The 115,343-nt window shown below is 28.9% G+C and carries 127 protein-coding genes, 1 tRNA gene and 3 pseudogenes (2 of these 131 cut by a window edge); 20 read left to right on the top strand and 111 right to left on the bottom strand.

The window, feature by feature from the left end; translation table 11 throughout:
- On the top strand, positions 1 to 940 hold the 3' portion of the coding sequence (locus tag FNZ64_RS12335) for a pyridoxal phosphate-dependent aminotransferase (protein WP_142415317.1). The gene continues 257 nt to the left of window position 1, outside the view; the window shows 940 of its 1,197 coding nt (coding positions 258–1,197); its start codon lies beyond the left edge, outside the window; the stop codon is at positions 938 to 940.
- Positions 941 to 967: 27 nt separating this feature from the next.
- Here the strand turns inward: FNZ64_RS12335 and FNZ64_RS12340 are convergent, their stop codons facing one another.
- The 5 genes from FNZ64_RS12340 to FNZ64_RS12360 form a co-directional block, all read right to left on the bottom strand.
- A complete protein-coding gene (locus FNZ64_RS12340) occupies positions 968 to 1,858 on the bottom strand; it encodes a GNAT family N-acetyltransferase (protein WP_142415318.1) in 891 nt (296 codons plus the stop codon).
- Positions 1,859 to 1,877: 19 nt separating this feature from the next.
- Positions 1,878 to 2,936 (bottom strand): CotS family spore coat protein, encoded by a 1,059-nt coding sequence (locus tag FNZ64_RS12345; RefSeq protein WP_243129269.1) that lies wholly within the window; start codon positions 2,934 to 2,936, stop codon positions 1,878 to 1,880.
- 102 nt (positions 2,937 to 3,038) lie between these two features.
- Positions 3,039 to 4,958, bottom strand: coding sequence for a bifunctional 4-hydroxy-3-methylbut-2-enyl diphosphate reductase/30S ribosomal protein S1 (locus FNZ64_RS12350; protein WP_142415319.1), 1,920 nt, complete (start codon positions 4,956 to 4,958; stop codon positions 3,039 to 3,041).
- A 12-nt stretch (positions 4,959 to 4,970) separates the two neighbouring features.
- Complete coding sequence (gene cmk / locus FNZ64_RS12355) at positions 4,971 to 5,624, bottom strand: (d)CMP kinase (RefSeq protein ID WP_142415320.1); 654 nt, start codon at positions 5,622 to 5,624, stop codon at positions 4,971 to 4,973.
- Positions 5,625 to 5,694: 70 nt separating this feature from the next.
- Entirely contained in the window at positions 5,695 to 6,918 is a 1,224-nt protein-coding gene (locus tag FNZ64_RS12360; protein WP_142415321.1) for a BaiN/RdsA family NAD(P)/FAD-dependent oxidoreductase, read from the bottom strand.
- A 337-nt stretch (positions 6,919 to 7,255) separates the two neighbouring features.
- Between FNZ64_RS12360 and gltS the strand changes: the two genes are divergently transcribed.
- Complete coding sequence (gene gltS / locus FNZ64_RS12365) at positions 7,256 to 8,440, top strand: sodium/glutamate symporter (RefSeq protein ID WP_142415322.1); 1,185 nt, start codon at positions 7,256 to 7,258, stop codon at positions 8,438 to 8,440.
- 95 nt (positions 8,441 to 8,535) lie between these two features.
- On the opposite strand, the gene FNZ64_RS12370 is transcribed toward gltS, so the two are convergent.
- From FNZ64_RS12370 to FNZ64_RS12380, 3 genes are all read right to left on the bottom strand, one after another.
- A tRNA-Glu gene (locus FNZ64_RS12370) sits at positions 8,536 to 8,610 on the bottom strand.
- A 166-nt stretch (positions 8,611 to 8,776) separates the two neighbouring features.
- The gene (locus FNZ64_RS12375) at positions 8,777 to 8,971 is read right to left on the bottom strand and encodes a DUF4250 domain-containing protein (protein WP_142415323.1); all 195 of its coding nucleotides are present in this window, start codon (positions 8,969 to 8,971) and stop codon (positions 8,777 to 8,779) included.
- A 150-nt stretch (positions 8,972 to 9,121) separates the two neighbouring features.
- A complete protein-coding gene (locus tag FNZ64_RS12380) occupies positions 9,122 to 10,507 on the bottom strand; it encodes a radical SAM protein (protein WP_142415324.1) in 1,386 nt (461 codons plus the stop codon).
- A gap of 383 nt (positions 10,508 to 10,890) precedes the next feature.
- On the opposite strand from FNZ64_RS12380, the gene FNZ64_RS12385 reads away from it, so the two are divergent.
- The gene (locus FNZ64_RS12385) at positions 10,891 to 11,112 is read left to right on the top strand and encodes a YuzB family protein (RefSeq protein WP_142415325.1); all 222 of its coding nucleotides are present in this window, start codon (positions 10,891 to 10,893) and stop codon (positions 11,110 to 11,112) included.
- A gap of 87 nt (positions 11,113 to 11,199) precedes the next feature.
- Here the strand turns inward: FNZ64_RS12385 and FNZ64_RS12390 are convergent, their stop codons facing one another.
- Together FNZ64_RS12390 and FNZ64_RS12395 are read right to left on the bottom strand one after the other, a co-directional pair.
- On the bottom strand, positions 11,200 to 11,520 hold the full coding sequence (locus FNZ64_RS12390) for a thioredoxin family protein (protein ID WP_142415326.1): 321 nt from the start codon (positions 11,518 to 11,520) through the stop codon (positions 11,200 to 11,202).
- Positions 11,521 to 11,576: 56 nt separating this feature from the next.
- Entirely contained in the window at positions 11,577 to 11,792 is a 216-nt protein-coding gene (locus FNZ64_RS12395; protein ID WP_243129270.1) for a zinc ribbon domain-containing protein, read from the bottom strand.
- A gap of 151 nt (positions 11,793 to 11,943) precedes the next feature.
- Between FNZ64_RS12395 and FNZ64_RS12400 the strand changes: the two genes are divergently transcribed.
- Positions 11,944 to 12,195: a GIY-YIG nuclease family protein gene (locus FNZ64_RS12400; protein WP_142415480.1), complete on the top strand. Its 252-nt coding sequence runs from the start codon at positions 11,944 to 11,946 to the stop codon at positions 12,193 to 12,195.
- Between the two features lie 3 nt (positions 12,196 to 12,198).
- On the opposite strand, the gene FNZ64_RS12405 is transcribed toward FNZ64_RS12400, so the two are convergent.
- Positions 12,199 to 13,449, bottom strand: a complete 1,251-nt coding sequence (locus tag FNZ64_RS12405; RefSeq protein WP_142415328.1) for a dicarboxylate/amino acid:cation symporter — start codon at positions 13,447 to 13,449, stop codon at positions 12,199 to 12,201.
- A 326-nt stretch (positions 13,450 to 13,775) separates the two neighbouring features.
- Between FNZ64_RS12405 and FNZ64_RS12410 the strand changes: the two genes are divergently transcribed.
- Complete coding sequence (locus FNZ64_RS12410; protein ID WP_142415329.1) at positions 13,776 to 14,516, top strand: NADPH-dependent oxidoreductase; 741 nt, start codon at positions 13,776 to 13,778, stop codon at positions 14,514 to 14,516.
- A 238-nt stretch (positions 14,517 to 14,754) separates the two neighbouring features.
- Entirely contained in the window at positions 14,755 to 17,103 is a 2,349-nt protein-coding gene (locus tag FNZ64_RS12415) for a cation-translocating P-type ATPase (protein WP_142415481.1), read from the top strand.
- A 57-nt stretch (positions 17,104 to 17,160) separates the two neighbouring features.
- Here FNZ64_RS12415 and FNZ64_RS12420 read toward each other — a convergent pair whose 3' ends face one another.
- The 8 genes from FNZ64_RS12420 to FNZ64_RS12455 all read right to left on the bottom strand — a co-directional run bounded on the left by FNZ64_RS12420 (position 17,161) and on the right by FNZ64_RS12455 (position 23,563).
- Complete coding sequence (locus FNZ64_RS12420) at positions 17,161 to 18,057, bottom strand: DegV family protein (protein ID WP_142415330.1); 897 nt, start codon at positions 18,055 to 18,057, stop codon at positions 17,161 to 17,163.
- 180 nt (positions 18,058 to 18,237) lie between these two features.
- A complete protein-coding gene (locus tag FNZ64_RS12425) occupies positions 18,238 to 18,720 on the bottom strand; it encodes a methylated-DNA--[protein]-cysteine S-methyltransferase (protein ID WP_142415331.1) in 483 nt (160 codons plus the stop codon).
- A 22-nt stretch (positions 18,721 to 18,742) separates the two neighbouring features.
- On the bottom strand, positions 18,743 to 19,621 hold the full coding sequence (locus tag FNZ64_RS12430; protein WP_185903773.1) for a coiled-coil domain-containing protein: 879 nt from the start codon (positions 19,619 to 19,621) through the stop codon (positions 18,743 to 18,745).
- Between the two features lie 162 nt (positions 19,622 to 19,783).
- The gene (locus FNZ64_RS12435) at positions 19,784 to 20,296 is read right to left on the bottom strand and encodes a flavodoxin family protein (RefSeq protein ID WP_142415333.1); all 513 of its coding nucleotides are present in this window, start codon (positions 20,294 to 20,296) and stop codon (positions 19,784 to 19,786) included.
- A 24-nt stretch (positions 20,297 to 20,320) separates the two neighbouring features.
- On the bottom strand, positions 20,321 to 20,890 hold the full coding sequence (locus FNZ64_RS12440; protein WP_142415334.1) for a non-canonical purine NTP pyrophosphatase: 570 nt from the start codon (positions 20,888 to 20,890) through the stop codon (positions 20,321 to 20,323).
- An 80-nt stretch (positions 20,891 to 20,970) separates the two neighbouring features.
- Positions 20,971 to 21,165, bottom strand: coding sequence for a hypothetical protein (locus FNZ64_RS12445; protein WP_142415335.1), 195 nt, complete (start codon positions 21,163 to 21,165; stop codon positions 20,971 to 20,973).
- A gap of 669 nt (positions 21,166 to 21,834) precedes the next feature.
- A complete protein-coding gene (locus FNZ64_RS12450) occupies positions 21,835 to 22,152 on the bottom strand; it encodes a ribosomal protein L7/L12 (protein WP_243129271.1) in 318 nt (105 codons plus the stop codon).
- 157 nt (positions 22,153 to 22,309) lie between these two features.
- Positions 22,310 to 23,563 (bottom strand): M28 family peptidase, encoded by a 1,254-nt coding sequence (locus FNZ64_RS12455; RefSeq protein ID WP_142415336.1) that lies wholly within the window; start codon positions 23,561 to 23,563, stop codon positions 22,310 to 22,312.
- A 204-nt stretch (positions 23,564 to 23,767) separates the two neighbouring features.
- Here FNZ64_RS12455 and FNZ64_RS12460 point away from each other — a divergent pair, with 204 nt between their 5' ends.
- A complete protein-coding gene (locus FNZ64_RS12460) occupies positions 23,768 to 24,208 on the top strand; it encodes a YdcF family protein (protein WP_279233279.1) in 441 nt (146 codons plus the stop codon).
- Between the two features lie 138 nt (positions 24,209 to 24,346).
- Positions 24,347 to 24,508 carry a hypothetical protein gene (locus tag FNZ64_RS14750; protein ID WP_185903774.1) on the top strand — a complete coding sequence of 54 codons (162 nt, stop codon included), beginning with the start codon at positions 24,347 to 24,349 and terminating at the stop codon, positions 24,506 to 24,508.
- Between the two features lie 156 nt (positions 24,509 to 24,664).
- Here the strand turns inward: FNZ64_RS14750 and FNZ64_RS15150 are convergent, their stop codons facing one another.
- The 3 genes from FNZ64_RS15150 to FNZ64_RS12475 form a co-directional block, all read right to left on the bottom strand.
- Entirely contained in the window at positions 24,665 to 24,745 is an 81-nt protein-coding gene (locus FNZ64_RS15150) for a DUF2992 family protein (RefSeq protein ID WP_142415483.1), read from the bottom strand.
- Entirely contained in the window at positions 24,742 to 24,882 is a 141-nt protein-coding gene (locus FNZ64_RS15155) for a DUF2992 family protein (protein WP_142415338.1), read from the bottom strand. Before FNZ64_RS15155 ends, FNZ64_RS15150 begins: the two co-directional genes overlap by 4 nt.
- Before the next feature lie 244 nt (positions 24,883 to 25,126).
- On the bottom strand, positions 25,127 to 25,327 hold the full coding sequence (locus FNZ64_RS12475) for a hypothetical protein (protein ID WP_142415339.1): 201 nt from the start codon (positions 25,325 to 25,327) through the stop codon (positions 25,127 to 25,129).
- 106 nt (positions 25,328 to 25,433) lie between these two features.
- On the opposite strand from FNZ64_RS12475, the gene tnpA reads away from it, so the two are divergent.
- The 3 genes from tnpA (at position 25,434) to tnpC (ending at position 27,982) form a co-directional block, all read left to right on the top strand.
- On the top strand, positions 25,434 to 25,766 hold the full coding sequence (gene tnpA / locus FNZ64_RS12480; RefSeq protein WP_142415340.1) for an IS66 family insertion sequence element accessory protein TnpA: 333 nt from the start codon (positions 25,434 to 25,436) through the stop codon (positions 25,764 to 25,766).
- An 81-nt stretch (positions 25,767 to 25,847) separates the two neighbouring features.
- The gene (gene tnpB / locus FNZ64_RS12490) at positions 25,848 to 26,111 is read left to right on the top strand and encodes an IS66 family insertion sequence element accessory protein TnpB (RefSeq protein ID WP_185903775.1); all 264 of its coding nucleotides are present in this window, start codon (positions 25,848 to 25,850) and stop codon (positions 26,109 to 26,111) included.
- A gap of 158 nt (positions 26,112 to 26,269) precedes the next feature.
- On the top strand, positions 26,270 to 27,982 hold the full coding sequence (tnpC, locus tag FNZ64_RS12495) for an IS66 family transposase (protein ID WP_279233280.1): 1,713 nt from the start codon (positions 26,270 to 26,272) through the stop codon (positions 27,980 to 27,982).
- 248 nt (positions 27,983 to 28,230) lie between these two features.
- Here the strand turns inward: tnpC and FNZ64_RS14755 are convergent, their stop codons facing one another.
- The 4 genes from FNZ64_RS14755 to FNZ64_RS12510 form a co-directional block, all read right to left on the bottom strand.
- Positions 28,231 to 28,377, bottom strand: coding sequence for a hypothetical protein (locus FNZ64_RS14755; protein ID WP_185903776.1), 147 nt, complete (start codon positions 28,375 to 28,377; stop codon positions 28,231 to 28,233).
- A 433-nt stretch (positions 28,378 to 28,810) separates the two neighbouring features.
- Positions 28,811 to 31,072 (bottom strand): AAA family ATPase, encoded by a 2,262-nt coding sequence (locus FNZ64_RS12500; RefSeq protein WP_142415344.1) that lies wholly within the window; start codon positions 31,070 to 31,072, stop codon positions 28,811 to 28,813.
- A 1-nt stretch (position 31,073) separates the two neighbouring features.
- On the bottom strand, positions 31,074 to 31,775 hold the full coding sequence (locus FNZ64_RS12505) for an ABC-three component system middle component 1 (RefSeq protein WP_142415345.1): 702 nt from the start codon (positions 31,773 to 31,775) through the stop codon (positions 31,074 to 31,076).
- A 3-nt stretch (positions 31,776 to 31,778) separates the two neighbouring features.
- Positions 31,779 to 33,206 (bottom strand): ABC-three component system protein, encoded by a 1,428-nt coding sequence (locus tag FNZ64_RS12510; RefSeq protein ID WP_142415346.1) that lies wholly within the window; start codon positions 33,204 to 33,206, stop codon positions 31,779 to 31,781.
- Between the two features lie 175 nt (positions 33,207 to 33,381).
- Here FNZ64_RS12510 and FNZ64_RS12515 point away from each other — a divergent pair, with 175 nt between their 5' ends.
- Positions 33,382 to 34,824, top strand: a complete 1,443-nt coding sequence (locus FNZ64_RS12515; RefSeq protein ID WP_142413186.1) for a DDE-type integrase/transposase/recombinase — start codon at positions 33,382 to 33,384, stop codon at positions 34,822 to 34,824.
- Between the two features lie 630 nt (positions 34,825 to 35,454).
- On the opposite strand, the gene FNZ64_RS12520 is transcribed toward FNZ64_RS12515, so the two are convergent.
- The 14 genes from FNZ64_RS12520 to FNZ64_RS12585 form a co-directional block, all read right to left on the bottom strand.
- Positions 35,455 to 36,648, bottom strand: a complete 1,194-nt coding sequence (locus tag FNZ64_RS12520) for a hypothetical protein (protein WP_142415484.1) — start codon at positions 36,646 to 36,648, stop codon at positions 35,455 to 35,457.
- A 668-nt stretch (positions 36,649 to 37,316) separates the two neighbouring features.
- Positions 37,317 to 37,943: a DUF5052 family protein gene (locus tag FNZ64_RS12525; RefSeq protein ID WP_142415347.1), complete on the bottom strand. Its 627-nt coding sequence runs from the start codon at positions 37,941 to 37,943 to the stop codon at positions 37,317 to 37,319.
- 35 nt (positions 37,944 to 37,978) lie between these two features.
- On the bottom strand, positions 37,979 to 38,632 hold the full coding sequence (locus tag FNZ64_RS12530) for a TIGR00266 family protein (protein WP_243129272.1): 654 nt from the start codon (positions 38,630 to 38,632) through the stop codon (positions 37,979 to 37,981).
- A gap of 444 nt (positions 38,633 to 39,076) precedes the next feature.
- Positions 39,077 to 39,403: a DUF3784 domain-containing protein gene (locus FNZ64_RS12535; RefSeq protein ID WP_142415348.1), complete on the bottom strand. Its 327-nt coding sequence runs from the start codon at positions 39,401 to 39,403 to the stop codon at positions 39,077 to 39,079.
- Positions 39,404 to 39,435: 32 nt separating this feature from the next.
- Positions 39,436 to 40,677, bottom strand: a complete 1,242-nt coding sequence (locus tag FNZ64_RS12540; RefSeq protein WP_142415349.1) for a metal-dependent hydrolase family protein — start codon at positions 40,675 to 40,677, stop codon at positions 39,436 to 39,438.
- Between the two features lie 106 nt (positions 40,678 to 40,783).
- Positions 40,784 to 41,380, bottom strand: a complete 597-nt coding sequence (locus FNZ64_RS12545; protein ID WP_142415350.1) for a TIGR04100 family radical SAM protein — start codon at positions 41,378 to 41,380, stop codon at positions 40,784 to 40,786.
- 165 nt (positions 41,381 to 41,545) lie between these two features.
- Positions 41,546 to 42,709, bottom strand: a complete 1,164-nt coding sequence (locus tag FNZ64_RS12550) for an RNA-guided endonuclease InsQ/TnpB family protein (protein ID WP_142415351.1) — start codon at positions 42,707 to 42,709, stop codon at positions 41,546 to 41,548.
- Complete coding sequence (locus tag FNZ64_RS12555; RefSeq protein WP_142415352.1) at positions 42,687 to 43,310, bottom strand: IS607 family transposase; 624 nt, start codon at positions 43,308 to 43,310, stop codon at positions 42,687 to 42,689. The genes FNZ64_RS12550 and FNZ64_RS12555 overlap by 23 nt, the downstream gene beginning before the upstream one ends.
- A 101-nt stretch (positions 43,311 to 43,411) precedes the next feature.
- Entirely contained in the window at positions 43,412 to 43,939 is a 528-nt protein-coding gene (locus FNZ64_RS12560) for a TIGR04002 family protein (RefSeq protein ID WP_142415353.1), read from the bottom strand.
- Positions 43,939 to 44,772, bottom strand: coding sequence for a pyridoxamine kinase (locus FNZ64_RS12565; protein WP_341472638.1), 834 nt, complete (start codon positions 44,770 to 44,772; stop codon positions 43,939 to 43,941). Before FNZ64_RS12565 ends, FNZ64_RS12560 begins: the two co-directional genes overlap by 1 nt.
- 163 nt (positions 44,773 to 44,935) lie before the next feature.
- Positions 44,936 to 45,793: a DMT family transporter gene (locus FNZ64_RS12570; RefSeq protein ID WP_142415355.1), complete on the bottom strand. Its 858-nt coding sequence runs from the start codon at positions 45,791 to 45,793 to the stop codon at positions 44,936 to 44,938.
- Between the two features lie 24 nt (positions 45,794 to 45,817).
- Complete coding sequence (locus FNZ64_RS12575) at positions 45,818 to 46,027, bottom strand: helix-turn-helix domain-containing protein (protein WP_142415356.1); 210 nt, start codon at positions 46,025 to 46,027, stop codon at positions 45,818 to 45,820.
- A gap of 17 nt (positions 46,028 to 46,044) precedes the next feature.
- Positions 46,045 to 46,539 carry a DUF2975 domain-containing protein gene (locus tag FNZ64_RS12580; RefSeq protein ID WP_142415357.1) on the bottom strand — a complete coding sequence of 165 codons (495 nt, stop codon included), beginning with the start codon at positions 46,537 to 46,539 and terminating at the stop codon, positions 46,045 to 46,047.
- 159 nt (positions 46,540 to 46,698) lie between these two features.
- A complete protein-coding gene (locus FNZ64_RS12585) occupies positions 46,699 to 48,129 on the bottom strand; it encodes a DUF4153 domain-containing protein (protein WP_142415358.1) in 1,431 nt (476 codons plus the stop codon).
- 401 nt (positions 48,130 to 48,530) lie between these two features.
- Here FNZ64_RS12585 and FNZ64_RS12590 point away from each other — a divergent pair, with 401 nt between their 5' ends.
- Positions 48,531 to 49,178, top strand: a complete 648-nt coding sequence (locus FNZ64_RS12590; protein WP_142415359.1) for a hypothetical protein — start codon at positions 48,531 to 48,533, stop codon at positions 49,176 to 49,178.
- Here the strand turns inward: FNZ64_RS12590 and FNZ64_RS12595 are convergent.
- From FNZ64_RS12595 to FNZ64_RS14760, 9 genes are all read right to left on the bottom strand, one after another.
- A complete protein-coding gene (locus tag FNZ64_RS12595; RefSeq protein WP_142415360.1) occupies positions 49,175 to 50,128 on the bottom strand; it encodes a ribonuclease Z in 954 nt (317 codons plus the stop codon). The two genes, FNZ64_RS12590 and FNZ64_RS12595, sit on opposite strands and share 4 nt — an antisense overlap.
- A gap of 51 nt (positions 50,129 to 50,179) precedes the next feature.
- On the bottom strand, positions 50,180 to 53,614 hold the full coding sequence (locus FNZ64_RS12600) for a pyruvate carboxylase (RefSeq protein ID WP_142415361.1): 3,435 nt from the start codon (positions 53,612 to 53,614) through the stop codon (positions 50,180 to 50,182).
- A gap of 441 nt (positions 53,615 to 54,055) precedes the next feature.
- On the bottom strand, positions 54,056 to 55,042 hold the full coding sequence (locus FNZ64_RS12605) for a tyrosine-type recombinase/integrase (RefSeq protein WP_243129273.1): 987 nt from the start codon (positions 55,040 to 55,042) through the stop codon (positions 54,056 to 54,058).
- Positions 55,043 to 55,175: 133 nt separating this feature from the next.
- Positions 55,176 to 56,159: a TIM barrel protein gene (locus FNZ64_RS12610; RefSeq protein ID WP_142415362.1), complete on the bottom strand. Its 984-nt coding sequence runs from the start codon at positions 56,157 to 56,159 to the stop codon at positions 55,176 to 55,178.
- Positions 56,160 to 56,621: 462 nt separating this feature from the next.
- A complete protein-coding gene (locus FNZ64_RS12615) occupies positions 56,622 to 57,815 on the bottom strand; it encodes a pyridoxal phosphate-dependent aminotransferase (protein ID WP_142415363.1) in 1,194 nt (397 codons plus the stop codon).
- 257 nt (positions 57,816 to 58,072) lie between these two features.
- Entirely contained in the window at positions 58,073 to 58,984 is a 912-nt protein-coding gene (locus tag FNZ64_RS12620; RefSeq protein WP_142415364.1) for a hypothetical protein, read from the bottom strand.
- A 127-nt stretch (positions 58,985 to 59,111) separates the two neighbouring features.
- A complete protein-coding gene (locus FNZ64_RS12625) occupies positions 59,112 to 59,633 on the bottom strand; it encodes a VanZ family protein (RefSeq protein WP_185903777.1) in 522 nt (173 codons plus the stop codon).
- A 307-nt stretch (positions 59,634 to 59,940) separates the two neighbouring features.
- On the bottom strand, positions 59,941 to 60,798 hold the full coding sequence (locus FNZ64_RS12630) for an alpha/beta fold hydrolase (protein ID WP_142415366.1): 858 nt from the start codon (positions 60,796 to 60,798) through the stop codon (positions 59,941 to 59,943).
- 54 nt (positions 60,799 to 60,852) lie between these two features.
- Complete coding sequence (locus tag FNZ64_RS14760; protein ID WP_185903778.1) at positions 60,853 to 61,152, bottom strand: hypothetical protein; 300 nt, start codon at positions 61,150 to 61,152, stop codon at positions 60,853 to 60,855.
- Positions 61,153 to 61,283: 131 nt separating this feature from the next.
- Between FNZ64_RS14760 and FNZ64_RS12635 the strand changes: the two genes are divergently transcribed.
- The 6 genes and pseudogenes from FNZ64_RS12635 to FNZ64_RS12660 all read left to right on the top strand — a co-directional run bounded on the left by FNZ64_RS12635 (position 61,284) and on the right by FNZ64_RS12660 (position 66,476).
- Positions 61,284 to 61,565 carry a DUF1294 domain-containing protein gene (locus FNZ64_RS12635; protein WP_142415367.1) on the top strand — a complete coding sequence of 94 codons (282 nt, stop codon included), beginning with the start codon at positions 61,284 to 61,286 and terminating at the stop codon, positions 61,563 to 61,565.
- 418 nt (positions 61,566 to 61,983) lie between these two features.
- A complete protein-coding gene (locus FNZ64_RS12640; RefSeq protein WP_185903779.1) occupies positions 61,984 to 63,483 on the top strand; it encodes an LTA synthase family protein in 1,500 nt (499 codons plus the stop codon).
- Between the two features lie 2 nt (positions 63,484 to 63,485).
- Entirely contained in the window at positions 63,486 to 63,731 is a 246-nt protein-coding gene (locus tag FNZ64_RS12645) for a hypothetical protein (protein WP_142415369.1), read from the top strand.
- Positions 63,732 to 64,006: 275 nt separating this feature from the next.
- A complete protein-coding gene (locus FNZ64_RS12650; RefSeq protein WP_142415370.1) occupies positions 64,007 to 65,014 on the top strand; it encodes a sulfide/dihydroorotate dehydrogenase-like FAD/NAD-binding protein in 1,008 nt (335 codons plus the stop codon).
- Positions 65,011 to 66,009, top strand: a pseudogene (locus tag FNZ64_RS12655) (FAD-dependent oxidoreductase); the annotation flags it as partial. The gene FNZ64_RS12650 and the pseudogene FNZ64_RS12655, both read left to right, overlap by 4 nt.
- 56 nt (positions 66,010 to 66,065) lie before the next feature.
- A complete protein-coding gene (locus FNZ64_RS12660) occupies positions 66,066 to 66,476 on the top strand; it encodes a helix-turn-helix transcriptional regulator (protein WP_142415372.1) in 411 nt (136 codons plus the stop codon).
- Here FNZ64_RS12660 and FNZ64_RS12665 read toward each other — a convergent pair.
- The 43 genes and pseudogenes from FNZ64_RS12665 to FNZ64_RS12865 form a co-directional block, all read right to left on the bottom strand.
- Positions 66,473 to 67,183, bottom strand: coding sequence for a hypothetical protein (locus FNZ64_RS12665; protein WP_142415373.1), 711 nt, complete (start codon positions 67,181 to 67,183; stop codon positions 66,473 to 66,475). The genes FNZ64_RS12660 and FNZ64_RS12665 overlap by 4 nt on opposite strands.
- An 86-nt stretch (positions 67,184 to 67,269) precedes the next feature.
- Positions 67,270 to 69,567: a type IV secretory system conjugative DNA transfer family protein gene (locus FNZ64_RS12670; RefSeq protein ID WP_142415374.1), complete on the bottom strand. Its 2,298-nt coding sequence runs from the start codon at positions 69,565 to 69,567 to the stop codon at positions 67,270 to 67,272.
- Positions 69,568 to 69,792: a hypothetical protein gene (locus FNZ64_RS12675; protein WP_142415375.1), complete on the bottom strand. Its 225-nt coding sequence runs from the start codon at positions 69,790 to 69,792 to the stop codon at positions 69,568 to 69,570.
- Positions 69,793 to 69,806: 14 nt separating this feature from the next.
- Complete coding sequence (locus tag FNZ64_RS12680; RefSeq protein WP_142415376.1) at positions 69,807 to 70,190, bottom strand: hypothetical protein; 384 nt, start codon at positions 70,188 to 70,190, stop codon at positions 69,807 to 69,809.
- A gap of 307 nt (positions 70,191 to 70,497) precedes the next feature.
- Entirely contained in the window at positions 70,498 to 70,695 is a 198-nt protein-coding gene (locus FNZ64_RS12685; protein ID WP_142415377.1) for a circadian clock-controlled protein, read from the bottom strand.
- Positions 70,680 to 71,567 (bottom strand): ParM/StbA family protein, encoded by an 888-nt coding sequence (locus FNZ64_RS12690; RefSeq protein ID WP_142415378.1) that lies wholly within the window; start codon positions 71,565 to 71,567, stop codon positions 70,680 to 70,682. The genes FNZ64_RS12685 and FNZ64_RS12690 overlap by 16 nt, the downstream gene beginning before the upstream one ends.
- 125 nt (positions 71,568 to 71,692) lie before the next feature.
- Positions 71,693 to 71,878 (bottom strand): helix-turn-helix transcriptional regulator, encoded by a 186-nt coding sequence (locus tag FNZ64_RS12695; protein WP_279233277.1) that lies wholly within the window; start codon positions 71,876 to 71,878, stop codon positions 71,693 to 71,695.
- Between the two features lie 120 nt (positions 71,879 to 71,998).
- Entirely contained in the window at positions 71,999 to 73,480 is a 1,482-nt protein-coding gene (locus FNZ64_RS12700; RefSeq protein ID WP_243129274.1) for a ComEC/Rec2 family competence protein, read from the bottom strand.
- Between the two features lie 111 nt (positions 73,481 to 73,591).
- Complete coding sequence (locus FNZ64_RS12705) at positions 73,592 to 73,960, bottom strand: hypothetical protein (protein ID WP_142415379.1); 369 nt, start codon at positions 73,958 to 73,960, stop codon at positions 73,592 to 73,594.
- 21 nt (positions 73,961 to 73,981) lie between these two features.
- A complete protein-coding gene (locus FNZ64_RS12710) occupies positions 73,982 to 74,764 on the bottom strand; it encodes a hypothetical protein (RefSeq protein WP_142415380.1) in 783 nt (260 codons plus the stop codon).
- A gap of 70 nt (positions 74,765 to 74,834) precedes the next feature.
- On the bottom strand, positions 74,835 to 75,263 hold the full coding sequence (locus FNZ64_RS12715) for a hypothetical protein (protein ID WP_142415381.1): 429 nt from the start codon (positions 75,261 to 75,263) through the stop codon (positions 74,835 to 74,837).
- Between the two features lie 144 nt (positions 75,264 to 75,407).
- Positions 75,408 to 75,848, bottom strand: a complete 441-nt coding sequence (locus FNZ64_RS12720) for an AbrB/MazE/SpoVT family DNA-binding domain-containing protein (protein ID WP_142415382.1) — start codon at positions 75,846 to 75,848, stop codon at positions 75,408 to 75,410.
- A 76-nt stretch (positions 75,849 to 75,924) separates the two neighbouring features.
- On the bottom strand, positions 75,925 to 77,352 hold the full coding sequence (locus FNZ64_RS12725) for a hypothetical protein (RefSeq protein WP_207705527.1): 1,428 nt from the start codon (positions 77,350 to 77,352) through the stop codon (positions 75,925 to 75,927).
- A gap of 127 nt (positions 77,353 to 77,479) precedes the next feature.
- Positions 77,480 to 77,989, bottom strand: a complete 510-nt coding sequence (locus FNZ64_RS12730) for an IbrB-like domain-containing protein (protein ID WP_142415383.1) — start codon at positions 77,987 to 77,989, stop codon at positions 77,480 to 77,482.
- Positions 77,990 to 77,993: 4 nt separating this feature from the next.
- Positions 77,994 to 79,301 (bottom strand): DUF3440 domain-containing protein, encoded by a 1,308-nt coding sequence (locus FNZ64_RS12735; protein ID WP_142415384.1) that lies wholly within the window; start codon positions 79,299 to 79,301, stop codon positions 77,994 to 77,996.
- Complete coding sequence (locus FNZ64_RS12740) at positions 79,301 to 80,722, bottom strand: DEAD/DEAH box helicase (RefSeq protein WP_243129275.1); 1,422 nt, start codon at positions 80,720 to 80,722, stop codon at positions 79,301 to 79,303. The genes FNZ64_RS12735 and FNZ64_RS12740 overlap by 1 nt, the downstream gene beginning before the upstream one ends.
- A gap of 59 nt (positions 80,723 to 80,781) precedes the next feature.
- A complete protein-coding gene (locus FNZ64_RS12745) occupies positions 80,782 to 80,982 on the bottom strand; it encodes a hypothetical protein (RefSeq protein WP_142415385.1) in 201 nt (66 codons plus the stop codon).
- 16 nt (positions 80,983 to 80,998) lie between these two features.
- Positions 80,999 to 81,301, bottom strand: coding sequence for a hypothetical protein (locus tag FNZ64_RS12750; protein ID WP_142415386.1), 303 nt, complete (start codon positions 81,299 to 81,301; stop codon positions 80,999 to 81,001).
- Positions 81,294 to 81,488 carry a hypothetical protein gene (locus tag FNZ64_RS12755; protein WP_142415387.1) on the bottom strand — a complete coding sequence of 65 codons (195 nt, stop codon included), beginning with the start codon at positions 81,486 to 81,488 and terminating at the stop codon, positions 81,294 to 81,296. The genes FNZ64_RS12750 and FNZ64_RS12755 overlap by 8 nt, the downstream gene beginning before the upstream one ends.
- A 2-nt stretch (positions 81,489 to 81,490) precedes the next feature.
- Complete coding sequence (locus FNZ64_RS12760) at positions 81,491 to 82,630, bottom strand: hypothetical protein (protein WP_142415388.1); 1,140 nt, start codon at positions 82,628 to 82,630, stop codon at positions 81,491 to 81,493.
- A gap of 79 nt (positions 82,631 to 82,709) precedes the next feature.
- Positions 82,710 to 83,141, bottom strand: a complete 432-nt coding sequence (locus tag FNZ64_RS12765; protein ID WP_142415389.1) for a helix-turn-helix domain-containing protein — start codon at positions 83,139 to 83,141, stop codon at positions 82,710 to 82,712.
- Between the two features lie 42 nt (positions 83,142 to 83,183).
- Positions 83,184 to 83,516 (bottom strand): hypothetical protein, encoded by a 333-nt coding sequence (locus tag FNZ64_RS12770; RefSeq protein WP_142415390.1) that lies wholly within the window; start codon positions 83,514 to 83,516, stop codon positions 83,184 to 83,186.
- Between the two features lie 158 nt (positions 83,517 to 83,674).
- Positions 83,675 to 83,914: a holin gene (locus tag FNZ64_RS12775; RefSeq protein ID WP_142415391.1), complete on the bottom strand. Its 240-nt coding sequence runs from the start codon at positions 83,912 to 83,914 to the stop codon at positions 83,675 to 83,677.
- Positions 83,896 to 84,036 carry a hypothetical protein gene (locus FNZ64_RS14765; protein WP_185903780.1) on the bottom strand — a complete coding sequence of 47 codons (141 nt, stop codon included), beginning with the start codon at positions 84,034 to 84,036 and terminating at the stop codon, positions 83,896 to 83,898. The genes FNZ64_RS12775 and FNZ64_RS14765 overlap by 19 nt, the downstream gene beginning before the upstream one ends.
- A 6-nt stretch (positions 84,037 to 84,042) precedes the next feature.
- Positions 84,043 to 84,189 carry a hypothetical protein gene (locus FNZ64_RS14770; RefSeq protein WP_185903781.1) on the bottom strand — a complete coding sequence of 49 codons (147 nt, stop codon included), beginning with the start codon at positions 84,187 to 84,189 and terminating at the stop codon, positions 84,043 to 84,045.
- Positions 84,190 to 84,203: 14 nt separating this feature from the next.
- Complete coding sequence (locus FNZ64_RS12780) at positions 84,204 to 85,031, bottom strand: peptidoglycan recognition protein family protein (RefSeq protein WP_142415392.1); 828 nt, start codon at positions 85,029 to 85,031, stop codon at positions 84,204 to 84,206.
- An 81-nt stretch (positions 85,032 to 85,112) separates the two neighbouring features.
- Positions 85,113 to 85,367 (bottom strand): hemolysin XhlA family protein, encoded by a 255-nt coding sequence (locus FNZ64_RS12785; RefSeq protein WP_142415393.1) that lies wholly within the window; start codon positions 85,365 to 85,367, stop codon positions 85,113 to 85,115.
- 69 nt (positions 85,368 to 85,436) lie between these two features.
- Entirely contained in the window at positions 85,437 to 86,138 is a 702-nt protein-coding gene (locus FNZ64_RS12790; protein WP_142415394.1) for a hypothetical protein, read from the bottom strand.
- A gap of 113 nt (positions 86,139 to 86,251) precedes the next feature.
- Entirely contained in the window at positions 86,252 to 87,337 is a 1,086-nt protein-coding gene (locus FNZ64_RS12795; protein ID WP_142415395.1) for a signal peptidase II, read from the bottom strand.
- A 10-nt stretch (positions 87,338 to 87,347) separates the two neighbouring features.
- On the bottom strand, positions 87,348 to 88,346 hold the full coding sequence (locus FNZ64_RS12800; RefSeq protein ID WP_142415396.1) for a hypothetical protein: 999 nt from the start codon (positions 88,344 to 88,346) through the stop codon (positions 87,348 to 87,350).
- An 11-nt stretch (positions 88,347 to 88,357) separates the two neighbouring features.
- The gene (locus tag FNZ64_RS12805; protein WP_142415397.1) at positions 88,358 to 88,603 is read right to left on the bottom strand and encodes a hypothetical protein; all 246 of its coding nucleotides are present in this window, start codon (positions 88,601 to 88,603) and stop codon (positions 88,358 to 88,360) included.
- 16 nt (positions 88,604 to 88,619) lie between these two features.
- Positions 88,620 to 90,596 (bottom strand): RNA polymerase beta'' subunit family protein, encoded by a 1,977-nt coding sequence (locus FNZ64_RS12810; protein ID WP_142415398.1) that lies wholly within the window; start codon positions 90,594 to 90,596, stop codon positions 88,620 to 88,622.
- Positions 90,597 to 90,607: 11 nt separating this feature from the next.
- Positions 90,608 to 92,122 (bottom strand): hypothetical protein, encoded by a 1,515-nt coding sequence (locus tag FNZ64_RS12815; RefSeq protein ID WP_142415399.1) that lies wholly within the window; start codon positions 92,120 to 92,122, stop codon positions 90,608 to 90,610.
- A 30-nt stretch (positions 92,123 to 92,152) separates the two neighbouring features.
- A pseudogene (locus tag FNZ64_RS12820) lies at positions 92,153 to 92,683 on the bottom strand (hypothetical protein); the annotation flags it as partial.
- 1 nt (position 92,684) lies between these two features.
- Positions 92,685 to 93,077: a hypothetical protein gene (locus FNZ64_RS12825; protein WP_243129276.1), complete on the bottom strand. Its 393-nt coding sequence runs from the start codon at positions 93,075 to 93,077 to the stop codon at positions 92,685 to 92,687.
- Positions 93,078 to 93,238: 161 nt separating this feature from the next.
- Positions 93,239 to 93,586, bottom strand: a complete 348-nt coding sequence (locus FNZ64_RS12830) for a hypothetical protein (RefSeq protein WP_142415401.1) — start codon at positions 93,584 to 93,586, stop codon at positions 93,239 to 93,241.
- A gap of 33 nt (positions 93,587 to 93,619) precedes the next feature.
- A complete protein-coding gene (locus FNZ64_RS12835) occupies positions 93,620 to 95,137 on the bottom strand; it encodes an XkdQ/YqbQ family protein (protein WP_243129277.1) in 1,518 nt (505 codons plus the stop codon).
- Positions 95,124 to 95,558 carry a hypothetical protein gene (locus FNZ64_RS15160; RefSeq protein WP_142415490.1) on the bottom strand — a complete coding sequence of 145 codons (435 nt, stop codon included), beginning with the start codon at positions 95,556 to 95,558 and terminating at the stop codon, positions 95,124 to 95,126. The genes FNZ64_RS12835 and FNZ64_RS15160 overlap by 14 nt, the downstream gene beginning before the upstream one ends.
- Positions 95,559 to 95,574: 16 nt before the next feature.
- Complete coding sequence (locus tag FNZ64_RS12845; protein WP_142415402.1) at positions 95,575 to 98,034, bottom strand: phage tail tape measure protein; 2,460 nt, start codon at positions 98,032 to 98,034, stop codon at positions 95,575 to 95,577.
- Between the two features lie 147 nt (positions 98,035 to 98,181).
- Positions 98,182 to 99,288 (bottom strand): hypothetical protein, encoded by a 1,107-nt coding sequence (locus tag FNZ64_RS12850; RefSeq protein ID WP_142415403.1) that lies wholly within the window; start codon positions 99,286 to 99,288, stop codon positions 98,182 to 98,184.
- A gap of 170 nt (positions 99,289 to 99,458) precedes the next feature.
- Complete coding sequence (locus tag FNZ64_RS12855; RefSeq protein ID WP_142415404.1) at positions 99,459 to 99,695, bottom strand: hypothetical protein; 237 nt, start codon at positions 99,693 to 99,695, stop codon at positions 99,459 to 99,461.
- Positions 99,676 to 100,086, bottom strand: coding sequence for an esterase (locus FNZ64_RS12860; RefSeq protein WP_142415405.1), 411 nt, complete (start codon positions 100,084 to 100,086; stop codon positions 99,676 to 99,678). The genes FNZ64_RS12855 and FNZ64_RS12860 overlap by 20 nt, the downstream gene beginning before the upstream one ends.
- Positions 100,087 to 100,101: 15 nt before the next feature.
- A complete protein-coding gene (locus FNZ64_RS12865; protein WP_142415406.1) occupies positions 100,102 to 100,965 on the bottom strand; it encodes an Ig-like domain-containing protein in 864 nt (287 codons plus the stop codon).
- 406 nt (positions 100,966 to 101,371) lie between these two features.
- On the opposite strand from FNZ64_RS12865, the gene FNZ64_RS12870 reads away from it, so the two are divergent.
- Positions 101,372 to 102,667, top strand: coding sequence for an IS110 family RNA-guided transposase (locus FNZ64_RS12870; protein WP_142415407.1), 1,296 nt, complete (start codon positions 101,372 to 101,374; stop codon positions 102,665 to 102,667).
- Positions 102,668 to 102,762: 95 nt separating this feature from the next.
- Here FNZ64_RS12870 and FNZ64_RS12875 read toward each other — a convergent pair whose 3' ends face one another.
- The 19 genes and pseudogenes from FNZ64_RS12875 to FNZ64_RS12965 form a co-directional block, all read right to left on the bottom strand.
- A complete protein-coding gene (locus tag FNZ64_RS12875) occupies positions 102,763 to 103,179 on the bottom strand; it encodes a hypothetical protein (RefSeq protein WP_142415408.1) in 417 nt (138 codons plus the stop codon).
- A gap of 4 nt (positions 103,180 to 103,183) precedes the next feature.
- Positions 103,184 to 103,528 carry a hypothetical protein gene (locus tag FNZ64_RS12880; RefSeq protein ID WP_142415409.1) on the bottom strand — a complete coding sequence of 115 codons (345 nt, stop codon included), beginning with the start codon at positions 103,526 to 103,528 and terminating at the stop codon, positions 103,184 to 103,186.
- Positions 103,529 to 103,532: 4 nt separating this feature from the next.
- Positions 103,533 to 103,898, bottom strand: a complete 366-nt coding sequence (locus tag FNZ64_RS12885; protein ID WP_142415410.1) for a hypothetical protein — start codon at positions 103,896 to 103,898, stop codon at positions 103,533 to 103,535.
- On the bottom strand, positions 103,898 to 104,203 hold the full coding sequence (locus FNZ64_RS12890; RefSeq protein WP_142415411.1) for a hypothetical protein: 306 nt from the start codon (positions 104,201 to 104,203) through the stop codon (positions 103,898 to 103,900). The genes FNZ64_RS12885 and FNZ64_RS12890 overlap by 1 nt, the downstream gene beginning before the upstream one ends.
- 2 nt (positions 104,204 to 104,205) lie before the next feature.
- Positions 104,206 to 104,466, bottom strand: a complete 261-nt coding sequence (locus FNZ64_RS12895) for a DUF7210 family protein (protein WP_185903783.1) — start codon at positions 104,464 to 104,466, stop codon at positions 104,206 to 104,208.
- A gap of 47 nt (positions 104,467 to 104,513) precedes the next feature.
- Positions 104,514 to 105,551 carry a major capsid protein gene (locus FNZ64_RS12900; RefSeq protein ID WP_243129278.1) on the bottom strand — a complete coding sequence of 346 codons (1,038 nt, stop codon included), beginning with the start codon at positions 105,549 to 105,551 and terminating at the stop codon, positions 104,514 to 104,516.
- Between the two features lie 22 nt (positions 105,552 to 105,573).
- Positions 105,574 to 105,915, bottom strand: coding sequence for a hypothetical protein (locus FNZ64_RS12905; protein WP_142415412.1), 342 nt, complete (start codon positions 105,913 to 105,915; stop codon positions 105,574 to 105,576).
- A 15-nt stretch (positions 105,916 to 105,930) separates the two neighbouring features.
- Positions 105,931 to 106,572 carry a phage scaffolding protein gene (locus tag FNZ64_RS12910; protein WP_142415413.1) on the bottom strand — a complete coding sequence of 214 codons (642 nt, stop codon included), beginning with the start codon at positions 106,570 to 106,572 and terminating at the stop codon, positions 105,931 to 105,933.
- Between the two features lie 63 nt (positions 106,573 to 106,635).
- Positions 106,636 to 106,932 (bottom strand): hypothetical protein, encoded by a 297-nt coding sequence (locus FNZ64_RS12915; protein ID WP_142415414.1) that lies wholly within the window; start codon positions 106,930 to 106,932, stop codon positions 106,636 to 106,638.
- 31 nt (positions 106,933 to 106,963) lie between these two features.
- Positions 106,964 to 107,467, bottom strand: coding sequence for a hypothetical protein (locus FNZ64_RS14775; protein ID WP_185903784.1), 504 nt, complete (start codon positions 107,465 to 107,467; stop codon positions 106,964 to 106,966).
- 320 nt (positions 107,468 to 107,787) lie between these two features.
- Entirely contained in the window at positions 107,788 to 108,141 is a 354-nt protein-coding gene (locus FNZ64_RS12925) for a hypothetical protein (RefSeq protein WP_142415415.1), read from the bottom strand.
- Between the two features lie 26 nt (positions 108,142 to 108,167).
- Positions 108,168 to 109,103 carry a structural protein gene (locus FNZ64_RS12930; RefSeq protein WP_142415416.1) on the bottom strand — a complete coding sequence of 312 codons (936 nt, stop codon included), beginning with the start codon at positions 109,101 to 109,103 and terminating at the stop codon, positions 108,168 to 108,170.
- A 20-nt stretch (positions 109,104 to 109,123) separates the two neighbouring features.
- Positions 109,124 to 110,593 (bottom strand): phage portal protein, encoded by a 1,470-nt coding sequence (locus FNZ64_RS12935; RefSeq protein ID WP_142415417.1) that lies wholly within the window; start codon positions 110,591 to 110,593, stop codon positions 109,124 to 109,126.
- Positions 110,593 to 110,736 (bottom strand): annotated as a pseudogene (locus tag FNZ64_RS15165) (PBSX family phage terminase large subunit); the annotation flags it as partial. The gene FNZ64_RS12935 and the pseudogene FNZ64_RS15165, both read right to left, overlap by 1 nt.
- Positions 110,737 to 110,784: 48 nt before the next feature.
- Entirely contained in the window at positions 110,785 to 111,519 is a 735-nt protein-coding gene (locus FNZ64_RS12945; RefSeq protein WP_142415418.1) for an HNH endonuclease signature motif containing protein, read from the bottom strand.
- Between the two features lie 207 nt (positions 111,520 to 111,726).
- Complete coding sequence (locus FNZ64_RS12950; RefSeq protein WP_142415419.1) at positions 111,727 to 112,947, bottom strand: PBSX family phage terminase large subunit; 1,221 nt, start codon at positions 112,945 to 112,947, stop codon at positions 111,727 to 111,729.
- Entirely contained in the window at positions 112,947 to 113,654 is a 708-nt protein-coding gene (gene terS / locus FNZ64_RS12955; protein WP_142415420.1) for a phage terminase small subunit, read from the bottom strand. The genes FNZ64_RS12950 and terS overlap by 1 nt, the downstream gene beginning before the upstream one ends.
- Before the next feature lie 77 nt (positions 113,655 to 113,731).
- On the bottom strand, positions 113,732 to 114,622 hold the full coding sequence (locus FNZ64_RS12960; RefSeq protein ID WP_142415421.1) for a hypothetical protein: 891 nt from the start codon (positions 114,620 to 114,622) through the stop codon (positions 113,732 to 113,734).
- 273 nt (positions 114,623 to 114,895) lie between these two features.
- Positions 114,896 to 115,343: the 3' portion of a Rha family transcriptional regulator gene (locus tag FNZ64_RS12965; protein WP_142415422.1), read on the bottom strand. 371 nt of this gene lie beyond the right edge of the window; only the last 448 of its 819 coding nucleotides appear in the window; the start codon falls outside the window, past its right edge — the gene reads right to left on this strand; its stop codon occupies positions 114,896 to 114,898.

The raw sequence follows: 115,343 nt of genomic DNA on the forward strand, positions 1-115,343 counted from the left end.
CGATAAAGACGAAATAATAATTGCAAATGGTGGTTCAGAAGCTATTATGTTTGCATTAATGGCAATTTGTGATAACGGTGATGAAGTTATTATTCCAGAACCATTCTACACTAACTACAATGGTTTCTCAGCTGTAGCTGGTGCAAAAGTTGTTCCTTTCCAAACAAAAGCGGAAGATGGGTTCCACCTTCCAAGGAAAGAAGAAATAGTAAGCAAAATCACTGATAAAACAAGAGCTATAATGGTTTCTAACCCTGGAAATCCAACTGGAGTTGTTTATACTAAGGAAGAAATTAGAATGCTTGGTGATATCGCAAAAGAACATAATATTTACTTAATTGCAGATGAAGTTTATAGAGAATTTGTATACGATAACTTAAAATATACTTCTGCCCTTTATTTAGACGATATATTAGATAGAGTAATATTAATCGATTCTGTATCTAAACGTTATAGCGCTTGTGGAGCTAGAATTGGCCTTGTAGCTTCTAAAAATAAAGAGTTAATGAGTGAAATATTAAAGCTTGCTCAATCAAGACTTTGTGTTCCAACTGTAGAACAAATAGCTTGTGCTAATTTAATTAACACTCCAAAGAGCTATTTCGACGAAGTATTAAACGAATATGAAAAAAGAAGAGATATTCTATATGCTAAACTTTCAGAAATTCCAGGAGTTATTTGTGAAAAACCAACAGGTGCTTTCTATGTTGTAGCAAAACTTCCTATTAAATCAGGAGAAGATTTTGCAAAGTGGTTATTAACAGATTTTAATCATGATAACAAAACTGTAATGGTAGCTCCAGCTGAAGGTTTCTATGCAACAGAAGGTTTAGGTAAGGATGAAATTAGAATATCTTACTGCTTAAATGCTGAAGCACTAGAAGATGCTATGAACATTTTAGCAATAGCTATTAAAAAGTATAAAGAAATAGAAAAATAGTATATTAATAAAAACAGCCTCTTTTAATTAAAAGATGCTGTTTTTTATATTCCAAGTACTTATTTTTTTGTTAACCTTAAAACCATATGCTTTATATAAATTTACGGCAATCTCATTGTGGCTGTATACCTTTATTTTTAATAACTCTTCTTCAGGGGCAATGATTTTAGCAAGTTTTATAAGTTGATCTAATAGAATTTTTCCATATCCCTTTCTTCTTCTATTTGGTATTACTCCAAAGTTTACAATAGTTAAATAATCATCTTCTAATATAAGTTGACCATAGCCAATATATTCCTCCTTAAACTTTAGAAAAACACCTCCACCTTCTATATAATAATTTTGTTTCTCATCCTCTAAAATATCATCAATATTAAGCGGTACTCTATTTTCACATTGAAATATTTCATTTTGAACATTACACCTAATTTGTTCATGAATACCCTCTTTAAAATATTCAATAGAAATATCATCTTGTAAAAAATAGTTTTCAGCAAGTCTGTAATCATTTAGACTTAAATCCATTTCTAATATACTATTGTGTTTTTTAAAATGAAACTTAGTAAGAAACTCTTCATTTATATTATTATCTTCACATCTATAGGTAACAGATGAAGCTTTTTTAAATATACTCCATATACTAGAAGTTATACTTACTAAATTAAAATTTGGCAAAGTATAAAACTGATTTATGTTACACTTTATACCTTTAAAAGAGTTTACCCATATAAACCCTGCTATACAATTATTATATTTTAATATTTTTGCATTTTTTCTTAAGAAAAATCTTTTAAAATAGTTAGACTTATTATATATATTAAAAAAATCTTCATTAAGAATATTAAATTGTTTATTATATTCTCTATAAGCTTTTAATTCTTTAACATTATTATGTTTAATATTTTCCCAGGTTATCATAGTTTTCTTCCTCTATTAACTAATTATTATATTTATTTAAGAAATAAATATACTCTTCGTAAAACTTATCTTGTCCCTCTGTAGAAGCTAAAATATTATCTAATTTTTTCTTGTATTTTATTTCACTCCAATTCTTGTGTTTTTTATATCGCTTTTTCCCCAACTTCCAAAACTTATGCGGAAAAATTATAAGAGAAAGCATAATTTCAAGTTCATTCTTATTTAATGGATAAATAGAGTTATATGATATTATTAGTTCTTCTGCCTTTTTAAAATCCCAACTATAGTCTTTTTTATGCATTAACCTTCTTATAAACCTTCCTAAATCATTAACCCTTAAATCTATTATAATACGATTTAAATCAATTAAAAAATATTCCTCATCTTTTTTTATTACATTTTGATAATAAAAGCTTCTATGGCATATAGGTTTTTTCTTTTCTGCTTCCTTACTTAATTTATAGTAAGATGATATATTTAAAAGATTAAGAGAATTCAAAGCCCTTTCTATAAATAATTCTATATTGTCAAAATACAAATAGTCAAATTCTGTTTTAAGGATTTTTTTATCTATGATATGTTTATAACTAATCATATCATTTATACATTCTTTATATATATCAGGCCAATTTTTTAGACAGTTTTTAAGTTTATATTGTTTTGTATTTATTTCTTCAGCACAGAGGTGGAACTTAGCTAGAAGTTTTATTCCTTCCTTTGCTTCCTCTATATTAGAGAAATCACATTCTCTCCCCTCTACCCAATCAGTCATTAAGAATAAATATCCCTTATGACTTATATATACATTTCCCTTTTTAGTAATTAAATATCTAGGGGTATTTTTAAAACCACTTTTTAAAAGATCTTCTGTAAGTTTATATGAATTTAGTATTTTCTTTTTGCCGCTTTTCATTCTTTTTAAGCAGTAACTATTGTTTTGCATATCTATTATTTTGTAAGCACTTCTAACTCTATAAGCCTCTTTTAATGTTATTGAATACTTACTACATACATATGATATATTATTAAGCTCTTTATCACTTATATTATTATTTAATAGCTTATCATTTCTATTCAAATATATTCCTCCAAAACCATTGCTATTAAATTATATTATAAATACAAAAATATATTACTCTAAAAAAAACACATAAAACGCGAAATATTCGCGTTTTATATATTAAATATCCATTAACTCTTTTGTACTTAGAGAAATTCTTTTGTTTTTACCATCTACATCTATGATCTTAGCTTTTATACTTTCACCTATTTTTAGAACGTCCTGTGGTTTTTCAATTCTATTATGACTTATCTGTGATACATGCAGCAAGGCATCTACTCCAGGTTCTAACTCTACAAAAGCTCCAAAGTCTGTAAATCTTACGATTTTACCTAGAACAATATTTCCTATAGGATATTTTTCTTCGATATTATTCCAAGGGTTTTGAATTAATTTTTTAAGACTTAAGGATAGCTTTTTATTTTCTTTATCTATATCTAAAACATAAACTTTAATTTCTTCTCCAATTTTTAGTATATCACTAATTTTTTCAACTTTACCCCAAGATATTTCTGATATATGAAGTAAACCATCTACTCCATTAACTTCAACAAAGGCACCAAAATTATTTATTCTTCTTACAACCCCACTTACAATTGAATCTTTTTCTATAGAACCCCAAGTGTTTTCTTCCTTATGTTTTTTTTCTTCTTCTAATATAGTTTTTCTAGATACAACTATCTTTGTATTACGTTTATCCTTGTTAAATTCTATAACTCTAACTTCTATATCTTTTCCTATAAAATCACTTAAATTTTCTACGTAATTTAGTTGAACTTGAGATGCTGGTAAGAATATTTTAATGCCTTTAAATTTTCCTACAAGACCACCTTTAACTTCTTCTTTAATTTTAACTGTTATTTTCAATTTATTTTCTAAAGAATCCTTTAAGATTTTATAGCCTTCTTCTCTTTCAAATTCTATTCTAGATAAAACTACATTACCATCAGAATTCTTAACCTGTATAACCTTAGCTTCAATAATATCACCTTGATTAAATATATCTGTAAGACGACAATTCTCATCACTGGTTACTTCATTTAAGGGTAATACTCCATCTGATTTATAATTTAAATCTATATAAGCCTCTTTAGCGTTAATAGATATAATTTCACCTTTTACTACCTTTCCTACAAAAATCTTATCTTCATTTTCTTCCATATACTTAAGTTGTTCACTCATTTGAGTATCTATGTTCTCCATATTTTCCATCTTTGTAATCGCCTCCTCAATTATCCACTGTGGTGTTGATGCTCCAGCAGTTACACCAATATTATTAAAATATTTTAATTCCTTTGGAAGTTCTTTAGCATTTTCAATATGATAAGTATTCTCACAATTTTCTTTGCAAATTTCATAAAGTTTTGTGGTGTTGGAGCTATTTTTCCCTCCAATTACAATCATAGCATCTACATTTTTTGATAATTCTGTAGCAGCCCTTTGTCTTACCTCAGTTGCATTGCATATAGTATTAAAAGCAACCACTTCTTTACACTTTGTAGTTACTATGGATAAAACCTTTTCCCAATTACTTTGTTTTTCAGTAGTTTGAGATACCAAACATACTTTACCATTTAGATTTATATCTTTTAAATCACTGCCATCCTTAGAAATAATAGCTTCATCATTACAACTTCCATTTATACCTATAACCTCAGGATGATTTTTGTCCCCTACTATTATTATGGTGTAATTTTCTTTATGATGTTTAGCAACTTTTTTATGAATATTGCTAACATAAGGACAAGTTGCATCTACTACATCAAACCCATTGTCTATTAAAGTATTTTTAATAGAAGGTTTTACTCCATGTGATCTAATAATAATAGTATCTCCAATTTTTAAATTATCTATTTCATTAAATTCTATTGGGTTTATATTATTCTTTTTCAAGGAACTAACAACATCGTTATTATGAATAAGTGGGCCTAAAGTAAATATAGAATTGTTTTTTTCCTCACTTATATTCACAGCAGTATCTACAGCTCTCTTCACACCAAAACAAAATCCTGCATTATCTGCTAAAGTTATTTTCTTCATACTATAGCCTCCTTATTTAGAAGGATTAATATGTTCTATCATTCCATTTATAACTTCTTCTATAGTTTTTCCTGTAGAATCTATAAGAAAAGCATCTTCTGCTTTCTTTAGAGGATCAACTTCTCTATTTGAATCATATTCATCTCTTCTAATTATCTCATCTAATATACTATTAAATTCAATATCAATATTTTTATCCTTTAACTCTTTATACCTTCTAGTTGCTCTTTCATAGGCAGAAGCTGTAAGAAAAAATTTATATGGTGCATCTTTTAAAACAACTGTTCCTATATCTCTTCCATCCATTACCACATTATAATTAGCAGCAATTTTTTGTTGCAAAGTTACAAGTTTCTTTCTAACAATTCTATTAGCTGCATATTTAGAAACATTATTACTTATATAAGGAGACCTTATTTCATCCTCGATATCAATTCCATTTAAGATTAAGTTATCCTCATTAAAATGCATATCTAAGCTATCTATTAATTTATCTAAAGCCATATCCTCTTTCTCACTTATATTATTTTTAAGTGCAATATAAGCTATAGCCCTATACATAGAGCCAGTATTTACATATATAAGACCTAGTTTCTTTGCAAGTAATTTTGCAATAGTACTTTTACCTGCACCAGCAGGTCCATCTATAGCAATATTATATTTCAATTTCTTCACGCCTTTCTTCTTAGTATATAATTTATATTCTATATCTATTTTAAAATTCCTTTAATATAAGCTATATACTAATTCCTGCTAAATATCCTGTAGAAAAGGCTATTTGAAGATTATATCCACCTGTATACCCATGAATATCAATTACTTCACCTGCAAAAGATAGATTTTTGATCTTTTTAGATTTCATAGTGGAAGAATCTATTTCTTTTGTAGAAATACCACCTGCAGTTATAATAGCTTCTGCTATAGGTCTATACTTCTTAATATGAAGTTCCAAACTAGTTAATATATTTAAAAGCCTTTTTCTCTCTTCCTTTGTAATAAGATTAACTTTTTTATTTGGATCTATTTCTGAAAGTTTAATTACAATATCTATAAGTTTATTCGGCAATAAATCATTTAAAGCATTTTTAAAATCCTTATTTAGATATTTTTGAAAATCCTTTTGAATTCTTTTATCTAGTTCATTTAACTCTAAAGCAGGCTTTAAATTAATAAAAAGACTTAATCCTTCTTTGGTTAGTTTTTCATCTATTTTAGCACTAGCACTTAATATAAGTGGTCCTGATACTCCAAAATGAGTAAATAACATCTCACCAAAATCTTTATATAGAACTTTATTCTTATGCTTAAATTTTACTTCAACATTTTTTAATGAAAGACCTTGAAGCTCCTTAATCCAAGTTTCTTCTGTTTCCATTGGAACAAGAGAAGGCTTGATTTTTTCAATGGTATGACCTAATTTATCGCAAAATTTATATCCCTCACCTGTTGAACCTGTTTGTGGATATGAAGCTCCTCCTGTACATAAAATAAAATGGTCTCCTTTTAAATTCGATCCATCTTCAAACTCTATATATTTTATTGTGTCATTTTCATTTTTAATATTAACTACTTTTTTGTTTAATAAAATATTAACATTATGTTCAATCAATTTATTTTCTAAAACCTTAATTATATCAGAAGATTTATCACTCTCAGGAAAGATTCTATCTCCTCTTTCGACTTTTAACTTAACACCAGATTTCTCAAAAAGAGATTTTGTATCTTCATTAGTAAAAGTATAAAAAGAACTATATAAAAAATTAGGGTTTCTAGGAATATGATCAAAAAACTCTGATATATCTATATTATTAGTTACATTGCATCTACCCTTACCAGTTATAAATAATTTCTTTCCAAGCTTTTCGTTTTTTTCAACTAAAGTAACAGAATGATTCTTACTTGCTAATATGGCAGCCATGATTCCAGCTGGTCCTCCACCAATTACTACAACCTTACTCAAAATAAGTCACCAACCTTTATTTATAGGTAATTTTCATATAAACATAGTATATTTCCATTTCAATTATTTGTCTACCTTATAGCTTAAAATAAACTTTTAAATATAAATTATTTCCTACTTAAAAAGTATAGGATTATAACCTATTTATATTAAGACAGTTATTAATAAACCCACATAATATAAATCTCCATTTTTTCTTATAAAAATACTAATTAAAATATAAATTTGCAAAAACTTTATTTGATATATGTATTAAGCTATAAATATATTGACATAAAAAAGAGAATTTTATATAATTTAATTCAATATCTTAATTTAAATGTTTAGGTGGGATCAAATGAAAATTAACTTAGATATGCTTCAAACAATGACAATTGCAATTTTAGTGTACTATTTAGGGAATTTTATTAAAACTAAAATCAGAATTATCGATAAATTCTGCATTCCTGCACCTGTAGTAGGTGGGATAATATTTGCATTATTAAACTTATTTTTGAAAGAAAGTAATCTAATGCAAATAAATTTAGATACTACTCTTCAAAAGCCCTTCATGATGGTTTTTTTTACAACCATAGGCTTATCAGCTAGTGTAAAATTAATTAAAAAGGGAGGAAAACATGTAATTATCTTCTTTTTAATTTCAGTTATATTAATAATTTGCCAAAACCTCATGGGGGTTACTATTGCAAAGTTATTAAATACCCATCCCTTTCTTGGGTTAATATCCAGCTCTATTACAATGGTTGGTGGTCATGGTACTGGGGCAGCTTTTGGTGCCCTATTTGAAAAAAGTTATAATTTCAAAGGAGCAACTACTGCTGCAATGGCTTCTGCCACATTTGGACTTATAACTGGTAGTATGATTGGAGGTCCTATTGCAAGAAAACTCATAATAAAAAATAAGCTAAAACAATCAGAACATGAGGCTGAAATCATAAGCACTAATAAAAATGAGAACATATCATATGAAGAAATTTTTAGAATGCTTCTTATAATTATGATTTCAATAAGTACTGGGTCTGTAATTGAACTTTATTTATCTAATAAGGGATTAACCTTTCCATCATATATTACTACCATGATTGTAGCTTCCTTGATTTTAAATTTAGGTGAGTTCACAGGGAAATGGAGTATTAATGAAAAATGTACTGATATTTTAGGCAAAATTGGTCTTAATATTTTTCTATCAATGGCTTTAATAAACTTAAAACTATGGGAATTAAAAGACTTAGCACTACCTATAATCATTATACTTATAGCACAAGTCCTTTTAATGTTTATTTTTTCTTATTTTATTTCATTTAAACTTTGTGGTAGAGACTATGATGCAGCAGTACTATCTTCTGGGTTCTGTGGATTTGGTATGGGAGCTACTCCAAACGGTATGGCAAACATGGAAGCTTTAGTTGAAAAATATGGGCCTGCTCCTAGAGCATTTTTTATTCTCCCAATTGTAGGTGCATTCTTTGTGGATTTTGCAAACTCTATAATAATAACCTTATTTATAAATTTCTTGAAATAAGGAATTTCATACTTAAAATATTTTAGATTTAAATATAACTAGATTAATATTAATAAAAAGAACTAGATACTTAAATTAGCATCTAGTTCTTTTTATGGTGACTCCTAGGGGACTCGAACCCCTGTTACCACCGTGAGAGGGTGGTGTCTTAACCACTTGACCAAGGAGCCTTATTCCTTTCAACAAGGTCTATTATAAAACTTTAATCACTATATGTCTAATAGATAGTATAAATGCAAAAATAAACTTCTATTGTAAATATATATAATTATACCTGTATAGGACTACTAAAAATATTTATAAACTACTATATGAATAACACTTTATAATATATATTTATACCCCTATGAATTGATTTTTCCCCTCATCATATTTATATCCTATATTTTTTAGCTTTTTTAAAATTTCTTCCTCACTTAAATCCAAATCATAGGACAGGTCTTCTAGGTTTGAATACTGATCCCTAAGTTTCATATTTACTATACTTAGAAACATAAAATTATCCATATTGATTAGGCTTTCTCTGTCCATTTTTAAAACCTCCACTTAATAAAATAACTTCTAGATTTAAATGAATTTTATGTTGTAAATCTTAGTAAAATAAAAACTAAAAAAGTTAAGTTAATCTAATATTATTATACTACTTTTTATAACAATAAAAGAGGGTAAACCCTCTTTTATTTATCCCCTAGACATTTCATAATTTCCTGTATTATTAAACTCCTCTTTATATGCTTTTTCTGCATAAGGCTTAAACTCTTCTGATAACTTATCTAATTTCTCCATAAACTCTTTATCAGTCACCATTAAATCTGCACTTGGATGTGTTGCCTTTGCTCCAGTTACCTTCACAATTTCTCTAATCTCTTTAGGATTATCTATCATTGGACAAGGCATTAATAAATTATGATTATAAGGTTGTCTTTTTCTCAATTCTTTAAAATAAGGCGATTGAAAAGCTTCTACAATTGGTTTTCCTTTTATATTATCTGTAGCAAAGTGAGAAAAAATACATGGTTCCACATCTTCCTTAGAGTTTATATGGCAATAATACTTACCAGCTATACAACCTCCAACATATGGTGCATCATTGAAAAAATCTATTGAAAATATTTTCTTAGTAGTCCTTATGGTTCTAGTCTTCTCCCCCAATTTCAAACGTTGTTCTGGGCTCAACATAAAGTCCATTTCACTCTTAGGATTGTCCCCAACAGGCATAAACATAAAGTACCAAATCATCCTAGCCCCTTTGTCAATTATCATATCAATAAATTTTTCAGAAGTTACAGTATCTATGTTATACCTACTTGTAGCTGAAGAAACGCCAAAAGGTATACCTTTTTCTTTTAATAAGTCCATCCCATTCATTACAGATTCAAATACTCCATCAGATCTACGTGTATCCGTTTCCTTTTTAAATCCCTCTAGTGAAAACATTGGCATTACATTACCTAGTTTAGCTAATTTATCTACCAATGATTTATTAAACAAGGTCCCATTGGTAAAAGGTGTGAAAAACATATCATTATATTTCTTATATATCTTTAGCATAGAGTCATTAAAAAATGGTTCTCCTCCTAAAACAACTATATAATATATACCAAGGTTTCTTGCTTCCTTAATTATTCTGTCTAATTCTTCGTAAGGTATATCATCTTCTTTACTGTAATTAGCGGCATAGCATCCTTTACATCTTAGATTACATCTCATTGATGGGCTTATTAAAATAGTAAAAGGTATCTTTGTATTAAACTTTTCTCCTTCCTTTTCCCTCTTCGGAACTCCATACCATATTGCATTACCAACAAAATTAGCAAAAAAACTTTTAAGAGAATTGGTGTTTGTATTTTTTAAAATATCTTGTACGTATTCTTGAATAGAAGGTATTTCTTTATAATATGCCTCTACACTGTTGATTCCCTCTCTAGTAAAATCATCTTTTATACCTTTTTTTAAAATTTCAAATAACTTGTCTACATTTTTTTCAGGATTTTTTTCAAGTAAACTTAACCCTGTCTTAACAATTGTTTCTTTTGTATTTTTTTCAATCATATCTTTAAAGCCCATAAAATCACCCCTATTATTTATTTAAGAAACATTATGTTACCAAAGATTATATTACTATATTTCTTATATTCAACTATTTTAGCATTATATTAACAATATATTAATAATTGAGAATCACCTAATGTAGTTTATATACGCTCATTAAGCTTTCTATGTAAGTATATGCTTCAATAATAATATTTAACATTTTAGATCTTAATATTATAATGTGAATATAAAAATATCAATATAATAATATTACTTTATTTTAAAAAATATGATACTATATTGATAACTTTTTACTTTAAAAGGGATTGATTTTAGTGATGATAAATGTTATTATTTAATAGTAAATTTCGTTTAATATTAAATAATATTTTATTACTAACTTAGGAGGAATTTAAATGAAAGAAGTTTTCTTTTGTGAAAATAATATTAGTAAGGGATTAGAACCTATAATAGAAAAATTAGAATTAGAATTTAGCAATGTTACAATATATAAAGAATCCTGTCTTGGACATTGTGGTGACTGTATGGCAAACTTTTATGCTATAATTGATTCAGATATGATAGTTGGAGATACGGCAGAAGAATTATATGAAAATATAAAACTTAAATTAAAATAACTTATATATTCCCCTATAAAATAAAGAATAATAGTAAGCTCTAAAGCTTACTATTATTCTTTTAATATAAATTTAAATATACAAACTTTATACATATTCATATATTCTTTCTATTTTTTCTTTTAAATCCTTAACACTTATAAACCTAGCTTCTCTTATAACCTCTTTTCCATTAATAAATGCAAGTACACAAGGAAGAGTAAATACACTATATTCTCCACTTGCAGCTAGTAATTTTTCAATTTCAATTTCCCTTGCCTTAATTTTAGGAAAATTTTTTAATAAAGTTTCTATTTTAGGAAGAAGTTCTTTGCAAACTCCGCATGTTTGCGAAGAAAAATATAATATAACAAATTTATTTTCTTTTATAAAAAAATTTATCTCTTCTATAGATTTTAATTTAAGCATTTTCTCCTCCTAAGCAAAAATAATACTATTATATTACCTAACCTAATATGGAGTGTTTACCAATCGTTCCATCCATCTAAACCCTTTTTAGCACCCATATAGAAAAATTCACTATGACCACATCGAGGACAAACATATACTTTAAATATTAGTTGTTCTTCAACATCAAAAAATGCTCCTAAAATCCCTCTATTATTGTCTTGAGAATCAAATCTATATTCCTTTAAATATTCCATTTTAGTATTACATCTTAAACATTTAAGTTCGCTCACGTTATCCCTCCCCATTAACTAAAATAGTTCCTTATCTTATATTAATAATATACTACTTTTTAAAATATGTATATGTCTTGTACAAATTACTTTGTTATAATTATATACAAACAGTACATATTAATATATGTTAAAGAAAGGTGACAGAAAAATGTGTTATGTATATATACTAAAATGCTCTGATGATACTTTATATACAGGATGGACAAACAATTTACAAAAGCGAATAGAAACTCATTCTAGGGGAAAAGGTGCAAAATATACAAGGGCTAGGCTCCCTGTAAACCTTGTATATTTTGAAGAATATGAAGATAAAATATCTGCTCAAAAGAGAGAATACTCCATAAAAAAAATGAGCAGAAAGGAGAAACTAACCCTCCTCTCTACCTTTAATAAAATTTAATAATTATATATTTATTTTTTCAACACTTTTACCTTCTACTATTCTTTGCACTAGCATAGCACATACAGTATTGCCTGTGGAGTTTAATAGTGTTGCTGGTGCATCTATTATGGTTCCTATTATGACAATCATAGGTAGTGCTTCTGGTGGAAATCCATACACACTTATAATCAGCATCTCTCCCATAACACCTCCGCCAGGTATAGCTCCCATTACAGCTCCAACAAGGAAAGAAACAACTATAATACTTAATATAGTACTAAATCCTTTTATATCTCTTCCAAAAATACCGAATAAGAAGATTATTTTTAAAACACCACCTATAACAGATCCATCCTTATGAATGTTAGCACCTAGAGGTATAACAGTTTCAGCTATATCATCTACAACCCCCATATCTTTTGTAGCCTTTAGGTTAACTGGTATGCTAGCTGCACTAGAACAGGTAGCTAGAGCTGTAACAGATGGCATTAAAGCATTCTTCCAAAAAACTCTTATCCCATTTTTTCCCCCAGCTAAGAAAGCATATAATGTAAAGAAAGCAAAATAATATATAACCGTTAAAACTACATAAAGAATAAATGATCTTAAAAAGCCCTGCAATATTTGAGGTCCAAGCTCTCCAATTACATTAGCAAAATAACATCCAAGTCCTATCGGAGCATAATACATAATTATACCCACCATTTTCATCATTACTTCAGAACCAGAGTATAGGAATTTTTTAAATGGCTCTCCCTTATCTCCAATTAATGTAGTAGATGTTCCAAGTAATATAGAAAATACAATAAGTTGCAACATACTTTTCTTGCTTAAAAGTTCTGAAAAATCGCCTACAGTAAGAGTATTCGTAATATGTTCTAATACACCCAGTTTCTTTGTTTTTTCTAGTGATTCAGCACCCTTTGAGATTACACTTTCTATTGCTTTATAATCAATTCCTTTTGTAGGACTTACAAATAAACAAGCTACTAATGCCAAAATAGAAGATAATAATGCTGTAAAAGCAAATACTAAAAATACATTTCTCATAATCTTTCCAAGTCTTTTAACATTGCTCATATTAGCTATAGCTGAAGAAACACTAAAAAACACCATAGGTACAATAATCATAAACATTAAATTTAAAAATAAATCACCTAGAGGCTTGACTACTATAACCTTAGGTCCTAAGGTTATCCCCATAATTCCCCCTATAATTATGGAAAATAATAAAATTATAGAAAACTTATAATTTTTAAATATGGATTTCATTTTTCCCCTCCAATTATCACTATTGTTTAATATTTATTTTCATAATACAAGTCATAGAAATTTTATCATAAACTCTGAATATATCCAACTGTTTTATTTAGTTTTTAATTTATCACGAAAGCTATACAGAAACCATGCCTATTGGAAATAATTTCATTTCGATCTTGATATTTTTACATATATGATTTATAGTATAATATATAAACATTGTTTTTTAATAATATTTATTAAAGTATAATATAATAAAACTTATATTATACTAACTAAGAAATTCTTATTTTAAATCTAACATATTTAAAATAAATTTTTAGGAGATGATAAGTAAAATGAATAAAGTTGTGGAAGTAATGAAAGATCACAGATCTATTAGAAGCTATTTAGATAAAGAAGTTTCTGAAGAAATAATAGATACATTAATAGAAGTAGCACAAGCAGCTCCAAACTCTATTAATGGACAGCAATTAAGTGTAATAGTTGTTAAAGACAAAGAAAAACGTAAAAAAATATCTGAATTATCAGGAAATCAACCTTGGATAGAAGCTGCTCCTTTGTTTTTAGTCTTTGTTGCAGACTTTTATAGAGCGAAAATTGCAGGTGAAAAGGTTCAAAAGGAACTAGTTATTACTGATAGTGTAGAATCTATAATGGTAGCCTCTGTTGATGCTGGACTTGCAATGCAAAATGTAATAACAGCTGCTGAATCCTTAGGCCTTGGTACAGTCCCAATAGGTGGTATACGAAAAAGTCCTGAAGAGATGATAACTCTCTTAAATTTACCAGAATACACTTATCCCCTAGTTGGTTTATGTGTTGGATACCCTTCAGAAAGATCAGATAAAAAACCAAGAATTTCAAAAGAAGCTTTTAGACATAATGAGGTTTATAATAAAGAAAAACTTCCAAATCTTATTGATGAATATGATAATATAATGGAATCTTATTTTGAAAATATAGGTAGAGAAAAGAATGTAAATTGGAGTAATAGAACTATGTCTGTCTATGATAAAGTTTATTTCCCAAAAGTTTATCCTACCTTAAAAAATCAAAAATTTAAAAATGAAAAATAGATTACAAAAAAACTTCCACATTCAGTTGGAGGTTTTTTTCGTAGTTATAGACTTTTATCTAAACTTATTACTATTAAAGACAATAGAATAGGTTGAAAATGCATATTAAATCCCTTTAGAACACAACATTAATATATAGTATTTATTAAGTTTTTATTATGAATTATTTTTTTATTTTTAAGATTAATTTAATAAATTAAGTTTATAATTGTATGTAGAAAGGGGATAAGATATGAAAATGAATGAAATAAATTCAAATATAAAAGGACTTACAGAAGAAGAAATTAATATAAGAATAAAAGATGGAAAAGTTAATATTATACCTAAACCTCCTTCTCGTACATTGATAGAAATAATTAAAGCTAATTTATTTACTGGCTTTAACTTTATAAATGCAGTTTTAGCTATTGCAGTATTTATTGCTGGTTCTCCTAAGGATGCCATTTTTGCCATAGTAATTATAAGCAATTCTATAATCGGCATTTTTCAGGAGCTTAAAGCAAAGAAAACCTTAGAAAACTTATCTCTTATAAAAGAAAATAATGTAACAATACTAAGAAATAAGGATATAAAAAAAATAGATGCTGAAAAAATTGTATTAGATGATATTATAATTTTAAATTCTGGAGATCAAATTTTAGTAGATTGTGAAGTTCTTCCTGGTAACACTATTGAGGTAAATGAAGCTCTTTTGACTGGGGAGATAGACTCTATTTTGAAAAAACAAGGTGATAAGCTGTTATCTGGAAGTTTTGTAGTATCAGGTAATTGTTATGCTAAGGTTATTAAAGTAGGTGGTAATACATATTCTTCACAACTTGTAGATGAAGCTAGAAAGTTTAAAATTATAAATTCAAAACTACAACATTCTATAAATAAAATATTTAGAATTGCATTATATTTTATAATACCTATAGGAATACTACTTACTTTTACACAATTATTTTTTGGAAATAAAACTTGGCAAGATGCTATTTTAGGTTCTGTTTCAGGAATAATAGGTATGATTCCTGAAGGATTAGTGCTACTTACCAGTTCTACCTTTATAATAGCAATTATTCGTTTATCAAAATGGGATACCCTAATCCAAGAACTACCTGCAACAGAAGTACTGGCAAGAGTAGATGTTTTATGTTTAGATAAAACTGGGACTCTAACTAAGGGTGATTTAAGATTAAACAGTTTAAAGCCTTTGAATAACTATGCTTTAGATTATATTGAGAAAATATTATCAGCTATAGTTCATGAATCTGCCAGAATAAGTCAAACTCAAAAAGCTATATTAGATAAATATCCTACAAGTCCTAACTTAGCTATAAAAAACAAAATCCCATTTTCCTCACTTAGAAAATGGGAAGCTATAGAATTTGAAAATGAAGGAACTTGGATTCTTGGAGCTCCTGAGTTTATTTTAAAATATAACTATGAAGAAATCTCAAAAGAGGTAGATAATGCAGCTTTAAAAGGTCAGAGAGTGTTGCTTTTAGCTAAGTTTAATGGAAACAAAATAGATGAACATCTAAAGGGCTCTATTGAAAATGCATGCCTAGTTCTCATAGAAGATATTATAAGAGATAATGCTGAAGAAACAGTTAAGTACTTTACTGAGGAAGGAGTTTCCCTAAAAATAATTTCCGGCGATAACCCTCTAACCGTGTCTACCATAGCTAAAAAGGCAGGTGTTAAAGGAGCCGAAAATTACATAGATGCTAAAAATCTTCCACAAGAAGAAGAAGAATTTCTAAATGCCATAGAAAACACAACAGTATTTGGAAGAGTCTCTCCATATGAAAAAAGAAAAATTATAAAAGGTCTTAAGGAAAATAATCATACTGTTGCTATGACTGGCGATGGGGTTAATGATATATTAGCCTTAAAAGAATCCGATTGCGGTATTGCCATGGCCTCAGGATCTGATGCCACAAAAGCCGTTGCTCAATTAGTATTATTAAAATCAGATTTTTCAGCACTTCCTCATGTAGTAGCAGAAGGAAGAAAATTAATAAATAATTTAGAAAAGGTTTCTGAACTATTTTTATCTAAAACAGTATATTCTATACTTCTAGCCCTAATGTTTGCTCTTATTCTAAAACCTTTTCCCTTACTTCCAATCCAGCTTACCTTTGCTGGTTCACTAACTATTGGTATGCCTTCATTTTTCTTGGCTTTAGAAGAAAATAAAGACATTATTAAGGGTGGGTTTTTAAGAAGAGTATTAAGATATGCTATTCCAAATGGTATTGTAATCGGAATTAGCACTACAATTATGTTTTTAATAGCATATTATAGGGGCGCTACTTTAATACAATGTAGAAGTATTTCTCTTATGATTTTTACTTTATTAAGTCTTTTTATACTTATAAAAGTCTCAATACCACTAAATAAATATAGATTATCCATAGTAATTTCTATGATAGTATTATTAGCTTTATCCTTCTTAGTACCCTTATTTAGAAGAGCTTTTAGTATATCACTATTTCCAAAATCCTATGTTCCAATTATAACAATAGTTGTAGGGATATCTATTATTACAATGATGCTACTCTGGAAGATTTCAGAAAAAATAATAGAGAAAAGATTAGAATAATTAAATAATGTTTTAACATAAAAAAGCAAGAAGGGTTTATCCTCTTGCTTTTTTATATTACTTATTAACTTCTATAACATGGTTTTGCCTATGCATTCCTAAGAAAAACACTGCAAGTGCTCCAGGGCCTCCAAAAGTACCTACCACAGGTCCTATATGATTTATAACCACATCTTTAACCTTAACCTCTTTTAAAATAAGTTCCTTTAACTTTTCAGCCTCATCTAATGCATCTCCATGAGAAATAGCTATAATTTGTTCTTCGGAATTTTCTATTTTTTCAGCCACCAATTTAGCTAGCTTATTTAAAGCACTTTTTCTTCCTTTTACCTTTATTACAGGAAGCACTTTACCTTCATCATTTAATGTAAGAATAGGTTTTATATGCAGAACCATTCCAAATAGTGCGGCTGCTGAAGAAATTCTTCCTCCCCTTTTCAAATGATTAAGATCATCTACTGTAATATAAGTATTTAAATTAAATTTATTCTCTTCTAAATATTTAATAATGTCATCAATTGACTTCCCCTGAGATTTCATTTCCATAGCATTCATAACTAAAAGTCCTTGTCCCATTGAGGCAGTTAGAACATCTACTATCTCTATTCTTCCTTCAGGATATTCTTCAAGAACCATATTTTTTGCTATATTGGCACAATTAAATGTACCACTTAAGCCAGTAGATACACAAATATATAATACGTCTTTATTTTCATTTAAAATTTGTTTAAATATTTTAGAATAATCATCTGGGCTAGGCTGAGAAGTTTTAGGAATTTCCCCATTGTTCATTCCCTGATAAAAATCCTTATAGTTTAAACTCTCTCCCAAATCATCTACATATTCTTTGCCCATAAAACTACAAGTTAAACTTACATAGGGAATGTTATTTTTTTCTATATATTCCTTAGGCAAGTCACAACAGGAGTCTGTCATTATAACATAATCTTTCATTAAATTTCTCCTTTAAATAATATTTTATAAAACTTTCTATATCCCTATCATATTTTTAAAATATAATATTTGTCAAAAATTATCAATATATAGTGTAAAAAGTCTAATTACTTATATTATTTATAATATCAAATATTCAATCAAATTATAATATATTTTCAGAAGAAATTATAATTTTTATTAAATTTTTATATGCTCTATCTCCAAAAGACTCCTTTTAATGTAGGTTTTATCTCCACAATACCCTACTAAATCTCCATTTTTACCTATAACTCTATGGCATGGAATTATTATGGGGATAGGATTGTTTCTATTAGCGCCTCCAACAGCACGTACTGCCTTAGGATTGCCAATACTCTCTGCAATGCCTGCATAAGATCTTGTCTCTCCATAAGGAATTTTCATTAAAATATTCCAAACTTTTTTTCTAAACTCTGTGCCCTCTATACTCATAGGTAAATCAAAAACTCTTCTTGTCCCCTTAAAATATTCATCCAATTGCTCTATAACATACATACACGCTGTCATATCCTCTTTAATATAAGATGTACCCAAATATTCTTTAAAACCCTCTTCTGAAAGCTCTATCCTTTTAACACCTTCACTATTAACGACAATATATATTTCTCCAATAGGTGAATTGTATTTAGCATAATACTCCATTAAAACGTCTCCTTATAAAACCTTATGTTAACTCTTTAATTTTCTCTTCAAGCTCTTTTATCTTATTATTAGATATGCTATTTTCATCAATTAACTTTATTATTTTTTCATTTAATTCCTTTTGAAGTTTAAATAATTTTTCCTGGCTATTCTCCCTAATCTCAAAAATAGCTCTATTTTTCTCCAAAGCTTCTTTTTCTTTAATAATTTCTATATATTTTTCATAGTCTTCTTTTAGTGAGTTCTTAATAGTTTCCTTTTCCTCTTCTTCTTTTATTAGTTTACATTTTAAATTTTCATTTTCTTCTTTATAATTATTCATTAAGTTTATTAAATGTTTTCTTTCTTCTTCTGAATTATCTAATTCAATTCTTATATTTGCTAGCTCTTTAACCTCTTTACTTTTATCTTGAAGTTTATTTTCTAATTCCTTTATTTTATCTTCTAACATTTCTTTAAGAGTTTTAAAATTATTATTAACCTCTTCTTGCTTTTTTAATTTTTCTTCCATAGTGCTTATTTCTTTATTTGCTTCTTTTATTTTATTTAATAATTCTTCTTTTGCTTCTTCTTCTCTTTGAAGACTTTCTTCTAATTTACTTATTTCTTTTTGTTTTTCTTCTAAAATCTTTCTTTGCTTATCCTCTTTTTCAGTTTCAGCTGTTTTTATACTATCTACTAAGTTTATATATATATCTATCATTCTCTTAGTTATATGTTGAAGTTCATTTATATCGCTTTGCACATTTATAGTAGATTCTTCACTTACCCTATGTAATTCATAGGTGCTTACTAACTCCTCCATAAATTCCTTATTGTTTATTCCTAAATCTTTTGCTAATTCATTGAATTTACTCTTTATATCTTCATCAATTCTAACACTAAATATTGTATCAGCCATATTATCCTCCCTTATAAAACTATGTTTTATCTTTAGAACATTTATTATCATATATTATACTAGTTTAAGGCATCAATTAAAATATAATTTAACTGATGCCTTAAACTTTAAAAATCCATTTCCAAATTTTAATCTTTATAAAAAAATAAATAATAGTTGTCCTTATATAATGGAATCTAACATATTTTTAAAAACAACCTGTGCATTTTTAATATCTTCTTCATTAGGATGAACACTAGCTTTATTAAATTCTTCTACAATGTCTCTTGCTTTTTCATCATTAGGGTTCTTATCTAATATTTCAAGCCACTTAGTTATAAACTTAGAATCAATTTTACCTTGGCAAATAAAATTAGCTAATATTTTATTGGAGTTTGAAAGAGATTCTTCTACCTTATTTTGAATACCTCTTGAATAATCAGTATTATCTCTTTCACCTAAAGTACCAAAAATACCTAAATTTTTATCCTGTATTTTATTCATATAATCTCTCATTTTAGTATCAGCCAGGCCCCTATCTACCCAATATCCTAGTATCAGTAAATCATATTCTTCCCATTTAGGACTTTCCTCTACATTAAAAATTTCAGTGCCTTTTTGCATAACTTCCAAAATTCCTTCAGCAACCTTTTTAGTATTTCCTGTTATTGTAGAATAAATAATAGCACTTTTCATACAACCCCTCTTTTCATTAAATAATTATATTAACTTTTCATACCAGGCACCAAACTTCTCTATACAAGTTGGCTCTTTTAAACTATTATATAATATAAAATCTTCTTCATTAAATTGAGCTAATGTTTTATTGAAATTTAATGGTTTAAATATATACCATAAATCGGACCACTTGTTTTCATTATTCCTTCCAAGTATACCTTCTGCTATAGTTCCTGGTGCTTTACTTTCAAAAAACTCCATATGTTCCCCATCATAATAAGCTAAACAGGTTTTAAATTCACACTCTCTATTTTCTAAACCATCCATTAACTTTAATATACCTTCAAGTCCTATGGTATTTAATGCATGATTAACAAAGGTATTTGGAAAACCATTTAAAGATTTTATAAAAAATCCAGAATCTAATGCTATACAAGGCTTTTTTACAAGGCCATAAGCTTGGATAACTTTATCTCTAGCGATTTCTCTTATATCTTCACTTCTTGGTTCTATTAATTCCGCATTATAAGGTAAGACTTTTATGTTATTTAACTCTTTTTGTGCAGATGCAATTTTTCCACTATTACTTGTTACAAAAACTATTTCTTTCATCTTAGGTATTTTCCTTTCTTACAGTTACTTATAGCATTTATGTATAATTTTAAATTATACAACTTTAATCTTTTTATAAATTATTTTTCTCTATCTTTAATAGCTACATATATAAGTATAGGAACTAATAGTATCATGGGAACCATACTTGCCCAATATTTAGGTACTGATAAAAACTTAAATGAACAATTATTTGTTATAAAGGGACTTATTATAGCTGTCCACACAAATATAATAATTAATGGTAAAGCTTTTCTAATATTAGATTTTGTCATAATACTACCTCTCCTTTGCATATCCCTACTATGATTTATATATTATGTTGTTATATTATTATATCATTTCTAATTACATATAGTATACGTCTTTTTAAATAAGGAATTGTAAAATTTTAGAACCTCATATTCTCTCTTATAAGCCTTTTGAAAAGCTTCTCTAATGATATAACACCTTTTTCACTTTTTCTTTTATTAGAAGTGAATTTATAGCCTTTTACATAAAAAATATGTCTCCTATAAATAAATTTTTATAGTAAAACTTTTCAGAATAATGTGTTTATATATTGTATACATATATAAACACATTGTTTACTTAATATATTTTTAATTGTATACATAAGTAAACATATATAATCTATTTTTTATTAATGTTTATGTGAATAATTGTAATCACTAGATATAACTATTCTTATATCTAGTGAAAATTTATTAAATTAATATGTGGATTTTTATGAATGATAATAGGAAAATAAGGCTTGATTTCATATTCAAAAAGAGGGAGCAATAATTATCTAGAAAAAGGGAACTAGTAAATAAGAAAGAAGGATTTAATTGAATTATAAAAAGAGGAAGTAAAAACTCCCTCTAAAGACAAGAACTATATTTATAAAAAAAGTAAAAGTACTAGCTTAAAATTAAGCATTACTTTTACTTTTATTTTTGTTCTTAATTGTTAGGTTTAGTATTATTTATGTTCTCTAAGTTATCAACATACTCCTTAGCTTCCTTTAATCCCATTCCCGTTGATACCCTTAAATTTTTTATTGCTTTGATTTTTTTATTTTCATCAATAAGATTTATAAGTTGAATTTTTAATTCTTCACTTATACAATAAGCTTCATCATCAAATTCCGATGCTCTAATATGTTTTAAAATTATATTTAATTTTCGTTCAATCTTAATTTGCTTATCATCTATCTTTTTTATACTGCTCATAATAACCATAGTAATCATGAGTATTACACTAAAATAAAAATATTCCATATGGTGTTAATCTCCTCTTTATAAATTTATTCTACGCATATTATACTAAAAATTTTTTATTTGGTATATATACAAAAAGAACCATGCTTTTTACGATTCTTTTTGTATATTTCAATTATAGTTCTAAAAACTGTGCCAAATAAGCAAAGGCTTGTTATTACTTAAGATCTTTCATTAAGTATTCATCTATTTTTTTAATTAAATTTTCAGGAATTTCACGTGGAACGGGAATTACAGAAGCATTAACTATTTTTTCACTAAAATTCTTAACAAAGTTCATTGTCTTATCTAAGTTTTTAGGTGAAATATTTTCTATAATATCATAACGGTTATGAATTTCTATTGCTCCCGGTGCACCTACACGTAAGAAATTTGCAACGGGTATACCCTTATCTGAAAAAGGGATACAATCACTAGAGTATATATCTTGTTTTATTGAAATAGGGAAACATACTTCCTTTGAGTAATACTCGATCATATGACATAAGCTTTCATTAGCTATTATACTAGCTCTATCTTGTCCAAGAATTGTACCGCCTAAATCTACATTTATTCCAAATTTAATATTTTCAAGTTCCTTCTCATGTTCCTTAACATATGCCTTACTTCCAAGAAGACCTACTTCTTCTGAACCGAACCATATAAATTTTAAAGTGCGTTTAGGTGGGTTTTTTAAATAATGACGAAGAATTTCCATAATATTTACAGAACCTGCTCCATTATCATATGCCCCACTACTAAATGGTGTACTATCATAATGAGCCATAAATACAATAACTTCCTCTGGATAATGGGTTCCCTTTATCTCTGTAATAAGATTATGAGAATCAGTGGTTCCTTCCTCTTGCTCTAGTTTTATGCGTACCTTTGTAGCACCTGATTTTATCATATGAAGAGCATCCTTTACCCTCATAGTTACTCCAGGAATTTTTCCAAACTCTAAGTGCTTTTCTCTTATGGCATTTTTATCGATATCTGTTTTATCTTCATTATCCATAAACTTTCCACTAAAATTTATATATCCTACAGCACCAGCACGTACAATATCCCTAAATTTCTTTGCTCTCATATAACCATTTACAAGAACTATCTTTCCTTTAGCATTAACTAAATTAATTTCTTCCGCATCCTCAACATACTCTAGTTCAGCCTCTAACCCTTCTTGATTAGTATTTCCAGTTAATCCTATACCTTCAACTTCAATTTCTCTATAAAAAGGTTCTATAACTTCTAGCTTTGCCTTTTTTATGTCATAACACATGACTTTAAAAGGTTCAACCTTACTTTCCACCCCTAAACTATCTAATTCTTCTTTTAAAATATTTAAAGCTCTTATTTCCTCTTTGCTTCCGCTAGTTCTAACAAAGCTTATCTTTTTAAGCAACTGAAATTGTCTCTCTTCACTATTCATAAATCTCTACCCCCTCATAAAATTAGATAGTGTAAAATTCTTTACACTATCTAATTTAAAAATAATAACTATATATAATTGTACCATAATTTTTACAATTCAGAACACTTGCTAGATATTTAGCTGATACAAATATCATCATTAATTTATGATATAACCTATAATGTAGTTAATTAATATAGTCTTATTTATTTTATAATAGTCATAAAAAAAGGCGTAAAACCTCCTAGGATAATTATGTCTGGGGGACAAGGTTCTGATGAAGTAGTTTCTAAAGCTCTTGCTATGAACAATTATGCCTTAGAGATGAATATTCCAGAAGAAGATATTTTGATGGAAGATAAATCAAGTAGTACTAAGGAAAATCTAGAGTTTTCAACAGCTTTAATTAAAAAAGATTCAGATAAAAATAATCCTAAAGTATTATTTTGTACTACAAACTATCATGTACTTAGAACTGGTATGTTGGCTAAATCACTAGGACTTAATTATAATGGCTTAGGCTCTAAAACTAAATTTTATTATTATGTTTCTGCAACTATACGAGAATATATTGGGATTATATATTTAAACCTACGAAAAAATATATTGTTTGCAATTTTTATAGGAATAATTTATTTCTTGAATTATATGTATAAATTCTAATATAGAAGAATCTATGATGAAATAATAAAATTAGCATACCATAGTTGATAATCTAGCTTATGAAAATATAAATATACCTATCCCCTATATAGGAGCTTTCTTATAGGAGATAATTTCATTGATAAGCTCTATGTCCATATGAGATTTTATCATCCTTTTAAATGTGAATATTTAGAAGAATTTATATTTGAAAATGGTGTATGTATTAAAACTAGAGACTTATTAAAAGAGGTAAAGGAACGAAGAGAAAAACAAAAATCCATTGGGGAAGGCTTTAAAAAGCCTTCCCCAATGGATTGATGATAAATTTGATTTGAGTTATAGAAAGAAGAAGTAGACTAGCTCAGGCTAGTCCTTTTTACATTGATAAATTTAACTTTTCGGATCATATCTATTTTTAAATTTCTCTCTTGCTTACAGACTTTCTCTCTAGTTTATTTTGCTCCTGTTGCAATTTTAATGCCGTTGAGATTTTATTCCTATTCCTTTACTTTTTAATTTTTTATTAATTTCTCTTTGCATCCTTTTAGGATTCATTTTTGTATTAGCCTTAGTATTTTATCTTCAACAGATGGACTAAATCTTAAATATATCCAGTTCTCAAGAATAAAGCTATAAACATCATAATCCTTTGGTTCTGATCCGAAAGTAATCTTGCTAACTTCTATTTCCAATTAGATACACGTTCATATACCAATATCAAAAATTGTCCATTAAAATAGACTGTTAATGTTGATGCTACTTTGTTCTTATTAATCCATCCTTAAGATAATATAAACAAAGAATGGACAACCAAGAATGCAGGTTAATAATAGCAATATTCTATGCCTGGACTACTAACCAGAACGTGTTTTTATCTTTGTCATTATGATTTTATATTTATTAACTTTATAAATCAAATGGGAAACTCCCTAAATTCTAATTAATTTCTTTGTTTTCTAGAAGATAATAAATAGGATAGCCCATAAATATTTCCCTTTCTTCCTTATCCATTTTATTGATTAGATCCCTTGCTTGTTCATTTTCATCTAATAAAATATAAATTCCTGCTAACATTTCTATATTTTCTTTATATATGCCCCTCATATGCATTATTTTATCAACATCAATATTACCCAATCTACCTATCCTGTATTTAACTGTAAGCGTAAAAAATTAAGTATCTAGAAAACATATCCTCTCATTGATAAACTTAAGTAAAAGATTATCAATGGGAGGTTTACTTATGTATAGAAAATTAGATAATGATACCTGGGAGGAATATTTAAATAAATTTAACTCTGTTAAAGATACAATAACAGTGAAAGATTTCTGTGCTGAAAATAACCTTAATAAGAGTCAATTTTATTACCATAAAAAAAGGGTAGAAAAAGTAAATGAAAGTAAAGAAACTATTTTTCAGGCTATTTCTTTGAATAGTAAAATTGATAATATTAAAGAAGATAAATCCACATTAAAAGAAGTGAAAATTAATGTAGGCAATGCTAATATACTTATTCCTGTTAGCGAAGCTACTTTAATAACAGCAATAATTAAGGAGTTAATTCTAAGATGTTAAATATAGATAAGGTAGAAAAAGTCTATCTTGCCTGCGGCTACACAGATTTAAGAAAAAGTATTGATGGATTAGTTATTTATAGTGCAAAATCAATTTAAGTTAGATCCTTTTGATAAAGCATTATTTGTTTTTTGTAACAAGCAAATGGATAAATTAAAAATTCTTCACTTTGATGAAGGCTTTTGGCTATATTATCATCGTTTAGAAGCTAATCGCTTCAAATGGCCAGCGACAGCTGATGATGCATTAAAGATTAATGTTGATGAATTACGTTGGCTTTTAAAAGGCTATGAAGTAAGAACAAAATCTAAATTTAAACCTGTAAAAGCAAGTAACTATTATTAAAAAAATATCAACTTTTAACCCTTGAAACCTAGTAATCTCAAGGGTTTTATGGTATAATAGAAATATCAAATAAAGCTAAAGGGGTAACTATGAGTCACGAAATTTTAAACAATGAACTTGATGAAGCTACTAAATTATTAATTAGCAAAGTTGAATCAATGGAAGAAGAGATTAATAATAACAAAGAAGAATTAAGTGAAAAGGATAAAGAAATCCAACAACTTAAAAATGAGATAGCATTTTTAAAGGGTGTTATATCTAATAGAAATAGAAAGATATTCGGAGCATCCAGTGAACAAGTAGATGCTAACCAATTATCTTTTTTTAACGAAGCTGAAAAACATAGTGATTCAAAGGTAGAAGAACCTACTTTAGAGGAAATTACATATAAAAGAGCCAAGAAAAGCAATTATACTGGAAAGAAAGACAATTTAGCTAATTTAGAAAGAGTTGTTGTTGAACATAAATTAGAAGGTGAGGATCTTAACTGCAAGGAATGTGGTGAAGAACTTACTCCTATCGGAGTTAAATCTAGAAAAGAAGTTGTTAAATACATTCCTGCTAAATTAATAATTGAGGAGCATGTTGTTTATAGCTATGCTTGTAAAACATGCGAAAGAGCCACTGGTGAAAGTAAAATAGTTTCACCAGAAACACCTAAAACTATTTTTTATAATAGCATGGCCTCAAATGAGTTAATTGCACATACCCTAATACTTAAATATCAACATGCAATGCCACTATATAGGCAAGAAACTTACTTTAATATGATGGGTGCTACTCTTTCAAGGCAGACTCTATGCAATTGGACTATGTCTGCAGCGACAGCTCTGGAGCCTATATATAAACATATGAAGAAAGAATTGCTTAGCCGTAATTACATTAATGCTGATGAAACTACTCTGAAAGTAATTAATGATAATGGCAAGGATTCTAAAGCTAAAAAGTACATGTGGTTATATATGAGTAATACCAACTCTAAGCCTGTGATCTTATATGATTACCAAAGCACTAGATCAAGCTCTTGCCCTAAAAATTTCTTAGGAGATTTTAAAGGATTTCTCCAAACGGATGGATATAATGGATACAATTCCGTTAGCGGAGCTACAAGGGTATACTGCTTGGCTCACATAAGAAGATACTTTCATAATATAATAGTAGATTTAGATAAAGAAGCCCTAAAAAATTCTAGAGGAGTAATAGGGTTTAATTATTGTGAGCAAATTTATAAGCTTGAAAAAGAACTTAGAGAATCTTATTCAAGTGATGAAAATTATTGTGATATTAGATTTAAAATAAGAGCTGAGAAACTAGCCCCAATTATAAATAATTTTATCGATTATGTTGAAAGAGAAATAAAAGATGCTCTTCCAAGAAGTCCGTTAGGTAAGGCACTTGAGTATGCTAAAAAGCATTTACCGGGATTAAAAAATGTATTATTAGATGGTTCTTTAGAAGTTGATAATAATGCTGCTGAAAGAGCTATCAAACCTTTTGTAATAGGTAGAAAAAACTTCCTTTTTGCAAATACTGCTAAGGGTGCAACTGCAAGTAGCAATATTTATAGTATTGTTGAAACTGCCAAGGCTAATAATTTAGTTGTAGAAAGATACTTGGTTTATCTATTTGATAATCTATCAAANAGAAAAAACTTCCTTTTTGCAAATACTGCTAAGGGTGCAACTGCAAGTAGCAATATTTATAGTATTGTTGAAACTGCCAAGGCTAATAATTTAGTTGTAGAAAGATACTTGGTTTATCTATTTGATAATCTATCAAAGATAGATATAAAGGATAGCGAAAGCTTAGAGAATCTTATGCCTTGGTCTCATAAGATCCCTGAAAATATGAAAATTAAAGAAAAGAAATAAAATTAATCCTAGTAAAGCTTTTGTGTTGCCTTACTAGGATATTTTAATACTATTCTTGGAATTATTAAAGGTGCTAAAACTTTGACGCTTACAGAAAAATAAATAGAGTTCATGGATTTAAATGGAGAATTAGAGCGGATAGCCATAGGATGAAAATTTCCATAAGAAAAGAACCCTGATTTTTTCAAGGTTCTAACTTATTTTCTTTAAAATTTAACTATCTCGTTTAATATGAGGTTAATTCTAATTCACCAAATCCATATCATAAATTGAATAATCACATCTATTAATATATCATTTATTCCTGATATATTAATAGTTACCTCTGTTATTGATGAAGCTATTTCTTCTGTAGCTGCTGATATACCTTGAGTTAAATTTAATACTGAATTCATATTATATCTCTAGGTTTCTTTAGGCTCTCTTTATTTAAGCCTGAGATTACCTCATAAAGTTTTCATCTTATATGTGCCAAATAATATATCCTTATAAGTCTGCTAAGATTGCTGTAGCCTGGTATCAACCTGTAAAATTTTATAAGAAGTCTTAGAACATGAGCTTGCTCAGCTTCTTTTTATGATAATCAAATTGTTGTTTTTATAGGTTATAACCTCTACAAAATTCATTAATTATTACTTTTTCATCACTACTATAATTTTGTTTTATGATTTTTTCCCAATTTATATTACTTAGTTTTTTTAAGCACAAAAACCTCCTACCCGATAAATTATAAAATAATTTTATCAAGTTCGGAGGCTACTTTATAAGCGTCTAATCATTGACTCTTACAAGTAAAACATCACAGAAGTGTGATGCTTTACTTATAATCTAACTATTAATATACCTCTCATACATATTTAATACCTTAACACTTCTGTTATGTTGTCTATATTTATATTCTAATAAATCTGATTTATCTGATTCATGAGTAGACATTATTACTTGAGAATCAGTAAATGAATCTGCTAGTAAATCGGCAAAAGAGAAAGCACTTATATCATCAATTGATTGAAGAGGATCATCTATCAATATTAAATCTAAACCATCCTCAAAATCAATGGTACTCCTCACTGATAACATAATTGATAATGCTACTCCATTTAATTGACCCATACTTAAATAGTTAAATATATCATCCTCTTTGCTATCTGTTTGAAAAACAACCTGATTATCCTTTATATCTACATTTATTCCTAATCCCATAGGATAATTCTGAATTATTTTACCTGAAGTTATGTATAATGGTATTTTTATATTCTCCACTAAATTCGTTTGGTACGCCTTAAATGCAGCATCATATTTCTTTCTATATTCCTCAACGGTATCTTCTGCTAACTTATTTTGATTCTTTACCTTTTTATATTCTATAGTCCTATCCTCAAGCTTCTTTTTTTCTATTGAGATTTGTTTGGAATATCCTGTTGAATATTTGTCAGCAATAAACGCTATTTTATTATTTATATCAACTTCCTTATGATTAATTCCATCTTTATAGTACTTATCAATTAAGTTCTCATAGTCCTTAACTTCTTTTTCAGATAGTCTTTCCCCTAATCTATTAATTTCTTTTTCAATATTTAATTTAAACAAACTATATTCATTATCAAATTTTTCACTTATACAGTCCTTTTTATTAGTAAATCTAAACTCCGTCATTACCTCTTTTTCTTCTATAAGGTTAGAAATATCAATATTAATTAGCTTTTCTAACTCTAAATACAATTTATATTCTTTATTATTTAAAAACTTAGCTTTTTCATTTATACATTTAGCCTCATCAAAATACTTCTCAATTTGGTCTTTAATCAAACCTAAGTCTTTTTCTAACAATGTATTATTTTCTTGTAATGCTCTTTCTGTCATCTTAAACAGTCTTTCCAATTCCATAGATGGGTTTCCACACAAAGGACACACATTCTTATCAAAATTATTATTTTCAACATTTCTATTAAAAAGTTCTATTAATTTTTTTCTATTAGTAATAAAGGTAACTCTATCTCTCTCATTACTCTTTAAATCTGTTAATAATTTATTGTAGTTTCTTAGAGAAGATTCTATTTCTGTTATACTTTCAATTGAAATGCCAGCTAACTTTCCTACGGCTACTGCATCGCTATATTTTCTTTCTTTTAACATGTTATCTACATTTTTTATATTACTTAAAATATCTACTTTAAGCTTAATTTTCTCAATTACATCAGCATAGTATATCGCTCTCAAATTATTCTCTATTGAACTTTTAACCTTTTCTAATCTTAATATCTTCTTAGTATTTTTATATTTCCCCTGACTTCTAATAACACCTATAATTTTATTTAGTGGTTCAACTTGTGTATCATACTCTATATTATAATCTAACTTTTCTAAATCAAACCCATATTCCACATCTTCAAAAAGCCTTTTATATACAACATCTTTAGGCAAGTTAGATACATTCTTCTCCTTATCCATCAAAAGTTGTAAACTAGCACTTAACTTTTCTATTTCATCTGTATACGTCTTTTCACTCTCTTCTATCTTACTTTTAACCTTTTTTTCGAAAATCTTTAGAAACTCACTTTTTCCTTGAATATTACTACTATCTAATATTCCTGAAATCAAACTCTTTCTATCACCATACTTCTTCTCAAGAAACTCTAGAGACTCCTTTTGTGAAATATACATACCAATATCAAAAATGCTCTTATTAAACTTTAATAGTTCCCATAAATATTCTTCAGTACACTCTTCTTCATTAACCTTTATAGTAGATGTAAATCCATCTTTACAATCAATACATCTTTCAATAGTTAAAACATTGCCTTTTTCATTAACTAATTTTGCAGTAATTTTAATATCCTTTGAAGGATTATTCGCTAAAATTGATTTAGAAAGACTCCCTCTATTTAAGAGAGCTGAGTTAAAGCTCTTAATATCTCCAGTCAAGAGTAGTTCTACAGCTTCAAAAGTAGTTGTCTTCCCATATCCGTTTGGTCCATTTAAAAGTACTAAATTAGCCTCTTGAAAATTAACATTTACGCCTAATTCACCCTCACTATACTCCACAAATTTAAAATTATTAACCCATATGTTTTCAATTCTATAACCCATATTATCCCTCTCTAAAGCTTGATAAGTAAGAATCAACAGCATCATCTAAACTCATAGACATCAGCTTCTCAAGCCCCTCTTTACTAAATTTATATATATTACTTTCTATAGGATCTTTCTTTATTTTTTTTAATTGTTCTAATAACTCATTTTCAAAGTTTACTTCATCCTTATACTCTAAGTCTACTTTTACAAAAATAAATTTTATTAAAATCCTAAGCATAAACTTTAATGCAATAGAATCATTATCCTTTTTATTGATGGTCTTATTGTTGCTTTTAATCCTAATTAGTTCATTAAAGCTATCCTTTTTATTCTTTTTAGCCCAAGCTTCAAATGTATTTACTTCATCATCATTATAATAAAAAACATATTTTTTACAGAAATACTCATTCTCTTCTATTTCAATTATTTTCTTATGTAGTTGCTCTCCTATGCAAGATGTCTTTAAGATAACTATTGCATAAATGAATTGAGGTTTAACAGTTCTTAATATTTTATTTTCACTACAACATCTTTCTATGTATGCAACAATTTCTTCTGTATTCACATCATTATGATCAAACTCAAAAATACAAAAATGGTTCTTTATTTTATTTTTTAAAATTATAAACTTCTCTTCATAAATAACAGATTCTGAGTCTTCCATATTACTTATTAATGTCCCATTATATTTCTTTATAATCTCTAAAATTTTATTCATAAATTATTCTCCTTCCATAATATATGTAATTAAATCATCTTTATTAATTATTGTTATATTTTGAGAAAAGCTTATTTTCTTATCCTTTTTATTAGTATTATCTAATACATCTTTTATACTAATATCCTTTTCTATAACAATCTTATTATTCTTCATAAGAAAATCTCTATCTGTATTAGTAAACTTATCACCTTTAGTTTGTAATAATCTACACCCAATATCCCCGGATAAAACAAATTCACTATCAAGGCTCTTATATACCTCATTTTGATTAATTTTAATTAGAGACTTAGATGTCCTTACACTTGAACTATTAATTTGTATTATAGTAGGAATAACTTTTAAGCTTCCATAATTATGACTAAAAAATATTAAATTATTTTCTTCACTTATAATATTTGAATCTACAGCCTTATAAACTTCACATATATTATCTGTGTATATATTATTATTAAATACGCTTTCTATCGCCTCTTCTTTACTAGCCACTGGATTAATGTATCTTATATACTTATCTAATGCTACAGCCTTTATCAATTCATAATTTCTAAGTACTCCACAATTTTCCTTGCAAATACTCTCACACTCTTCACAAGCATCCATAGTATTCTCTTCTATTTTTTTATTGATATATTTATATATGTATTCCTTAAACTTTAACTTCTCTATTTCCTCTCTGTCTATACTAACACATTTGATATAGTCTACTATTTCACTAAACAATATATTATAATTACTCTTCTTACCCCCATCATGATATTGTGATATCTTTCTATCTACAAAATCACAAAGAATTAAATAAATATCTTCCTTTGAAGTATTTACTTTTATATTATTAAGTAATTTTTCTAACTCCATCTTAATATAGTCAATCACACCTAATATAGAAACAACCTCATCCCTATACTTATACAACTCAACTCTATCCTTAAACTTATTCTTAGTTGTTCCCCAGTCAGTTATATCTTTTGCTGATATCAATACACATTTAGCATTTTTATTAGTACTTAGCTCTTTATCTTCTATTAATTTCTCCAAAGCTTCTTCATAGCCTGCTACGGTTGTTTTAGATAAGCAAGCCTTTACTTGATATAAGGACTCTACAACGCTATTCTTTATAAATACAAAGTCTTGCTTTTTTTCTAACTCCACACCCCAGTGGTTAAAGCTATTATCATCAGTAAAAATCAACTTATTCATCATTTGCAAAGTCAATAATAGCATCATTTTCCCTTGATAGTTATATCCACTCCACGATGGTATTGCATCATTATTACTTTCCTTTTTAAATAGACCATTAGATTTATACATGTCATACCATCCTTGTATAGTTTTACGTGTTGGCTTTCCATTATCTATCATACTACTGATATCTTCATTTCTTTCTATTGCTAAAACCATCTTATTTTTAAAGTCTACCTGATAATTCATTTCCACTCCCCCCCTCTTATATGTGTTAGTGTAAAGTTTTTCACACTATATTTTTTACTTTATCTTTATATATCAAGGGTTACAGAATTTTTTTAAACAAAAAAACAATGACCCCCTTTTTTATGCTATAATTGAATCGCCAAAACCCAAAATAACATGAAAGGATGTCATTGCTATGGATTCAATTATAACTTATTTACTTTTATATATTCAATACCAAAACAAAATTATTTTAGAACTTTTTTTATTTATATCTAAATATATTCCTCTTAAACAATTGGTTTTTGAGGATTCACATAGTCCTGAATATCAGAAGTTTAAGGTGGATAAACTTCCTAAAATCTTCAATTCAGAACCTGTTGATTATCAATTGCTTTTAGCTTATTACAAGAACAGGTACGGAAAAACTGTTAAGCCAGTAAATCGTAGGTCTGAAAGTGCAAAAGTTGGTGAATCTACCGTGTGCCCTCGTTGTGGTGCTCCGCACAAATACATTTACAAAAATAATGGTTCTAAAGGTCAATATCAGTGTAAAGTATGTGGAGAGTTATTTAACGAAATAAATATCTATAATAGACCTTTAGCTTTACGTTGCCCTTATTGTGGACATATTTTAACACCTAAGAAAGATCGTAAGCATTTTAGAATACATAAATGTGTTAATCCTAAGTGTTCTTACTACCGCAATAACTTAGACAAGCTACCTAAAGACTTAAGTGACGCTAATAAACACAAGTACAAGCTCCACTACATCTATCGTGAGTTCACCATAGATTTCTTTAAAATGGACTTACATGAACTTCCTTCTAGAGCAATTAACTTTAAGTATAAGAAGTTTAATGCCCACATTATGGGGCTTTGCCTTACTTATCACGTTAATCTTAAGCTATCTACTAGACAGACAGCACATGCCTTGGAAGAAGTACACGGCATAAAGATTTCACATACAATGGTTGCTAATTATGCTATGACTGCTGCCGCAGTTATAAAGCCTTTTGTTGACACATTTGACTACAAACCATCTAATATTCTTTCAGCTGATGAAACCTATATCAAGGTAAAAGGTATAAAACATTACGTTTGGATTATCATGGATGCCTGTAAGAAGTCTATCTTAGGCTATCAAGTATCTGATACTCGTGCTGTAGGTCCATGTATCCTCACTATGCGTATGGCTTTTGAGAAGTTTAAAAAATTCCCTAATAAAGCCTTAAAATTCATTGCAGACGGCTATAGTGCCTATCCTCTTGCAAGTCAGCAGTGCAAAATCGTTAATGGATGGGACTTTGATGTTACTCAAGTTATCGGACTCACCAATGATGATGCTGTATCCACCGAATTTCGTTGGGTAAAGCAAGTAGTAGAACGACTTAACCGCACCTTCAAATCTTCTTATCGCGTTACCTGCGGTTATGGAAGCGAGAATGGTGCACTTTATGGCGTTTCCCTTTGGGTTGCCTATTATAACTTTCTACGTCCTCATCCTTATAACTACTGGAAGCCACTAAATGAGATAGATATTTTAACTAATGCGGGCAATATGCCTGCTAAGTGGCAAATACTTATTTATCTTGGTCAACAAACAATATTAAAGATGCAAGCTGAAAACTCTGCTTAATTTAGTTATAAAGTAAATATACGATATTTCTGAGCCACTACGTGGATAAATTAATGTGGTGATTAGCAATATCAAAAATTTTCCTTCTCTGAAAAGGATTTTTTGTCATGCTCAAAATTCGTTAATCCATCTTTAAATCACAAAATATTTTAGTATTCTACGCCCTTCGGGCAAAACATTTTTAAACTTAACTTTTTCATATTTCACTTTACACTATCTTATATGTGTCCTTTTTATTACTAAATATTATATCTTAATATTACTTTTAATACTAATAACTCCAAATATATTTTTATTATAAATAAAATGATAATTTCCGTTGAAATATCACACATATCGACTACAAATAAAAAATATATCAAAATATCCAAGCAATATAATTATTTAATTCAACAGTCTTACTTGGATTTAATTAATTCTTTTTTTATTTTAATTTCTTTAATTTTAATGTAACTGGCCATGTGCTCAATGTCGTCAACTTAAGAGAATAATAGACTTTTATAAAAAAAATGACTTGCAACAGGAAGTTTTTTCACAACCTTGCTATGGACAAATAAACTATAGTGTGGCTGTAAAACTATGACTATTATAACTATATACTTTTTCCATTCTGTAACAATAAAACATTATTTAGTATTCCCAGTCCATGTAACTTCTCATTTCCATTTCATAATCCTTGATATTATCTAACCATGAATCACAACTATCAATAAAATGGAAAAAACCTAATAGATAATTATAGAAATTCTCTACATCAATCTCTTCATCATTAAACTTATATTCATTACTAAATGAACACGGATACCTAAACATATCCCCGTTCTTATCTATACCGCTCAAAGCCTGTATATATCTCTCGGCTAAATCTAGTGTTTCTTCCTCCTGTTTGTCCTCTTTAGAATAATGAACCAATATTGGTTTAATTGACTTCCATAAGTCTTTATATAACAAATGTGAGTTCCTTTTTCTTCGGATAATATGCTCATCAACACCTTGTTCCATATGTATGTGAAGAAGTCTTTTTAATCCTATCTCAATAGCATTTCTCATTAAGAAAACTATCGGATAGAATAACACTTCATCTTTTGATTCTTTAAACTTTTCGAATAAAAACGTTGCAACATCACTATATCCTGTTACCTGCTTATGGAATCCATCACCCCCTGGGGAATCCCATAGATAGCAATTATTTATGCCTGTAATTGCCAGATGTATAAACTGTGGCTCTTCTTCAAGATCTAATTCGTTTTCATCAAACCATTCACCAAATATCATTTTATTCAAGGTACTATAACAATATATAAGTTTATTACCCATATGCCAAACATCTAAGGCCTTATTACCATATTGTTGCATGAAGTCATCTTTAAATGGGTATCTGAAAAGATCTGAACTTGAATCTACTATCTCTATACTACCTAAATACTTCTCTAGCCACATTTCTTCATCTAAATTTAGCTCTTCAATACCATATCTATCTTTAAAGGTGTTATACAACTCCTTTACATTATGTTTATTATCTTTAAATATTGCCTGTAGCTCACTCTTAGTAGCTCCATTAACAGCTAATCCTGCCTTAAGCAATAATTCTATAGCCTGTCTCATCATATAAACACCAGGCAAAAACCACATATCATACTTGATATTATCATTGTGTGGAACTTCTATAACCTCTTTTAAGGTGATATAACTTGCGTTCATATACTGTCTAGATAACTCTAAATAGTCTTTATCAGGTTTTTTACTCCACTTTATATGTATTTTCATCTCTTCATTCATTATATCTTTAATATTTTTATCTTTTTCTATCCAAACATATTCCACTTTAAATACCAACTCCTTTTCACGCCATTCTATCCAAGAGCTTTCTAAGTAATATTCACTCATCTCAATCTTTTCATTAAGTTAATTAGAATAATTAACCCCTATAAATCCCTCTTTTACCTTTAACTATAATATTTATTATAACATGATCTATAAATATAACCTTGCTTATGCTACGGTTCATCATTAATTATCCTAAACCTTATTTAATATTTAAATTACTTTTCTTACCATACTAACTTTCCAGTATAGAAATAACCCTCTTCCAATTATACCACCATCTCCCATGATTCAGCATATAAAGTTATAATTTCCCCCGTTTTTTCATCTTCACCCACCCTTTCCCATATAATCAAATTTATATTCTGCTATCTCAAACACTACATGACGCCTCTTTGAACCTATCATCAATAAATCATTCCCTCTTTTCCATGTATCAAGTATGATAATCCCTCCACTTGAATCTCTTCCGAAATATAATAGACTGTCCCATAATTATAGTCATTTGATAAAAAAGAAAGAGGTTGTAGCACTAAAAAATTTACATACAATATATTGACTTACAAATTTAAAATTAACAAAATATATTGTAGTATTTATTTTTAATGCCACAGCCCCTAACTTATTTTCTTTAAAATTTAACTATCTTCTTTAATATGAGGTTAATTTTAATTCATCAACCCCATATCATAAATTGAGTAATCACATCTATATATAAATAGATATTTTCCATCTATGATTATGCCTGTAGACTTGTCCATTCCTGTTGCAAAATAACTTACATTATCACCTGCAAAAGTGGCTAGTGGTTTACCAGATTGAGATCTTATTAAAACTACTTTACTTTTACCTGTGGTAAGGTTTTTCATATCATTAATCATATTGTTTAAAAATGGAGTTGATCTTTTTAAATTTTTAATTTCAACTTTTTTAGAGTATTCATTAAAAATATCTTCTAAGCCTTTTTCGTACATAATTAAACTGCTACCAACATGTAGCATAGATTTACCACCTACAGTTAGTTTCATAACTGCAGATTTTTTAATTGTTTTACCATCTTCATCCTTAGAATCAAATTCATCTTCAGTATTTATGCTTATAGATTTTCCTTCTATTCTATCAATGATGTTACTGTCTTCGTCGTAGGTTTGTACAATAGCTTCTCTTCCTTTTAAATTTTCCAGCATTTTTCCCATTTTATTTCTAAAAACATTACATCCACTTAAATTTATAGTGATTAATATTATTAGAGAGACTATTAAAGAGTTTTTAAAAAAGCCTGTTCTTTTGTTCATAATACGTTCCCCCATGCAAAAATATTTTAATATGCTTATTTAGAAGAAGTGTTTATAAGATTATTAGGATTTCTTGTTTGTATCCATATAAGTCCTGGCCCTGTAAATTTACATACTAAGCCTTCTCCACCTGCTATGGAGCCTAAAAATCCTGAAGCCATTTCTATACTATAATTAAGTGTACTATCCCATAATACTAGATGAGCTGTATCCACTATATAAGTTTCACCAACTTCTAGACGTTTTTCGTAAATTGAACCATAGGATGAAAGGAAAAGTTCTCCTTCTCCTCTAGCTTCCATTTGGAATAATCCTTCACCAGAGAAAAGTCCCTTTGCACCAGCACCTTTTGTTCTTATTTCTATTCCTTCTGTGGAGGCTAAAAATGCCCCTTTTCCTAACCTATAAGCTCTAGAATTATCTAAAGTTATATGTTTTATATCACCTAAATAGGCAGGTGCTAATAATAACTCCCCATTATCTCTTGCTTTAAACTTTTGAATAAAAGCACTTTCTCCTGTAAACATTCTTCCAAAGACTTTGCCTATTCCCCCAGCTTTAGCTGAGAGTTCAAAGGAATCAGACATGGAAACCATAGCCCCTGCTTCTACCATAATTTCATCTCCTGGATTACAAATTAATTTAAGTGTTCTATTAGCTTCTTCAAATAATAATTCATGTTTTATCATAATTACCACTCCCCTTTTTATATGTTTTATTAATATTCACTTTAAAATATATATAAGTTAATTATATAATATTCGATCACTAATTAGAAACTATAATTAACTTATTACCTTAATATTCTCAAAGATTTACTACTTAAATCTTTGAGAATATTGAACTTTGTTTTATTAGTCAAACTTAAGTTATTTGGTAATTCCCGTGTGTAAATTCTACTCCTAAGTCTGAATTTTTGTGATAAACTTCCTTTAGATTTAGCTCACCATGGATACCTTTACCTAAGCTAATGGTTGTGTTCTCAACCGCCATAGCGGACTTTTAGCACCAATTTGCAACCTGGCTGTTCTAAGAAAAATAGGGACAAGTGCAATTTACTTGTCCCTACTAAGAGTTCTTTCTTTTTTTATAGTTATTTCTTTATATATTTCTTTATACGTTTCTTTATATATTTATTTCTTTTTACATTTATACATCTGATGATAAAAAGATATTATTAATCCTAAAATTAATATAACAGCTTGACTTATCATAACCGCATTATAATATTTTTTATCAATAAATATGCTCATAACAGCAATTATTATTACAATTAATCCTGTACCTAAGAGGTCTCGTCCAACAACTTTTGATACTTTATCTTTATCATGCTTTTTTTCATCAAAGAAGTTAAGCATATCTCCTGCATTAAAGTATTTAATTATTACTCCTAGAAAGGTTAGGAATCCTCCTGCTAAAAAAGCCACTACAAGAATACCTGTTAAATCTGCTGGTTTCATAAAGTATTCCTCCAACTAAAGGTTTTCTATAATTATAAATTTTTCTTAACAAAAGTTCCTTCCTTCATTATAATATCCATATCTTCTACATTAATATTATGGATATCTTCTAAAGGATTATTTTTAAGTACTATTATATCTGCAAATTTACCTACTTCAAGTGTACCTGTAATATCATCAATTCTAAGCATTTCTGCTCCATTTTTAGTTGCTGCTAAAAGGGTCTCCATTTCTGTTAATCCAGATTTATTTAGGGTGTACATTTCTGTTATAGCATATTTTCCATATGGAGTTAGGCTGCTACAGAATGAATCTGAACCTACAGTAATTCTAATTCCTTTTTTATTTGCATTTTGAAGATTATCTATAATACGGTTTAATTCCTTCTCAGCTGTGGTTTTTCCAGGATAATTATCATGTATTGGTCTATATGGTGGTTCATATACTGTAAACCATTCATAGAAAAATTGAAGGGTTGGACAGAAGGTAATATCCTTTTCCTTCATAATTTCTAGACATTCTTCATTTAGTTCTTGTCCATGAATTATTGCAGATACTCCAGCCTTGCAAGAATTAAGTGCTCCTTCATATCCTTCAGCATGAGACCATACTGGTAGTCCTACCATATTGGCTTCATCTACTACTGCTTGAATTTCTTCCATACAATAGTGAGGGTCAGCTTTTGCATCATGGCGCCAAATTCCTCCGCCTGTTGACCAAATCTTTATAGCATCTGGATTTTCACGAATTCTTTTTCTTATAGCTTTACGTAATTCCCAAGGTCCATCTACTCTTTCAGCCCATGGATGAGATTCATTATTATATTCTAAAGGCAATCTATGGGAATCTCCATGGCCTGCTGTTCTACAAAATCCTAATCCTGTTGTAACTACACGAGGTCCTGGAATAACTCCTTCTTCTATCATATTACGTATATGAATTCCTGATCTAGAAATTTCACCTACAGAAGTTAGTCCATGCTCAAGAGCTTCACGAGCTTGTGCAACTGCTACAATAGTTTTTTGAATTGGATGCTCAAGAACCCAATCTGAATCACTATCCGTTCTATTTCCACTAAAATGAAGGTGTGTATCAATTAAACCAGGAATAATTGTCTTTCCTGAAATATTAACTTTCTCACAGTCTTCACTAATTTCCTTCATAGGACCTACATATTCAATTTTTTTGTCATTTACTATTAATAAAGAATTTTCTATAGGCTCTCTACCTGTACAATCTATTAATAGTCCTCCTATAAATGCTATTTTACTCAATGTAATTCCCCCCATCAATTATCATCATATCCTACTTTAGTATATAACAATAAAATATTTCTTTCTAGGGCTATGGAATTTTATTTTTAAAAAAAAAGCTATAAACTTAGCTTTTTTTTCTAACTCTTAGTGGTATACCCATTTCTTTTGATATATGTTCACATCTTTTTATTTGTTCTTCACTTATTACATCTACTACTGAAAATTGAACTTCCTCAATATTTTCCTTTGATTCTTTTGCAAAATTTAGTAGCGATTCAAAAGATTCAAGTCCAAATATAGGTCTTGTAATTTCATTATATTCTTCCTTTGAAGGAGCATTTAAGCTTATGGAAATTGAATCTACTATACCCTTTAACAGTGGAGCTGTACTTTTTTCATGGATTAAATCTGCAAGTCCATTAGTATTTATTCTTATTTTTATATTACTAACTGATCTAATATATTTACAGACCTCAATTACATCATAAAGTCTCATTAGTGGTTCACCATAACCACAGAAAACCACTTCAGAGTATTTTGATAAATCTTCTTTCTTAAATTCATTAATTATTTCTGAAAGGCTAGGTTCTTTTTCAAGCCATAAACTGCCACTATGACCTACAGAATCCCCTTCTCTTCTTATACAAAATGTGCAATTACAAGGACATTTATTAGTTATGTTTACATAAAGTATGTTATCTATAACATATAAAATATTCATTTAATCCCGTTACGCAAAATCTACTAAAATCTACTATTTAGAGATTTATTCCTTATTCAACGCAACCTGTTTTGTCATAAGACTACTCCAGTTTGATATGTTGCTCCAAAGGCTTAAATTCCTGTGTAACGAACAGTACATATCAGCATTATCTTGAATGTGATACTATGCTGATTTTCTATACCTTGAAAGATTTATTGATGCATTTTTGTCCCTATCAACTCTATTATTGCATGATGGACAAACAAAAATTCTATCTTTAAGTTTTAAATCTTTCTTTATTGTTCCACAACAAGAACATGTTTTGCTTGAAGGATAAAACCTATCTGCTTTAACAAATTCAATGCCGTTAAATTTACTTTTGTATCCTAAAATACTAATAAACTTATGGAAACATTGTTCTTGTATAGCCTTTGACAAATGTTTATTTTTAAGCATACCTTTTACATTTAAATCTTCAACAACTACTCTGCTTGGCTTGGTTTTCACTATTGCAGTTGTTGTTTGATGAATATGATTTAAACGTATATTTGAAAGCCTTCTTTGAATAAGTTTTAATTCTCTTTCGAGTTTTTTAATATTATTAGTTTTAGTAAATTTATAACGGTTTTCACCTTCCTTTCCTATTTGGATTTTTCCATCTTCATATTTTCTTGAAACTTGTTTCTGCTTTCTTTTTAACTTCTTTTTTAGTCTTTTGACTTCTTTAGTTTTATTGATATTTTTAAATGGCTTATCTATATTACTGACTATGGCTAAATCTTTCAGCCCCAAATCCACACCTATTGATATATCTGTATTTTCTGATATAGGTTCTTCTTTTTCTATGCCTACAGATATATACCAAAACTTCCCATCAAAACTTATTCTTGGATTAGTATACTTGATACCCATAGGTATTTGTTCTACTGTTTTAATCCAACCTACTTTTTCAATTAACACTAAATTTTCTTTAACCTTTAGTTTATCTGTATCATTATAGAATGAAGGTTTGCTTTTTCTTCTACTCTTAAATTTTGGTTTATCGGCCAACCCTTTAAAGAAATTTTTATAAGCATTACAAGCGTCTTTTACAGCCTGTTTTGCCACATTGTTAGATACTTCATTAAGCCATTTAAGTTCTGATTTCTTTAGAATAGTTAACTCTTTTCTCAAATCTCCATCTTTTATAAACTTACCACCGTTTTTACCTGTGCCCTTTAGGGTATAATTTTCTTCTTGTCTTGCAAGTGTCCAATTATAAATAAATCTTGCAGTGTGAGCAGATTGCCATAATTTTTGTTCCTGTTCTACATTTGGAATAATTCTAACTTTCTTCCCCAGTATCATTCTCTAAAAACTCCTTAATCATTTTCTTTGCTTTATTTGCTCTTTTCCCTTGTAATCTACAACTAAAAACTGTAACAATTTGAATTAAATCTTCAACTAATTCCTGTTCCTCTGTCTTTTCTGTATTATCTATGATTTCAATAGTAGTTCCATATTTATTACATAGATTTTCTATAAGCTCATATCCGAACCTAACCAACCTATCTTTATATAAAATTACTATCTTTTCAACTTCTGAATTAGTTATCATATCTATTAATTGATTCAAGCCTTTTTTGTTGTAGTTAATTCCACTTCCTATATCAGTAATAACCTCAAATTGATAACCTTTAGCAATCATATATGTTTTAACATTTTCTATTTGCCTTGTTAAATCATCTTTTTGCTTATTACTTGATACTCTGCAATATCCTATTACTTTTCTATTTCTCTTAACAAGTGGCACTTGCAAAACTTGATTAATTTGTTGTTCAGAATAATAACGATGTCCACCTTCTGTTATATGATGTGGTTTTAATTTTCCTTCATTGTCCCATAGTCTTAATGCTTGAATACTTTTCCCTACTAATTTTGAGAATTGACCAATTGTATAATATCTCATGTCATCACATCTTTATGCATATTATGATAACATAAAACCAATAATTCTCAATATATTTTAGTAGGTTTTAATAGTTGTTTTAAAACTGTTACTTACCCTCACTATGAAATTTTTGTTCCTATTTTCTCTGATATTTTTATTTTATCTAGTGCTCCACCTAAAAGCATAAAGGCAATACCACTTCCTATTGGTTGTAGAAATCCCATAAGAAAGCTTACAATTGCAACCTTAAAATCACCAAAGATAATTCCCGTAGCCAAATAGTATCCTAGAATTCCCACAGCCCCTGCTATAAATATAGCATAAGTATTTTGTTTGCATATTATAGTATTTTTCTTAGAGGTAAAAAATAATACTAAGATTGGTTTAATTATCATTGTAGGTATAACCCATACCATGCCTCCTGGAGATATGGCATCAGAAAGCCCTGCTCCTATAGCAGCTGCTAACATGGCATAAGGTTTAGGAAGTATACATGCTGCTAAATATATAAAAGCATCTCCTATGTGTATATACCCACCATTAACTCCTGTTGGTATATGGAATAAAAACGCTGTTGTTACGCAAATAATTGCAGCAAACATAGCTGTTAACACTAAGGTCTTTGTTTTTTTCTCATTATGAACCATTATAAAATCAACTCCTTTAAAAATGCTTCAAACATAATGCCATCATTAGTATCTATCTCAAATTTTGAAGTATATTGGATAGTTTTATATATAAAATCAGTAGCTTTTTTTACTGATTTCTCAAGGTCAAAGCCATTTAAAAGCATTCCACAAAGTATAGAAGAAAATATATCTCCAGTTCCACTATAAGAGGTTTTATTATACTTTGAAGTAGCTATAAAAGTTCTATCTTCTGTTCTATCGTATGCTAAGTTTGAAATCATATCACCTTCTATGATTCCAGTTATAACTACTTTCTCAGGTCCCATATTAGAAATTTTCTTAGCTATGTCTTTAAAATGTTCAGGGTCACAAATATAATCTTTATAATTTTCATTAGCTAAAATTAAACTTTCAGTGGCATTGGGCGTAACCACATCTGCAAAACTTACTAGGTTTTTAATTTTATTACACATGCTTTCAGTGTATGTACCATATATAGAACCATTATCAGCCATTACAGGATCCACTAAAACAAGAGATTCCTCATGCTTTTTAATAAAGTTTTCTACTATATCTATTTGTTTTTCTGATCCTAAAAATCCTGTATGTATACCTTTAAACTTAAGCTGAAGATTGTCCCATACCTTTTCATAATTAATCATTTCCTCTGTAAAGTCTAAAAAAGTAAACTCCGGATATCCAGTTTGAGAGGATAAAATTGCCGTTGGAAAAGGACAAGGAGTTAACTTTAAACATGAGAATATTGGTATTGCTACGGTCAAAGAACATTTTCCTATGCCAGACATATCATTTATCACTGCTACCCTATTATTTCCTACTATATTGTTCAAAAAAATCACCTCCATAAACTTCTAAGGAAATAATACCATGTTTTTTTTATTCCGTAAAATGTACCGGTACACTCATGGAACCTAAACCAAACATAGATATATTTCTTTAAAATGCCTACTTGAAGGTGATGTTTAAATACTAAATACTATTTAAAATATTTTTCTAATTTGAAGCTTCTTTTTTATTATAAAAATAAACTACTATGGCCATAATAGTTATTATAGCTCCTCCCAATATACTTAATAGATCTGGTATCTCTCCCCAGATAAAAAATCCTATTATAATGGAAAATACTATATTTGTATAATTATATACAGCCACTTCTGATGCTGGAGCATACTTATAAGAGTATGTTAATGCAAATTGTGCAATAGCAGCAAATATTCCTGTAGAAATTAAATATATAAACTGAATAAAATTCATAGGTTTATAATTCATTAAGACAAAAGGTATTGTTCCTACAACAGATATAAAAGAAAAATAAAAGACAATGGTTGATGGATTTTCCCTATCTTTTAAAAATCTTACTATGGTGTATGCACTTCCTGCTAAAGCTGCTGATGTAAATCCTGCAAGAGCTGGAATAACGCTTAAATTCCATTGAGGTTTTATAACTAATAAAGCTCCTATAAATACCACTACCATAGATATTCCTTTAATAGGTGTAAACTTTTCTTTTAAAAATATAATTGCAAAAAAAGTTATAAAAAATGGAGATAATTTATTTAACATAGAAGAATCTGCAAGAGACAATTTACTTATAGCATAAAAATTTAATATGACCCCACTAAATCCAAGTAAGGATCTAGCAAGTAGATACTTTTGATTTTCCATCTTACCAAACATAGGCATATTACTTTTTCTTAAACTTATAAAAGCTACAAATAAACTAACTAAATTTCTAAATAACACCTTTTCCATAACAGGCAGTTCCCCTGAAAGCTTTACCATAGCTGACATAAAAGCAAAAGCTAAAGCTGATATAATCATGTAAATTACTGCTTTTGATTTATTTTTCATATACTTCCCACCTTAAGATCTTTATTATTCTTCCTTAATATACTCTAAAATATCTCCAGGTTGACAATCTAATTCCCTACAGATAGCTTCCAAAGTTGAAAATCTTATAGCTTTTGCCTTGTTATTTTTTAATATAGATAGATTAGAATTAGTTATACCCACTTTCTCTGCTAAGTCTTGCAGAGAAATTTTTCTTTTAGCCATCATAACATCTAAATTTACTATTATTGACATAATATACTCTTCCTTTTCTATATAGTATAATCATTTTCTTCTTTATATTTAACTGCTTCTTTAAAAATCCTAGATAGGATGGCTATAAAAACTCCAGAAATTAAAAATATTATAAGCTCTGTATCTGTATGTATACCTTTTTCATCTATATATATAAATCTATAAGTTTCTTTACCTATGTTAACTAGAAAATTTAAAAAATAACACCCAGCAATTACAAAACAATATTTTGATATTTTATTTAAAGACTTTACATTATCCCAAATAAAAGGACTCCCTTTTACTAAAGTATAAGTTATTTTTTTCAGCTGAAAAACTATTAAAAATATGCATACTACTCCAATGGTCAATAGAATGCCCATTATAATTTTATTACTTCCTTGAAAGCTCTTAGTATCAATAAAGAATGTATTATAATATACTATGGCAGTGATAATTATACCAAATATTAATATCATATCTAAAACAAAGGCTAAAATCTTAGATAATGAATGTTTTTCATAGGACATCATAAAATTTTCCTCCTAAAACTTTAATCTTTGTATATGTTAACATAGAAATTTATTTTACTCAACAATTTAATGTTGCTAAACGATAAATAGAGTTCTAAAATTCAAAGAGAGTTTTTATTCCATCTGAAGCTTAGAACTCGTTCTTTAGGGGCATAGCCACTATTTTACACTATTACCTTTGGAATTAAAATAATTATATTCATGCCAATAGCTAGTCTCTATTTTGTTATTGTATAACCAATTGTGGTACTGTTCTTTTGAAATTTCTCCTTTTTTAAGTGCACTTTCCATGGAATTGTAATTATCAAAGGAAAGATTCACTATATAAGAAATATCGATTTCTGTAGAGTTCTTTGCTAACTGAAGGTTTTTCCTTGTTATAAAATCATCTATATTAGCAAAATTAATAAATACATAGATTATAGCTCCACAGATTACAATTGGCTTAAACATATTTATGTTTTTAAATATAAATATAAAAACAACTATTAAAACCATACATAAAAAAATAGTAAATATACTAGATAGTATTCTAAGCCTGGTAAAACCAAAAGCTACAATATAAAGCCTCATCTTATATAGTGCTGAAAAAGCCATATTAAAAGTAAGTATTGTAATTAAAGAATATAGGCATAGTATTATTTTTTCTTGTAATTTCCCATTTGGGACTGTATTTTTCTTAATAAAAATTATAAAGAACACATTTAAAAGTGTTAAAAATATCAATTGAAAAAATCCACTTCTAGCATACTCGGCATAATTAAATCCCTGTGGTAAAGTGGTTCCAATATATAAATAGGATATTTGAATTTTAGTAAAAACTAAGTATAAAAAACTCACTATAAAAAGGATGGTAACTATAGTTATGCTATTAAAGTTTAAATTATTTTTATAATCCTCTTCTACTTCTTTATAGGGAAGAGAAAAGCTATTATAAAGCCCAAATATAAATATTGAAAAGATTATAGATAAAAATATTCTAGATATTTTATCCCCCAAATTATAAAAAACCATATTTGAATTTAGATTTTTTATATAATATGCAAAAACTTTATCAGCATCTGCTAAAATCGTTATTAACACAATTACAATGGGAATTGAAATCATAAGTCCATTTAAGACGTATTTATAATTTCCAAAAGACTCTTTATTATTTTCTTTTTTAACACTTCTAAATATGACTTTAATTACTCTTATATTTGCAAAAGAATCTATAAAAACTTTTCTAATAATATTTCTATAGATTACTTTAAATTTAAAATCTACTTCTTTATAACTAAGTATTATAAAAGCTGAGATTAAAGAGCAGGGTATTAAAATTCTATTTAAAACTCTAAATACAGGATTTGTATATATAAAATAAGTTGAAGATAATAAAACACTTACCCCCATAAGAAAATATCCCATATAATTTTTATTTTTTATACCAATAATAAATATAAACCCCAAAGTCAGTGTAGAAATTAATATAAAATATGATAATCCTTTATAATAAAACATGAAATCATATAATAAAACTCCTATAAAAATGGACATAAAAAGAATTTTTAATTTGCTTTGAATTTCTTGCTTTGAAAGTATATCTTTCATATTTATCCCTCCAAAATTATATTATTAATTCACTTAAGATTATCATATTCTTAAGTGAATTTCAATATATTATTATTGTTTTTCAATAACAATATATTGAAAAATATAAATAAAGCTATAAACTTCATATGGAGTTTTTAATTCTACTAAAGCTTAGAAAGCTTATTCAGTAGTATATCTGCTGTTTTTACTTTTAAGAAGATGAGGGTATTAGAGGAGATGGGCATGGGGTAAATATAAATAAAAGATTAACTTAAAAACCTTTAATTTTAAAACAGTAACCCTTTTATTTTTCTAAAATAATGTTTATAATTTAAAATGTAAGATATTAGTGTATTATTTTTACTTAAGAAACTAAGTTTGGTATAAAAAATTTAAAAAATGTTTTTTGAGGTGAATTTATGAATAGAAAGAAAAGCGCTAGACTGAAATTTTCTAAGATCCTACTACTTGTAATTTTTATAGTTTTAATAGCAGCATTAGGTATATATTATAATTATTTTTATCCTAAAACCAAGGTAAAACCCATAGATTCAAAGATTTCTTTAGATAAGGAGTACTTAATAAATAAATTTTCATCTAAAAATTTAAAATTTTCCTTAGAGGAAATCAATATAGAGTCTAATATAGAATTTAATAACGAGGAAATAACAGATTTTTTTATACTTACTGTTAATCAAATACCAGAACTTAAAGAAAAAGTAGCTGGCTTAAAGGTTACAATGAATGAAAATCAATTAGACTTATATATTCATACAAATTATAAAAAAGTCCCTTTGGAAGCAAGGTTAAGCTTTACAGGAGAGAGTAAAAATGGAGAAGCTATATTCAATTATAAAAAAGCCAAATTAGGATTTTTAAAGATTTCTAAAGACACTATTTTTGCCCATGCTAAGGATACCTCTTTATTAAAATTTAATAAAGAGGTAGGCAATATTACTATATCTTTTAAAGAAATTAAACCTCTTCAGGTTTATATTAAAAATTTAGAAATTAAAAATAATAAACTGGAACTAAATTTTAAAGGTTCTATGAAACTTTTTAATTAATCTTTATATTTCAAGACTTTATTCATTCCATCCTCTGCAATAGAGGTATTTTCAAATACTTCTATTGCATTTTGCAAGTATTCTTTAGGTTCTAAAACTGCTGGACTAAAATGAGTTAGAAGTAATTCTTTTACCTCTCCACCTCTTGCTAAGTTAGCTGCTTCTCTAAAAGTCATATGTTTATTCTTTATGGCTTTTTCTATATCCTCATCACTTCCATAGGTTCCTTCACAAATAAATAAATCACTATGCTTTATAAAATCCTCAATTTCATCTATGGGTCTTGTATCAGTTACATAGGATAATTTAATGCCTTCTCTTTCTTCTAAAAAAACCATGTTAGGAGTATAGGTCTTTCCTTCAAATTCTAAAGTCTCACCCTTTTGAAGCCTCTTCCAAATAACCTTAGGAATATTATTTTTTATGGCTTTTTCTAAATTAAACTTAGGAAGTCTCTTATAATAAAAACTATAACCTATACATGGTGCTGAGTGATCTAAGGAAATTATGGATAATATTAAATTAGCCTCTTTCTCACATTTCACTACTTTAGAATGATTTTTTTCTATTTTTAAGTATACCTCTTCCTTAGAGTTGGTTACTTCTATAATATTTAGCTCATAGGGCAAATATGGATTAATTATATTTATACCTTCTATAACTTCCCTTATTCCCTTAGGACCTATTATGGTTATAGGATCTATCCTTCCACTATTGCCTATGGTTGCAAGAAGTCCTGGAAGTCCCACTATATGATCTCCGTGAGCATGAGTAATACATATAATATCAATTGCTTTAAACCCTGTTCCTAAGACTTTCATAGAAACTTGGGTACCTTCCCCTGAGTCTATAAGTATTTTTCTTCCTAAGTAAATTATTAAACTTGCGGATAAAAACCTATTTGGCATTGGCATTCCTCCACCTGTGCCTAGAACGTATAAATCAATCATTAATTTCCCTCCTTTTAACTCAATATTTAGTTTTCCTAATAACAACTCTATTTATTTAAATTGGATTAAAAGTTCATTTTCTACTACTTTACTTCCTTCTACTACATAAATCTTTTCTACAGTTCCATCTATTTTCGATACTATAGTAGTTTCCATCTTCATAGCTTCTATAATTACTAATGGTTGATTTACCTTAACTTCTTCCCCTTCTTTTACTAAAATCTTACCTATGGTTCCTGGTATACATGCTCCTAGTTGCTTTTTATCTTTAGGATCTGATTTTAATTTTTGATCCACCATAACCTCTAGACTACTATCTAGTATCTCCACTTCTCTTATAGCACCGTTTACTTCAAAGTTTAAGGTTCTAAATCCTTTTTCATCAGGTTCTGAAATATCTACATATTTTATAATTAAATTTTTTCCTTCTTCTATTTCAATTTCTGTCTCATCACCCTTATTTAGGCCATAGAAGAATACTGGACTTTCCAATTTACTTACATCATTGTATAGCTCTAGATGTCTACAATATTCTTCATATACCTTTGGATAAAGGGCATAGCTTAATATATTTTTCATATTAGGATTTATATTAAATTCCTCTTTTAAGTGCTTTGATATCTTTTCAAAATCTTCATCTTTAAGAAGTGCTCCTGGTCTTTCTGTTATAGGTTTTTCTCCCTTTAGCACAATTTCTTGAAGTTCTTTTGGAAATCCACCTTCTATTTGCCCCATCATACCTTTAAAATAATCTACTACGGATTCTGGAAAAGATAGTTCTCTTCCTTTTTCTAAGATATTATTAGAGTTTAAATCATTTTTCACCATGAAAATCGCCATATCTCCAACTGCTTTAGAGGATGGAGTAACCTTTACTATGTTACCCATTAAGCTATTTGCTTCTTTAAACATTTTCTTAACTTCTTCAAATTTATGGTGAAGACCTAAACTATTAACTTGTGGAAGTAAATTAGAATATTGCCCTCCTGGTATTTCAAGTTCATAAATTTCCGTAGTTGGAGTCTTTAATTCACTTTCAAACTTACTATATATTTTCCTAACATCTCCAAAATATTCACTTACCTTTCTTACTTCCCTAGTATCTAGTCCTGTATCCCTTTCAGTATTTTTTAAGGCTTCTATTACTGAATTCATTGAAGGTTGACTAGTAAGTCCTGACATAGATTCCACTGCTAAGTCTACTATATCCACACCAGCTTCAGCTGCCATAAGTACAGTACTCACTCCATTTCCCGTAGTATCATGAGTGTGAAGATGTACTGGTATTTTAAGCTCTTTTTTTAATTCTGAAACTAAAACTTTTGCTCCATATGGTTTTAAAAGTCCAGCCATATCTTTTATAGCTAATATATGCACTCCAAGACTTTCTAATTCCTTTGCCATTTTTATATAATATTCTAGGGTATATTTCTTTTCTAATGGATTTAATATATCCCCTGTATAGCAAATAGCCCCTTCAACTATTTTTCCTGTATTTAATGCAACTTCTATAGGCATTTTCATGTTTTCTACCCAGTTTAAGCTATCAAATATTCTAAATATATCTACTCCATTTTCAGCTGAGATTTTTATAAATTCCCTAACCACATTGTCAGGATAATTTTTATATCCTACAGCATTGGATGCTCTTAAAAGCATTTGTATTAAAGTATTTGGCATAGCTTCTCTTAATTTTTGAAGTCTTATCCAAGGGGATTCTTTTAAAAATCTATAAGCCACATCAAAGGTTGCTCCACCCCATGCTTCAACAGAAAATAATTCTTTCATATTTTCATTTATATAAGGTGCTATTTCTAAAATATCTTTAGTTCTCATTCTAGTTGCGTTTAGGGACTGATGAGCATCTCTCATAGTGGTATCTGTAATATATAATTTTTTCTCTCTGGCTATGCTCTTAGTAAACTCCTCTGCACCCATCTTTAAAAATAAATCTCTATTCCCTAAAACTTCTATATTTTTTTTACTTGGTGACACTGGTTTTTTACTGTCTATTACAGACTTACAGGACTCATTTACAATTATGTTTCCTATATAGTTTACAAGCTTTGTAGCTCTATCTTTTCCTTCTTTTAAATTGTATATTTCTTTTGTATCTTCAATAAACCTTGTATAGCATTTTCCACTTAAAAATGTTTTATGATTTAATAGATTTATAAGGAAAGATATATTAGTTTTAACTCCTCTAACTCTCATTTCTTTTAAAGATCGTATAGCTTTATTAGCTGCTCCTTCAAAAGTTCTATCCCAAGCTGTGGTTTTAACAAGTAAACTATCATAATAAGGTGTTATTTCAGCTCCTCTAAATCCATTACCACCATCTAATCTTATACCAAATCCTGAGCCTGTTCTATATACACCTAGCTTGCCATAATCCGGCATAAAATTTTTATTAGGATCCTCTGTAGTTACCCTACATTGAATAGCATATCCACGAACTTCTACTTCCTCTTGAGATTTTATATTTATTTTTTCAGAGTTTAATGCATATCCTTCTGCAATTAAAATCTGTGCTTGCACAATATCAATTCCTGTAATCATTTCAGTTACTGTATGTTCAACTTGAATTCTAGGATTCATTTCTATAAAGTAATAGTTATTATCTGAATCCACTAAGAATTCTAAGGTTCCTGCATTTTTATAATTTACTTCCTTTGAAAGTTTAATAGCATCATTTAATATTTTTTCTCTAACTTTTGAGTCCAAAGAAAAAGCTGGTGCATATTCTATAACTTTTTGATGTCTTCTTTGAAGAGAACAATCTCTCTCATATAGATGAATTATATTTCCATGGGCATCTCCTAAAATTTGCACTTCAATGTGCTTAGGATTTTTTAAGAACTTTTCTATAAATACTTTCTCATCACCAAAAGACTTCTTAGATTCTCTAATAGCTTCCATAAATCCAGTATCCATTTCTTCCTTGGAATTTATAACTCTCATTCCTCTTCCACCGCCACCATTGGCAGCTTTTATTATAACTGGATATCCTATTTCTTCTGCAACTTCTAAGGCTTTTTCCTTAGTCTTTATAGGTTCTTCTATGCCTGGAATTATAGGTACTTTGCATGTTTTAGCTACTAATTTTGAGCTTATTTTATCTCCCATTCTTTCCATAGTCTCACTATCTGGCCCTATAAATTCTATACCATTTTTTCTACATAACTCTGCAAATTTAGGATTTTCAGATAAGAAACCATATCCTGGATGTATGGCATCTACCTTTTTTTCCTTTGCTATTTTAATTATTTCATCCATATCAAGATATGCATCTATAGGTCCGTTATCCTTACCTACTAAATAGGATTCATCAGCTTTTGTCCTAAATAAAGAATACTTGTCTTCTTTTGAATATATCCCAACAGTTCTAATACCTAATTCACTTAAGGCTCTAAAAACCCTTATAGCAATTTCACCTCTATTAGCTACTAAAACTTTTTTAAATTTATCAATTTGAAAGTTTTCCATATGTAATCCCTCACTTTTGTTTTTTATTTTATTATTTCTAAAACTAAATATCATTTTTAAATTTAAGTCTAATACTTTATTTGCACTTGATATAAGCCTACTTTTTAAATGTTATTTCTATTATTTATGTATAATTTAAATATGTTTTATATATTAAATAGTATTTCATTTTTAGTCTTCCTAAGTATATCACGCAAGAAACACATGGTCAATATTTCACTTTTTTATTTTTATCCTTTGTTTTTTTAATTCATAAATACATATTTAAATTTAAATGAGACTTCAAATTTTATATTTGGCCAGTGGAACTTACACCTACGTAATGAAATGGAGTAGGTGTTTCCTTTAAATATATAAAAATAAGCCTATATCTTAATTTTCATAGTTAAAGATATAGGCTAAATGTATAATTATCTAGATGTATTTTAATATTAAAATCAATTATAATATGTCTATTAAATCTCCGGGGTTATTTTTAAGCTTGTCTATAGAATGTATATATTTGTTTGTTGTTGCTATATTGCTATGGGCTGCAAAATCTCTAACTTTTTCTAAGGTTGCACCAGATTGAATGGCTAAGGTTATAGCTGTATGTCTTGTTGAGTGAACTTTTAGTTTCTTTTTGATTCCAGCATTCTCACAAACCCTACGAATTATTAAATTTAAGGTATTATGATTTAATTTTTTACCGTTTAATCCATTAGATGAATGTCCTATAAATAAATACTCTTCTCCATTACTTTCAAAACTTCTATTAGTTTTTTTCATATATTCTAAGATTAATCCTTTTACATGAGGTTGAAGTTTTACAAAATCTTTTTTTCCACCTTTTCTCGTAACTTCCACTATATCATATTCTCCAAAGGTTTTTATATGACTTAACTTTATATTTATAATCTCAGATTTTCTTAAGGCCGTTGTTAGGGCTAAAGCTATTATTGCCTTATCTCTAAGTCCTATTAAAGTACTAATATCTATACTATTTAATAGAATCTTACATTCATGCTCAGTTAAAAACTCAGTTTCTTTTGTAACTACTGTAGGCTTTTCTTCTTTTAAGTCTGAAAAAGGATTATATTTTATTATACAAAGATTTCTTTCGTTATCTCTATACTTTAAAAGCCACTTATAAAGTGCACTTAAGGAGGATAGCTTTCTATTAATGCTAGAAGTGGCATAACCTTTAGACTTAAGATGCATTATATACTGTTCTGCATGTAGAAAATTAACTTTTCTTATATCTTCCATGGTAATTTCACGTATATCTCTAACAGAGAAGAAATCTTTAATATCTCTTTCATAACTCTTAGCTGTATGCATGCTTTTTACAGCCTTTACTTTTAAAAAATGCTCTATAAAATGAACTTTTGCTGTATTTTCTATAATATTATACTCACCATATTTATTGGTAATTAAATCCTTATTCAATAAATTTAACTCCTTTCTCAAAGTTTAAACTAAAAACTCTCCCTGAATTTAATACTTTTTTGCCCATTTCAAATAAGATGAAAGTGTTGTCACCTATAGTCATGGGATAAATACTCTCAAATTATTTTTAAGTCTATATTCCTAATGCTTTATGCTGCTCTTTTATATAATTCTCTAAATCTTCACTTGTTTTTGCTGAAAATTCATATACTAAAAACTGAGGATCAATTAAATCTAAAATCTCTCTAGCTTTTTTGTTTGTAAAAGGCTTATGCCAATCTATGTTGAAAATATGATCATAAGCTATTTTAAAATTCTCATAAAAATCTTCTTTATTCTTAGGCTCTATATAGGGTGATTTACTTTTTATTTTCTCTCTTACATAGGCTCCAGATAGGGAAAGATTGAAATGAATACCTTTTATATATTCTTTTAAATCTCCTAAGTTTTCTATGGTATTTAATATATAAGAAACTCCCTCTTCCTCTGTATTTATATCTATATTAGTATTAATTAAATGAGCTGTGTCTAACATAAAACCTTTATTTTTAAAATTAACTTCATTAATTAACCTTTCTAGAGAATGTCTATCTAAAAAATCTAATCCTGGCCACCAAAGATTTTCAAATAAAAGATAAAAATCTGCCTCAAAACCTTGCAAAACTTTATTTAAAAAATCTATACTAGCATCTATGACTTCTTTATTGCTGTATGTAAAATTATAATTATACACATGAGACATTTCAACATGGGATACATGAAAAACTACGTATTTTGCTCCCACTTCCTTTGCAAAATTTAATTCTTTTCTATATTGTTTTATTACTCCTTCTATTCCTTCTTCTCCATAAAAAGAGCTTATTGACTCTTCACTACCGAACTGTTTTAATAAAGATTTTTTATCCCCTTTCCAAAAATCAAGCCATATAGGATAATATCTAAGATGAACCCCCTTAATCAACTTCTTATTTAAGGCACTTTCATCTAAAGGTCCACATTGAATAAGTTCTACTCCTGTAAGCTTATTATCTATTAAAAATTCTTCTAAATTTAAAGAACTATTTTCAAACCTCTGAAGATCAGATATATGATTAGATGTATTTATTAATATCTCCATTTTAATTTCCTCTTCACTTTCTTCTATTATATTTTTCTTTTGTAGTAAATGCCTAGTTCTTATCCAGGAATGTAGCTGTCCTTTTCTCCCACTTTAAGAAAAATAGAGAGCCCAAATCTTATGTTTGCTGCGAATGGCTTTCCCAGAGTTCCATGGGAATATTAGAGCAGATAGTCATGGAATGAACTATACTTAAATACTATTATATATAATATAACTTAATATTAAAAGACTTATAAAAAGAGCAGTAAAAATTTCTGTAGAAACTTTTACTGCTATTTTTTGGTACTGTCACATTAAGAATAAATACCAAAATATATTGTGCTAATTTAAAATTTTAAATCAATATATTGCACGTAAATTTATTAGTGCAACAGCCCCTTGAATTTTATTTTTTATAGCATATTACAATACTATACTTAAAATAAGTTTACTTTGAATAACTAATATATAAGCAAATTATTATTTAAGTTTTTTAATAAAACTTTCTAATCTATTTAAGCCTTCTTCTATATTTTTCGTAGAAGTTGCATAGGATAATCTTATAAATTCGTCAACTCCAAAAGCTATTCCAGGAATTACAGCAACTTTTTCTTCTTCTAGAAGATATTTCGCAAAGGTTAAAGAGTCTTTTAAAATTTCCCCTTTAAAAGTTTTATCTAAGCATTTTGATATGTTAACCATAACATAAAAAGCTCCCTCTGGCTTTTTACAAGATAAATTTTCTATAGAGTTTATCTTATGTACCATAAAATCTCTTCTGTTTTTAAACTCCTCTACCATAGCCTGTACCTTTTCTTGGTCTCCCTTTAAAGCTTCTACAGAAGCATATTGTGCTATAGAGTTAGGGTTTGAGGTGGTATGACTTTGTATATTTGACATAAGTTTTATAACTTCTTCTGATCCTGCTGCATAGCCTATTCTCCAACCAGTCATAGCATAAGCCTTAGAAACTCCATTAATAACTATGGTTCGATTAAATGCATCTTCTGATAGGGATGCTATACTTATATGTTCTTTTTCGCCATAAAGTAATTTCTCATAAATCTCATCAGAAATAATTATTAGGTCATTTGTTTTTGCAACTTCAGCAATTTCTAAAAGTTCCTCTTTAGTGTAAACAGCTCCTGTTGGATTGCTTGGACTATTTAATACTAAAGCTTTTGTTTTATTATTTATATTATTTTTTAAATCTTCTATTTTAAGTTTAAAATTATTTTCTTCACTACAATCTACAAATACAGGAATACCATCTGCCAATTTTATAAGTTCAGGATAACTAACCCAATATGGACTTGGAACTATAACTTCATCTCCTGGATTTAATATAGCCTGAAAAGCGTTTCCTAAACATTGTTTAGCTCCTGTAGATATAATAATTTGACTAGTCTTATAATTTAATCCGTTATCAACTTTAAATTTTTCTACAATAGCCTCTTTTAATTCTATAATTCCTGATGCAGCTGTATATCTTGTTTTTCCGCTTTTAATTGCATCTATTGCAACTTCTACAATGTTTTCTGGTGTATTAAAATCTGGTTCTCCTGCTCCAAAACCAATTACATCTAAGCCTTGTGATTTCATTTTTTTAGCTTGTGCAGTAATTGCTAGTGTAAGTGATGGTGATATTTGCATTGCCTTTTTAGATAATAACATGGGAAACCCTCCATTTTCTTTCTTCCTATGGACATTGTGAAAGTACAAAAATCTTAGGAAATTTATATAAGTTCTTATGTAATCTTTTATAATCATAATATCATTAATTTATTTCTATGTAAATACACAATATGCAATATATTATATATTATATATTGATTAATCAGTAATAATACATAACATTAAGTTTAAATAGTATAACACAATTAAAAAAAGACTAGAATCATTACATTCTAGCCTTTTTACCTAATACTATATTATTCTTTTCTCATATAAAAACTCATTTTTTGCTTATCTTCTGTAGCATAGTCTATGTTTCTCTTATGAATAGAATCACCGTTTTGCTCCACTAAGCTGTCACATATATATGCCTCTCTTGTATCTCCTTCTTTTACCCACCCCATAAATATATATACATGTGATGGATAGCCTTGCATATCTGACATATCTGTTGTAAAGCATATATCACCTTTTTTAAGTCCCTTAGGATCAGAAACTTTCTTCCAACCTTTATTTTGTAGGTCTTCTACTAAAGCCTTTGTATTGGTTACAGTTATAGGTACTTGTACCTCAGATTTTCTTAATATCTCTGTTATAAATATAGCTGTAATACCAGATTTATTATTTTCATTTATCTTTATAGCTTCTTTAATAGCATTATTTCTATTTTCTGTTCCCACTGCATATGTATAAATTTTATAATTTTGTTCTGGTAAATTTTCTTTATTATTCGTATCTGGATTATTTTCTTTATTTTCTTTTATAGCCTCTTCTTCTTTTTTAGTTGAGTTCTCTTTTCCATCATTATTTTTAGTTGTATCTTCCACTTTAGTTTTATTATTAATTGTAAAGTCCTTTACTGGTGCACTCATAATTTTAATTCCTAGTCCGATAACAACAGCTAAAACAACCCCTACAACACTAATTATAACTATATTATTTTTTTTAGCCAACTTATCTTCCATATCCTGCATTTCTTTTATGTATCTCTGTTCTTCTAAATCATTTTCCATTCTCTCTGCATATTTTGACTTAGACCCAAAAATATCACTATCCTTCATTTCATGAAGGTGTTTTATGATTTCCTCTTTATTTTTCTCTAGTTTGCTTTTCTTATTAATTTTTTCCTTAGATTTTTTATCTAAATTGTTTTTCTTTTCGTTATCCATTTTTTCACACTCTTTCTATAACTATTTTAAAAACAATTTGCTACATATACATTTTAATTTAAATTCCAACATGTTTCAACAAGTATAGTACAAATTTTTTGTTACATTTAGTTTATTCTATTTTATATTAAATTTCAACAGTTTTATATTTTATTTTATTTTTTCTTTTTTCCCTAATTCTTTTTTTTCTCAAACTACAAACATAAAAAAAGCCTATGGTGGATCCAATTACATTTAATAATATGTTATCTATGTTAAAATCAGCAAGTCCATAAATTACTTTTGTAATCTCTATAAAAAAGCTAAAATAGACTGTAAGCTTCAATACCTTATCAATAGTTCTATATCTTTTACTTACAAATGGTATAAAAAAACCAAATGGAGCAAAGAAAACAATTCCAATTACAAAGTCTTTAAAAAGAGAAACTAAATCTAAAGAAGGTTTAAAATGAGACTTAATGCTTTTCAGTGGCATAAAGTTACAATAAACTATCCTATTTCTTAGCTGTTTAATACTAAAATAATTAAAGTTACTTTTAATATTTTCTACTGGTGTAAATTTAAATAAACTTATATTGACCAGAAAAAATATATAAATTAAAAATAAACTTACTACAATAAATCTTTTTATAAATACCTCCATTTTCATATTACCCCTCATTTCCCTACTATAGTATAAACAGGTTTCTAAGTTACACACTTAATTTTCCCCCAAACAACACCTTAGAAACCCTTATCCATAGACAATCTACCTTACTCTCATTTTGAATAATATTGGAGTATTATAGCGAATAGTCAAGGATAAAAATAATATAAAAACTGACAAAATCATATTTAATTTTATTATACACTACATAAAAATATTTTTCCATATATTATATGTAATATATTTTTATGTATTATTTATTTAATTTAAAATTAAATAAAAATAATCTTTATTAAATATTAATGTATTTTTATTGAAAAAAACCACTTAATATACTTATGGTTTTTCTATTTTCTTCAATAAAAGGATAATGCCCCGATTTATCCATAAATTCTATGTTACAGTTAGAAATATTATTTTTAAAATATTCAAAAGAAGAATAAGGAATAAAATCTTGAATTCCATATAATAAAAGTGTTTTAGATTTTATGTTTTTTAAGTTAAGACTTTTAAACTTAATATTATACATATATTCACTAATAACTTTAACATTAATTTTTAAAAAGTTTTCGTAGTTGTCTTTATTAAACTCCAAAGATGAGGTTATATTTTTACAGTTTTCTTCATGTATAAAACTTGATTTTTCTAATATGCTAATATATTCGTAAAAAATATCTTCATCATATTCCTTAAACTCTTTCATTTGTTGTAATTGCAATAACCTTGAAAAATCCACAGGATGTATTTTACTTTTTTTAATTATATTCATTTTTTCAAAATCTTCAAAGTTTAGTGGTATGGAATTAGATAATACTAACTTATCTAATTTCTCTCCATATTTCAAAGCATAATTAATAGCAAAAAAGCCACCCATAGAGTGAGCAAATATATTTATTTTATCTAAAAACAGTGCTTTTCTAATCCTTTCAATATCTTCTATAAACTCTTCTATACTAAGGTTACTTTCATCCTGAAGTTTAAAGTAGGATTTTCCATTTCCTCTTTGATCATAAAATATCAGCATATTATTTTCACTTAAAGCTTCTAGATATGGTAGAAAATAATTGTGACACAATCCTGGACCACCATGAATAAATAAAATTGGCTCCCCCTGTCCTAAAATTTTAACATACAATTTTCCATGATCTATATCAATATACTGTTCCATATGTTCACTCCCTAACTACTTTTTATTTTTAATTTTTTATTCACTATGTAAATCTTAATTTGTATTATTATTGTTATTGTTATTGGTATTATTATTATTGTTATTATTGTTGTTGGTATTATTTCTTTGGTTACTATTAGAATTATTTGCTGTATTGTTTACTGTAGATGATTGACTATTATTAGACATACTTTGTTTTATAGCAGCAATAGTTAACATATTTGTACCAACACCAACTAAAAGATTGCCTAATATATTAAGTTCATCTGTAGTTTTGTTTTCAACTAAAATCAGTGTTAAGAAATTAATTATAATAACTATTTCTGTAGGATCTAAATCAGAAAAAGAATTCATCCCATATCACCTCTAGATATTATATTAAAAGACTTATAAAGTTATTAGTAAAAACCTATAATCACTTCATATTTCTTAGGATATTTTATGTTATAATAATATTAAAATATTTATAACTTTTGGAGGCAAATATGAGTAATTTTACTAAAAATTCATTTTTTATTTATATAGCTTTAATAAATATTTTCGGATTTATTATTATGTTAATTGATAAAAACAGAGCTAGAAACCATGAATGGAGAATAAAAGAAAACACCTTAATTTTAGTTGCATTATTCGGTGGTAGTATTGGATCTTATATAGGTATGAAGACTTTTAGGCATAAAACAAAACATCCTAAATTTAAATATGGTATACCCTTCATATTTCTTTTACAACTTATAATCTACATATATTATATAATTTCATTGTAGGATTGATTATTCTTATTTTACTTTAGAAAGGATGTTTATAAAATTGACTTCGAATACTATATTATCATCAGACATTAAAATTCCAAAATTTATTTTAAATATTTACAACAATTTAAAAATAATATTTAGGGATAATGCTTTTAAGATTACTTTTTTTGTTATTGCCTTAAAAATGTTGTTATTCTTTACTATTATAGTAGATGACAATGCTTCCAAAATAAACTTTAGAATAATATTTTATAGTATCCCACCCATACTTGTATATGTTAGTTTTTTATGTATTTTTCTCTCCTTTGCATATGTTTTTAAAGGACAAGTTCGTTTGTTTAGTTTTTTAATTCTAGATATTTTATTAACCATAATACTCATAGGAGATCTTTGGTACTTTAGAAGTAATCGTTCTTTTTTAACTTTTCATATGATAAAATATACAGCTAACTTAAATAATCTTTCTGAAAGTATTTTTGCTATGTTTAGACCTATAGATATGCTCTTCTTATTGGATATAGCTATATTATTTGTATACTTCATAAAGATAAGAAATAAATATAAAGGTCTTAATAGAAATTTCACTTGTTTTTTTATTTTATTTTTTATACCTATAATGTATTTAACTTATGCCCACTATAAAATAGATATAAATAAAAAATGTTTCTCAAATCAACATATTTTTTATACCGCTTGGGAACAAAACGAAACTATGTTTAATTTAACTCCTATAGGATATCATATATATGATGGATATACATACTATAAGGATAGTAAAAAACATGAGTTAAGCGATAGAGAAAAAAATGAAATTAATAATTGGTTTAAAAATAAAGCTGAAATACTACCAGATAACAAATATAAGGGGATGTTCAAAGGAAAAAACCTTATAATTATACAAGTTGAGTCCCTTGAAAACTTTGTAATAAATAAAAGTGTAAATGGTAAAGAAATTACACCGAATTTAAATAAGCTTATAAAAAATAGTATTTATTTTAAAAATATAAAAGAACAAACTTACAATGGAACTACCTCTGATGGAGAACTTTTATGCAATACTTCTATATTCCCTGTAAGACGTGGAAGTACTTTTTTTAGATATCCCAATAATACATATAGTTCTTCCCTTCCTGAACTTTTAGAAGGAATAGGCTACAATACCTTAGCTGTTCATCCTGATAGAGGCTCATATTGGAATTGGTTACCTTCATTAAAATCTATAGGATTTAATACTTGTATAGATTCAGGTTACTTTAATATAGATGAAAAAATTGGTCTTGGTCTTAGTGATGAAAGCTTTTTTAAGCAGCTTGTACCTATACTTTCTAAACAAGAAAAACCTTTTTTTAGTTTTTCTATAACCCTAACAAGCCATGCACCATTTAATCTACCTGATAAACATAAAACCATTAATATTCCAAGTAAATTAAAAGGTACTCCCCTTGGACGATACTTTGAATCTATACATTATACAGATGAAGCCATTGGAGATTTTATAAATGAATTAGATAAAGCATCTATTTTAGATGATTCAGTCTTAGTGTTCTACGGTGATCATGAAGGCCCTCACAGGTTCTTTAAAGATCAAGTAGCAAATATGAAGGATATTCCTGAATGGATGAAAAATAACAATCAAAACGTTCCATTGATAGTTTACTCTAAAAACTATAAAAATGAAATTATAGATACCTCTGGTGGACAAGTAGATATTCTCCCTACCCTTTCTTATCTAATGGGAGTAGATCCTAATAAGTATACTTATACCTCTATGGGTAGGAACCTTTTAAATACTAAACGTAATTTTGTTATTTTACCAAATGGAAACATTCAGTCAATAAATTTAACTAAAAAAGAAATAGATATGTTCTTAAAAGCAGTTAAGTATAGTGATAAAATTATAGAAGCAAACCACTTTAGAAAGGAGCCTTAAACATGAATATACCCTCTTTTTCTATACCATTTATAATAATATTGATATTAGGTCCTATATTTTCTATTGAAGGAGTTACTCCTTGGTTTATTGCTATATACTTTATATATAAAATAATAAAGTACTGCAAAGATATGAATATTTCTAATAAATTAAAGATAAAAGTTTGTATATTAAATACTATAATAGGAGCCTCCTTATTAATATTATTTAATATAATTTCTAATTATATAAATCATACTATATAGCATGAAAATATGTAACTTTCTTACACATATAACCATACTTATTAAGATTAACTCCTTTAAATTAGATGAAATCTAATTTAAAGGAGTTAATTCTATTCTATATAGAATATTAAAATATTTTTATGTATGAAAGAAAATATACAAACATCATACTTTCCATAACTTAATATTTATTTTCCCCTCCACTAAGTATAACTGTATTTTTAATAATTTATGTAACAAAACAAGGGTGGCTTAAATATTTTATTAGTAGAGTAAGAAATGGAGGAAATTATATGAGTTTTGAGCCATTTGAGTGTATAGATGCAGGAACAGAGTTTTGCCCATGTCATTTAGGGGAAACAGGAAATTGTATTCAATGTAATGAATTACAGAAAAATGGGGAATGTAACTGTACTAATTGGAAAGGGGTTTGTATATACCAAGAACTTATTTGGAATAATGGAAAAGCTAAAAATGGTAGAAAATATTTCCAGGGAATTATTCAAGACAAAATTACAGCTAATGAAGATTTATTTATAATTGTAGTTAAAACTGATGAGTATTTAGTAAGAAATCTTACTAATGTAGGTAGCTTTATATTTTTAAAATCCCCAAATGACACAAATTATTTTGATACTGCTATATCAATTATGGATATTAACACTAAGGATAAAGAAATTATCCTAGCTATAGAAGAAAAAGGAGTAAAAACACATAGATTAAATAAACTTCAAAAGGGAGATAAAATTTTAGTAAAAGGACCTTATTGGAATGGGGTTTTAGGTCTTAGACATATAAAAGAACAAAAAGATGGAACTTCCATAATAATTTCAAGAGGTATTGGACAGGCACCTTCTATACCGGTTTTGAAATCTTTATATGAACAGGGAAATAAGGTTATAGCTTTAGTTGATAATGGTAAATATCCTCATTCTTTTGTAACAGAATACTTAAATAGATATGCAAAAGAGGTATATTTCTTAAACACTTTTGAAAAAGGTACTATAAGAAATGATTTTAAGGACTTTTTAATGAATTTAATTTCAAAGGAAAAGGTTTCATTAGTACATTCATCCTGCGCAGATATTTTAAATTATGACATTATGAAATGTATAGAAGAAATTAATGAGAAAGATAAAAGTAATTTTATAAATTATACCTGTTGTAACAACACAAAAATGTGTTGTGGTGAAGGAGTATGTGGCTGTTGTACTAGAAAAAATCAGGATCATAAACTTAGAAGGCTTTGTAAAATGCAGACGGATCCTAAGTTTGTATTAGAGGGGAGGAGATTATTTTGAAGATAATTATAATCGGAGGTGGTTGGGCAGGTTGTGCTGCTTCTATCACTGCTAGAAAGGCAGGAGCAGAAGTCCATTTATATGAAAAGACTGATATGCTTTTGGGATTAGGTAATATTGGAGGAATAATGAGAAATAATGGCAGATATACCGCTGCAGAAGAACTAAAAGCTTTAGGTGCTGGAGATTTAATAAATATATGTGATGAAAACTCATTGCATAAAAACATGGGATTTCCAGGACATAAGCACGCTTGGCTTTATGATGTAAATAACATAGAGCCAATAGTTAGGAGACATTTAGAATCAATGGGAATTAATATTCATACCCTAACTAGGGTAGTAGATGTAGAAGTAAAAGAGAAGAAAATAGAAGGAATATATTTATCAGATGGTACCTTTGTTAAGGGTGATTCCTTTATTGAGACTACAGGAAGCACAGGACCTATGGGTAATTGCTTAAAATACGGTAATGGATGTTCTATGTGTGTTTTAAGATGCCCAGCTTTCGGTCCTAGAGTAAGTCTAACAAAGCAAGCAGGATTAAAAGATTTAATGGGAGAAAGAGCAGAAGATGTATACGGAGCTTTTAGTGGCTCGTGTAAGCTAGCTAAAGAAAGTTTATCACCAGAAGTAAGAAAAGAGTTAGAAGAGAAAGGTGTAGTAATATTAAAAGTTCCAGATGAGGATGTAAATTTAGATAAATTAAAAATCAAAGTCTGTCAACAATATGCTCTAAAAGAATTTGCAGAAAACGTAGTTTTATTAGATACAGGCCATGCAAAATTAATGACCACATATTATCCATTAGAAAAATTAAGAAAGATAAAAGGATTAGAAAATGCAAAGTATGTAGATCCATATGCAGGTGGGAAGGGCAATTCTATTAGATATCTTTCTTGTGCTATTAGAGAAAATACTCTAAAAGTCAAAGATATAGATAATATGTTCTGTGCTGGAGAAAAAGCTGGACTCTTTGTTGGACATACAGATGCACGTCACAACAAAGAACAACTTTTACACAAAACTTAGTAATTAATCTATATAATACATTGTATGCTAATTTGCCTGAAAACACAATTGGAAAAAGAATCTATAAATCTAGAATTAAACGTAACCTATCACAAAAAGAATTAAGTGTACTTTGTAATATTAGCCGTGGAGCTATAAATATGTATGAAAATGACTATAAGCACCCTTCAAGAATAGCTCTTTACAAACTGGGGACTGTATTAGACTTAGAATACCTATGTGATGATTATGCTAAATTATTATTATCTAACTATGCAGATAAATTAAAGAATTGGAGAATTAAAAATAACTTCAGCATGAGAAAAGCAGCTAAAGTTTTAGAAGTTGCACCTACTACATATATTTCATGGGAAAATGGTTTATATGATATAGGTATAAATAATTATAATAAAATAAAAGAAAAGTTGTTAGATATATTAAAGGAGCCTTAATTGGCTCCTTTATTTTCTAATTCTTCTCTTACTCTCTTTCGTTCTTCTTCTGTTATATTGTACTTAATTTTAATTTCATCATTATTCGTTTCCCACTGCTCTATTTTACTATATTTATCAAGCCCTAATTTTTTATAACATTCTGTATACCCTCTTACAATTTCTTTATATAAATCATATTCAACCTTAATTTTCTTTATAGTAGCTGTTAAAAATTCTTCAGTTTTTTCACTTCTTTTTAAAGATTCTTCTAAATCAACAAGGGATCTATATAGAGCAATTAATGTTAACAACTCTTGTGTAGCAAGCCCACCATTTATACCGTTAATAATTTTCCAAAAATCCTCTTGTGTAAGTATAGAAATTCCACCGATTCTTTCGCCATTCTTGTATTCATTCTCTTTTACAGAAATAATAGGTATTTCTTTGATAGATTTGCCTGTTATTAGAATGTCTCTATATATTTCCTGACTGACTAATCTCATATATAATGGAGCATAAACTTCTTTTAACCTTTTTTCATATATTTCCTTATTTTTTGTTTTATAATATTTAATAACCCCAAATATAGATGTAAGTGCAATAACCGCAAATTGTAAAACAGGTATTAATTCTATTATATTTTTAATTTCTAACCTACCTCTTACACAAGTATTCTTTTGTAAATATAATTTTATTAGTTCTGCAATTTTATTTATATTATTCATATTTTTTACCTCTGTAAAATTCATAATATATAACTACAATATATAAATTATACCATAATGCTGTTAAAAATAGTAGAAACTCCGCTCTATTTTATTGGTGGTGGAAGTTTAGAAATAAAACTACCATATCCTCCAGAGTAATATATTAAATTAAGACTATGGAACTGTTTCATATCCCTTAGATCCTCATATTCATATTCATTTAACTTGGATTTAAAGTGGTTAAAGTCATTCTCATTGCAACCTTTTAACAACATATAGGAGCTTCCACTAGCTTCTAAAGTGTCAAAAATACCATCTAATTGCCTTATATATTGTGTAGTAAATATAAACTTACTACCAAACTTTCTACTCTGCGGTAATATATATTCTAACTTCCTCATGCTTGTAGGAGCTTGGAACACTTCATCTATCAATATATTACATCTTAAAGGTTTTTCATTTAACTGCCCTCTTATTTGACTTGCTAACCATATTTTACTTATCCAATAAGTTATTAATATATTTTTTATCATCTTTGTAGGGAAATCAGATTCTTTCATTTTTATTAATAAAACTTTGCCTTCTTCCATGAGATTAATTAGATTAATGTTATTTTTAGTTGATTTATTATACATAAATTTAAGTTTAAAATCCTCTCTAAGCATAGAAATTCTATCTAATATGTGTTCTATTTTACTGTGTTTAGTGCCTATAATAAGTCCATTTTTATCATAGTCATTCAATTCATTTAAGGTTCTTATGTCATCTTCTAGTGTTTCTTTTAATTCATCATCTAAATTACTAATCATTCTTGACCTTATAATATCATCTTCTAGACAAGATATAACCTCTTTTACACTTGTATACCCTTGTACAAATACCACATTAGCAGCAGCACTTAAAATTCTTCTCATTCTACTTGATAAAGGATCACCTATACTTATACTATCTACAAAGTCCATAACTTGTTGTGCTTGTAAACTAGCTAAATTCAACTTATCAAAATTGCTCATATCATCTTTAAGTGTTATTTCATTAAATCCAAACCCCTGAATATCTTCTTCTTTTGCTAAATCTAAAACAATTAGATCTTCTTTCCTTACTGTTTTCTCAATATCATCTGATAACTCACAGTTTTTTATAAAGTCTAATACTATCAAGCCTTCTTTAGCTTTATTACAATACTTAGAGTAGTTTTTTAAATAGCTTGTTTTTCCACTGCCTTGCGCTCCAATAGCAACCAATGGTAAATTGCCTATATTGTATTCATCTTGGAAATAAGCTTTAGTCTTACTACCCCTATAGGTAACCTCTCCTAAACTTTTTATTCCTTGTTGCAGTTCCTTTGGTATTAAAGTTTCTGTAGTATTTATATGTTTTATACCATGTTCTTTTAATAATTCTCTTCCTGGTACTTGTAAAAAGTTAGAGCATTCATCTACGCTGAACTTATTAACTTCAATAGGGAATATGACATCATCTAAATTAAAATCTTTTTTAACTTTTTTATAAGCTAACTCATTATCCTCCTTGATAACATTGTAAGCTTGGCATATTGATATAGCATTATTTTCTCTTCTAGTCACGTCTTTACTGGAGCTAATAACCGCTATTTGAGTGTCTATTATTCTATTATCCTTTTTCTTTTTAGTTGTATTGGATAATTCTTTCCTATCCTCATAACCATTAATAAAAGCTCTTAAACTGTTGTCCTCTTCTTTTTTTATATCGTTACCCATTAATTCAGACATTGCATTTTTTGTTCCTTCTATAAAGTCTAATAGGAAGTTTGCTATAGATAGACCTATATATTTAGCATTAAATTTTTCTTTATCTACCAGTTCATTATTATTTACTTTTTCTATAGTATCTTTATACATCTTTCTCCAACCTCTTTGAGATACTGGAATAAAATTATATACTATAGATACTCTATCATCATCTTTCATAATTTCAAGTATGTTTAAGATAGAGTTTAGAGGTTCATTGCTCTTTTTATCTACTCTTAAAGATAAAGCATCTTCTTTAATATACTGTAATTCATATATACATTTATCCTCACTTAACGGATTAATACTATCTAATTTTTCTATTGTAGCTTTGGGCCATGTTTCTTTTACTTTTTCCATAAGTATATTTTCAAAAAACTCTGGGTACATGAAATAAAAAGATATATCATCTTTTGTTATGTCTATAATGTAAGAGATCTTGTGCCTACACTCTATTATTAATTTCTTTTCTTCTTTTCTTATTCTCTTAGTGATATTTTTATAAGTATGTGTCATAGCTTTAGCTATATTGGAACTATTATAGTTTCTTATGCTCTTATGGGGTATTATTTTAATGTATTTATAAGTTGGCTTTTGTAATTTAAAATAATCTTTTAGTTTCATAGATTGCATTTAAATCACACCTTTAATTGATTGGCATAAGAAATAAATAATAAAACTAATAGGAATATACTTTCTAGCTTTTTTTAAGCCCCCAATATAAAGGATTAATGATAGTAAACAAGCTGCTAGGCATATAGAATAACTGCAATTTATAAATAATTTCAGCAATGACACAACTAATGACTTCAATATAAATAATATACCATCTACTGTTTTACCTTTTATAAAATCCATAATGTAAAGCCTCCTTATTTAAATATACTTTTTATGATATCAAATAGCCAAGGGACAACATAAAATGCTGAAAAAGCAACAACATATCTACTTATTATTTTCCCTGTATTTTTTGTATCGCCATCAAATAAATGTTTCAGTAAATCTACAATACATAAACCTATACATGCCCAATACCCGAATGTTTGTATTATATTTAGTATCACACTACCAGCCTTATTAACTTTAGATAAATCAGCATTGTAAGCCATAACATTTTGGCAATACATTGCTGAACCTAACATAAATATAAATACTTTTTCTATATTTTTATCCTTAGATATATAAGTTTCAATTTCTTTCATCCTTTCAATTTGCAAAAACTCTTCAACAGTCATAACTTTTTCTTTTTTAAACATGCATATAATTCTCCTTTCATGTAAATAATATAAATAAATTGAAAAATAGAAGGTGATAACATGACTACCACATTTGTAGTAGCATTAGTTTGCTTAGGCATAAGTGCTGGTGCTAGAACTGCTGTAATATTAATGAAATAAATATTTATTGTTAATTCTCTGTTAAATACACTTATAACTAATCAATTTATGCAACTTTTAAAAATCACTATCATAGACTAGGAGTGTAACGCAGTTAGCGGAGTCTACGAAGTGCACTAATAGTCATTGGGCTAAGTCTATCCTTTTGTGATAGGCTTTATTTTTACTAAAAATCAAGTATATTTATGTTTTCATCTTCGTTATTAGATTTAATTTCACTCCCATTTTTATTATTTTTTTCTATTAAAAACTCCCTTAATATTTTTTTAATTTCACAGCTCTTATCTTCCATATTGTTAACTATATTGTACAATTCTAAGTCTTTAGTAGTTTCTTTAAAGCTTACACTTATCTTTCTAGCCACAATTGTTCACCTACTTTCTCAAACCCAATCGCATTATCATAAAGTGGATCATTGCTTATAATTAAATTCCTAAGCCTATTTTTAAAAGCACTCTTGAAAATTAAGCTGCCTCCACCAGTTAGCAATACATATCCTTTGGATAATTCAAAATTGAGCTGCAGTTCTTTATATATGGAGTTAAAATGCCTTTGTAATATAGGTTTAATAAAGCTTATATCCTGCTGCTCTCCATATAAAAACAAACCTTCTTTTAAGATGTTCTCTCCATCTTCTAGCTTAAAACTCTCTGTAAATCTGCTATTAACTTCCGTAATTATATCTGTATAGACATTTAACATTCCTACTGGAATTGTTTTAAATGCTTTTATTTTTTTATCCTTAAATAAGCATACATCTGTGGTTCTTCCACCAATATCTACTATTGTAAGAGGTTTATTACCTATAAGTTTTTTATTATCTATAGAAAGGTTGTAGTAAGCACTAGCACCTTCTGGAGCTATCTCCACATCAGCTATAATAATATCTCTTTCCTCTCCATCTACATTTAATGTTTTCCCTCTATTTCTTTCTATGAGGTCCTTTAACTTATCTTTATTTTGCTTATACTGTTGTATAGGAAGTCCTAAAACCACCTGGAACACATTCTCTTTAGAGCTTCTAGATAACGCAGTAAATAACAGTGGTAACGTAGTTTCTTTCATGCTCTTATCCCAATCAGTAGAAAACTCCCCTTCACCTACATAAAGCTCTTTGCCTTCATATATAGTTTTATTCTCTTCTGTAAAAGCTTCTAAATCTGAAATCTTACTCAAGAATGATACTCTTTCAGACGTTTTTACTCCATAGTTGCCTAAATCTATTCCTATTATCATACTTCTTTGCTCCTTTCTAACCCCTTATTGTTCTTTATGTTATATCTTATGCACCACTCTTCGGAAAGTTTCCTACCTTTCGAAAATATTTCTATAATTCGATATTTATGATAAAAAAATAGCACCTAATCTACTAGGTACCATATTTCTTCTACCTTTCGATTAAGTGCTCTACATATGATTAATATGTTTTCTATATTACCTTGAATTTTATTAGCCTCTATGGAACTGTAAGTGCTCTGACTTATTCCTATAAGCTTACAAAACTCTTTCTGTGATAGCATGTATTCCTTCATTCTTATTTCTTTCAACTTATTTTTTACCCCATAGAACCACCTCACATATATTCTATGTAAGTAATTCTACATGAGTGTGTGTTTTCCTTTTAATGCCACTTTATTTATTTATTTTCTTCATAGATTTACCTCTAACTAGAAGCACTTGCTACAAGCGCCATATCCTTGTCTTTGAGCTTCCTTTAATGTTACTTTCGTAGCAGTGTTTGGATTCATTCGACCACAATTAGATCTATTGTGATACTTGCTTCCTGTAGCAGATAACCAAACCATTTGACCTTGTGGCTTCTGTTGTGGTGTATTTTGAACTGGTTTTGACTTTGGTTTCTGTACTGGTACCACCGTAGTTTTATTTGCTGACTTATTAAGAGCATTATTACTCTTTTTAGTTGATGAATTAGTTTTTGATTTAGGCTTTGAAGCTTGATCTTGCCCACTAGCAAATCCTTTATATGAAGCTGGATTACAATTAAATTTTATGTCCTTACCATTACTAGTAGCTATAATAGTACCATTTTCATCAGTTCTGTAAACTTTTACGTTCTTAGATTTAAGCCTATCCATTACACCTTGACTTGGGTGTTTATATTTATTTCCTTTGCCTACAGATACTACTGCATATTTAGGATTAACCTTGTTTAAAAAATTAGTTACAGTAGAAGTTTTAGAACCATGGTGCCCTACTTTAAGTACATCTGCAGAAATATTTGAGCCACCGTTTACTATAGCCATTTCTGATGTACCTTCTGCATCACCAGTAAATAAGAAAGAATTACTTCCATAAGTTAATTTAACAACAATAGAGCAATCATTTGCATTATCATATATTTGATTAGGGGCTAATATAGTAAATTTAGCTTCCCCTAAATTAAAACTTTGCCCTACACCTGGTTGAGTTATTTTTAAACCTTTATTTTTTGATGCATTTAAAACATCTTCAAAGGTTTTGGTAGTTGCAGCTTTTTTAGGCATGAATACATTGCCTATTTTAAAAGAGTTTATAACATAATCTAATCCACCTATATGGTCCTCATGAGGGTGAGTTCCAATAACATATTGTAGACTAGTTATTCCTTGCTTTTGTATGTAAGATTTAACTACTTCTGAATCTCCATTATTACCTGCATCAATTAGCATACTATTATTCCCTTGTTGAATTAATATGCTATCTGCTTGACCTACATCTATATAATGTACTTTGAGTGTTCCATTAACATTTTTATTTTCAGCCTTCTTTTGATTAGTTACAACCTTAGTAGCTGCTGTATTTTTATTTTCTTTAGATCCATTAACTTGTTTTATTTCTTGTTGTTTCTTTGCTTCAACTTTTGCTTTCTTTTGAGCTACTAAATTTTGCTTTTCTATCACCTCTGGGTCATAATTCAAAGCCCCAACGCCAAAGGAAAAGAATATAAATACTAATCCAAAAGTGGTTAAGGATTTAAAAATTTTGCCCTTAGATTTAAACTTATCACTTTTAGTGAAAAGATAAAATGCTGTTCCTATAACCCCAATCATAGTTAAAACACCTGCAAGCTTTGTTAGTGTCGCAAACAATATAAGATATGAAATAATACCTGCAGGTATATAGAATGATTTTTTCTTTAAAAAATTCACTTTCAACCCCTCCTAATATTTGCTAATAGTCATATGTATTTTACATTATTTTTATATATTAGTAAAGAGGATTAAATTTTAAATTAAATAAAAAAAGCACTCTATTGAGTGCTAAATGATTTCTAATTTCTCTAAATATTTTTTTGCTTCCTCTTCTGTGTCAAATCCACCCCAATCGGAATATCTTCCGTGTTGTGATAGTGGTCCTGAATTGCAGTGCATTGGTTCTACCCAACCGAAATTTTCGGAGTTGTTGTAGAATACATGATACTTAAGAGTTTCTTTTTCTTTCTTTTCTACATACTGCTGGCACTCTTCTTCAGTGCCTTCAAAAACAATGTTTCCAAAGGATCCAGTAATTTGTTGAAATGTTAGTCCAGATGGGTTTTCATCTGAACATAATTCCTCTTCTAGGTAGCTATCAATCCACATTCTACCTTCTGCAACTTTATCTACTACTACATAAATTCTTTTACACACAATTAATCTCTCCTTTAAATTTTATTTAACTTTATAACATTTTTTACGGTCAGTGTTATATTCTAATATAACATCCACCACCTTGCCATAGCTATCACCATAGCAAGTATTGCAAATGACCATGTCCCCTACGTCTAACTCATCATCACTAATGAAAGAATAAGTTTTTTCATCACATGGATTATGTTCAACAAGGTAAACTTTATTAGCTTTAACCCTCATGTCATATAAATTGAAACCATGATCATAGTGTATATAACAACCAAATTCACTGTTTAAATGGTCTAATTCAATATGACACTCCTTGCCGTTTTCGTCGATAAATTTATTGTTATATCTATTAGCTATAACATATGATATATCCATAATAAATGGGCTTAATACCCAATAAGGATAAACATGACCATTTTCTAGTGTGACGTTTTTACCTTCAACGTGGCCCACTACTTGAAGGCCTTCTTCATAAATTTCTGATGAAGTATCATAACCATTTGAATTTAGCTTTTCATATTCTTCTAGCGATGGCTCGTGGACCATTGCAAACCCACCAACAGGGAATTGGTTCATTGCTTCACTTGCTTCAATGTCTATCATACCTAATGTATAATTAAAATAGTTATTGTCTATATTCATTTTGTATATGACATGGTTTTCACTCTCGTTTAAAGAGTCTATTTTAGCAACTTTACCACCGTGTGAAGCTTCCAAATTATATCTTATATGTCCACCCTTTTCACTGTCATAATAGCCACCATACACACAATTTTTTAAAACTACTGATTGACCTACTTTAAATTTACTCATTATAATCTCTCCTCTTATTTTTAATCTGCGGTTTAAGGCTGACCGCAAACCGTTTTTTCTATTCCTTAGTTTACCTTAATGATTTCTTGTATCCAAAAGCACTTCTCCATAGTGCTTTTAACTCTGAATTTTGGACCATAGCAGGACGAATGTATTCAAATACATCCTTGTGTCCCCCTATGATTCTTACGTCGGCTTCAACTCCTTGAAGCTGATGAATAACTTCCTTGTAATTTTCTTCTGTAAGTACAATGTAGTATTTTCTTCCGAATATTGTGTTTTCTGATACTGCCCCTTCTCTTTTGCTTTTTAGGAGTGCAACTACTAATTGCTCTCCCTCTTGTCTCTCTTTCTTCACTTCTTTTACCCCCTCTTTTTCTGAAAGAAGGAATGAAAGACATATTCCTAATTGAGCTTTGTAGTCAACTTCTGGGTATTGAGTTTTAATTTCTTTTGTTAATACATGAGCTTTTTTTATTACTTCGCTTGTTAATTTCATCTTTCATATCCCCTTTCTTTATCTTGATTAAATTATACCGTACAATTTGACGACCGTCAATAGGTTTTTTAAAATTATTTTTGAATTTTTACAAAAAATAAAAACAGGTAGCTATAATGCTGTAATCACCTGTTTTTATTTGATCTATTTGATTTTTAAAATGAACTTATTCCCCTTTGTTTCCGTGCATATATTCAAGTTGGAATAATATATATCTGCTCCATGTAATTCTCTTTCCTTAAGCTTAAATAGAAAGTTGAAACAATCATTTTTTTCTACAACTTCTATTTCGTCTGCTACGGTACTGGTAACACACTCACCTGAAGAAAACTCTTGTAAAAAAACTTTTTCTCCTTGATGTTCATTGTATTTTTTTATAAGTCCTTTTATTTCTTTTATTATTTTAGGATTCCCTTTAGGTTTCTTAAAAATAATTATTTTATCATCTTCAAATTTAGCAGGAATAGAAGTACTATCCTCTATCCCCAATGCTCTAACCCAATCTATAGGTAAAGTTACTCTTGCACTAACACTACCACTTCCACCCTTATTCATATATAATTTTAAGTCTTTTTCTATAATCATTCAATCATCCTTCCTGATAGTAATATAATTATATTATACCGTACAACATGACTACCGACAACAAGTTTTTAAAAACTTATTTTATATTCCTTTCTATTTGGCTTAATACAATTTCAGGATTTATATTAGACTTTAAATAAACAACTTTTAAATTATGTTCTCTAACTATATCTATAACTTTGTAATACATTGCATGACTAAGATAATTGGTGTAGATAAATACTATGTCTGCACCTAGCAATACATCTGTATCAAAATTAAGGTTCTCTACTGAAATAAAACTGCTGCTCTTAAGGTATTCTTTCATCTTGTTTTGCCACTGCTGGTGGCCACCAATTATAACTGCTTTTAGATCCTCTATCTTTTTATAGTTTATGTCCTCTTCTTTATAGTCCTCTACACTATCCATATTGAATATAAACTCTCTTAAAGGAACTATTTCTGATTTATAGTCCTCTCTATTCTTTAGTTCAGCATTTAGTTTCTTATTTTCTCTTTCTAACTCTTCTAACCTTAACTTAAGTCTTTCATTTTCATCTTGTAGAAGTAAATTAGACTTTTTAATTTCTTTGTTTTCTATGTCTTTTTTATTTATTTCTTCATATAGCTCTTCACTAAAGTTTTTAAAGAAGAATTCCTTTGATTTTTTATATTCCTTACATAGATATCTAATCTGTATAGCTGGATATATATACTTTAAAAACTCATCATAGTCAATTTCATCTTCCTTTTGAAATTGAGAATAAGCATATATTAGTTCTTGTATTTCTTTTGTTTTAAGAATATCCTCACCTACAATACTAATCAGTGACATTTTTTCAAAGTCATATATATATTCAAAGGGTAAAAAGAATTTATCTTCTTTAGATAGCTTATTTTTATTAATAATAAGTCCTTCATGTTGCTCACCTGAAGCTCTATAAGAACATGGTATCTTAGGGTTAATCTTAGGATTATTTTTTAATTTTAATTCCAGGTTCCTTATTAATTGTTTTTGTTCCTTAGTTGCATCATCAATGTTTATTCTATGTACACATTTATAATGTTCAAGTCTTAAAACTAATGACTCTATGTATGTATTGCAGAACCTATCCTCTAGATCTATATCTCTTCCAAAGTTATTAGCTAAAAATATTACTAAAGTTAAATTAGAGTTCATATAGTCATCTGATATATTGTCTATGCCTTTATTTTTCTTTATAAACCTCTCAAGGAAATCTCCAATAATTATTCTTGAATGATTTTCTACATATGTAAAAGCATATCTCCAGCCTTTTTTTAAGACTTTAAATAATTCCTCTCCAATTTCTTGGTCTTCTTTAGATGCATTTACAATCCCCAATGCTTTTTTAAAATAATATTCCTGCTCTACGTCCCCCTCTTGTGCCATTGGATGTGTATAAAATTCATCTTCTTTTGCTAATTTAATAAATCTAAGTTTATCCATGTTATATATTTTATCTATATCGCTATATATTTTTTTTATTAGTAGATAGTGCTTCAACTAGAAAAGGTATAAGATTTATTCCCATAATATCCCCCACTTTATTATTTATAGTTATGTTAATTCTAACATATATTTTAACAAAAAATAAGAAAAGGACTAGCAATCACTAATCCTCCTCGTTATTTTATTCGCTTTCCCATGACTTGCTAAATTCTTTATCTTTAAATAATGATGCTAGACCTGTGATTTGTTTAAGTCTTAATATTTCGTCTAAATCCATTCCTAAATGTTTAGCTATCCAAGTATCTGTTCTTCCCATCTCGTGCAATTCAGCTACGATATTACTCATTAAATCCACATCATGGCTTCCTCTTGCCCTGTTATGCCTTATTGTTGATGCCATTCTATCTCCTAAATTTTTATTTATAATGCTAACTGGTAACATGCCATTTTCTCGCTCATATATATCTTTGTGATTTAATATTATTTGCCTTCTGTGAAACCCATCAACTACTATATACGTATCTGTTTCAGTGTCATAGTAACAAACTATAGGCATTGTGTAGCCATCCTCCTTTATACTGTCATATAACAATTTCATTTCAGGACCTGCTACATGGTTGGGATTATATTCATTGGCTTTTATTTTCTCTACAGGTACTGGTATTACATTATAAACTGGACTTTTAAACATGTTACTATCTCCCTCTTACTATATTTTTATATTTTTCTTTTATAGCTTGTTGTCTTAAGGTTAGATCTTTAGTCATGCCAAAGGATAAACTTTTACAAGTAAAATCATTTTTTATAATGCACATAGCCATCCTCTTCCAAGTAAGCACATCATCTTTATTATCTACTCCCGGTATTTCATCAACTACCTCTTTAAATTTAACAACTTCCTTATCACCTTTCCCTCTATTGCTAAACTCATGTGTATTTATTATAGAGCTAGGGCAAGCTTCTTCCATTATTTCAATATGTTTTGGGTGGACTGGACAACCAACTTCTATCCAATACTTTGTAAATTTATCGAATTTGGATTGATAATGCGCTGCTATTTCTTTAGGTAATGTATCTAATAAAAACTTAGTGAAACTTTTCCATGTGTGGTTTTTGGGTAATTTATAATTAGCATTCATTATTTTGTTACCGCTATATATATTCCCGAAGTTTGCTCCACTAACTCTATTAACTACCTTTGCCCATGTCTTAGGTTCTATAACCCTAAAAAGACTTAACCCAGCCTTAGCTTCATTCCCAAAAGGCTCATCCACTCTCATTTTGTGTATGCTTACTCCTGCTTTATAAAATAAATCGTAAAGTTTGTTATAATCCTTTTCAAACTTACCGTTATAGATCCATATATCTTCTACTGACCAATCATATATTGGATAAAAGTTATAAGTGTATTCAGATACTTTAGTAGAATACTTTTTATTATTATACATACTCTTATCTCCAGCTATAGCTCTAAACCTATTTAAGCTTTCATCTGTTCTAATCCCAACTAATGTAGCAGTCTTTTTCCCATTACCATACCAATCTCCAAAGTACTTTATAAACTCTTCAAATGGCATATTTTTTTTATAAAAACCTAAAGGATTATTTTTTTCATTTATAACCCATTTATTTTTAGGCATTGGCCGTACCCATATGGGTTCTTTTTCTTTCTCCCACCATATCCATGTAGGCTCTAAATAGCTTAATGAATTGGGACTTTCCATAGGCAAGCATATCCAATAGGGTTCTAACACATCTATATTCTCTTGGAGCATTCTTTCAACAAACTCTATAGTTTTTTCATAGAACGCTTCAAGGTCTATAAATAATACTCCTATTTTTCTATTCCTTTTTCTAGCTTCATCAATGCATAGATTAAGCACTGCCCCACTATCTTTCCCACCACTAAAGCTTACACATATATTTTCAAATTCATCGAAAATATAGTTTATTCTTTCTTTAGTAGCAGTATATACATCCTTGTCCAAGTATATTTTAGACATTATAGTACCTCCTTTAAATCAGATTTATCTAAACTTTTTAATTTTTTATTGTATTTCTTACCCCTGTAATCTCTTTTATATATAAAATCTTCTGTAAACTTATCATCTTTTTGTTTCTCTATCTCACTCTTAAAACTATCAACAAGATTTTCTTTTCTTTGTAGACATTTTAAGATTCTCTCATCTAATGTATAAGCTGCGCATATATCAATTATATGAACATTCTTGTCTTGACCAATCCTGTGAACCCTATCTTCACTCTGCGATCTTGTAGCATAATCCCAATCATTAGAGTAGTAAATAACATAGCTACAGAATTGAAGGTTTAATCCATATCCAGCACAAGTTTTATTTGCCACTAAGAATTGAATTTCATTTTTAAATAAATCTAAATTTTTTTGCCTTTGTTTTTGATTTAATTCACCATAGAAAGGTACTGCCTTATCTCCAAGTAGTTTGCATATAGTTTCAATTTCATATGTGTACTTGCAAAATATAATTGCCTTTTCTTCCATACCTTTTATTATATCAAGAAGTGTTTGCATTCTAGGGTTGTCTAATGAATTTTTGAAGAATGGTTTTTTATTTAAATGCTTCCCAGTGGTTACTCTAAATCCTGCGATAACGGACTGTAACCCACTAAATAATCGGTAAATTGTTTCAGGTTCTAAATCGTCAACCTCAAACATAAGATCATCCGCTACTTTTTGGTAGTGTTCATCCTGCTCATAAGTCAGATCACAATATACCGTCTCATATGTTTTAGGGGGCAAATCCAAGCATTCTTCTTTCTTTACTTGGTATGTGTATGGTGCTATTTTTCTAACTAAATAATCTGTATTTAAGCATTTATTAACCTTGTTAGGGATATGTGGGTCATATTCTAAATGATTAGCAGCAAAGCTCCAAAAACTTTGATACCCCAGTATTCTCCAATCAAGGATATACCATTGTGAAAATAAATCTTTCTCATTCCTGCTTATTGGTGTTCCGTTTAAGATCAGTTTATATTTACAGTATTCAGCTAATCTAATAATATTTTTAGTTCTTTGGGCCATATGATTTTTGACTAAGTTACTTTCATCTACTACTAGATAGCAATTTCTTTGCTTAACCAATTCTAGCAATGCACTATTCGCTCTAATACTAGATGATAAAGTTTCTATTCCACATACAGTAAACATAGATAGATCACCAATACAATGCTTTTTGATGTCTCTTTTTAAGTTTTCTTTTACACTACAAGGGCAAAGCCAAGTAACATGATTAACTTTACCCTTGTCTAATCTAGTTTTAATTAACTCCAAGGCTGTTCTTGTTTTACCTGTGCCCATCTCCATATATAAAGCCCCGACTTTAATTTGCTGGAGCTTTTTAACCGCTTTAACTTGGTGCTCATAAAGGACTGTTGCTAGTTCCATATCACAACCTCCTCTTCGCCCATTATACTTAGAATATGTATGATGGGCTATTATATAGATTAGTTTCTGCCTTCATAGAACTCCACTGCGCTAACTTCAGTTAATTCTTCAATTAAAATTTCGATTATTTCATTTTCAGAAAGGTCGTTATTTTCTTCAAGTATTGTTTCAAAATACTGCTTATTTTCTTCGTATAGTTTTTCGGCTCTTTCTCTTTGTTTTTTATTTTCGATTAATCGAATTATGTCTTTTATTTTCATAACTATTGCCCCCTTTTTAATCTTCCATTAAATCACTTAAATCATGTTCCTTAGGTACATTAAAGTATTTAGGTTTTTTATGCTTTACAACCTTCGCATAAGCATAATATCCATTATCGTTAAACACCCCAATAACGGATATATCTCCATTGGAATACCCTTTAGGTGTCTCTTCAAAACATGAATTCAAGTTAATCATCTGCTTTTCGGTGAGCCATAATCTTTCCTTAGGCTCACCATCCATGCCTATTTCAACAACATATTTATTTAGCTTAGTAACATGCTGTTTGGATATTATATTAGTGAATCTTTTAAGCATTATTTAAATCCTCTAAGAATTCTATAAAATCAGCAATATCTGCACAGTTGCAATTCTTATTATTTACGATTTCAAGCATTGCATTTGCACATTTATTCTTTTCTGCATATGCAATTAATTCTGTTTCATTGTCCCATATAAATTTTATTAGCTCTTCCTCGTGTATTGCTTTTAACTTATTTAACATAATTAATCCTCCCTTAAATCATCCAATATATCATCATTGGATTTTAATATTTCTTCTAATCCATCTTTAGGTGTTTCTTCTGTAACTTCTGCTGGTGCAACTTTTTCAACTTTGCTTAATTCTTCTTTGTATTTTTCTATAGCTTCCAGTGCTCCTGGACTAAATTTAAAGCTATACAATCTAGCAAACTCTTCAACCTCTTTATAATGCCCTATATCAACAAGCATACCATTATCCCAACGCGCTCCCGGAAGTGATTTAGCCAAATTATACATTTTGTCGCTATACCCTTCCCATTTTACTACTAATTTATTTTTATCTTTACGTTTCATTATCCATCTAGTACATTCTTCTTCATATTCTGCATTTATTGCATTATTCCTTACAGTTTCCTCTAATATGCAAATTGGGAATCCGGCATTAAGAAGTTTGTTTCCCAGTTCTGCAGCTCTATCTTCTGCAGTTCCGGTTGTCATAGTGATTTTTCTTTCCCATACGCCTTCCCATTTGTACCCTAAACCTTTTACAATTTCTCTAAATCCCTCATTTTTTTCAAATTTAACTTGGATCTTATCATCTGAATATGTTATTTCAGCAACTGCATTGGTAATTTTGCTTTCAGGGAAAACTGTACTTTCTAATTTAACTTCCTTTTCTTGTTTTTGTTCTATTACTTTTTCTTCTGTTTTAATGGCATTTTTTCTTTCAGTAACAATTAATTGTATAACCTTACCTCTGTTTTCTATCCAATACTTAGCATCTATTTTATTTAAAAGCATATAGTCTATTATACATTTAACTTCACTTTCTTTTAACCCGTGAAGTTCTCCGCTTAATCTCTCATATCTCTTTAATTCATTCTCATCTATTTTATTTACCTTGTCTATAAACTCTTGTCTAATGGTATTTGCCCAAGCAACTTGCTTTGGAGTACCTGTTAGATCTGGCAATTCCATTTCTTTTGCTTTTTCTTCTGCTTCTAGTTGTTTTCTTTCTCTTTCTTGTTGTAAATATTTTTCATAGCAATCAGGACACATCTTTGAAAAAGCATTTTCTTTTTTCCACTCTCTATCTTTTACAGGACCTATAATATCAACTCTTCCTTCATGTCCGCATGAAAATGTTCCATAATACCATGCCATAATTGACAACCCCTTTCTTTATCTTAATTAAATTATACCGTACAATTTGCCGACCGTCAATAGGCAAATTAAAATACACCTATTTTAATTTGCCATATACTCTTTCCATAGCATCTTTTGTAATAAGAGTAATTCTACCAGCCTTTCTATAATCAAACCACTGTTCAAACTTACCATTTTGAATCGCTTTTCTAATGGTGCTTTCATCTTTACCCCAAAGTAAAGCAGCTTCTGTTGTAGTATAAACTCTGTATAAGTCAATATCCGGATCCTCTATTGTTAAGACCATATTCTCCCTTATAGGTTCGCTCCAAAGCCCTTCCACTACACTTATTGTTTTATTTTCGGAAAGCTCATTAAACTCACCTACTTTTTCAACATAAATATTTCTGTTACGTCCATCAGAAACACTTCTGTCACCCCATTTTATTGCCAAAACCCTAGATTGGAAACTTTGAAGTAATTCCTGTAATTCTTTTGATTCTAAAATTTGTTTTCCAGTTAATTTCATACTTAACCCCTCCATTCATTTTAAAGAAGATATTGAAATTTTTTAAGCTACAAGAACTCTTCTAGCAACTAGATCCCATTCTGGATGCAAGCTTCTTATTTCAGCTGCTTTCTTTTTTAATGCCCACATCTTAGGCATGTTATTGTTTTCTAGCCAACCATTAGGGAACCATACATTCATTTTTCTTTCGTTCCCTAATATATCTTCAAAGAAAATAACTAAACATTTGGCTTTAGCAGTTTCTTTAACTACTACAACTCCCTTAGTGCCTTTAGCTTCTACCCAAGCTAATTTTAAAGCCATGCTTAATCTTGCTGAATAATCTCCTTCTAAAGTTTTTGCTATTTGATGTGCTCTTGTCATAATTTCTCTCATTTTCAATATCCCCTTTCCTTATCTTTAATTATATTATATCACGTTAACGGGAAAAATAAACATCTTTTTTCACGTTGAAGGGAATAACCATTCGACAATTTAAGACAAAAAATAAAAAAAGTAGCCACAGCCTAAGCCATGACTACCCATTAAAATTATTATTTAAAGTTTTCAATAACATTCTTACCAGTTGAATAAAATCCACCAGCAGTTAATCCAATAACCAATCCATACATTAATCCTTCTTTTGTTCCAGTACCCATAAATAACACCCCAAATATGCACCCAATTATTAAATTTAAAACTGGAATTAATTTAGGTTTTACTCCTATGCTCTTAAAAAATTCTGCTAATGCCATAACTAACCCTGTTAAAACTCCTAAACTTGTAAAATCCATGTGTTTTCCTCCTTAAAATTGCTAAAACTTTGTGTTTTAGCTTGTATTGAATTATTTTTATTTAGACATAGAAAAGGATTAGAAAGCTTTTTTATGTTCTCTAGTCCTATCTTATATGCCACTTATTTTTACTCTTCTTTTAATTTTTCTATAATATTCTTGCAATACTCTATTCCTAATTTAAATCCTTCATTTTTGTCTTTACTCCATGATTTATTATCTTTATCTTTATAAAAGTCTATTTCTTTTTTAAAAATATTTAATATTTGTTCCATAAGTTCACCTCTCTTTAATTGAGTTTCTCAAAAAATTTCTTCCATGTATTCTTTCCTACAACCCCATCTGAATTTAAGCCATATCTCTTTTGGAAACTAGATATTGCATCTTCTGTTCCTTGTCCAAAAACTCCATCTGCTCCGTATGGCTTAAGGAAATTAATATATCCCATATTGATAAGCATTTCTTGAATTATTTTTGTTATATTTCCTATAGCACCTCTTTTGCATGTAGGAGCAGCATTAAGAGTATTAGGACCAACTATGCCATCAACTGATATACTTCCAAAGCCTTGATTATTTATTTCTTGTTGAAGTCTTTTAATCAATTCACTTTTGCCACGATCTTTAGTCTTTGAAGTAACTTGTTGAACGTCTGCCTTTATTCCTTGATTTCCTTTATTATTTCTAAAATCTTCTAAAGGGAAATATTGTCCTGGACAGTCTGAACTTCCTCTCTCTCTATGTCCATATATAGGCATATCTCCATATTGATTTTTAAGATATTGTATTAACTCTAATCCTGCATTAAATTGTACATTAGGCATTGACTTGTCTTGATCATGGTATCTACCTTCAAAGGCAACACCTATTGAATTTTGGTTAGCACCTTTGCAGTGAGCTCCTATAGTCCAGTCTGGTCTACCTTTGTATATAGAACCATCTTTTCTAATGTAGTAGTGATAACCTATCCCAGACCAACCAAAGCTATCTCTGTGCAATTCATGTAGTCTTTCTACTGTCCATCCATTGCACTCTGTATGATGCAATATAATCTCCTTTGGTGTATTATTATGTGGTGATGCATTTCTAAAACTAAGGTTTTTATCTATAATGTTCATAATATCTTCCTTTCTTGTTTAATTTTTGTATACAATATAAACGTGGTAAATAACTAAGTCTACAAATCAATGTATACACTTTTATTTAAATAAATTTCTTTGTATTGCATAAAAAAAGAAGCCTACAAAGCTTCCTACTAATAAACCTATAAACCATTTCATTGTGCTTACTAAAGAACTAATTTGCTCACATAAATTTTCTATTTTTGCTTCTGTTTTAGATTGATATTGTTCTAATTTATCTATCCTTTCACTATGATTATTAATTCTTCTCTCATGAACTTCTATTTTTTCATCTATCCTCTTGTGTCTTTCTTGACATATTCCCTTTTCCACATTGCACCTCCAGTAAAATAGGCAATAAAAAAAGACTACTCTCTAGTCCTGTTTATTGCCTTTTAGATTTTATTTTTCTTCCATTCTCAATATTTCTAAATTATCAAATTGTTTCTGTAGTTTATCAATAGGTTTAAAAGTTTCTGAATTAATTGTTGTATTTTTAGTTAAAGTATTTAAATCTTTAAATCCATAAATGTTATAGTCTTCTTTAGTTAATATATTTTTACCTTCTAATTCAGGAATCAAATTATATTGGTTGTTTGAATAATATTCAGGTTTAATTGTGTAATAGTGATTGTTATTTTTTAAGAGATAATTATAATCTTTAACAGTTTCTATATACCACTCCGAATCTATTCTAAAAGGCTCATTTAATGGACTTGTAAATTTATAAGTTCCTTTCGGTAAACTTTCTATAGTTTTTTCCCACTGTGCTTCCTTTACCTGTGTTGTTTTTTGGGGATAATGCCTAGTTACATCTATATATATCCCATTTTCTAACTTAAATATATTCAAAGGTGCATTTCTATCAGCCCATGTTGTTGTACCACAACGCCATATGTTCACAATTGGGGTTAATATTTCGATTTCTAAATAGGCATTATTTCTCCAATAAAATACTCTTGATGTATTCCACTCGTCAGGTGTGGTACCATCAAACAAACCAAAGTTGTTTATTGTACCTCCTCCAATGCCATTAAACGATATAACTTTATATTGTGCTTCTTTCCTTAATCCGTCAATGCTAGGTTTCGCAATTCCTGCCATAATATCACCTTCCTTTGTTTATTTTCTTTAATTATGCATTATCTACATATATAATTTTATATGTATTATCTTTAGTAAATTTATAAGTTATTGTTTTACTATCTTCACCAAAACTAATAATTAATTTTTATATCTCCATTAAACTTAACATACACTTGTAGCAATGTATTTGAAGCATACACCACATCAAAAGTATCTTCTTTAACTTGTATCCACTTACCTTGTCCATCATACTGTAAATCTAGGTTATCTAATTCCTCAATATCTGTAATATTATTCATACTAAATAAATAAGCAAATCTTATCTTTTTACTTGTTACTAATTCATTCCAAAACACATCATTAATTTTATTGAAAATTTCTATACTCATGCCATTAACTCTGACACTTTCTATATCTAAATTTATATCTACCCATTTGTCAGTTTTAAATGTTTTCCATGTCTTACCGCTATCTACACTGCAAACTATTTTCATATTCTTACCTGTAGCAGTTAGCTTAAAGTAGTCTATATGCTCTACATTGCTTAAGTTCATATCACCTGTTGGGATTAATAATCTATCAAATGGTATAGCTTTAATTCTTAGTTTCTGTATTAAGCCTTCTTCAAAATCCTCAAATGCTACTATGCTTTTATATTTACTTAAATCAAGCATAGTAGAATATTCCTTAAATGTTTCTTCATCTTTTGTTACTGTATAATCTTGTATATGCTCAATTTTCAGATGTGCTTTCCCATCAAAAATTAACATGTCATCTTTTTTAAAATCATTACTTTCACCATTTGTAAACTCATTTTTGGTTATTATTTGATCTTGTGTACCAGTTGTATCATATCTTAGTACATTTACTCTAGGAACTTTAAAGTCTAAGGTATTTATAGGTATATTTATTATTCTTGGCTCTGTATTACTACCTACAATACCCATCTTAGATATTTGTTTCATACCCGCTCCGACTATTTCTCCAGCATCTACACCATCTATAGTTGTGAATTTACCCGTATCCTCACTATAAGCTACTAACTGCTTATTTTTCTTATTTACTACATCAACATCTTCTAATTCTTCAAATTTAGTAATTCTTTTAGCAACTATTTCTTTTTGTATTTTTTCACTTGTCCAACCTGTTTTATTAGAAATCACACTATCGTCAAAGACTATATCTTTATCTAAGGTTACATTAAAAAACTCACTCATACACTCACCTCTATTCACGAATAACTAGTTGAAAATCCCTAACATTAAAGTTGTGGTTATCTGCATTTTTTATAATTTTAACAAGTAATTGCTTAATCTCTCCTGGAGCTATAGTGTCTATTGTTAATATGTCAAAATAATCCTCCCCATTCCATGATAATTGAACTAAATCATTAGTAGTCGTTTCAGTTCCTATAGTAATATTTTTATATTCTTTATTACTTATATTTTTAATACTTATAAATTCCTCTAAGTCCTGCAATAAAACTGGATTAGTGTTTGTTACTACAGTTCCATGATAAATTATTTCAAAATTATAAGGGCTTAAAATATAAATATCTCCATAACCAAGATTGAACAAATCAGATTTATAAAATTCTTTACCAGTAGTATCTTTAAATATAAAATATCCTTCTATTTTATTATCTAAAAACACTTTACACTCCATATCAGCATTAAATTCTCTAGTAAGGATTAATTCATCTTTGTTATTGTAAAATTCAACTATAGAGCCTTTTGGTGCATTTTGCAAGGTAACATAAGCGTTAGCATAAACCTTATAATTATTAAGTATAAAATCTTCATTACAATGCTTTGTAAAGCCTTGTTTATTTATAGACTCTGTAAACTTCATACCACCTATATTTTTATATTCCTTTCCATCATTACTACTATACGCTTGGATATAACCATCTTTTCTTAATATCTTCCAATACTTGTTTTGTTCGTTGAGTTTATTATCTTTAATTCCAAAAGTATAATCATTGTTACCTAAATAAATCATGGAATAATTATCTTCGCTCATGGTTTTAAAATTTTCTTTTTCTAGCTCTATTACAAATTCTTCATAGTCAAACTTTCTTTCAATTTTATTATTAGAAATTAATTTCAACTTACCTGTTTTAATATCTCTTACAACATTCGCACTTCCAGCAAAATCTGAAAAAGAAGAAGCTAAGAAAAAATTCTCAGCTTCAAGTAGCCCATTTTTAACTTTTATAAGTTTCATGGTATTATCTCCTATACAGAAGGTGTCATAACTGTGTCTATCGGTACTATTTCAACAACCATAATTCTATCAATAGAACAATATTGTCCACCACGATTTAATATTTTCCTCGCTTCTTCTTTGACTTCATCAAAACAATTAGTAGTGTGTGCTATGTACCACCCATTATTGCCACATTGAAAAACTCCCCATGTTTTCTGTCTTGGGTTGTTGAAACTTCCTTGATTTTTGTTTGTAACTGCACTATAACCTGCCATAATATTACCTCCATTTTTAAAATTTTTGTGTTTCTATATAATAATGTCTTTTAGATTTAAGTTTATCTAATGATCCAATTAAATCACCATTAGTTAGTGTCCTATTAAACAGTCTTTCTATATCCATATATTTTAGATTTCTCCATAATGGGACTATGTCAAAGTGATGGTACTTCATATAGTCTATAAGATTAGCAAATAACATACCTGCATATTTAATACCTATCATTTTATCCTGTGTATGATCTTTATCTGCCATAAACCAAACCTTTTCAGCTTCCCACCTTATCCATCTATATGTCCTTAAGTAGTGCTCTCTACTACCTTTTAGATTCATCTCCTGCACCGTTGTATCTAAGTTCAACCAATCCAGTAATACTTCCATAATAAACTCAATAGATTCATGACCACTTGCATTAGCAAATTGACTAGCACTATGCTGCACTATCATGCCTACTATGTTTACCATATCAATCATTATTTCAATAGATAGATTTATTTCTTCTAATCCATAACCTAAATCTATGCCTTGTAAATCTTCTAAATAAGGCATAAAGCTTATAGGATGTTTATTTTTTTCTACTAGCCAACCATGTTCTCTATCTTTTCTATTAATAGACAATGCTTTCTTTAAATAGTTATAATCATATGGAAGTATCTTTTTGTCATAAGGCTCTATTGCTCCTAATACCCACCATCTTTGTATAACTTCTAAATCTGTAGTAGTGTATGGGAGATAAATATCTATTCTAAATTTATTCAATCCTTTAAGCTCATTATATTTATTTATTAATATTTCTTTATTTAATCCTTTAATTTCAATTCTATTATCAATTTTCAATTCATCTTTATTAAATCCCAAGGTATTACCCTTAAAAATATTTTTAAAACTCATATATTTTTGTAATGAGTTAGAATTGTTTTTAAATATTTCAATAATTTTATGTTTATTTAAATTTATAGAATCACATTTACTTAATCTAATAATAGTATCTTTATTTAGTTCCAGTATATTATTAATTTTAGAAATTCTTTTTAAAGTGTTAGTATAAAATAATTTAGTATCAATAGATTTTACAATGTTCTTTATATTATCTTTTTCTATATTGGTATAGTTGTATTTATTTAGTCTAAAATTATTTATTTTATATACTAGATTGCTATTTGTTATTTGTCGAAGTCCTTTCTCATTCTCCCTGTCTAAGTAAATGCTTGTTAATATATCAGCTTTCTTTATATCTACTCTGTTTACATTAAGGATATTATTTTTAATATTCATAGATCTAATAGTATATTTATCTAAATATCTATTATTTTTAATAATACCTAAGCCTTTTTCTTTATTCTTATCTAAATAAGTTGCACTAGTTTTAGTTAACTCTTGTTTTCTAGTTACGTCTATATTGATACTGGAATTTATGCTCATACCTTTTAGGAAGTCTAGATCTAATCCAGTGCTAAATTCTATAGTGATATATTTAGATTTATTATAATTCTCAACATTAATTGTATAATCTGAATTACTTAATTCTATTTTTGAATCTCTCACAAATTGTTTTAGTGATACATCTTTAAATAATCCTAAACAGTGAGTATCTAGTAAGTTTTTAGCTTTAAGCATGTTTATATCAACATCATTACAATTTAAAGCTGATAGATTTTCTTTAATTATTTCTTTTTCTATAAAATTTAACTCTTTTGCCGTAGATTTACTTATAAGTTTATTGGTTTTATCTAAGCTGATTTCTATATTTTTATATACTTCATTATTAGCATTTATAATAATGTCTTTACCACTATATTTATCAATTTCATTAGTGCTACCATAAAAACTTTTAATGTCAATTTTATTAATTTCAGTTTCATTTTTCTTATAAAATAATTTAGTCTTGTTTTTAGAAATATCCTCTCTTGTGTCACATTTAAAAGTGGCACTAGAAAGATTATCCCCTACATAAGTAAAACTACATAAGGGAATTGTATGTAGGGGCATTTAAATCACCTCTATTCTGCCGTTTTATAACATCTAATAGCTATACAGTATAAATTATTGGCACTATTGTTAAGGAAGTAATAAGGTGCTGTAATCTTAAATTTTTTATAGTTCTCTTCTTCATCAGTACCTTTCTTATAAACAAGTTTATCCATATCATAAATAGCTGAAGCATCTCCAGCTAACACGTTAACCATTTTACCTCTCTCCATATCCACTGGATGTACAAGGGTAATATCAGAGAATTGATGTTTCTTGTGATTCCATCTTGAGCCCTCTGTATTGCATTTATCCATGAATGAATGAGTTGTGTAAAACCCTGGATAATGAGGTTGCATTGGCATACCAATTTTATTGGCTATCATACATACATCTGTAACTCCTGTTGCTGTTCTTTCTCCAAACTTTTTTGTAAAAAATGGTTGGATATCTGAACTTGTAGTTACACCAAAATTATATATATCATCTGTACTAGCACTATCCTCCATTGGTTTAACTACTCCAATATAAGCATATGAAGTAAGATAATTATTGTAAGGGTAGTTATCTGCACTAGGATCCCCTCTAAGTACAATATTAATTGCATCTTTAGTAACATTAATCCAATATTGAACCGGTAACCAATCTCCTATATCCTTAGTTAAATGTTTATACCAAGCCAACCTAGAAGGTACAGAGCAACTTTCTTCGACTAAATCTTTAACTTGAACCTCTGTTTGTTTTCCATCTACATTTAGTATTTTTTTAGTATCATGAATTTCTTTCCCAATAGCGATATACATATGATTTCTATTATCCATTTGTCCTTTTAAAAGCGCTAGTTTTTCTTTTTCATTTTGAGTTAGTTCCATTTGTTGTCTATAACTAGCTAATGAGCTTTGCTCACTGGATGTAAGTTCTAAACTTGAATACTGTTTATACATTATTAAAATGATACTATCATAATACAATCTTCTATTAGTTTTTAAATCATTCCAATCTTTTAATTCTTGAGCAGTTAAATCATGTGCATTTTTTAATGTATCCAACTCATTCTGCTCTGCTGTAGAAAGACTTTCACCATTATTGTATTTTCTAAGTAGCAATAATTCCCTTTCATCAGATAGTCTTTTTCTCATTCTCAATTCTTGCATTTTAGTCTGTTCATCTGTGGTCAAAGTATCTGGATTTTTCTTAATTAGATTTTTCTCTTCGTAAGTTAAGGGCATGGACTCAACATATCTATTAAGAAGTTTTATTTCTTCTTCCGTAAATGGTTTACTATAGTTTTCTTTATCTAATAGCTGTTGCTCTTCTGACGTAGGTGTTAAAGCTGCAGTTCTCTCAAATCTAACATAAAACTCTTTATTATAACTTGTAGTAGCTTTTATTAAGCTAAAATCTTTTATAGTGTCTACTGTTGTTGGGTATACAAGATCCCATTTGTAAGTCCCTGCATTTGTTGTTATTTCTTTAGTTAAATTTTTTATTATATCCTTAACACTTGTACTGCCTTCAATATAATAAAAATTTTCTGTAATAGCCATATCATCAACCTCCTAAGTTTAAATTATTTTTATATATTCTAAGTCCACGATTATTTGCCTGCTGTTGCCACTCTTATTATCTAAAATAAAAGAAATAGGTGTATTAGCATTAACTTTAAAATGAGTATTAAAGTATTTATGCTCTCCTATTTCCTTAATAGTTGCATTATCTATTATTTTATTTTTATTAATTACTAAGCTATAAGTATCTTCATTTTTCCACCCAGTCTGATTGAAATGTAGTCCAGTGATGTGTATATCTTTGTCAAATTTAAAATCTACTTTATTCTCTTGTATTACTGGTGGAATATCTAAAAGTTTACTTTCTATTTTCTGTATGCCTTCATATTTAATGTGGATTAAACCTTCTATTTTCTTCTTCAAACCTTCGTACTTTACACTAGGTAATAACTCTTTTACTTCCCCTAATAAAGCCTTAATATTATCTGTGGTAAGTTGTGAGTATTTATCTTTCAATTCATTATTTATTAATTCTAACAATTTCTTTTTTAAATCATCTGTTAGTTCATCAAAATTAACTATATATTTAGGTAAACTCATATTAAACACCTTCTAATACATTAAAATCTACCCATACTACTTTACTACTTCCACTTATATTATTAAAAATAAATTTAATAGCACCATCTATAGGGTAAAATACATTAAAGTATTTATGCTCTCCATATTCCTTAGTTCTAACACCATCAAATAGCTTTTTACTCCCTACTACTAAATCCCAACTGTCCTCAACTCTCCATGCACTTTGACTATATGTAACCCCTGTCAATTTACCACTATAATTTACCTCTATAGTGTGTTGTCCTTTAATAGCTGGGATCTCTAACATTTTTCCGTATATCTTCTGTGTTCCACTTGTGCCTAAATTGTTACTTAAGCTATCTAGTTTTACACCTAAAGCATTTAAAGCGGTGATTAAATCGTTATAGTCCACGCCTTGTATTTTATCTTTTATTTCCTGTAGTAAACTTTCTATGTCTTTTGTAGAAAATGTTATGTTTTCTATATCTACATTAACACCATTTTCAAGATAACTTTTAATTAAGTCTGAAAGTTCATCAAAGTTAATTACATATGAAGCTACACCTATTTAAATCACCCCTCTTCTACAACTTGTATATTACTAACTTTATTATTAGAATCCTTAAACAACTGCAATATTTCATATGCACCATTAGGGAAATTAGTTCTAATTCTAAAAACTTTATTATTGGAATCTCGGATAAGCTCCTGTGACCATTCTAATTCGGTACCTTCCGCATATATAATTCTACCAACTTTATTGGTTGTTTCATCTCTAACTAATCTACATGGATATTCAGGAAGTTCCCCTGTATATTCACCATCTGTACTTATCTGATTTTTGAAATTTCTTTTTCTTAGCTCCTGGTCTAACACATATTTAACTGGTTCTCTAAAATTTTTAAAACCCATGTGCGACATATACTATCACCTAAATTCCTATAATTTATACCTTTAACTATCTATTTGGACCTTCTTCCATTCTAAATTAACACTTATATTAGCTTCATAATCCTCAGTAGTATCACTTTGCAAGTATATATACCATCTTCCTTGCATTGGTTTTATAATTTTAAAATATTCTGGTTGACCACTCCAACCACTGTAACTAATACTTTCACAACTATTTAGTCCAGTATTAGTTAGTGGACTTTCTGCGCTGGTAAATATTTGTTGCTTGTATCCATAGTAACTTTTATTTGGGTCTTGTAGCACTAAGTCATAGTGTTTAGTCTCCAATAGGTTGCTAAAGAAAGCTGTGACTTCTAAATGTGGTTGCTTTTCTATATCGATAAATCCTAATTTAATCCTTCCTGATTTATCTATTCTAAATTTTTCTTTTACATTTGCTGAAGCTAATATAAATGTCTGCTCATTAGATTTACTTTTACCACTTACACTTCCACTGCCTATTTTAGTTGGAATATTATATATTGTAGTTTTATCTCTCATACCTTGTAGTTGTAAGCTATCTGTGTATCCATCTGCAGTAATTTCTGTGTCTACTCCAACAATAAGATAATAACCACTATAAGTTCCTTTAGATCTAACTCTTGCAATTTTCCCTATGTCCATTTCAGAAGTACCAGCCACTGGCACTATACTTATACCTGTGCTTTTTCTCCACATATCTAAATATTTATGTCCAGCAACCGCTTTTCTTAAGGCTTCTGTAGTCGCTAAAGGGTTTTCTATTGTATCTACCCATCTTTCGCCATTTAAATATTTAGTCATACTTGTATCTTCAAATAATGTATATTTATCATTGCATACTATCTTTAATATATTTCTCATAAGACTAGCATCTCTACCAGCTTTATCGTCTGCTATATTATATTCAGTATTTAAATCAAAGTCATATTTGTTATTTTCATGGTTAACCTCATCATAAGCTGGGTATTGATCTTCTAATAATATTGTCCCATCTTTAGTTGCTCTTATTTTTGCGTGCATGGTTTCTACAATAGCTTCTATTATGTCATGGAACATTGTCCCTATATCAACTTCTAATTTAGGCACAACATAATCATTCCCACCAGTTCTAACTATATTTAATCCTGCTTCCTGGGCTACTGTCGTAATTATTTCTACCGCTGTTTTATTGTAAAACTTCAATTCTTTATCAGTAGAGTTTAACATTCTATAATACATATCGTGACATGTTAATTCCATTGTTTTTTGGTCTGTATCGTATGTGTACTTTTTTATTACCCCTGTAAATTGTATTTTTTTATTTACATATACTTTAATTTGTGCAAAGTTATCAATGATTCCCTTGTCACCACCGCCGAATAGTGGAGTATCAAGGTTTTCATATTGAGCTACCACTATGGCTTCTCCTGTGGGTGTGCCTTCGCTTCTACTTAGTCTTATGTTTAGCAAGCTCTCTTCTAATATTAACTTATCTGAATCCTCCTCTTTAAATCCCCTATACCCATTCTTCTTATATATCTCAACCTTACACCTTGGCATTATCACTCACCCACCCTGAAACATCATGATTGCATAAAAGTTCAATTGAAATATAATATATATCTCCTTCTATAGGAGTATCTAACTCATATTTATTCTGAATATAACCTTTATACTTGATCCCAAATTCATCTATTAGAGTAAACCTCTCTTTGTAAGAGTTTCTGAACTTTAAAAACTTTTCTATATTACTTTTAGTTTCTTGACCGCTTTCTCCTTTAATTTGAAATACAATAGTAAAATCTATTACACAATCACTTGTTGAGTTGTTTTGAAAATATGTATATCCATGTATTGCTTTTGTACCTTTTCTAAAATGTGTAGGTCTAGGTGGCTTATAGTTAGTAATTTCACCACCAGCGTTACTTCCATCTTCATATAATAGATCTATTTTGAAATCTTTTATTCTATCTAAATCTATTTAAGCCACCTCCCTATTAATCTCTAAGAACATCATTCATAAATAATTCAGTCATAACATTTTTCATGCTATTTTCAGTCATATTCTTTAGTTCTGATGTTAATTGTTTTGTTCCCTTTTCTCCTGTATCAGATACAGTTACATGCATTGTTATTTTAGGTTCAAATTTAAACTGCTTATTAGAAGAATTAGCATTAGTTATATTAGAAATCCCATGGTTACTACCATAAGCTCCACTTAAAGCTAAATTATTAAGTCCTTGAAATTCTGGTCTTACTTTGCCCAAGCCTTTTATCTTATTTGCCAAACCTTTAAATTTAGAACTTATTACACCTTCTTGCTTATCTACTCCCTGTACAAGACCTTCTCCAATATTAACACCGTATCCATCAAATACCTTTGAAGGAGAATTTATTCCCAATAGCTTTTTAAATCCTCCAGTTATTTTGCCAGCTATTTTGCCTATGATTTCCCCTACTTTCTCAACCATAGACCATAAACCTTTAACGAGGCCACCTATTATATCTACTCCAAAATTGAAAAAAGTTTTGGGCAATCCCACAAAAGCAAATTTTAAAAACTTTACTGCACCCTTAACAGGTATTTCTATGGCTTTTTTAATTCCGCCCCAAATTTTACCCGCAACTTCTTTTATAGTATCCCAATGTTTTATAACCTCATATACAATAAAACCTATTCCGGCTATCAGCCCAACAATAAGCAATACATGAGGTGATAGTAGTGCAGGTAACTTAGTAAATATTTTAACAATACCTAAAATCCCTTTTCCTATACCGCCAAAAACAGTTCCTATACCTTTCCCTAAACCTTTTACAATGGTTAAAGTGCCTTTAATACCTAGACTGGCTGCTTTACCTAGTCCTTTAAATGCTTTTCCAAGTCCTCCTATTGCTTTTGCACTTCCTCCAGCTATTCCGGATATAATCTTAGGAACACTTTTTAATTTACCTAATGTACCAAATATAGTGCCACCTAATTTTATTACATTTCCGCTTAAAGTCATGATTGGTCCAGCTATTGCTGCCATACCTATAAAACTAACAATAGTTTTCTTAACTGGTCCTGGTAACTTCTCTATAGTTTCCAATACCTTAGAAAAAGCATCTAAGAATCTTACTACATGTGGCAAGAGATGTCCCCCTATAGTGATACCGAGGTTTTGCAATTGAACTTTGGCTTTATTAAATTTTTCCTCAGGAGTATCCATCATTTTGTCAAAAGCTTCTTTGGTTGCAGTTGTGTTTTCTTTCATTTCTTTCATACTCTTGTTATACAGTTCAGCTCCACTATTAGATGTCATAGACATTACAGTGTTTAATCCCTCTACCGAACCAAACATTGTAGAAAATGCTGTAAGAGTTCCTTTTGAAGTACCTTCTAAGATTTTTAATTCTTTCTCTTTTTCTTTTAACTGCTTTTTCATTTCCTTTACATTGCCAGCACCATCTTTTTCAGCTTTAGATTGCTTTTGGAGTGTTTTAATATGTTCTTGTATGGATTTAACTTCTACATCTATAGCTTTTTTACGTTCTTTATCCTTACTAGTTAAGTTTTTCTTTTCATCACGTAGCTTAGATATTTTTTCTCTTTCTTTTTCAATCTCTTCTTTATATTTTTTACTACCGTTTCCAGCGCTCTCTACTGCTTTTCTTAATTTATTAACTTCTTCTAATTTTTTAGCATATGCTGGAGCTGATGATTCAAGTTTGGATTTAACATCTTCTAAGAATCCCATCCAGCCTTTAGTCTTTACTGCATTTGCATCAAATTGTAATCCTAGAGCCTCTGCTGCTTTTTTAGCCTGTTCAGATGGTTTTACTATGTTAGACATAGCAGCTTTAAGTCCTGTTATGGATTGTGCTGGTTTAATACCTTGAGCGGTGGTTACTGCTATACTAGAGAATAATTCTTCTGTTTTAACACCTAGTGCACTTGCTATAGGAATTACGTTACCTAAACTAGCTCCCATTTCATCAACTGTAACTTTTCCCAAATTTTGGGCAACAATTAACTGATTACTTATTTCCGTTGCATCTTTAGCACTTTTACCATATGCATTTATAGTAGAAGTAAGTACATCTGTAGCAACTGTAACGTTTGTGAATCCAGCTTTAGCTAGTTTTGCTGAATCTTTAGTAAAGTTTACTGCATCCGCTTTATCTATCCCAGAAGAAATTGAATCATAAGTTGCTTGAGCGAAATCTTTTGCAGCCATACCCATTTCAGAAGATGTTGCTAAAATTTCTTTTCTCATTTCTGCTAATTCTTGCTTACTAGCCCCTGCTATAGTATTAATTTTTGCCATAGATGTCTCAAAATCGCTTGCAAGCTTTACACATGCTGCACCTGCTCCGGCTACAGGTAAAGTTACAGACTTCGTAAGCGTACCGCCAATACTTGTTACTGCTCCACCTAAAGATTTTAGCCTTCCACCTGCTTCACCTGTACCCCTCACAAAGTTCTTCAGTTCGGCTCCTGCCGCTTTTAGCCCATTGTTAAAAGGACTTTTATCTAACGTTAAATATGCTTTCAGGCTATAGCAGTACCAACGTTAACTGCCATATTATTCATCACCTGCCTTTCAAATATAAAAAATAAACACTCATATCAGAGTGTTTAAGATTTTTTCAATATTATCAAATTCCCAATAGGGGATTCTTATTAATTTTATATTATGTTTTTTGCAGTATTCATTCTTTATTTTTTCTGTTTTTTTAATTTGAAGTAATTTTGATTTTCCTTCATTCCATCTACCTTTTTTATAATGCAATTCACCATCATATTCTATTAAATATTTTAAGTTATTTTTATTATCAAAAATAGCAAAATCAAATGGTAGTGGTCTTATGTTTTTGCACTTATCTATTTTATATTCGCTAATATAATTTATATTGTTTTTATCTAAGCAAACTGAAATCCTTTTTTCTCCTTTGCTTTCATTACATTTAGGACATCTTCTTCCACGTAAAAAATCACTTGGGGTTGTTTTATATTCATTACCACATTTATTATGTCTTACTGTTATAAGTGTATTGTTATTTATATAATTTTCTAAAAATATATATTCATTACCTTCTAAAGCATAAACTTCTTTCCCGAATTGTTTTTGAGTCTTTTTTATATTGCCAGCACATTTTGGGCAATTGTGACCTTGTAATAAATTGTTAGGGGTTGCATACCACTCATAGCCACATGTATTATGTTTTACCAATGTAGGCGTTTGACTGTTAATATATTCATCTAAAACAGTATATTCTTTACCATGTTTTTCTTTTATTTTTTGCTTAAATTGCTCTGTATTCTTCTTAGAATTACCAAAGCATTTAGGACATCTTGTACCAGCTTTAAAAGAATATGGTGCTACATACCATTCATGACCACATTCGTCATGTTTCATTAATATTTTATTTCTAGATTTTGTATATTCCCCTAATACTGAATATTCGTTTTCCACCAAAGTATAAACTTCTTTTTTAAATTCTTCTGTTGTATAATTTAACTTTTTAGCTCTTTTTTTATTACTACATTGATTACATTGTCTTTTATTTTGTTGTTTAAAATCATTAAAAGTTGTTTCAAACTCATTGCCACACCTGCATCTGAACTTCATTTTAGTTGAATTGTTAGTATATTCAGTAGAGAGCAACTCACATTCTGAATTTTTCTTTACAAATTTTTCAACTTCTCCAATAGTTAGTTTTTTACCCATAACAAAAAACCCTCCCTAGGCTTCTTTTATTTTCCCTGAATATTTATTTTTAATAATGATAGAAGGTAGTTGGGAAAACTACCTTGTTATATTGGCTCGCGACTTCCAATACTATCTATCATTATTATTATACTCTATATAAATTATAAATTCTACATTTACACTCTATCCTATAAAGGTTTAGAGTGCTTCATCATCCATTCAATTGTATTTGAATTTTGAGATTTATCTTTGTGACTTTCTTTTGATTCTTCAATCCACCTTGGTTCTTTAGCATCTTCTTTGCTTATTTCATTTATGATATAAATACATGTTTCATCAAAGCAAAATGCTTCATAGTCATTTGTTAACCCCATGATTTCAGAAGGTCTTTGCTTATATTGAGTACTAATCGCCAGTATTGACATTATCCTCTGGCTCTGTATCACTGGGAATTAGAGATTTTATTCCTTCCTGCGTATAATTGAACAGAGCAACTATTTGTTCATCTGTAAGTTCTAATCCAACGGTTTCTAAATCCTTCATACTTGGTTCTACAAGTGCATTTTCTGCCATTATGAGCATTACGTGAGTTAACTCTTTTATATCTACCCCTTTGCTAGATTGTTTGCCATAAAAAAGTTCTTCTGCAGCACTTAAAAGCTGATTAGGAATTACATTCTTTCTTATTAAATTTAAAAGGGACACCCTTTTAACTCGTGCATTAAAAGGTATCCCTTGTGTAAATTCAGGAAGGCTTATAACTTCACCTTCCGCCATTTTCTTTAATTCTTCTATATTAGTTACTTTTAAATCCATTATGCTATCCCTCCATTATATAGTTGTAAATTCAACACTTATTGGTGTAGTTTTACCACTTGCATCAAGTAAATTTACTGCCTTAGCTTCTGCAGTATAAGTTGTTCCTTTTTCTACACCTGTTGGTACGAATGTTACTACTTTTTTAGTATCATCTATGGTTACGCTACCTTTAACTGTAGAACCATCAGATTTCTTTTTTACTATAAAATTAGTTGCAGTAACATCATCTTGATTTATTTGTTTTGCAAAAGTCCATTTTACATTGGTTGTTACTTTTACTGTTACATCAGAATTAGTTTCAGTTACTTCTCCACCTGGCACATTAAATTCATTTGTATTTGGCTGTGTAGAGCTTTCATTAGGTAGATTATCTACAAACTCAATATAAACTGGCTTTTCACCTTTTTTAGGCCTGCTCTTACTATCAAACTCCGGAATGTAGAACTTTCCATCTTCAAACTTAAACTCTACAGGTTTACCTTTATTATGCTTAAATGTAAATTTTACATATCTTAAAGTTTCGCTATCATAGTCTTTTTCTTCACTATATAAATTTAAGGTGAATGGTTTTCTTTCTGTTGCCTTTCCCACTTCTGGACCTTCATACCCTGTACTTGTCACTGTGCCACCATCTACTAATGCCATTAGTTTTTGTGGGAATGTGTTATTTGTTAATTTGATTTCATATCCAATACAAATATCCTCGGTACGGTTCATTGCTATAATTCTATTTTTATTCCTTAAAATATCTTCCTTACCTTGAGATAAATCTGGTTTAGCATTTGCCTTATCTGCAGTATCAAAATAATGTTTTTCACCAGTACTTTCATCTATTACTTCTGCTAATACTATGTTAGCTATAGGTAATCCATCCATGTTTTTTACCTCCTTGTATAATGTAGTCATAACATTCAATAGAAAACTATCTATTATTCTAATGAACATTAAGACAAATCTTTTTATTATTGTTCTAATTATTTCTGCCCGATAGAGCGTTTATTTCATACCTAAATTAAGTTTTCTATTAAATCTAAATTGAAACCTATACAGTTAAATATTTTGATATAATATCTCCTGAATAGAAGATAGATGGTTTCCTCCTGGGAAGTGACTCTATCGAGTCATTAATACCCGTAAAAAAGCGTATCATTCCATCAGTGAGAACTCTATGTTTAGCTGGTTGGGTTTCCAATTTGGAACTACCCGTGTCACAGACAAGGTTATAGAATTACTGATAGAAATGGAATATCTATTCTATCTCAAAATAAAGGAGATAATAAATATGAGTAAATTTTTTTATAGACCAACAGTTGGAATTGATATATCAGCAGACTTTTCGGTAGTTGCTATACTAGCACCTGACGGTGAAGTTTATAGAAAGTCTTTTAAGATTATGCATAATAGAAATGGTTTTGATTACCTAGTAGATCAAATAAAAAAAGCGGAAGAAGAGTTTAACATGAAAACGGCAATTTTCATGGAATCTACTGGTGTATACCATCTTACTCTTTTCCACTTTCTTAAAGATACATTTGAAGTATGTATCCTTAATCCACTCATTACTAATTGTAACAAGAATGGTGACATAAGAAAAGTGAAAAATGATAAAAAAGATGCATTAACCATTGCTACTATAGGTAAATTTCAAAATGTTAAATATTCTTCTAATTTTGATGTTGAAATTTACACTTTAAAGTCTCTTTGTAGAGATTACTATAAATTTACTGATAGCAAATCTACGTTTAAAAAGAAGCTTTCTACTGATTTAAGAGTTATTTTTCCTAGTTATAGCTCTGTCTTTTCAGACATTACTGGTAAAACATCAATAGCTATATTAAAAAAATATTCTAGTCCTGAAGCAGTTTTAAGTGCTGATAGAGATGAACTTATTAACCTCATTTCAACAACTTCTAGAAAAGGACTAGCACATAGTGAAAAAACTTATAAAAAGCTATATGATGCTGCTGAAGAAGCTGCTTACATTGGTCTTAAATCACCAAGTCTAGTTGTAAAAATAATTAATACTATCGCAGTAATAGAAGCACTAGAAATCCAAATTGGAAATCTATTAACTGAAATTCATCTATTAATGCGTAGCAATAGGATCTCTGATGAATTTAAGAAAAATGTGCGATTACTTTACTCAATACCAGGTGTTGGAGAACTAACTGCCATCACAATAATGAGTGAAATTGGCAATATAAAAGGCTTTGTTAAACCTAAGCACTTAGTTGCTTATTTTGGCTTAGATTCTTCTGTTAGCCAATCTGGTAAGTTTAACAGTGACAGAAATGCCATGTCTAAACGAGGTACCAGAATAGGCCGTAGGGCCTTATACGCTGTCGCGTTAGCATCCATACGTAAGAACAGAAATGGTGAACCTATAAATAGAGTTCTCCTAAATTTCTATAATGAGAATATGAAAGATAAAAAGAAAAAAGTAGGCTTAGTTGCAATAATGCATAAGTTAATTAACTACATATTCTCTATTCTTAAAAATCAAAAAGAGTATGAACTACGTGACCCCAAAATACATTCAAAAATGTACCTAAACAACAACTCAAAACAAGCAGCCTAACGGCTAAAATAATTAGGAATCATTTTCCATTGTTCGTGTTTTTCAATGGATTTTTTGTGATGCCTATTTTTATAAATAAAAATTTTCATAAAAACTTATTGACTTTTACTAGCTGGTCTTAATGTTTTTAATGCTTGATATTCAATAGATGATGTATAAGCTTGTACTTCATCATCTATAATACTAGGTGTTTCATTCCCAGTAGCTCTTAACTCTTTAATTTCTTTTAAATCTTTTTTAACGCTCTCTATGTATCCTTCCATAGAAGAATATTTATTTAAAGGGTGATAGATGATTATATCAATCATTTTATACCCTAATTGATTTCCACCTTCTTGACCATAAATGCCATTCTCTTTTATTACTATATATGAATCTGTGCATTTATCTCTTTTTTGTCCTGGAGAATACACATCATACCCTTTTCCTTGTAAGTATAAGTTTATTTTTTGCCATAAGGTATTAGAGCTTTGATTAATAGGAGATATACTTTTATACTTGAATGTAGGCATTTGATCACTTCCCTAACAGGTTACTCAAACCACGAAATATCTCTGGGGCTAATTTATTTCTAGTTGGAACTAATATTGCATATTTTTTATCATGTGCTAGTTCCAAATACGGGAAGTAGTCAGTATTACCAGCTACGTAAACATGGCAACTATCGCCTTCCCACTGTTTACCACCTTCTATGGTTTTACGTGCTATGCCTGTACGGTCTATCCACTTTGCATTTTTCTTTGCGTGGGCCTCCATCTTTTTACCTGATGTATCTGCATAAACCCCCATTGCTGCTTTAGCCTTTAAATCAAACTCACTTAAACCTTTTAAAATATCCTCTATGTTTACTTCAAAGCTCAAGCTATCACATCCTATCTAAATACATATTTAGAACTATATTTTCTACATTACCTGGATCTACTACTAAAAACCTTTCGTTGTTTAATGAAAAATAATCATCTTTTTCAATCTTAGAGCTAATATCATCATATGCGACTAATAGCCTGTCTTTATATAAATTATTCAATGTAGCGCCCTCTCCAGTGTTTATAACTACATCATTTTCTTTTCTGTAGTAATACCCCTTTATTGTGCAAACATATAATTCTCCTGTTTTCTCTTTGAAGTTATTTTTCTCTTCCCTAAACACCTTAATTTCTTTTAATAGTCCTTTTTTCTCTAATTGCTTATAAAGTTTCTTACTTATTTTTGATCTATTTATTCCAGCCATTAGCACCCATCAACTCTCTTCATTGAAGTTTTATACCCTGTTGTGACTCCTGTTAAACTCTCTTCATATGCTTTCTTATACTCTTTAGCTAGTTCTAGCCAATATTCTCTATTTGAACTTAATTTTACTCCTGCAACCTCTAACTTATCATCTGCAGCTGCTTTCAACAAACACCCTCTGTAACTGGCTTTATTAATGTTATAATCATTAGATTGAAGTAATAATTCTAGCTCTTTATCTTCAAAATAGGGATATTCTTTTTCTTGGAGATTAAATTTTAATGTTTCTAAAGCCGCGCTATCCATAATTACTTCTCTTCTTTGGTTTTATCTTCTTTAACTTCATTTCCTTTAATTTCTTCTTTAACCTCTTCCATTGCTATTTCTCCTAGCAGCTCCACATATCCCTTTTCAGACATACTTTCAGCATCTTCTTTTCTTAATTTAAGTTCTTCATCTATTGCATAGCTTTCTTTGTCATATTTTAAATAAACATTAGCTTTTGCCCTTATTAAAACTTCTTCTTCTACAATTTCTCCCTTTAAAATCTCTTCTTTTTTCTTAGCCATATACTTATTCCTCCTTTAAATTTAAAAGAGAAGGTTTTAAGCCTTCTCTATTTTACAGTACCTATGAAAATTTCCTCTATTCTTTCAAAGCTTGGTAATGTTATTTGAGACACCTTAGTTATTACTGTTACTGGGTCAATCTTTTTAGCTGTAGTAATAGCAACTCCTGTTCTTACTATAGATACTTGAGCGGCATTGCCTGACATTAAGTCAGCTTCTTCTGGGGTTGTACCATAGTATGTATCTCCTAACTTTCCTTCCGGAATTAATGTAAACACATCATTAGGGAAATATAATTGAGTAGATCCATCTTCTGCGATAAAGTTACCACTAACAATTTCTACAACTAAATCCAACTTATCATTTAAATATTTTTTTAGAACCTTATCTGTTATTATAGTGCTTTCAGTTTTATCAATGTCTTTTCTTATGCTCTTATTGTTTTTTAAGTAATTGAAGGTTTTCTTTGTGCATATTGCCCTTGTTGGCTTTATACCAGTGTCCTCTTCAACTTTATCTTGCCATCTTATAATATCCTCCACTGGAGTAGAATTTACAGTGTCAGTCCAAACTGCAGTACCAGAAAGAACCTCTTTATGGCTTGCTGGAAGTCCGTAATCAAATTTGATGTCTCTATCCTCTGTAGATACTAATATTGCTCCTTGGTACAATAGTTGCATTCTCATTCTTTCAGCTTGTATATCAGCACCATCTACAAGTCCTTTTATGTCACCATATATATTATCTAGTATCATATCTCTCCATTGAGTGTTCTTGCCTGTCATTGCAAGGAATAAGTTTTGTCTATCTTTTTCTTTTATCGCTATAGCTTCTTTAAAGAATGGCATTTCTTTTGTTTCTTCTTTTACAGAAGCTTTTAAACTTCTAAGTTTTACAGATACATCAAATTGGCTTGGTCTTAATGCTACTGGCTTATTTTTAGCTCCTTTGATTAAGGTTATATCTATACCCACTTGTTTCTTTCTTGGGAATAGCATTTCCCCAATTAAATTAGTTTTAGGAGTGCCACTCACATATTGACTAACACTCTCTGCATTTATAACTTCCATTACATCTATTGGCATATTATCACTCTTCCTCTCTTTTTTATAGTATTGTTATTTGTTTCATTGCAGTTAAAGCTTCTGTACTTGGTTGTGTAGGTAGCTTTTTACCATTTATAAATCCATGTACAGTTACTGGAACTGTTTCATTTTCACCTACATGAGTTAGATCCATGTCAATGTATACAATCCCATAGGCTGTGCCATCATTTACAACTTTACCCTCCTTGCTTAAGATTGTTCCTGCTTTTAATATCTTCTTACCTGAAGAATCAGCAGTTACATTCTCACTTTTTACTTTCATAGGTACATTAATAAAATGGTCTGGTATGCTGAGAATGTTCTCATTAGCTCCAAAAATTTCTCTTGAATATTGCTTACTCATTACAAATCACCCTTTCTAATCTATTTTAAAGAACTCATTTTCTGGTACTTGGGAGTTCTCCATTCTTTGTTTTGCTAATCTTGCCCCTATAGTTTCTGTTTTGCCTCCATCACCTTTAGGCATTCCTATTGTTCCTGTACCACCTAATGGTTTTTCAGTCTCTTTATTTTTTTCTTGGTCAACTTCTTCTTTTAAAAATAAATAAGCATCAGATTCCTCCAATGCTTTTATTTGATCATCAAATCCCAAAAGATTTTCACCATCTAATTTAATTTTTTCAATATCTAACAAAGCTTTAACTGCTTTATTATTCTTTGCTTTAGATTTTATCAATGCTTTTTCTAGTGCATTTTCAAATTTAACTTGATTAAGTTTAGCTTCATACTCTTCACTTGCTTTTTTATTGTCAGCTTTTAATTGTTCTATTTCTGTATTAAGCTCTTCATTATCCTTAACCTTACTTTGTAAATCTGTTAAGTCCTTGTCCCTCTTCTCTATATCTTTTTTATACTGCTTAATTGTTTTGTTAGCAGTTTCTAGTTCTGATTTTTCTACATAATTTGAACTATCAACTAGATCTATGTCCTTGTATTTCTTTTGTAAATCCTCTGGTATTTGTTTAAAATGTTCTCCTAATATTTCACTTAACTTTGGCATATTATCATCCCTTCCTTTTAATTTTAAGTAAAATAAAAAGCCTTAGGTTCCTAAGACTTCAATTTACGTTCCACACCTAAATACCCCTCTATATAATTCTTTTTCTAAATCTCTTTTAAATTGCTCCTGCAATTTCTCTAAGCTAGTTTCTATTTTGCCATACTCACCCATATTAATTGTTATGGGAGTATGTTTTCTAGCGATAGGTTGTGCAAAGGTTTCAGCAATAGGTGTGGCTGCACTCTTCATAATAGGTTTTTGCATTTCAGCCAACCTACAAGCTACCATTCTTTTATTATAGCAAGCATCTTTGTGCTTACATTTTTGACATTTCTCATGTAACTTACTTATGGATGTCATTATCTCACCTCGCTTTGATAAAATAAGATTTTTATTCTTTTCTACCACAATAATTTTTATCAATATATGTTCTTATTTCTTCATCTGTTAACCCACGAACTATTGGGACAAGATCTGATATGTTTTCTAAAATTATTTTGTTAACTTCCTCTTTTGACCTAATGCTTTTCTCTTGCGCTAATGTTTTGCCTTCTTTTATTGTTGTTAATACTTTTATCTCAGTACATTCGCATTTGAATATCTCTTGGTTATCTCTTATTACTTGATGTAATCCAGTTGCAATTTCATCTACAATAGTTTCTTCATCAGAATTTTGTAAATCTAAATTTCTTTCTCTTATAATCCCATGCATCAACTCATGAAGGAAGGTTTGTTCTTGCTTTTGATTACTTTGAATACTTTTAGAAATTTTAATTTCTGTATTATCGTAATCAATTACCCCCAAACACTCTCTACCATTTAAAACTAAGGTTTCATCTGTTAACTTTACATCATAATCCATGCTTCCTATTCTTACTTTTTCTGGTATATTCATAGTACCCTCCTAATTTAGTTCAAAAATAAAAAGCCTTATTTATAAGACTTGTAAAAATTGCCCTTCAATATTGTCTATCCTCAAAAATATTACTTGATTCTCTCCACGCTTTTCTATTTTTAATATATATTTTATAATCTCCCATACTAGGGGAATTAACTAAGCTTAATCTCCATAAAATCTTATATATCATATTTTTTATTAAAGTTCCTGGTACGCTAGGAGAACCTTAGTAAAAATTTTTTAATTTACCCATTTCTACCTCCTATTTTCAAGTAAAATAAAAAGACACCTATCTAAGTAAGTGCCTTAATTTAATATTAATCATTCATAAGTTTTACATCTAGTATTTTGTAACCTTTCATGTCACTTGTTAGTTGTAATTTTACTACAAATCTATTTCTTATTTTAGCTCCTGTTTCATTTTCTGCATCAACATTACTACTTATAGCATATTCTTTAATATCATCATTCCCAGTTGCTACTTCTTTAATTTGATACTCTTCAAAGCTTGCTGGAAACTTAGCTGTTGATGGAGCTTTTAATTTTCCTTTAACTGCTTCTTGTGCCTTAACTATTATGGTTGCATTTAAATCATCTTCTTTATTTTCAGAACACCCCATTAAAGATACTGATAACAATGCAACGATTAGTAAATAAACAATTTTTTTCATGATATACCTCCCCTTTTTTAAAACAATTATACCATAAATTCCTTGCCATATTCACTATACCAATCATCTAAATCGCTATTGCTTTCACCATGCAGCCAATCATGTAACTCTGAACCTATATCCTCCATGCTCTTAGTTATAACAGGTGTAAAATAACAAATCCCATTAGGGTGATCTAAGGGCAATTCATCTGGCTTATATATCTTTTCATTTCTATCTAGACATATGTTGCAAGTTCTTCTATGGCTATTAGAAGTATGCCACTGTATACCTTCTGTAAAAGGATTAGCTTTACATGACCTCTGCATAGATAGTTGATACGCATGACTTATAGAAGTTACTGCAAGTCTAAAACTGTTATATTCTATCTTTTTATTGCCTACATAAGGATATATTCTTTTAAATTCCCAATCCTTTTTAACTTCTGGGTTAACATAATCCGATAAGTCTTTTGCTAATTCGTAAGTACTCTTCTTTTCAGCTAATCCCTTTTGAATTATATAGTCAAAATCTGCATTGGCTTTCTTTTCATGAGTCCATACTCTCTGTGAAAGTCCTCTACCATCTTTATAAAATTCACCGCTTATAAGCTCTTCTAATGTCCGTTGTGGTATTTTAGAAAACATATTAGAAAAAGTTTCTTTAGAATTTAGGTTATATCTTGTATCAAGTAAATTAAAGAAATCAGTTTGAATCCCTGTAGCATATTTTGCACTTTTTAGCATGGAGCCTTCTATATCTTTTTTCAAAATCTTGTTTAATTGCTTAATGTCAGATTTAAACTGTTTCTGATAATCAAGTAGCCATCTTTCATTTAAACTGTCTTTATTTGCACTTTTAGCTCTTTTATTTAAATCTTTTGCTACATCTTTATACAATTCCTTTATATCACTCAATTGTTCTCTAGTAAGGCTTATCCTTCTTTTTTGGGCTTCCTCCACTAGCATTAAATATTCATTCATATGCTTCCCTCATTCCACCATTAAGTATCTTGTAGAAATTGTTCATTTTCAGCATTAATGATAGTTGTTATATCCTCTGCTATTTCCTTCAATGCGCTTTCTGCATCCTCTTCATTACTGAAATCTTTAATGTAACTCCTATGGCTTCTAACATTAGTTCTAACCTCTTCCATAGCTAGTCTTTTCTTGTCCTCTTCATCTTCCGGAATAGGATAATTCTTGTCTAAAACTATGTTATAAAGTAAATCATTCCATTCAGTATTCCAATCTTCATAACAATTGAATTTACCACAAGCTTGAACAATTAATCTAATCATTTGTCTTATGGCTGGTTCCCAATCGTGCCACTTTTCATCACAACGTGCCACAAGTTCTGAATATATATACTTTAGAGTTTTAGCACTAGGTATATTTCTTAGTTGTTCTGGATGCGGAACTCCTATTTTTTCATGCATACTCTTGTCTATTTTATCTAAAAATTTTAGTACACCTTCTACATTATTAAAACTGCTTTCTATTCTTTTAACTTGTGCTTGCCTCTTACCTTCTGAATCTTCTATGCTACGTAAAGCCATAAGTGCATTAGGAGCTATATTGCATGCATTGACCGTGTCCTCTGTTGCATCTATAATAGTAGTTTGACCAAACATTGAAAATCTTAAGCTATCATTTAAATCTGATAACCTTTTATTATAGCTTTCTTGCAGCGGTTTTAAATCTTTTATATCTGAACTTCCATAAGGATTTATAATACTTTGTTCATTTACTATTATCCAACAAGGTATTTTATCAATGCCTGTATCCATTTCCTCTGTGTCTATAGGTGTATCAAGATTGTTAGCAATGAAAGTTTCTTTTTTTAGAAAACAACTACTTTTATTGTCCTCTTCATTTTCTTTTAGGAAGTAAGTGTATCTATACCATAGTTGTTTATCATCTTCAGAATTAGATGTACTAGAATCTTGTCTTATTAAGACTACACTTTTCAACTTGTTTGCATCATTAGGATCTACTTCATAATTAAAATCATTAATATCATGATAGTAAAGCCTTACTGGTTGCCCTGGGTTAGCTTCAAGTCTTAACATTACCCTCTTTGTTACACTTGCAATCCTAAATGTTTTCATGGTATTGCTCCAAAACTTTGAAGCACCCAATATAGAATCAATATATCTTCTTAAATCTTCGCATTTTTCTCTATCCTTTTTATCAAATGGTTTGAATAAGATATCAGGACTTCTTCCAAACATAAACCTAGCTTGTTTATTTATTAAAGGTTTAACTTTATTATCTACCACTTGGCTAGGTACATAGTCCAAATCATCTAATACAAGCCAACTTTGTCCTAAGAGATCATTGTCTATTAAGGCCTCTTCCATGTTTTCGCATTCACCCAAATAAAAAAGAAAGTCTTTTAATGCTTTCTTTCTCTCTTTCTTCTCTTCATTACTTAATTTAAGCAATGTTTCTTTTATATCTTTTACATGCATTAAAATACACTACCTCCTTTCTTTTTATATTGTTTAATAATGTTTTGCTTAAGTCCCATACCTTTGTTGTAAACATCTTTATTGTATTTTTGTTCTTTGATGTCAGCTACTTCATATCCATCTAATCCGTACCATATAGCACTACATTTTTGTTATCGTAAAGGCTCTTTATCCTCTACTTCTTACAGTTGTTATTCCTGTAAGCTCGGACTATCTATTAATTTATTATAATCAAATTCATATATTCTGTAAGTTTTTTTAACTATCCAATTCTTTTTAATAGCGTCTGTTACATTTACTTTACCCGCAAAGAATTCTCTAGCTTTTCTATTGTAAGGAAAATATAGTTTTTCACCTGTGTTTATATTTTCAACTACTACTGTTTGATATTTAGAATTTTTATTTATTTCAATTATTTTTCTAACATCTAGTTTATCACTTAAATAAAAATATTCTTTAACTCTGTTGTTTAAAGCTCTACTTTCTACATATCCCAATGTTCTTCTAGTAGCTTCTGATACTCCTATGTACTCACCTATATAGTTTAATAAGTAATCATAAACATACACTTTAGAACACTTATTAATAGTCATATTATTTATTGCATTACCATAATGAACATTTTCTAATCTAGTTACCCATTCAAGGTTTTTATAATTATTGTTTGATTTATCTTCATCTTTATGATTAACCTCAGGATTATTCTTAGGATTAGATATATATGCTAATGCAACTAATCTATGAATGTATGCTTTTTTCCATTTTCTTTCACCTTTTAGCTTTAAACTAACAACTTTATATCCTTTACCATTATCATGACTTGCTAATGGCTTATTTGTTTTAGTTGAGAATATAAATCCTTCCTTGCTTACAAAATATATATCTAGTACTTCTTTGTATCCCTCTATGGTATTTACTTTTATCATATGATATCACCTCAATAATATTATACCATACCAAATGACATAATCAAAGTACTATCTTATAATAAATTTCGAGGTCTCGTGGGTGAATTATATTCTGTAAAACAGTTTCATCACCTAGTCTCTGCCCCTCACATAGCTTTTAAACATATGTGTTCGGTTCGGATTAGCATTTCAGCTTTCCCGCTTAATACCTCGATTTATACACGCCTAGGCTGGTATGTCCAACGTGTGTGGATCTATATTGAATTCATCTTCTATGATTTCTCCATCTTTATTTAGTGCATAGGTTAATTCAGATAATTCTTCTATGGTGTTTCTGCAATTAGAAGAACACACTATTTTTTTAAACCTTTTAACCTTCTTAGTGTTTTGAAGTCTACTACCCGGAAACTTTTTAGCACCTATTATATTGAATCCCTCTTGTCTGTAGTATTTAATAGTTTTAGGTTCTGCACTATCTGCTCTAATAAGTTCCTGTGACCTTTTAAACTCTTCTATTTCAATAGCTGTTTTATCATCTGTCATTTTGTTTTTATAGTATTCCCAGTAAATATAAAGAATTTTTTTATCATCATCTATAGCCATTCTAATTAAAGCATTAAATGATGTTTCAAACCCAAAATCAAACCCTACTCTTCTAATAGGATTTTTAATATCTCTTATAGCTTCCAAGACTTCAAAGTGTGCCCATTCTTCAAACTGTGGTAATACTCTTATACCATTAACCCCAAATCTTCCCTTTCTAGCTACTCTATATAAATCAGGGTCATATGTTTTCATTTCTTCTAGCTGATCTATATAGCTTTTAGGAAGAAATAAATTATCCTCAGCTAAAGAGTGATGGTAATAGGTATTGTTTGTAACTATTATTCTTTCTTTATATAGCTCTTCATCGTTCAATATAAACCTATCATTTTTATTATCTATAAAAAAGTGTTTATAACTCCAGTTAGCTTTTGATACTGGGTTAGTTGATAAAATCATATATAGTGATAATGTAGGATGCCTTAATCTACCTAATAATTCTTTAAATCCTGCATACTTAATCTCTGAACATTCTTCTATCCACACTATAGAAACATTGTGTATAGATTTTAATTTAGCCGGCTTATCCATGCCTTTAAATATTATCTTAGAACCGTTAGGAAATCTTATTTGCATTGGAGAAGTAATGCATTTAATCCTATCATCTAATCCCATTTCTATTATTATTTCTTCAAATAATGAGTAACATGAATCTCTGATAGTGTCATAAACATTTCTAACTACCAATGCTGTTCTTTTTTCTTCTAAAAGCTTAAGAATTAACTTTAAGGCTACATGATAACTCTTTGATGATCCATATCCTCCAACTAAAAAATAAAATTTCATAGCCCATTCAAATAAAAAATCTTCAAAATGAGGGTTAACTTCCTTTTCTATAGCCATTAATCCTCACCCTTTCGTTTGATTAATATTTCTATAGGCTTATCCTTGTTATCATCTTTACTTATATCAGCTTTAAGTTTTTCTATTCTTAATTTTTGTTCTTCTGTGGCCATTTCCCAATTAGCATTTATCATTTCATCATACTGCTTAATTAAACTTCTTAATTCACCCATGGCTCTACTCTGAGCATTAAGGAAAGTAGCCTGTCTATCCCATGCAAACTGAAACTCCCACTCTTCTTCATTACTTTCCCCATTTTCTGAAAAGCTTTCTTTTTTCTTCTTAAGTTCTTTTATCATTTCCTCTTTATCTGTTACATGCATTATTCTTTGTGCCCTTATTATTGCTGCATACTGTATTGTTATGTTCTCCCAAAGTATATCCAATTGATCCTTTTCTTTTATTTCTTGAATTATATTTAGTGTATCCTCTGGAAGGTACTTAGAAAAAAAGCCATGGGTTTCAGCATTCTTATTCCTTGCTGGAGCTCCATGGCCTACTGCATTCTTATTATTTAAGGGTGCACCCTTCTTCTTTTTGTGTGCACCCTTGTTTTTCTTCTCTTCTACCCAGTTATATCTCTTTACCCATGACTTAATTGTGTTTAAACTAACTGAATATTTTTCAGCTAGTTCTTTATACTTCATACCCTTAAAATAATCTTGCTTTGCTTTTTCCCTTACATCTGGTCCTCTTATGTCTTCCATAACACCACCTCATGCTAATTGCTTTGTTTGTTTTGCTTAATAAAAGAGTACCTAAATAAATAGATACTCTTTAGACTCTATAATTCTATATTTGATATTATATATTTACTTAATTTTAATATTTCATTATGATAATCTATCAATTTAGGTATTACACTATAATCTAAATCTATACATTCATATTGAAAGTCGTTACTATTAAAGTCTTCTTTTTTATTACTTCCACTAACATCTATAATTTTAATTTGACATTTATTATCAAACTCTTCTCCCTCAAACCTTAAAACTCCTCTATGTTTAAACTTATTACACCAATTTCTAACTTCTTGAAACTTAGGATATAAACAATATTTTTCTAAACGAAATTCCTTTAAAAAAATAGGATCCTTTTCTTTATCTAGCTTATCAATAAGTTTATTTAAGTTGCATTTTTCTAGTATCTCACTCAAGTTATTACCCTTATAAAAGTCTTTATATACCCAAATTATTTGCATTAATATTTCAAATGTTGAATAATACGAATAAATTGCATTTTCTGCATTAAAACACCTTTGCAAATAATAATAGTCATATATATAATCATTTATATCCGAATTTAAAAAATCTATATCAATAATATTAGAACACTTGATAAGTTCATATCTTGCCTTATTTATATATCTCTGTAATGTATCTATTAACTTCAGTAAGCATTGTTTCTTTGTATCGATAGCAATGCTACCTAAATATCTTGAGAAATTACATGTTTCTAAATTCCCAACTTTATCATTAAATAATTCTCCATACTTAAATTCTTTTTTTCTGTATAAATATACATTCTTCTCTAAAGCTTCATGTGTTAATGAAGTTTCACTACTATTACCTTTGAACTTTCTTATAAATTCTTCAAGTTTAACCCATTTATCATCTTCCTTTATATAAAAATATTGAGAACACTTAATCTCACTAGTACAACTACCTTTAATCATCCTAACAATACCTCCCTTTAAAATATAGTTATATTATATTTTCTACATTTTAGGAATTTTCCCTTTATTTTTCGTTCGCCCTTTTCCTCTATAACTTATATAAAAAGGAAATATTTATTTCTGATTAATTAAACTCTATCCCATAAGATAGTAACCATTTTTAGTTCTCTTAACTTCTCTTCCTATTTTTCTTAATCTCATTGCCCAACTTTTACTTATTCTTTTCATAGTTTATCTCTCCAATCTATATTTCTTCTATTAACTTCTTTGTTTCTACCTTACGTCTTTATACAATTCCCTCATTGTTTTTCCTCCCCCTGATATAACTGGTAAACCTAACTTATTAATTTTAACAATAGGGTTTGATGATATCATTTTCTGCTCTGGGAGATAACTCAACTCAACTAGTAACTTACATTTCCCTTTGCATATTTGATATATGTCCTTATAATAAGTCTCTTTTTCTACTTCTTCTTTTATTACATGCTCTATTAAGTTTTCTAAGTTATATATTACATCTAGCACCCTTTTAGTCGCTTTATCTCTACTATTAGAAGCTATCCCCACACAATTATTAACTAACTTACTATATGTCATATATAATTTACCTGCATTTTTGCTTCCTTGTGATATCGCTAATGGTATTAACCTATCCATTATTACGTCTGTCTCATTTCTTCTAGCTAATTTCCCTTTTATTCTTGTTTCTTGCCATTCACTA

It is taken from the genome of Hathewaya massiliensis, from assembly GCF_902143515.1.
GTDB lineage: Bacteria > Bacillota > Clostridia > Clostridiales > Clostridiaceae > Hathewaya > Hathewaya massiliensis.

Bases quoted from the DNA above. Each gene is read 5' to 3' on its own strand.
- FNZ64_RS12590 (WP_142415359.1), top strand. From the start codon at position 48,531: ATGAATAGAAAGAAAAGCGCTAGACTGAAATTTTCTAAGATCCTACTA.
- FNZ64_RS12555 (WP_142415352.1), bottom strand. From the start codon at position 43,310: ATGAGATATTATACAATTGGTCAATTCTCAAAATTAGTAGGGAAAAGT.
- FNZ64_RS12780 (WP_142415392.1), bottom strand. From the start codon at position 85,031: ATGAACATTATAGATAAAAACCTTAGTTTTAGAAATGCATCACCACAT.
- FNZ64_RS12740 (WP_243129275.1), bottom strand. From the start codon at position 80,722: ATGGAACTAGCAACAGTCCTTTATGAGCACCAAGTTAAAGCGGTTAAA.
- FNZ64_RS12915 (WP_142415414.1), bottom strand. From the start codon at position 106,932: ATGACATCCATAAGTAAGTTACATGAGAAATGTCAAAAATGTAAGCAC.
- FNZ64_RS12855 (WP_142415404.1), bottom strand. From the start codon at position 99,695: ATGTCAATACTGGCGATTAGTACTCAATATAAGCAAAGACCTTCTGAA.
- FNZ64_RS12735 (WP_142415384.1), bottom strand. From the start codon at position 79,301: ATGTCTAAAATATACTTGGACAAGGATGTATATACTGCTACTAAAGAA.
- FNZ64_RS12720 (WP_142415382.1), bottom strand. From the start codon at position 75,848: ATGATTATAGAAAAAGACTTAAAATTATATATGAATAAGGGTGGAAGT.
- FNZ64_RS12730 (WP_142415383.1), bottom strand. From the start codon at position 77,989: ATGTTTAAAAGTCCAGTTTATAATGTAATACCAGTACCTGTAGAGAAA.
- FNZ64_RS12885 (WP_142415410.1), bottom strand. From the start codon at position 103,898: ATGGCTGGAATAAATAGATCAAAAATAAGTAAGAAACTTTATAAGCAA.
- FNZ64_RS12440 (WP_142415334.1), bottom strand. From the start codon at position 20,890: ATGAAAGAAATAGTTTTTGTAACAAGTAATAGTGGAAAAATTGCATCT.
- FNZ64_RS12445 (WP_142415335.1), bottom strand. From the start codon at position 21,165: ATGACAAAATCTAATATTAGAAAAGCTTTACCATTAATTATTATATTT.
- FNZ64_RS12670 (WP_142415374.1), bottom strand. From the start codon at position 69,567: ATGCAATCTATGAAACTAAAAGATTATTTTAAATTACAAAAGCCAACT.
- FNZ64_RS12615 (WP_142415363.1), bottom strand. From the start codon at position 57,815: ATGTTATTATCTAAAAAGGCAATGCAAATATCACCATCACTTACACTA.
- FNZ64_RS12575 (WP_142415356.1), bottom strand. From the start codon at position 46,027: ATGTCAATAATAGTAAATTTAGATGTTATGATGGCTAAAAGAAAAATT.
- FNZ64_RS12620 (WP_142415364.1), bottom strand. From the start codon at position 58,984: ATGGATAACGAAAAGAAAAACAATTTAGATAAAAAATCTAAGGAAAAA.
- FNZ64_RS12890 (WP_142415411.1), bottom strand. From the start codon at position 104,203: ATGGATAGCGCGGCTTTAGAAACATTAAAATTTAATCTCCAAGAAAAA.
- FNZ64_RS12410 (WP_142415329.1), top strand. From the start codon at position 13,776: ATGAATAAAGTTGTGGAAGTAATGAAAGATCACAGATCTATTAGAAGC.
- FNZ64_RS14770 (WP_185903781.1), bottom strand. From the start codon at position 84,189: ATGGAACAAATATTAAATATTTTTAAAAAAGAAATAGACTTTTATAAA.
- FNZ64_RS12910 (WP_142415413.1), bottom strand. From the start codon at position 106,572: ATGCCAAAGTTAAGTGAAATATTAGGAGAACATTTTAAACAAATACCA.
- FNZ64_RS12850 (WP_142415403.1), bottom strand. From the start codon at position 99,288: ATGGGTAAAAAACTAACTATTGGAGAAGTTGAAAAATTTGTAAAGAAA.
- FNZ64_RS12435 (WP_142415333.1), bottom strand. From the start codon at position 20,296: ATGAAAAGTGCTATTATTTATTCTACAATAACAGGAAATACTAAAAAG.
- FNZ64_RS12795 (WP_142415395.1), bottom strand. From the start codon at position 87,337: ATGAGTGAGTTTTTTAATGTAACCTTAGATAAAGATATAGTCTTTGAC.
- FNZ64_RS12630 (WP_142415366.1), bottom strand. From the start codon at position 60,798: ATGGAACAGTATATTGATATAGATCATGGAAAATTGTATGTTAAAATT.
- FNZ64_RS12745 (WP_142415385.1), bottom strand. From the start codon at position 80,982: ATGAAAATAAAAGACATAATTCGATTAATCGAAAATAAAAAACAAAGA.
- FNZ64_RS12775 (WP_142415391.1), bottom strand. From the start codon at position 83,914: ATGGATTTTACAAGTTTAGGAGTTTTAACAGGGTTAGTTATGGCATTA.
- FNZ64_RS12350 (WP_142415319.1), bottom strand. From the start codon at position 4,958: ATGAAGAAAATAACTTTAGCAGATAATGCAGGATTTTGTTTTGGTGTG.
- FNZ64_RS12645 (WP_142415369.1), top strand. From the start codon at position 63,486: ATGAATATACCCTCTTTTTCTATACCATTTATAATAATATTGATATTA.
- FNZ64_RS12415 (WP_142415481.1), top strand. From the start codon at position 14,755: ATGAATGAAATAAATTCAAATATAAAAGGACTTACAGAAGAAGAAATT.
- FNZ64_RS12835 (WP_243129277.1), bottom strand. From the start codon at position 95,137: ATGCCAAGGTGTAAGGTTGAGATATATAAGAAGAATGGGTATAGGGGA.
- FNZ64_RS12535 (WP_142415348.1), bottom strand. From the start codon at position 39,403: ATGAAACCAGCAGATTTAACAGGTATTCTTGTAGTGGCTTTTTTAGCA.
- FNZ64_RS12600 (WP_142415361.1), bottom strand. From the start codon at position 53,614: ATGGAAAACTTTCAAATTGATAAATTTAAAAAAGTTTTAGTAGCTAAT.
- FNZ64_RS12430 (WP_185903773.1), bottom strand. From the start codon at position 19,621: ATGGCTGATACAATATTTAGTGTTAGAATTGATGAAGATATAAAGAGT.
- FNZ64_RS12930 (WP_142415416.1), bottom strand. From the start codon at position 109,103: ATGAATGAATATTTAATGCTAGTGGAGGAAGCCCAAAAAAGAAGGATA.
- FNZ64_RS12750 (WP_142415386.1), bottom strand. From the start codon at position 81,301: ATGCTTAAAAGATTCACTAATATAATATCCAAACAGCATGTTACTAAG.
- FNZ64_RS12570 (WP_142415355.1), bottom strand. From the start codon at position 45,793: ATGAAAAATAAATCAAAAGCAGTAATTTACATGATTATATCAGCTTTA.
- FNZ64_RS12710 (WP_142415380.1), bottom strand. From the start codon at position 74,764: ATGAGTAAATTTAAAGTAGGTCAATCAGTAGTTTTAAAAAATTGTGTG.
- FNZ64_RS12500 (WP_142415344.1), bottom strand. From the start codon at position 31,072: ATGGGTTATAGAATTGAAAACATATGGGTTAATAATTTTAAATTTGTG.
- FNZ64_RS12635 (WP_142415367.1), top strand. From the start codon at position 61,284: ATGAGTAATTTTACTAAAAATTCATTTTTTATTTATATAGCTTTAATA.
- FNZ64_RS12805 (WP_142415397.1), bottom strand. From the start codon at position 88,603: ATGGCAGGTTATAGTGCAGTTACAAACAAAAATCAAGGAAGTTTCAAC.
- FNZ64_RS12875 (WP_142415408.1), bottom strand. From the start codon at position 103,179: ATGCCTACATTCAAGTATAAAAGTATATCTCCTATTAATCAAAGCTCT.
- FNZ64_RS12945 (WP_142415418.1), bottom strand. From the start codon at position 111,519: ATGATAAAAGTAAATACCATAGAGGGATACAAAGAAGTACTAGATATA.
- FNZ64_RS12610 (WP_142415362.1), bottom strand. From the start codon at position 56,159: ATGGAGATATTAATAAATACATCTAATCATATATCTGATCTTCAGAGG.
- FNZ64_RS14760 (WP_185903778.1), bottom strand. From the start codon at position 61,152: ATGAATTCTTTTTCTGATTTAGATCCTACAGAAATAGTTATTATAATT.
- FNZ64_RS12895 (WP_185903783.1), bottom strand. From the start codon at position 104,466: ATGGCTAAGAAAAAAGAAGAGATTTTAAAGGGAGAAATTGTAGAAGAA.
- FNZ64_RS12865 (WP_142415406.1), bottom strand. From the start codon at position 100,965: ATGGATGGATTACCTATAGCTAACATAGTATTAGCAGAAGTAATAGAT.
- FNZ64_RS12420 (WP_142415330.1), bottom strand. From the start codon at position 18,057: ATGAAAGATTATGTTATAATGACAGACTCCTGTTGTGACTTGCCTAAG.
- FNZ64_RS12770 (WP_142415390.1), bottom strand. From the start codon at position 83,516: ATGAGAGAAATTATGACAAGAGCACATCAAATAGCAAAAACTTTAGAA.
- terS (WP_142415420.1), bottom strand. From the start codon at position 113,654: ATGGAAGACATAAGAGGACCAGATGTAAGGGAAAAAGCAAAGCAAGAT.
- FNZ64_RS12375 (WP_142415323.1), bottom strand. From the start codon at position 8,971: ATGGACAGAGAAAGCCTAATCAATATGGATAATTTTATGTTTCTAAGT.
- FNZ64_RS12870 (WP_142415407.1), top strand. From the start codon at position 101,372: ATGAGTAAATTTTTTTATAGACCAACAGTTGGAATTGATATATCAGCA.
- FNZ64_RS12515 (WP_142413186.1), top strand. From the start codon at position 33,382: ATGGATTCAATTATAACTTATTTACTTTTATATATTCAATACCAAAAC.
- tnpA (WP_142415340.1), top strand. From the start codon at position 25,434: ATGTATAGAAAATTAGATAATGATACCTGGGAGGAATATTTAAATAAA.
- FNZ64_RS12385 (WP_142415325.1), top strand. From the start codon at position 10,891: ATGAAAGAAGTTTTCTTTTGTGAAAATAATATTAGTAAGGGATTAGAA.
- FNZ64_RS12715 (WP_142415381.1), bottom strand. From the start codon at position 75,263: ATGAAATTAACAAGCGAAGTAATAAAAAAAGCTCATGTATTAACAAAA.
- FNZ64_RS12525 (WP_142415347.1), bottom strand. From the start codon at position 37,943: ATGAACAAAAGAACAGGCTTTTTTAAAAACTCTTTAATAGTCTCTCTA.
- FNZ64_RS12675 (WP_142415375.1), bottom strand. From the start codon at position 69,792: ATGGATTTTATAAAAGGTAAAACAGTAGATGGTATATTATTTATATTG.
- FNZ64_RS12340 (WP_142415318.1), bottom strand. From the start codon at position 1,858: ATGATAACCTGGGAAAATATTAAACATAATAATGTTAAAGAATTAAAA.
- FNZ64_RS12625 (WP_185903777.1), bottom strand. From the start codon at position 59,633: ATGAAAATGGAGGTATTTATAAAAAGATTTATTGTAGTAAGTTTATTT.
- FNZ64_RS12650 (WP_142415370.1), top strand. From the start codon at position 64,007: ATGAGTTTTGAGCCATTTGAGTGTATAGATGCAGGAACAGAGTTTTGC.
- FNZ64_RS12450 (WP_243129271.1), bottom strand. From the start codon at position 22,152: ATGGAATATTTTTATTTTAGTGTAATACTCATGATTACTATGGTTATT.
- FNZ64_RS12595 (WP_142415360.1), bottom strand. From the start codon at position 50,128: ATGATTGATTTATACGTTCTAGGCACAGGTGGAGGAATGCCAATGCCA.
- FNZ64_RS12765 (WP_142415389.1), bottom strand. From the start codon at position 83,141: ATGAAATTAACTGGAAAACAAATTTTAGAATCAAAAGAATTACAGGAA.
- FNZ64_RS12690 (WP_142415378.1), bottom strand. From the start codon at position 71,567: ATGATAATAGGAATAGATTTAGGCAACTATGGAGTAAAAACGTCTGAA.
- FNZ64_RS12790 (WP_142415394.1), bottom strand. From the start codon at position 86,138: ATGGCAGGAATTGCGAAACCTAGCATTGACGGATTAAGGAAAGAAGCA.
- FNZ64_RS12640 (WP_185903779.1), top strand. From the start codon at position 61,984: ATGATAAAATATACAGCTAACTTAAATAATCTTTCTGAAAGTATTTTT.
- FNZ64_RS12680 (WP_142415376.1), bottom strand. From the start codon at position 70,190: ATGTTTAAAAAAGAAAAAGTTATGACTGTTGAAGAGTTTTTGCAAATT.
- FNZ64_RS12815 (WP_142415399.1), bottom strand. From the start codon at position 92,122: ATGGCTATTACAGAAAATTTTTATTATATTGAAGGCAGTACAAGTGTT.
- FNZ64_RS12950 (WP_142415419.1), bottom strand. From the start codon at position 112,947: ATGGCTATAGAAAAGGAAGTTAACCCTCATTTTGAAGATTTTTTATTT.
- gltS (WP_142415322.1), top strand. From the start codon at position 7,256: ATGAAAATTAACTTAGATATGCTTCAAACAATGACAATTGCAATTTTA.
- FNZ64_RS12530 (WP_243129272.1), bottom strand. From the start codon at position 38,632: ATGATAAAACATGAATTATTATTTGAAGAAGCTAATAGAACACTTAAA.
- FNZ64_RS12380 (WP_142415324.1), bottom strand. From the start codon at position 10,507: ATGGGCTTTAAAGATATGATTGAAAAAAATACAAAAGAAACAATTGTT.
- FNZ64_RS12545 (WP_142415350.1), bottom strand. From the start codon at position 41,380: ATGAATATTTTATATGTTATAGATAACATACTTTATGTAAACATAACT.
- FNZ64_RS12560 (WP_142415353.1), bottom strand. From the start codon at position 43,939: ATGGTTCATAATGAGAAAAAAACAAAGACCTTAGTGTTAACAGCTATG.
- FNZ64_RS14750 (WP_185903774.1), top strand. From the start codon at position 24,347: ATGAGATTTTATCATCCTTTTAAATGTGAATATTTAGAAGAATTTATA.
- FNZ64_RS12510 (WP_142415346.1), bottom strand. From the start codon at position 33,206: ATGAATTATCAGGTAGACTTTAAAAATAAGATGGTTTTAGCAATAGAA.
- FNZ64_RS12505 (WP_142415345.1), bottom strand. From the start codon at position 31,775: ATGAATAAAATTTTAGAGATTATAAAGAAATATAATGGGACATTAATA.
- FNZ64_RS12830 (WP_142415401.1), bottom strand. From the start codon at position 93,586: ATGTCGCACATGGGTTTTAAAAATTTTAGAGAACCAGTTAAATATGTG.
- FNZ64_RS12935 (WP_142415417.1), bottom strand. From the start codon at position 110,593: ATGCATGTAAAAGATATAAAAGAAACATTGCTTAAATTAAGTAATGAA.
- FNZ64_RS12905 (WP_142415412.1), bottom strand. From the start codon at position 105,915: ATGAGTAAGCAATATTCAAGAGAAATTTTTGGAGCTAATGAGAACATT.
- FNZ64_RS12960 (WP_142415421.1), bottom strand. From the start codon at position 114,622: ATGATTAAAGGTAGTTGTACTAGTGAGATTAAGTGTTCTCAATATTTT.
- FNZ64_RS12390 (WP_142415326.1), bottom strand. From the start codon at position 11,520: ATGCTTAAATTAAAATCTATAGAAGAGATAAATTTTTTTATAAAAGAA.
- FNZ64_RS12665 (WP_142415373.1), bottom strand. From the start codon at position 67,183: ATGAATAATATAAATAAAATTGCAGAACTAATAAAATTATATTTACAA.
- FNZ64_RS12860 (WP_142415405.1), bottom strand. From the start codon at position 100,086: ATGGATTTAAAAGTAACTAATATAGAAGAATTAAAGAAAATGGCGGAA.
- FNZ64_RS12550 (WP_142415351.1), bottom strand. From the start codon at position 42,709: ATGATACTGGGGAAGAAAGTTAGAATTATTCCAAATGTAGAACAGGAA.
- FNZ64_RS12585 (WP_142415358.1), bottom strand. From the start codon at position 48,129: ATGAAAGATATACTTTCAAAGCAAGAAATTCAAAGCAAATTAAAAATT.
- FNZ64_RS12405 (WP_142415328.1), bottom strand. From the start codon at position 13,449: ATGAAATCCATATTTAAAAATTATAAGTTTTCTATAATTTTATTATTT.
- FNZ64_RS12810 (WP_142415398.1), bottom strand. From the start codon at position 90,596: ATGCCCCTACATACAATTCCCTTATGTAGTTTTACTTATGTAGGGGAT.
- FNZ64_RS15150 (WP_142415483.1), bottom strand. From the start codon at position 24,745: ATGAATCCTAAAAGGATGCAAAGAGAAATTAATAAAAAATTAAAAAGT.
- FNZ64_RS12425 (WP_142415331.1), bottom strand. From the start codon at position 18,720: ATGGAGTATTATGCTAAATACAATTCACCTATTGGAGAAATATATATT.
- FNZ64_RS12800 (WP_142415396.1), bottom strand. From the start codon at position 88,346: ATGAAACTTATAAAAGTTAAAAATGGGCTACTTGAAGCTGAGAATTTT.
- FNZ64_RS12455 (WP_142415336.1), bottom strand. From the start codon at position 23,563: ATGAATAGTGAAGAGAGACAATTTCAGTTGCTTAAAAAGATAAGCTTT.
- FNZ64_RS12580 (WP_142415357.1), bottom strand. From the start codon at position 46,539: ATGATGTCCTATGAAAAACATTCATTATCTAAGATTTTAGCCTTTGTT.
- FNZ64_RS12755 (WP_142415387.1), bottom strand. From the start codon at position 81,488: ATGTTAAATAAGTTAAAAGCAATACACGAGGAAGAGCTAATAAAATTT.
- FNZ64_RS12925 (WP_142415415.1), bottom strand. From the start codon at position 108,141: ATGAAAAAAATTGTTTATTTACTAATCGTTGCATTGTTATCAGTATCT.
- FNZ64_RS12760 (WP_142415388.1), bottom strand. From the start codon at position 82,630: ATGGCATGGTATTATGGAACATTTTCATGCGGACATGAAGGAAGAGTT.
- FNZ64_RS12400 (WP_142415480.1), top strand. From the start codon at position 11,944: ATGTGTTATGTATATATACTAAAATGCTCTGATGATACTTTATATACA.
- FNZ64_RS14775 (WP_185903784.1), bottom strand. From the start codon at position 107,467: ATGAATATACCAGAAAAAGTAAGAATAGGAAGCATGGATTATGATGTA.
- FNZ64_RS12900 (WP_243129278.1), bottom strand. From the start codon at position 105,551: ATGCCAATAGATGTAATGGAAGTTATAAATGCAGAGAGTGTTAGTCAA.
- FNZ64_RS14755 (WP_185903776.1), bottom strand. From the start codon at position 28,377: ATGAATTCAGTATTAAATTTAACTCAAGGTATATCAGCAGCTACAGAA.